Genomic DNA, 115343 nt, shown 5'->3' with positions numbered 1-115343 from the left:
CAGGCTTTGCGGCAGCACGCCTATCCATGGCAGGATGCCGGGAATGAGCAGCACCAGGAAGTAATACCAGGCGCCTTCGCGCTTGTGGCCCTTCATCAGGAAGCGCTGGAAATGCTCGTGGATGAAGAAGAAATGCGGCTGTTCCGGATTGCGCAGGGCGACCAGCACGAACCACGGCGTGGCGATGGCAAAGAACAGCAGCAAGCCCTTGACCAGGTGCAGCCGCGTCCAGATGCGCCAGTCGCGCGCGCACAGCGAATACAGCACCAGCACGGCGCCCGGCAGCACGATGCCGATCAAGCCCTTGGCCAGCACGGCCAGCGCCATGGCTGCCCAGCAGGCCAGCATCCAGTTGCGGCGCTCGAACTCCGTGGCGTCGTCGCGCTGGGCGATCAGCAGGCTGCCCAGGGTGAGGGTCATCATGCCCGACAGGCCCATGTCCAGCGAATTGATCTGGCCGGAAGCGAGCCAGAACAGGCTCGATGCCAGCACCAGGCCCGCATACAGGCCCACGCGCGGGCCGAACACTTTCTTGCCCGCGTAAGCCGTCATGCATACGCCGATGATGCCGCACAGGCCAGTCCACAGGCGCGCCTGCCATTCGCCCAGGCCGAAGGCGGCGAAGGTCAGCGCATTCATCCAGGTTTGCAGCGGCGGCTTTTCAAAGTACTTGATGCCGTTCAGGCGCGTGGTGATCCAGTCGCCCGTGACGAACATTTCGCGCGCCATCTCGGCGTAGCGGCCCTCGTCGGGCGGTACCAGGGTACGCACGCCCAGCGCATACAGGGTGACGACGATGAAGATGCCCAGCAGGGACCACATCAGCACCCGCGACGAGTGCAGTTCGTTGACATTGATTTTCATGCGTGCGTGCCTGCGGCCGGGGCCAGGATCAGGGCCAGCGTGACCTTGCGGCCTTCGCCCATGAGGATATTGTAGGTGCGGCAGGCAGCCTGGCTATCCATGCATTCGACGCCGATGCGGCGCATGGTCAGCGCGGCCGTCAGCTTCGGATGCACGAAACGCTGGCGTTCGCCCGTGCCGAGGATGACCACGTCGGGCGCATCGGCCAGGATCTGCGCGAAATGCGCCTCGTTCAATTGCTCGAAACTGGCCACTTCCCACGCCCGCGGGGGCATTTCCGGCATGACGATCAGGCTGTAGTTGTAGGGCTGGGCATTGATCTCCACGCCGTTTTCGTCATAGCCGGTGACAGTCTGGTATTGTTGGGTGCTGCTGGCATGGAGTTTCATGGCGATATCGGGGGCTGGTCGTGTCGGTTGATCGGTGCGCGCGCGGCCAAACTGCGTGCCGCGGCCAAGGGCGTAAGCATGCCATAAATGACAGAAAAGAGCGACTGAAAAGCAATATCCTTTCCAAATTGCAATCTTCGGCGCCACAGAGGGACTGCCTGCTTGCGCCATGGTAATGCTGCCAGATTAAGGGAAGATGAAGATGGCGCGTGCCCGATTGCCGTCCGGAGGCGCCGGCGTGGCAGAATCGGCGTCAAATGCTGGGGTTGGCCATGTTTAATTTGATAAAATGGCCTGTTTTCGGCGAGAATGGTTGTTTTCGCCTTGCAGTCTTTCGCATCGCAGTTTCACGGGTTCATAGTTCTGGCGCGGCTATCATGCTGCAAGTTCTGCTTACCGCGCCGCATCACGACAGGGATTTATTTTGCGACCGATTCAGAAATCGAATAAATTGGCGGATGTCTGCTATGACATCCGCGGCCCGGTCCTGGAAAAATCCAGGCAAATGGAAGAAGAAGGCCACAAGATCACCAAGCTCAATATCGGCAACCTGGCCGTATTCGGCTTCGATCCGCCGGACGAGATCGTGCGCGACATGATGCTCAACCTGCAAAATGCCGCCGGCTATACGGATTCGAAGGGCATGTTCGCGCCGCGCAAGGCCGTCATGCACTATACGCAGGGCAAGAATATCGCCGGCGTGACCATCGATGACATTTATTTGGGCAATGGCGCTTCCGAACTGATCGTCATGTCGATGAACGCCCTGCTCAACAGCGGCGACGAAGTGCTGGTGCCGGCGCCCGATTACCCGCTGTGGACGGCCGCCGTCAGCCTGTCGGGCGGCAATCCCGTGCATTATGTGTGCGACGAGCAGAACGAGTGGTATCCCGACATCGAGGACATGCGCCGCAAGATCACGCCACACACCAAGGCTATCGTCGTCATCAACCCGAACAATCCTACGGGCGCGCTGTACCCGGTTTCCGTGCTGCTGCAGATCGTCGAACTGGCGCGCCAGCACCAATTGATCATTTTCGCCGACGAGATCTACGACAAGGTGCTGTACGACGAAGCCGAGCACGTGTCGATCGCCTCGCTGGCCGACGACGTGCTGTTCATCACCATGAACGGCTTGTCGAAGAATTACCGCTCCTGCGGCTACCGTTCCGGCTGGATGGTGGTCTCGGGCGAAAAGCGCCACGCAAAAGATTACATCGAAGGCCTCAACATGCTGGCCTCGATGCGGCTATGCGCCAACGCGCCGGGGCAGTTTGCCATCCAGACGGCGCTTGGCGGCTACCAGAGCATACAAGACCTGGTGGGGCCCGGCGGGCGCCTGTTGAAACAGCGCGACCTGGCGCACAAGCTGCTGACCGATATTCCGGGCGTCACCTGTGTCAAGCCGAAGGCCGCGCTGTACATGTTCCCGCGTCTGGACCCGGAGATCTACCCGATCGCCGACGACCAGCAGTTTGCCTATGAATTACTGGCCGAAGCCAAGGTCCTGATCGTGCAGGGCACGGGCTTCAACTGGATCGCGCCCGACCATTTCCGCGTCGTCTTCCTGCCCAACTCGGATGACCTGACCGAGGCCATGGGGCGCATTGCGCGCTTCCTCGAAGGCTATCGCAAGCGTCACGGCCGGGGCTGAAGCAGCCAGCAGCAATCTCGATCAACCTGGCGCCGCCCAAGGGAGGCGCCACTTATGAGCAGTCAAGCACAACTATGAAATCCATCAAGATCGGCCTGCTGGGCCTGGGCAATGTCGGTTACGGCACGTTCAGCGTCCTGAAACGCAACCAGGAAGAAATCAAGCGCCGCGCGGGCCGCGGCATTGAAGTCGTCGTCGTCGCCGTGCGCGACGTGGCGCGCGCCGAAGCGCTCGTCGCCGGCGGCTGCAAGGTCGTCAATGACCCTTACCTGATCGTCAACGATCCCGAGATCGACATCGTCGTCGAACTGATCGGCGGCTACGACCTGTCGAAGACCCTGGTGATGCAGGCGATTGCCAACGGCAAGCACGTGGTCACGGCCAACAAGGCCCTGCTGGCCGTGCACGGCAATGAAATCTTCGCCGCCGCCCAGGACAAGGGCGTGATGGTGGCCTTCGAAGCGGCCGTCGCCGGCGGCATCCCCATCATCAAGGCGCTGCGCGAAGGCTTGACGGCCAACCGCATCGAATGGATCGCCGGCATCATCAACGGCACCACCAATTTCATCCTGTCCGAGATGCGCGACAAGGGCCTCGATTTCGCCACCGTGCTGAAACAGGCTCAGGAACTGGGCTACGCGGAAGCCGATCCCACCTTCGACATCGAAGGCGTCGACGCCGCGCACAAGGCCACCATCATGTCGGCCATCGCCTTCGGCATCCCGGTGCAGTTCGACAAGGCCTACGTGGAAGGCATCAGCAACCTCAATGCCGTCGACATCCGCTACGCCGAGCAGCTGGGCTACCGCATCAAGCTGCTGGGCATCACCAAGCGCGCCACCGTCAACGGCGTGGAGGGCATCGAGCTGCGCGTGCATCCGACCCTGATCCCGGCCAAGCGCCTGATCGCCAACGTGGAAGGCGCCATGAACGCGGTGCTGGTGCATGGCGACGCCGTCGGCGCCAGCCTGTACTCGGGCCGCGGCGCGGGCGCCGAGCCGACCGCGTCGTCGGTGATCGCCGACCTGGTTGACATCACCCGCCTGGCCACGGCCGACCCGGAACACCGCGTGCCGCACCTGGCGTTCCAGCCGAACGCGATGACCGATATCGCCATCTTGCCGATGTCGGAAATCACCACCAGCTACTACCTGCGCATGCACGTGGCCGACCAGCCGGGCGTGCTGGCCGACCTGACGCGCATCCTGGCCGAACGCAGCATCTCGATCGACGCCATGCTGCAAAAAGAGCCGGCCGAAGGCGAGACGCATACGGACATCATCATGCTGACGCACCAGACGCAGGAAAAGAATGTCACGGCCGCCATCGAGAAGATGGAAGCGTTAAATAGCGTGGTGGGTACGGTCACCAAGATCCGCCTGGAAAACCTCAGCTGAGCGTTTTCAGGCGATCCATGTAAAACGGCGCCCGCGGGCGCCGTTTTTTCATCCGATGACTATCTTAATGCTGCGGTACGTCGGGCGCGCCGACGGGGCCCACATCCATGCCGTCATAGCTGGCCAGCTGGTTTTCCTGCGCGAACTGCATCAGTTCGCCATTGCGCGCGTGCAGGCTGTCGACGCCATGCACTTCGGCCTTTTCCACGTGCAGCACCCACACGGGTGGCGCCGCCGGATCGTCGAGTTCCGGCTGGTACAGTTCCACGGGGCGGTAGCCCTGCAGCGCCAGCACGGTGGCGGCCTGCTCCAGCGGCTCGGAAGTCGGGTTGGTGAAGTAATAGCCCCACAGCAGCGGCTGGGACAGGTCCCAGGGCGCGTTCTCGGCGATGTTGGCAAACAGTTCGCTTACGTCTTCTTTGGTCATCATGGCAGTGGGCCTTCATTAAAATCTCAGGGCGCGATCTTAACATCGGCGCCCGTGGCACGCCATGCGCGCATAAAAAAACCGGCTGTATAGCCGGTTTTTTATCAGCCGCTAACAACGGCTTGATTCTGATTCGCGCGAGCGTGAATCAGAACTTGTAGCGCAGGCCGATCGACAGCAGGTCGGCTTTCATGTTGCCGCCATCCACGCTGAATACTTTACCGAAGTTCTCGTATTCCGCTACCAGCGACAATTTTTTATCGAAGTGGTAAGCAGCACCGATGCCAAAGACGGCTGCGGTCTTGTTTTTGGAACCATCGAAATCAAAGAAGTCTTTATTGTTACTGGGTTTTGCACGATTTTGCGTTACACCGGCTTTGCCGAACAGCGAAAATTGTTCATTCAATGGCAGGGTGCCGGTGGCTGCCACGTAAAACGCGCTGCTTTCCAGGTTAGCCGATGCATCTTCCCCATACAGTTTCACTTTGCCAAAATTGACGTAGCCAGCTTCTGCGCCGAAGTTGGGCGTGAAATCGTAACCAGCGTAGGCTTTGTAGCCGGTTTTGTGATCTTTTTCCGAACCTTGGCCATCGACGTTCAATTTCAATTCCGAACGACCGATGTTGGCGCCAGCATAGAAACCTTCAGCTTGAGCGAACAATGGGAATGCCAGGGCGGCGCCTACGACTGCTGCAAACAATTGCTTTTTCATATTGATCCTAGATAATTAATGCGGAGAGACTGTCTCGCCGCTTAATGGGAGCCGAATTGTATAGGGATGAATATGTTTATGTAAGGCAATTATTTAAAAAATATTAGAAATAAGCTACGTGTTGTTTTTGGGCAACACTTCGTGTCGAATGACTATCTGTGCAGGCCATCATGCGGCGCCGCCAAAATGCACGCTGACTTTCAATCCGTGGCCATTTTCCGCCGTCGCCAGTTCCAGGCGTGCGCCGTGCAGGGCGGCGATGTCGCGCACGATGGCCAAACCTAGGCCCGCGCCGCCTGGATTGCTCTCGAGCGCCGTGCCGACGCGGTAGAACGGCGTGAATACGCGTTCGCGCTCGGCCGGCGGGATGCCCTTGCCGCTGTCTTCCACCTCCAGCACGGCGCCGTGTTCGTGGCCGTTCCCCGTTTGCGCCGCGCGCACGCGCAGGATCACGCTGCCGCCCTGCGGCGTGTAGCGCAGGGCGTTGTCGACCAGGTTGGCCACCAGTTCATGCAGCAGCAGGGCCTGGCCATGCACGGGCGCTTCGTCGGGCGCTTCCAGAGACAGGTCGATTTGCCTGCCGACGGCGGCCATGGCCATTTCCAGTCCCACCTGCTGCGCCACGTCGCGCAAGGGGACGGTGTCCATCGCCAGGCTGTCGCCGCCATGCTCGATGCGCGCCAGGGTCAGGAGGCGGTTGGCCAGCAGCACGGTCGAATCGGTAGTGGCGGCGATCGAGCGCACGATGTCGCGCAGGGCGGCGATGTCCGGCGGCGTGCCCGCCTGGCGGTCGCATTCGCGCATGGCCAGTTCGGCCTGGGTTTTCAGCACCGTCAGCGGCGTGCGCAACTGGTGCGAGGCGTCGGCGATGAAGCGGCGCTGGCTGGCGATCAGCTGCTGCAGGCGCGACATGGAGCCGTTCATGGCGCTCACCAGAGGGCGCATTTCCTTGTGCACCAGCGTGGGGTCGACGTCGGACAGGTCGGACAGGGTGCGCGTCTCGACTTCCGTTTTCAAGCGCATCAGCGGGCGCAGCACCAGGCGCACGGCAAACCACACGAGGGCGCCCATCACCAGTATCATCGCCGCCTGCCAGCTCAGGGTGTCGAACAGGATCTGGTTCGACAGGCCGCGCCGCGCGTCCAGCGTTTCGGCCACCTGGATCAGGGCGATGCCGCGCATCGAGTCGTCATACACGGGTTGCAGCAGGGCGGCGATGCGGATCGGCTTGCCGTGGTAGTCGGCGTGGTAGAAGCGCACCAGGGCGGGATAATTCTGTGAGCGGGGCACGTTTTTCGGCACGGGCGGCAAGTCGCCATAGCCCGACACCAGTTCGCCATTGATGCCCGTCACCTTGTAATAGATGCGGCCCAGGGTGTCGGTTTCGAAGCTGTCGAGCGCCACGTAGGGTACTTCGGCCACCACCTTGCCGCCCACGATGGAGACGCGCTCGGCCAGCGCCCGCGTCGACGCCAGCAAGGAGCGGTCGTAGGCCATGTCGGCCGCGTCGAGCGCGTTGCGGTAGACAAAGACGGCATCGAGCAGCACCAGCATCACCAGGGGGATGAGCAGCCAGCGCAGCAGCTGGCTGCGCAGGCTGCCCAGCGGCCGGCCTTGCACCCAGCGCCGGCGCAAGCGTTCGTGCATGGGCGGGCGTGGGGGGCGCACGGTCATTTCGGCGCGGCCGGCGCCATGGCGCTGCGCGGCTGCAGCAGGTAGCCGATGCCGCGCAGGGTGGTGATGACGGCGCCGTCGGGCGAGCCGCTTTCCACGCCGCTTTCCAGCTTCTTGCGCACGCGGTGGATGTACAGTTCGATGGCGTCCAGGTTGGCGTCGTCGGCCAGCGCAAAGACTTCGTCGAACAGTTTTTCCTTCGACACGGCGCGTCCCGAGCGCGTGATCAGCGCTTCGAGCACCGCGTGTTCGCGCGGCGTCAGGGGAAACGGGGCGCCGGCATAGCTGAACATGCGCGTGACGGTGTCGAAACTGAGGGCGCCGCAGGTGTGCACGAGGGCTTCATTGCCCTGGCTGCGGCGCAGCAGGGCCTTCACGCGCGCTTCCAGTTCGGCCAGTTCGAACGGCTTGGCCATGTAGTCGTCGGCGCCCAGGTTCAGGCCCTGCACTTTTTCATCCAGGCCGCCGCGCGCAGTGAGTATCATGACGGGAGTCTTGCCGCGCGTGCCGCCGCGCGCGCGCAGGCGGCGCAGCACGTCCAGGCCATCCATCTTCGGCAGGGTCAGGTCGAGCAGCACCAGCGAGTATTCCTGCGTGTGCAGCAGGGCGTCGGCATCGGCGCCGTTGTGGGCGGTCTCCACCGTCAGGTGCGCGTCGCGCAGGGCCTTTGCCAGCCAGTGCGACAGCTCCAGATGGTCTTCCACTAATAATATGCGCATGGTCTCCGCCATTCGTTGAAATGGATGCAGTGTAAGCCTGCCGGCGCCGCGCCGACAGGGGCGGCAATGAATATGTTTGCCCCCTTTGTGGCTGGCTGGCGACACCTGTCAGTCTGAAAGCGAATTGAAAGGATCGCGCTCATATAGTGTGATCCTGATTCATGAAATTGATCAGGCATATCACTAATAACTATATCTAAGGGAGATACTCTACATGAAGAAGACCGCATACTCGCTGGCCGCTCTGGCTGTCCTGGCCGCCGCTGGCAGCGCCCAGGCACAATCGAACGTCACGCTGTACGGCCGCCTGGACGCCGGCGTCAGCACCACCAGCAACGCCGGTCCGAACAAAAGCTCGATGACGCAAGTGAGCTCCGGCGGCATGAACACTTCGCGCTGGGGCATCCTGGGCAGCGAAGACCTGGGCGGCGGCCTGAAAGCTGTCTTCAACCTGGAAGGCGGCATCCTGGTCGACACGGGCGCGGCCGACGGCGCGCTGTTCAAGCGCCAGGCCAATGTGGGCCTGGAAGGCGCGTTTGGCCGCGTCGTGCTGGGCCGTTCGTTCACCACCGTGTATGACTTCGTGCTGCCGTTCGATCCAATGGCCTATGCGCCGTTCTATTCGTGGGCCACTTCGGCCAACGCGACGGGCCCGAGCAAATACGGCATGACGACGGCCTTCGACAACATGGTCAAATACTCGGGCAAGACGGGCGACTTCAGCTACGGCGCATCGTACGGCTTCGGCGAGCAGTCGACGGGCAACTCGGACAGCGCCAAGCTGTCGACGGCCGTCACCTACAAGACCGGTCCTGTCAGCCTGCTGGCCACGTATGAGCAGGTGAACGGCAATGCCATCGCCGGCGGCGCGCGCGACAAGACCACCGTGTACCACCTGGGCGCCATGTATGACGACGGCCCGTGGAAAGTGCAGGCGGCGGCGCGCGACTACAAGCTCGATCCGGCTGCCTCCGGCAAGGCCGACGTACGCGGCACCCTGTACTGGGGCGGCGTCAGCTACAAGACCACGCCGGTGATCACCCTGACGGGCGTGATCTACTACCAGGACGTGAAAAACGTGGCCGCCAACCTCAATGCCGATCCGATCATGTACGTGGCGCGCGTGCGCTATGCCCTGTCCAAGCGCACCGACCTGTATGTGGCCGGCGCCTACGCCAAGGCCAAGCACAACCAGCTGGTCAGCCTGTCGCGTGACGATGCCGGTTTCGGCGACACGCAGCGCGGCCTGATCGCCGGCATCCAGCACCGCTTCTAAGGCATGACGATGCTGCGCTCCCTGTTCCTGTCCTTGCTGTGCCTGCTGCCTGCCCTCGCGGGGGCGCAGGCGTCGGCGCCGGCCGAGTGCGTGGTGCCGTCCAAGCCGGGCGGCGCCATGGACCTGACCTGCAAGCTGGCGAAAAAAGGCCTGGCGCAGGAGGGCGCGGCAGCCGCCATGGCGCCGATGCGCATCAGTTATCTGCCCGGCGGCATCGGCGCCGTGGCCTGGCACTCGATGGGTTCGCAGCGCCGCCGCGCGGAGCCGAACACCCTGGTGGCCTTTTCGGGCGGTTCGCTGCTCAATCTGGCGCAGGGCAAGTTCGGCAATGCCAAGGCGGGCGACGTGCGCTGGGTGGCGGCGCTGGGCGCCGACTACGGCATGATCGCCGTGCGCAGCGATTCGCCCTACAAGACGCTGGGCGACCTGATCGCGGCATTGCGGCAGCATCCGGACAAGGTGCTGATCGGCGTCTCCGGCACCATCGGCAGCCAGGACTGGCTGAAGATGGCGCTGGTGGCGCGCCACGCCGGCATCGATCCGAAAGTACTGCGCTTCGTCGCGCTCGAAGGCGGCGGCGAAGTGTTTACGGCGATGCAGGCCGATTATGTGCAGGTGGTCTCGGGCGACACGTCTGAAGCCACCCTGAACGCCAGCGCCAACCACGCGCGCGTGCTGGCCGTGCTGTCGGAGAAGCGCCTGCCCGGCGTGCTGGCAGGCGTGCCGACGGCGCGCGAGCAAGGCGTCGACGTGGTCTGGCCCATCATCCGCGGCGTGTGGATGGGGCCCCAGGTGCCGGAGGCGGACTACCAGCGCTGGGTGGCCACCTTTGACCGCGTCATGGCCACGCCGCAGTTCGCGGAATGGCGCGCGCAGGCCGGCCTGTATCCATTCGCCCTGACTGGGCCGAAGCTGACGGCGTATGTCAGGAAGGCGGTCGACGAGTATGCCAGGCAGGCGAATGAGCTTGGCCTGATGCGCTGAACGACATCCCATTAAATAAAAAACCTATTCATAGACGGAGACAACCCCATGCAAACCAAGACCCTGCTTCAAGCCGCCCTTGCCACCGCGTTTGCCAGCCTGGCCGGCGCCGCTTTCGCCCAGGTACCGGCAGGTTATCCGGCCGACTACCAGAAGATCATCGACGCGGCCAAGAAGGAAGGCAAGGTGGTGATCTACAGCGCCACCGACAGCAAGGCCGCCGCGCCGCTGATCAAGGATTTCAGCGCCCTGTATCCCGGCATCTCGGTCGAATACAACGACATGAATTCCACCGAAGTGTATAACCGCTTCATTTCCGAAGTGGCCGCCGGCGGCAACACGGCCGACGTGATGTGGTCTTCGGCGATGGACTTGCAGATGCGCCTGGCCTCCGATGGCTACGCCCTGAAATACAAGTCGGTCGAAGCGGCCAAGATCCCCGGCTGGGCCATGTGGGACGACCAGGCCTACGGCACCACGTTCGAGCCGGCCGCCATCGTCTATAACAAGCGTTTGCTCGACCCGAAGGAAGTGCCGAAGAACCACGACGACTTCGTCAAGCTGATCGCCACGCCGAAGTTCAAGGACAAGGTCACCACCTACGACATCGAGAAATCGGGCGTGGGCTTCATGTTCATGGCGCAGGATGCCAAGGAATATCCGCAATTCCTGGCGCTGCAAAACGCGTTCGGCACGGCCAAGGTGCGCGTGCAGTCGTCGACGGGCACCATGATGGAGCGTATCTCGTCCGGTGAAAACCTGATCGGCTACAACGTGCTGGGTTCCTACGCGCTGGTGCGCGCCAAGACCGACCCGTCGATCGGCGTGGTGCTGCCCAAGGATTACACCCTGATCCTGTCGCGCGTACAGTTCATCAACAAGAACGCGAAGAACGTCAACGCCAGCAAGCTGTGGCTCGATTACATCCTGTCGCACCGCGGCCAGACCATCATCGCCAACGGCGCCAAGCTGTTCGCCATCCGCGCCGACGTCACGGGCGAGACCACCTCGGCGGAACTGATCAAGGAAATCGGCACGGCCAACGTCAAGCCGATTCCCGTGCATCCGATCATCCTGCAATTCCTGGGGCCAGCCAAGCGCATGGCCTTCCTGAAGCAATGGAAAGAAACAGCCGGCAAAAAATAACGCCGACTTAGCCGCCCGCGAGCCTGGCTGCGGGCGCACGCCGTACCCTTCATTCATTGGATTCATCATGCAAACTGCTATCTTGCCGCTGCCTGCACGGTCGCGCTCTCCCTTGTCGCGCCTGAACTGGCCGCGCGGCGTGGTCGTGGCGATTACCCTGGTCGCCATTTTCCTGCCGCTGTTCCTGATTTTTTACCAGAGCTTTTTGAACGCGCCCTTCTTCATGCCGGTGCGCGAATTCGGCTTTGATTCTTACCGTTTCATCTTCGATGATCCCGATTTCGCCATGGCCTTCAAGAATGGCCTGATGCTGGCCTTCGGCCTGACCGTCATCGCCGTGCCGCTGGGCGGCATGCTGGCCTTCCTGATGGTGCGCACGGATTTGCCGGGCCGCGGCTGGGTGGCGCCCATGCTGCTGGTGCCGATCTTTGTCTCGCCGATGGTGATGGGCTTTGGCTACGTCGTCTCGATGGGACCCGTGGGCTTCTATTCGATCTGGGCCAAGGAGCTGCTGGGCTTCGTGCCCTGGAATATCTATTCCTTCACCAGCATCGTCATCATCGCTGGCCTGACGCACGTGCCGCACGTCTACCTGTATGCCTCGTCGGCCTTGAAAAGCCTGGGTTCGGACGTGGAAGAAGCGGCCCGCGTGGCCGGCGCTTCGCCGATCCAGGTGATGCTCAATGTGTCGCTGCCGATGATCATGCCTGCGCTGGCGTACGCGGGCGTGCTGGTGTTCTTCCTCGGCTTCGAGGTGTTCGGCCTGGTGTTGGTGCTCGGTGATCCGGAAGGCCATCTGGTGCTGCCGACCTATCTGTACAAGCTGACGAACAAGCTCGGCACGCCGTCGTACCACCTGATGGCCGCCGTCGCCGTCTGCCTGGTGATGGTGACCATGCCGCTGGTGATGATACAGCGCTGGCTGCTGAAATCGGCCAACAAATACGTGTCGATCAAGGGCAAGGGCGCGCGCAGCAAGGCCATGCCGCTGGGCCGCTGGAAGTGGCTGGCGTTTGCCTTGCTGGCCGGCTGGCTGATCTTCACCATCATCCTGCCGTTGACGGGCATCGTGCTGCGCTCCTTCGTGCAGTACTGGGGCGAAGGCGTGCACCTGGCCGACGTGCTGACGTTGCAGCATTTCCGCGACATTTTCGACCAGCCTTCGCTGGTGCGCGGCATCGTCAACACCATCCTGATCGGCGTCGTCGGCGGCGCGCTGGCCGTGGGCTGCTACAGCTTCATCGCGCTGGCCATGCACCGCAAGCAGGACGGCATCACGCGCCTGCTCGATTACAGCGTGCTGGTGCCGCGCGCCGTGCCAGGCCTCTTGGCCGGCCTGTCGTTCCTGTGGGTGTTCCTGTTCGTGCCGGCCTGGCTCGACGGCATATTGAAAGGCATGGACAACGGCGTGGCCCTGTGGCTGAGCGGCCATGTGATTCCCGTGCTGCGCGAAGTACGCTCGACGATCTTCGCCCTGTGGCTCGCGTATTCGGTGGTGTGGATGGCCTACGGCATGCGCCTCATTTCGACGGCGCTGCTGCAGGTGGGACCGGAGCTGGAAGAGGCGGCGCGCGCCGTCGGCGCCAGCCGCGGCCAGGTGACGCGCGACGTCACGCTGCCATTGATCAAATACGGCTTGCTGGGCGCCTGGCTGATGGTGTTCCTGATCTTCGAGCGCGAATATTCGACGGGCGTGTACCTGCTCTCGCCGGGCACGGAAGTGATCGGCGCCATGCTGGTGTCGCTGTGGGCGGGCGGTTCGACCGATCTGGTGGCGGCGCTGTCCTTCATCAATATCACCCTGGTGGCCATCGGCCTGGGCATCGCCTTGCGTTTCGGCGTGAAACTCCATAATTAATAGAAGACTGAGACCACATCATGAATGAATTGACCGTCAATGAGCTGTACCTGGACTACGGCACGGGCGCATCCGCCAACCAGATCCTGAAGGGTGTCTCGATGCACCTGCAAAAAGGCGAAGTGGTCGCCTTGCTGGGGCCTTCGGGCAGCGGCAAGACCACCTTGCTGCGCGCCGTGGCCGGGCTGGAAAGCCCGAAGGCCGGCACCATCCAGATCGGCGAGCGCAATGTCTTCGACGGCGCGAAGCAGTTCGAGATGCCGGCCGAGCATCGCAACCTGGGGCTGGTGTTCCAGTCGTACGCGCTGTGGCCGCACAAGACGGTGTTCGACAACGTCGCCTACGGCCTCAAATTGCGCAAGATGGGCAGCACGGAAATCGCCGCGCGCATCAAGGAAGTGCTGACGCAGCTGGGCCTGGGTCATCTGGGCGAGCGCTATCCGCACCAGCTGTCCGGCGGCCAGCAGCAGCGCGTGGCGATCGCCCGGGCGCTCGTGTACAACCCGCCCGTGATCCTGCTCGACGAACCGCTGTCGAACCTGGACGCCAAGCTGCGCGAGGAAGCGCGCGCCTTCCTGCGCGAACTGATCGTGCGCCTGGGCCTGTCGGCCCTGATGGTGACGCATGACCAGGGCGAGGCGATGGCCATTTCCGACCGTATTTTGCTGCTCAATAACGGCAAGATCGAGCAGCAGGGCACGCCGCAAAGCATGTATGAAACGCCCGATACCCTGTTCACGGCCGAATTCATGGGCAGCAACAACCGCCTGCCCGGCAAGGTCGTGCAGCGCGAGGGCAAGCAGGTGCGCCTGCTGGTCGACGGCGCGTCCATGCAGGGTGTGGCGCGCGGCGCCAACGTGGGTGCGGAAGTGACGACCATGATCCGCGTCGAGGAAGTGAAGATCAGCGCCACGCAGGTGGAGAACGCCATCGAGCTGCCGCTGCTGACCTGCATGTACCTGGGCGACCGCTGGGAATGCCTGTTCGAGCGCGGCGGCGCCGAGAACATCAGCCTGCGTGCGTATTCGCGCCACAAGCTCGAGGCGGGCAAGTACTGGCTGCACATGCCAGCCGATAAGCTCTGGGTGTTTTAACGGTGCCGTGGTGGCCGCGCTGGCGCGCAGTCGGCGCAGCGCTGGCCGCCGGGCTGGCGGGTGCCGCTATCTGCCTGTGGCTGCACACGCCGCTGCCGTGGATGATCGGCCCCCTGTTTGCCACGGCCGCGCTGCGCCTGGCGGGGCGCGAACTGGCATGTCCCGTGCGCGTGCGGGAAGCGGGACAGTGGGCCATCGGCACGGCCTTGGGTCTGTATTTCACGGCGCCCGTGCTGGCCGTGCTCACCGTCTATACGCCATGGATCGCCGGCGCCGTGCTGTTCGCGCTGGCGCTGGGCGCGTCCGGCGCCATGCTGCTGCGTCGCCTCTCCGGCGTCGACCATGCCACCGCCTTTTTTGCCATGGCCGTGGGTGGTGCATCCGAGATGGCGGTGCAGAGCGAGCGCCATGGCGCCGACGTGGGCAAGGTGGCCGCCGCGCACAGCCTGCGCATGATGCTGGTGGTGGCGACGATTCCGTTCGGCGTGCGCTACTGGGGCAGCCATGGCCTGGCAGAAGGGCATGAGACTTTCGTGCCGGGCGCCGCGCTGGTCGACTATGGCGGGCTGGCGCTGCTGGTCGGCATCACGGTGCTGGCGGCCCTCGCATTAAAACGGGGCCGGCTGCCCAACGCGTGGGTCATCGGCCCGCTGCTGGCCGCGCTGCTGCTGACGGCCTGCGGCATCCATCTGTCGCGCCTGCCCGAATGGATGATACGCGCGGGCCAGCTGTTCATCGGCATCGCCCTGGGCACGCGCTTCACTCCCGCCTTCCTGCATGCTGCTCCCCGCTACCTGGCCGGCGTGGCTCTGTGCAGTTTCCTGATGCTGCTGCTGGCGGCCGCCTTCGGACTGGGCCTGTCGCACTGGCTGGGCATCCACCCCGGTACGGCCATCCTGGCCACCTCGCCCGGCGGCATCGCGGAAATGTCGCTGACGGCCAAGGCCCTGCATCTGGGCGTCCCCATCGTCACGGCCTTCCACGTGGCGCGCATGGTGGTGCTGGTATTGCTGATCGGACCGCTGTTTCGCCTGCTGCCGCGTCCTTAATTTCCCCGCACGACGATTTCCTGCACCTGGGGTTCGCGCTGGCGCATGAAGCGCACGATGGAGTCCACCGTGACGACGTCGATCTGGCGCGTCATGCGGCGTTCGAACGGGTGATCGTCGAAGGCGATATTGGCGCGGAACATGCGCGCGCCCAGGCGCGTGGCGGCCGGTATGCTGAGCGTTTGCGGCGCGTAGCTGGCGCTGCGCAGCCAGCTTTGCGCTTCGGCGCGCGTTTCGATCTTGCCCGGCTCGTTGCTGGCAGCGGCCAGGGTTTCCAGCACCCACTGGTTCGAGTTCTGGTACTTGGTGGAAAACGGGTAGGCCAGCATATTGTAGTGTGCCTCATGCAGGCGCTTGGGCGTGTTCGACGTCAGCAGTCGCACCAGCTGCTGCTGCGTATCCTGGCCGGGAATCAGGATCAGGCTTTCATACATGAATACGTCATCCATGAAGAAATTGCCCAAGCCTTCGTTGTACAGCGACGATTGCGCCGTGCCGCATTCATTGAGTTCATGCACCACCAGCCAGCGGCCCTTCGGGTGGTCGCGCCAGGCCAGCGCCATGTGCGAATAGCGCAAATTGTACTTCGACAGGTCTTGCCCGGCGCGTGCCACCAGCGCCACTTGCGCGCCCGAACCATCGAGCGCCTGCAGGGTCTTTTGCGCCAGGTCCATCGATTTGACGAGGGTGGTCGCATCCGTTGGCTTTTCCTCGCACGAGCGTCCCGCATGGGCGGCGCCGGCCAGGGCCAGGCTGATGATCATGACAGTCAGGCGTTTCATGGGTTCACGCTTTCGAATGGTGGAGGATGGCATTGCCGGCCGCATCCGGCACATAGGCGATGGCCTTGCCCGACAGTACCAGCATGTGGCCCGTCGAGACGGCAACCACCTGGATGGCCGTGCCGGCCGCCAGCGACAGGCCTTGCGCGGCTTTCTGGCTCAGTTTGACGGAGGCCGTGGCCGCCTGCGAGGCGCCCCTGGCTGCGCTCTTCAGTACGAGGACGCTGCCGTCGGCCACGTCTTCCACCTTGTCGATGACGATTTCACCGGCGGCGGCCAGCACCGACATGGAGCCGACGAGCACGATGGCCGATGCCATGCTGGCGTTGTCGGATGCGTTGGTGGTGTCGGAATTGGCGGCCTGGGCCAGCGGCGCCATGGTGGCGGCGCACAGCAGGGCGGTGGCGAGCAGATGTTTCATGGGATTTCCGTTCTTCATTGGTGGTTACACTTTGGAGTGGTGCAGCAGCGCCTTGCCCAGTTCGTTCGGGATAAAGGCGATGGCCTTGCCGGAAAGAACCAGCATGTGGCCGGTGGACAGCGCCACCACGTTGACCACGGTGCCGGCCGCCAGCGACAGGCCCTTGGCCGCTTGCGTGCTCATCTGGATGGAAGCGCCGCCCGCTTCGGACGCGCCTTTCAGCACGATGACGATGCCTTCGCCCACCGTTTCCACGCTGGCGACCACCACCTGGCCGGAGGCGACCAGCATCGACATGGAGCCGGCGACGACGATGGCGGAACCCTGGCTGAGGTTTTGCGAGCCTTTCGACAGGTTCTCCGAGGCGGCGGCGTGGACCAGGCCGGGAGCGGCCACGGAGAGCGTCAACAGCGACAGGGACAGGCAGAGGGGCAGCAGGCGTTTCATGTGTTTCTCCTTCAAGTGTGCCAAGTGGCAACGCCATCATTGTAGACTGTGGGCAATTGGTCAATGAAAACGCTACTCGTAGCGGGCAGGCATACCGCAGGTAGCGTATTGCGCTACTTTTTTGCCGCCAGAACCGATGCCATTTTTATAAAGGAAATGCATGCCGCAAACCCACGCCTTGATCGAAGCCTTGAAACGCCTGTTGAAAGCGCGCGCCGTCACGTATGCCGAGCTGGCCCAGCGCATCGGTGTATCCGAAGCCAGCGTCAAGCGGATGTTTTCGCAGAAGCAATTTACCTTGCAACGCCTGGACCAGATCCTGGTGGCCATCGGCAGCGATTTCCAGCAGCTGGCGCTGGCCGTGCAGTCTGCCCAGGCCGCGCCCACCCTGATCACGGGACTGACATATGCGCAGGAAAAGGAAATCATCGAGGACACCCGGCTGTTCGTGGTGGCCGTGTCTGCCCTGAACCTGCTGCCGCTGGAACAGATCGTCGCCATCTACGACATCAGCGAGGCGCAAGCCGTGAAATACCTGCTGCGCCTCGATAAGATCGGTTTTCTGGAACTGCTGCCGAATAACCGGGTCAAACTGCTGGTGGCGCGCACGTTTGCGTGGATACCGAACGGGCCCATCCACACGTATTTCAAAAAGGAAGCCTATGGTGACTATTTGAATTCCCAATTCGATGGCGAGACGGAATTGTTGCGCTTGGTGAACGTGATGCTGTCGAAAAAATCCACGGCAGCCTTGCTGGAACGCCTGAAGCAAGTGGCGGTGGAATTCTCGCAGCAACACCAGGAAGACGCGCGCCTGCCCGGCGATGAGCGCCTGGCCATCAGCTTCATGCTGGCGGCGCGTCCCTGGATGCCGCAGACGTTCAAGGCGTTGCTGCGGCAGTGAGAGTGCAAGCCGGTCGATAAGCAAGCCTGCTAGCCTGTAAGCCAGCCGCCAGCCGCCAGCCGCCAGCAAGCAAGCAGGGAAGCCAGCAGGTCAATAAGTCAGTACGCCACAATAAAGCCATTCGTGGCGCCTGGTCTTTCTGGCCGCTAGTCTGGACGCTGGTCGCGCCTGTTTGCGCCATCCTCCATTGCTTGTGGGTTCATCTATTGCTGGCCCGTTTGCTGTTGCTCCGATTTCTGCTGCCCCTCTTGTTCCTGTTGCTCCTGTTTCATTTGCGTCAGCAAGCGCCAGGCAAAGAAGCCCAGCACGCCCACGCCCAGCAGCAGTGCGCCCCACAGCGCGGCCAGGCGCCACGGTGCCCCGTCCTTTGTGACGCGTGCGGGTGCCGCCGCGCCCCCGTTGGGGTGGAGCGGGCCGGCGCTGGCCGTCTTGAGCGCCAGTAATTCATCTGATTTGAAGCCGGGCGCCACCTGCGACAGCGGTTGCGCCACGGCGGCGGCGTTGCTGTGGCCGAATGCCAGTTGATAAGGCGGCTTGCCGCTGGCCAGGAAAACGACGGTAGCCGGTGTCCAGCCCAGGCGCAGGGCGGGCGCATCGCTGGCGTCGAGCTGGAGTTCCGTGGCCGTCTGCAGCACCCATTCGCCCGTTTGCGTCACGGGCATGGCCAGGTCGCCCGAGATCCTCTCCTTGCCATCGAGGCCGATGCGGTAAAACGTCGTGCTCAGCAGGGGATCGAAATACGCGCCTTGCGCGGGACGCGCCTGGTGGCGCAGGTGCAGCCGGTGCCGGGGAACATAGCTGTTCTGGCGATACACGCCCAGGGTCACGGGCAGCACCACATTGTTGTGCGTCAATTGCAGGGCGATGCTGTCGGCGGGAATGGCGAGGGGCGTGGCGTAGCGCCATTCATTCGCCTGCTTGCCGGGCAAGCCTTGCAGCACGATGGAGGCGCGCGCTGGAGCGATGTCCGTTTCGCTGACGGCTTGCGCCGTGATCGCCGCAAAGGCCAGCGGTTCGCCCGCTTGCCAGCTCAGGCGTGCATAGCGGAAGGCGCGCGGCGCAAAGGCGATGCTGTCGTTGGCCAGGGTTTGCGTGTCGCTGTTGCTGAGCCAATTCAGGGTGGTGGTGCCGATGGCGTCCCATTGCTTCAGGTCATCGCTTACTTCCAGCAGCACTTGCGCACTGTAATTGTCCGTGCGGGCCGGCGGCGTGAAGCGCATGGCGGCGATGCGCTTGTCTTGCGTCTGCTTGCCCAGGTCGAGGATCAGCGCCTGCAGCACCGCCGTGGTCGCCGCCGTGCCGGCGCGCGTGCTGACCGACAGCAAACGGCCATCGTCCGCCGTGCGGATATCGATGCCTTGCAAGCCATCGCCAGTTGCCGGCGCGCCCGTCACGGGGAAAATGCGGGCGGGAATGGCAGTCCGTTGCGTGGCCGATTGCGTGGGCGGCGCGCCGATGGCGTAGGCCAGGCGCTTGCCGTCGGCGTCGAACAGGCGCAGGTCGGCCAGGCTGGCCGAGCTGGCGTGCAGGTAGACGTCCCTGGGCAATATCAGCTGGACGATGCCGGCGCCGGCCGGCACCTGCACGGGCATGCTCCACGCATAGTCCTGTGGCCGGTCCTGGCCGGGCGCGGCCAGCGCGGCGCCTGCCACCAGCAGGCTGCAGCAGATCAATGAGGGCTTCATGCGGCTCCTTGTTGCGGTTCGGCTGAAGCGGGCGCGGCAGCCTTGGGGAAGGGCGCCAGGTAGCCGATCAAGACCATCAGCAAACCGACGCCCACGAAGGAGACGATGCGCTCGATGCCGCCCACGTTCGACAGGTCGATCAGGAACAGTTTCAGGACGACCAGACCCAGCAGCACGGCGCCCAGGCTCCATTGCTGGCGCCGCTGCTGGCGCGCCGCGTGGCGCATCAGCAGCAGGGCCGTCACGCTCCACACCAGCGACAGCATCGCTTGCACGAACTGCGAGGCCAGCATGGCGTCAAAGGTGTAGGGCACGCCCAGGTACTGCGACACCGTGCGCAGCAGCATCAGGTTGAACCAGCCATACAGCAGGCACGCGGCCACGACGGGCAAGCGCGCCTGCCATACGGCGGGCAGCGGCATCTGGCCCGCCGGCAGCAAGCGGTAGCTGGCAATGGCCAGCAGGACGGCAAAACCCGTGCTCAGGTCCAGCGGATTGAGCAATGGCAAATACGGCAGCGGTGCCATGGCGCCGTCGTCGAAGATGTTCCATGCGGCGATCAGCAGCAGCGACCATGCCGCCGCCAGCGGTATCAGATAACGCTGGTACCACGCCGCAATCGGCGCCACCGGCCAGGCGCCAGCGCGGCAGCGGCGGATCAGCCAGGCCAGCACCAGCATCATGGCCCAGGCCGGCAAGTAGCGGGCCCAGGCAGGGCTGACGCTGCCTTCATACTGTGCCAGCCAGGCGCTGACCTGCATGGCGCCAAGCGGCCACAGCATCAGCCAGGGCGCGGCCGTGCGCAGCGTATGCAGCAGGCGCAGCGCACGCACGTCGAGTTGCCAGCCCGCTTGCGGCCAGGCCAGCAGCAGGTATTCTCCTGCCGCCAGGGCACTGGCCAAAGCCAGCCAGCTCAGGCCGGTCGGCAGGTAATCGCGCAGGTACAGCGCCAGCAACAGGTTGGCGCTCCACAGGCCCAGGCCAATCCAGGCGGCCACGCTGATCCAGCGCAGCTGCGGCCAATCGAGGCGCCGCGCCAGGAGGGCGAACGCGGGCGTCGTGACGCAGACGGCGATCAGGTACAGCGCCAGCCAGTGTTCGCCCGCGTGCGCTTGCAGCGCCAGGTTGCCGTCGATTAGGCGCAGCAGCCAGCTGGTGAAGGGCACGAGGATGGCGGCAAACCACAGCAAGCCGCTCCAGGCCAGCAGGGGGCGCGCCACCAGGGCCAGCAGCTCGTCGCCGCCGCGCGCGCGCAGCGCAAGGAAACGGGCGCTGGCAAAGGCGGCGGCGCCCAGCAGCAGGGCGCTGAGGAAGGAGCCGCCGAACAGGTTGGCCGGATGCTGGTCCCAGGCCCAGCTGGCGCGGCTGAGCAAGATCATGCCGGCCAGGACCTGCACGGCCAGCAGCAGGGCACGCGGCGCATGCCATTGCTCGCGCCGCGCCAGCACCGCCAGCAGGGCTGCCACTGCCAGCGCGCTGACGGTGAGCAGGTTCAGTTGCGTTGCGGCATCCGTGCGCAGCAGGATTTCGCTCCAGATGCCGCCCAGCAGCCAGACTGTGGCGGCCGTCAGGAACAGCACGGACAGGCTGCTCATGAACTCCGGATGCAAGTGGCTGCCGTGGCGGCGGAAGTTGAAGGCCATCACCAGCGCGGCGGCGGCCAGCAGCACGCAGCCGAGCCAGATGTTGGCGTCCAGGGCCGCTGCCGTATCGAGTTCCAGCATGGCGCCGAGGAAGGCAAGCCAGGCGGCCCCCTGCACCAGCAAGCCAAAGGCCCAAGCCAGCGTCTGGCGCTGGCGCAAGCCGACCCAGACGATGCCCGCGCCTTCCAGCGCCCAGGCGGCGGACGTCCAGCGGCCGTCGAGGGCGAACGGGATGGCCAGGGTGCCAAACACGATGCCCAGCGCGAGGAAGGCTTCGGCCAGCAGTTTGAAACCTGCGCGGCGCCACAGCGCCACGGCCAGTCCCGTGTAGCACAGGCCGGCAAGCAGCGCGGAGAACGCCAGGCCAAAGTCAAAGTGCCGCACCAGGCCGTACTGCAGGCCCATGGCCGCCAGCGGCGTGCCGAAGACGAGGGTGCCATCCACGTAGTGCTTGAGGCGCGGCGCCTGGCGCGCGCAGTAGGCGATGGCGATGCCGATATAGAACAGCACGAACAGGATCAAGAACAGTTGCGTCGACAGGTAGTGTTCGGGCGAGTAGCGCAGCAGGCCCCAGGTGATGGCGACGACAAAGGTAAAGCCAAAGCTCAGTACATTCAGCACGCGCCAGGCGCGTTTCAGGGCGATGGCAAAGACGCCCGCATTGAGCAGCGCGTAATAGCTGAACAGGCCGATATGGTTGCCGCTGCCAGTAGATACCAGCAGGGGCACGGCAAAGCCGCCGACGATGCCGAAGACGGCCAGCCAGACGGCGTTTTGCAGCACGGCCAGCAGGCACGTGAACGCCGTCAGCACGAACAGCACGGCAAACGCCAGGCCAGCCGGGATCAGTTCATACAGGCGGAAGGCGCCAAACGTCACCAGCATCAATATCGCCAGCGCCGTGCCCTGCAGCGGCAGGCTGATGCCGGGACGGCTGAGGCGGATGCGCCAGGCCCAGGCCAGCAGGGCAATATCGGCCAGCGCGATGCCGGCCAGGCGCAGCTCGATGGGCAGCGTGACCTGGGCCGACACGTATTTGAGCAGGAAGCTGACGCCGAGGAAGAGGATCAGCAAGCCCAGCTTGGCGACCAGGTTGCCCGTGAATAGCCAGTTTTTCGCCTTGGCAACGAGGCCGTCCGGGTGCGCGATCCAGGACGGGGTATTCGGGACGGCAGGGGCGGGCTTGGCGGGGGGCGGCGGAGCCGGTTTCGGCGCCACGGGGGCTTCTGCTGCGGAGGCTGTTGCCGGCACTGCTGCCGGCGCGACCTGCGCCACCTCGGCCACCTTGATCGCGGCTGCTTGCGGCACGGAGGCGGGCGTCGGCAAAGGCGTCGGCGCCGCCACTGTCACTGGCGCCGCGCTGGCGGGCACGGCGGGTGCAACGGGCACGACGGGCGTAGCCGCAGGCGCTTCGCCCTGGCCTTCCAGCGTCCGCAGGCGCTGCTGGATGCCGTCGACTTCCTTGCGCAGGCGTGCCGTCAGCAATTCCAGATCCGCCACCTTGCGGCGGTATTGCAGCACCAGCACGAAGGCGGTAATCAGCAAGCCAAGGATGAACAGCGTGATCAATCCAAACATGGGGCAGCTTTCCTGAAAGGGCAGGGCGAAGGCGCCCGATGTATGCGCACATTACCTTATTATCAAGAAACAAGCGATTTCTGTTGTGTCAGGGCAAGTGCCAGGAAGCGCGTACGGCGACAAGGCAAGCATGGGGCCGGAGCGGGCTTTTCATATTGATGCCAAGCAAGATGTCGACATTCAGATTGTCGTGCGCAGGATAGTGCTGTATTTTAGCAATTCCTTAATTGCCAGTTCCCTATGCCATGAGTCAAAGCAGCCAGTTTTCCTTATTGTCGCAGCGCCGTTTCGGGCCCTTCTTCTGGACCCAGTTCTTTGGCGCCTTCAACGACAATCTGTTCAAGACGGCCTTGATGGTGATCCTCGCCTACGATGCGCTGAGCTGGACCACGCTCGACCCGTCCACCATCACCAACCTGATTCCCGGCCTGTTCATCCTGCCCTACGTCGTGTTTTCAGCCACGGCAGGCCAGCTGGCCGACAAATTCGAAAAGGCGGGCCTGGCCCGTTTCGTGAAATGGATGGAACTGGCCATCATGGCCGTGGCCGCCGCAGGCTGGATGACGCATACCCTGTGGCTGCTGGTGGCCGCCGTCGTGGGCATGGGCGTGCATTCGACCCTGTTCGGCCCCGTCAAGTATGCCTACCTGCCGCAGCAGCTCAAACCCGAGGAACTGGTCGGCGGCAATGGTCTGATCGAGATGGGCACCTTTGTCGGCATTTTATTGGGCGAAATCCTCGGCGCCGTGTTGATCGTGCACAAGCCGCTGGGCGTGGAACTGGTGGCGGGCGCGACGATTGCCGTGGCCGTCTTCGGCCTCATCGCCAGCTACCGCGTGCCGCGCACGCCGGCGCCCGAGCCGGACTTGAAGGTGAGCCTGAATTTCGTCGCCGAATCGTTCCGCAACCTGAATTTTTCGCGCAAGAACCGTCCCGTCTTCCTGGCCATGCTGGGCAACTCCTGGTTCTGGTTCTATGGCGCCCTGATCCTGGCGCAGTTCCCCGTGTATTCGAAGGATTTCCTGCATGGCGACCACAGCGTGTTCGTGCTGCTGCTGACCGTGTTTTCCGTCGGCATCGGCACGGGTTCCTTGCTGTGCGAACGCCTGTCCGGCCACAAGATCGAAATCGGCCTGGTGCCGTTCGGTTCCATCGGCCTGTCGCTGTTCGGCATCGACCTGTATTTCGCCAGCAATGCGTATGCGAATACGCAAGTGGTCGATGCGCTGGCGTTCGTCAGCCAGGCCGGCGTGCCGCGCATCTTGCTCGATATCGTCATGATCGGCGTCTTCGGCGGCTTCTTCATCGTGCCCCTGTTCGCGCTGATCCAGACGCGCTGCGACCCGAAACACATTTCGCGCACGATTGCCGGCATGAATATCCTGAACGCCCTGTTCATGGTGGCGGCCGCCGGCGTGGCCATCGTGCTGCTGGGCCAGGGGTTTACGATTCCGCAATTGTTCCTCGTCACGGCCATCCTGAATGCGCTGGTGGCGGCCTACATCTTCTCGCTGGTGCCGGAATTCCTCATGCGTTTCCTCGCGTGGATACTGATACAGACTGTGCACCGCGTGAAAGTCGTCGATGGCGAGCGCATCCCGACGGAAGGGGCGGCCGTGCTGGTGTGCAACCACGTCAGCTATGTGGACGCCATCGTCATCATGGCGGCCAGCCCCCGCCCCATCCGTTTCGTCATGGACCACCGCATCTTCAAGATGCCGCTGATGGGCTGGATTTTCCGCACGGCCAAGGCGATTCCCATCGCGCCGGCCAAGGAAGATCCTTTCCTAATGGAAAAGGCTTTCATTGATATCGCGCAAGCGCTGCACGAGGGAGAACTGGTGTGCATCTTCCCCGAAGGCAAGCTGACGCGCACGGGCCAGATCAGCGAATTCAAGGGCGGCATCGCGAAAATCGTCGAGCGCAGCAAGGTGCCCGTGATTCCGCTGGCGCTGCGCGGCTTGTGGGGACATCTGTTGAGCCATCGCAATGGCCATTTGTTCGAGCGCGCCTTCAAGGCGGGCTTGCGCTCGCGCCTGTCGCTGGCCGTGGGCATGCCCGTGGCGCCCGAGGCCGCCACGCCGGAACTGTTGCAGCAAAAGGTGCAGGAATTGCGCGGCAAGTGGAAATAAACGCTATTTTGTCCGCGTAGCTGCTCCCGTCTGCCGCGCCAGGCGCTGTTCCAGCAGGGCGGCGATGGCGGCGAAGTCCACCGGTTTCGTCAGGTGATGGTCGAAACCGGCTTGTTCCGTGCGTGAGCGCGCCTCTCCCCAGCCCGTCAGGGCGATCAGCAGCACTTCGCGCCCCTGCGCACGCTGGCGTATCTGGCGCGCCGCCTCATAACCATCCATGTCCGGCATGCCCAGGTCCATCACGACCAGTTGCGGCCATGCCATGTCGACGGCCGCCAGGGCTTGCGCGCCGCCATACGCGACACTGGCGGCATAGCCCTCGAGCTGGAACAGGCTTTGCAAGGCATCGGCCGCATCGAGGTTGTCGTCCACCACCAGCACTTGCACGGGTTGGCCAGCGCCGGCGGGCGACTCGCTGCGGGCGGCCGCCGGCGTGGCCGGGGCGGCTGCCTGGGCGTCGCCGGCGCTGGCGGGCAAGGTGACGATGAAGCGGCTGCCGCGGCCGGGGCCGTCGCTGTACGCTTCGATGTTGCCGCCATGCATCTCGGTAAATTGGCGCGCCAGGCTCAGGCCGATGCCCAGGCCGCTGGCCATCTGGCCTTCTACCGTGCGCCCCTGTTCAAACATGGAAAAGATGCGCGGGATGGCGTCCGGCTCGATGCCGATGCCATTGTCTTCGACCGTCACCTGCAGCAAGCCTTGCGCCAGGCGCGCCGTCATGTGGATGTGGCCGCCCTCCGGCGTGAACTTCACGGCATTCGACACGATATTGGCAAAGATCTGCACCACCCTGGCATAGTCGGCGTGCAAGGTCACGGCATGCGGCGGCAACGTCTGCGTGATGCTGATGTGCCGGCTGTCGGCCGCGGGCTGGCACAGTTCGATCACATGGTCGAGTACTTGCTGTAAATCAATGTTTTCTCGCTGCAGCAGTACCTTGCCGCTGGTGATGCGCGCCACGTTGAGCAAGTCATCCACCAGCCGCGTCAGGTGCGTTACCTGGCGCTCGATCACGCCGCTGACCTTGCTGACCTGCTCCGATGCGGGATACAGGTGCTTGAGCAGGGCCACCGAGGTCTTGATGGGCGCCAGCGGATTGCGCAGTTCATGCCCGAGGCTGGCAAGGAATTCGTCCTTGCGCCGCTGCGTCTCGCGCACCTGGTACTGGCGCTGGCGTGCGCGCAGCATGGCGTGGGCCGAGGTGATCAGGGTCAATATGTGTACGGGGCGTTCCAGCAGGGTCAGGTTGCCCAGGGTGGCGACGGCTTGCCGCAAAGGCAGGGAATCGAGGCCCGCGTGCGTCAGCAGGATGATGGGCAAATCGGACCAGTCCGGTTGCTGGCGGGCGTAGGCGTCGAGCACGGCGTACACGCCGGCAGGCAAGGATTCGTCCACCGTCAGCACGCCGCCGGCGCCCAGCGCCAGCTGCTCGGCCAGTTCGCCGGCGGAGCGGCAGGCGTGGCTGGCGATGGCCTCGCCGGCGAGCACCCTGGCGGCCAGGGCGGCGTCCTGGCCGCCAGGCGCGTAGATCAGGATACGCTGCTCCATGGCAACTCCTAGGGGAAGGGCGTGCCGCCGATGGTGGGCAAGCCCGACAGGATGCCGTGAAAGCCGGCCAGGGCCGGGCCGATGCGGATGCCCTGCGGGCTGATCTCGAAGCGGCGGATGCTGCGCTCGTGCGCGCTGCCGCGTTTCTTGAAGACGGAAATGGCTTGCCGCACCTCGCCTTCCGTTTCGTAATAGCGCAGCATGATGACGCCGTCGGCCAGGTAGCTGGCATCGGCCGAGGTCGTCATCGAGGTGCCCAGCATGTTTTGCTGCACGCCGACGAGCAGGGTGGCCACGCCCCGCTGGCCCAGGTAATTGAGCAGTTCATGCAGATAGGTGCTCTGGAAGCGCTCGTCGGGCACGGCATGCATGTAGCCGTTCAGGCTATCGATGACGATGACCTGGGCGCCCCGTTCTGCCGCGTCGACCACGACCTGGGCGAATTCTCCCGGTGTCAGCTCGGCCGGATCGACTTGCTGCACACTCAACAGGCCGGAATCGAGCGCCGGCTGCAGGCGCATGCCCACGTTGTCGGCCCGGTTCAGCAGCTTGCTGCGCGCTTCCTCGAACAGGAACATGGCGCACGGTTCGCCGCGCGTTATGGCCGCGTGCACGAATTGCGCCGCCAGGGTGGACTTGCCGCTGCCGGCCGGGCCGGAAATGAGCGTGCTCATGCCTTCTTCCAGGCCGCCCCCTGTCATGGTGTCGAGTTCGGGCACGCCGCTCGACAGGCGCCGATGGTCGCCATCGCGGCGCGTGTCGGCCGCCACCAGGCGCGGAAAGACGACCAGGCCGTCATGGGCGATCTTGTAGTCGTGCGTGCCGCTGCGAAACGGCACGCCCCGGTATTTCACCACCCGCACGCGGCGCCGGTCATTGCCGTAGGCCTGGTTTTGCAGCTCCAGCGAAATGACGCAATGGGCCACGCTACGCACTTGCAAGCCGTCGTCCAGCGCGGAACGGTCATCGATCAGCAGGGTGGTGCAGTGCCGGCTGGCCAGGTATTGTTTCAACGCCACGACCTGGCGCCGGTAGCGCAGGGGGTTTTCCGCCAGCAACTGCAGTTCGGACAGCGAATCGAGCACGAGGCGGGCAGGGCGGTGCTTTTCGATGGCGGCGAGGATGCGCTGGTTGGTCGAGGCCAGTTCGATTTCCGACGGGTGGAAGATGGTGTACTGGCGCTCGGGGTCGAGGATATCGTCGCCGGGCGCCACTTCTTCGATGGCGATGCCGGCCAGGTCCCAGCCATGCGACAGGGCCGCGCCGCGCAGCTCGATCTCGGATTCCGCCAGGGCGATATACAGCACGGGCACGCCGCTGCGCGCACCCTCGGCCAGAAATTGCAGCGCCAGGGTGGTCTTGCCCGTGCCGGGGACGCCTTCGACCAGGTACAGGCGCTCGGCCAGCAAGCCCCCCGTGAGGATGGTGTCGAGGCCGGCGACCCCCGTCGACAGCAGTGGCGGCGCGTCCGGGCCGCTCGCGCCATCGTGCTGCCCTGTGTTTCGCGCCTGTGCCGTCATCGTTGCGCCCCCGCTTTGCCACGCCGTGATCACTATACTAGCGCGTCCGGCGCGGCATGTCTTTTCGATACCATTGGTAAATATTCATCGTGGCCGGCGGGGGGGCGCGCAAGGCAGTGTTGCGTACGCGACCACGGCTTCAGCAAAAAACGCATTACCCTGCTACAGTAATCATTCAATCCAACTTTCCCGCTTTGCCGTTTTGCCGCCGCCGGCCCGCTTCCCGTTCGAATTGGCGGGCGTGCCGACGCTGTTGCTGCCTTCATTTCATTGCCTCATTGATAATTTAATTCGCTTGATAGTTACTATGTTTCAATTGTAACGATGCTTGACGATTTTAGAATGATCGTTCATTCTTTGATCTGCGTTAATAAATTTAGTCATTTCTAACGACACTAGCCAGCTTCTTTTTCAGAAAGTCCAAGATGCAACCAACATTTTCCTTGACGTCGCCGCGTACGAGCGGCGCTATTGCCGTTCTGTGCGCCACTGTAATCATGGCCGGCTGCAGTAAAAAACAGGAAGCACCTCACGCGCAGCAAGCGCCACAGGTGGTCGTGTTTACTGTTAATCCGGCCGCGTTGCCGATGAGCGCCGAATTGCCCGGCCGTACGAATGCCTACCAGGTCGCCGATGTGCGCCCGCAAGTCGGCGGCTTGATCCAGAAGCGCCTGTTCGTCGAAGGCAGCGATGTGAAAGCGGGCACGGCCCTTTATCAGATCGATCCCGCCACCTACCAGGCTGCCTATAATTCGGCCAAGGCCGCGCTGTCGAAAGCCAAGGCCAACCTGCTGACGGCCGGTCCGAAAGCGTCCCGCTACAAGGAACTGGTCGCCATCGAAGGCGTGAGCCGCCAGGAATATGACGATGCCGTCGCTGCGTTCGAGCAAGCCAAGGCAGACGTCGAGTCCGCCACTGCGGCGCTGGAAACGGCGAACATCAACCTGAAATACAGCACCGTGACGGCGCCGATCAGCGGCCGCACCAGCCGCTCGACCGTGACGGCCGGCGCGCTGGTCACGGCAGGCCAGGCCGACGCGCTGACCACCGTGCAGCAACTCGATCCCATCTATGTCGACGTGACCCAGTCGAGCACCGACCTGCTGCGCCTGAAGCGCCAGATGGCCGACGGCTCGCTGAAAAAAGTGGGCGAAGGCCAGGCCAAGGTCGACCTGATCTTGCCGGATGGCAGCAAGTACAGCGAACCGGGCAAGCTGCAGTTCGCTGGCGTGACGGTCGATCCGACCACCGGCAACGTGATCTTGCGCGCGCTGTTCCCGAACCCGAAAGGGGAATTGCTGCCAGGCATGTACGTACGTGCCCAGCTGGAAACGGGCGTCGATGAAAAAGCCATCACCGTGCCGCAAGTGGGCGTGACGCGCAACCAGAAGGGCCAGGCAACCGCCTTGATCCTGAACAAGGAAAACAAGGTCGAGCAACGCGTGCTGACCACCAGCGGCACCGTCGGCACCAACTGGCTGGTGACGTCCGGCCTGGCCGCAGGCGATCGCGTGATCGTGGAAGGCTTGCAAAAAGTCAAGCCAGGCGCACCAGCCGTTGCCGTACCGGCCAAGGCCGCTGACGCGCCTGCCGCTGCCGCCTCTGCCGCAGCATCGGCTGCCAGCGCCCACTAATTCAGGAGAATATTAATGGCCCGTTTTTTCATTGACCGCCCGATTTTTGCCTGGGTGGTCGCGATCGTCATCATGCTTGCCGGCGTGATTTCGATCCTCAGCCTGCCGATCGCGCAGTACCCGAGCATTGCTCCGCCGTCGATTTCGATCAGCGGCTCCTATCCTGGCGCCTCCGCCAAGACCGTGGAAGACGCCGTTACCCAGGTCATCGAACAAAAGATGAAGGGTATCGACGGCTTGCGCTACATGGCTTCGTCGAGCGATGCCACTGGCGGCATCAGCATCACGCTGACGTTTACCAGCGGCACCAATCCCGACATCGCCCAGGTGCAGGTACAGAACAAGCTGCAGCTGGCTACGCCACTGCTGCCGACGGCTGTCACGCAGCAAGGCTTGGTCGTGTCGAAAGCCACGAAGAACTTCCTGATGGTGTTCGGCTTCATTTCCGAAAACGGCAAGATGGACCAGACCGACTTGAGCGACTATGTGGCCGCCAACGTCGTCGATCCGCTGAGCCGCGTGCCCGGCGTGGGCGACGTGACGCTGTTCGGTTCGCAGTACGCCATGCGTATCTGGCTCAATCCGGCCAAGCTGCAAAGCTTTAACCTGACCCCGGCGGACGTGATCACGGCCGTGCAGGCGCAGAATGCGGAAGTGTCGGCCGGTGAGCTGGGCGGCACGCCGTCCATCAAGGGCCAGCAGCTGAACGCGACCGTGTCGGCGCAAAGCCGTCTGCAAACGGTGGAGCAGTTCGGCGCCATCTTGCTGAAAACCACGACCAACGGCGCCATGGTGTACCTGAAGGACGTGGCCAGCATGGAACTGGGCCGCGAGAACTACAATACCGTGGCCCGCTACAACGGCCATGCGGCAACCGGCGTGGCGATCAAGCTGGCGACGGGCGCCAACGCGCTCGATACGGCCAATGCGGCGAAAGCCATGCTGGGCAACCTGAGCAAGCAATTCCCTGAAGGCATGAGCTATCAGGTGGCGTTCGACACGACCCCGTTCGTGAAACTGTCCATCGAAGAAGTGGTCAAAACCCTGGTCGAAGCGGTGATCCTGGTGTTCCTGGTGATGTATCTGTTCCTGCAGAACTTCCGCGCCACCCTGATCCCGACCATGGCCGTGCCGGTCGTGCTGCTGGGTACCTTCGGCATCCTGAACGCGTTTGGCTATTCGATCAATACGCTGACCATGTTCGCCATGGTGCTGGCCATCGGCCTCCTGGTCGACGATGCCATCGTGGTGGTGGAAAACGTCGAGCGCGTGATGAGCGAAGAGGGCTTGTCGCCGCTGGAAGCGACGCGCAAGTCCATGACGCAGATCACGGGCGCGCTGGTCGGTATCGCCATGGTGCTGTCGGCCGTGTTCGTGCCGATGGCCTTCTTCGGCGGTTCGACGGGCGTGATTTACCGCCAGTTCTCGATCACGATCGTCTCGTCGATGGTGCTGTCCGTCGTCGTCGCGCTGGTGTTTACGCCAGCCCTGTGCGCCACCCTGCTGAAACCGGTCGAAAAAGGCCATCACGCGACGAACAAGGGCTTCTTCGGCTGGTTCAACCGCAGCTTCGATAGCAGCAGCAACAAGTACCAGGGCCTGGTCGGCAGCATGATCCGCCACCGCGCCCGCTCGATGCTGCTGTACGTGCTGTTGCTGGCCGGCCTGGTGTTCATCTTCATGCGTCTGCCGACCTCCTTCCTGCCGGAAGAAGACCAGGGCATCCTGTTTACGCAGATTCAATTGCCGACGGGCGCCACGCAAGAGCGCACCCTGAAAGTGATCGAACAGGTCGAAGACCACTTCATGAACAGCGAGAAAGACAACGTCGCTTCCGTGTTTGCCGTGGCCGGTTTCAGCTTCGGCGGTAACGGCCAGAATACGGGTATCGCCTTCGTGCGCCTGAAAGACTGGTCGCTGCGCAAGGACGTGGCGCAAAAAGCGCCGGCCGTGGCCGGTCGCGCCATGGGCAAGTTGTTGCAGATCAAGGATGCGATGGTGTTTACGTTTGCACCGCCTGCCGTGCTGGAACTGGGTAACGCCACCGGTTTCGACATGCAACTGCAGGATATCGGCGGTGTCGGCCATGACGCTCTGATGGCGGCGCGTAACCAGTTGCTGGGCATGGCGTCGCAGAATCCGGCCATGGTGGGCGTGCGCCCGAACGGCCAGGAAGATACGCCGCAGTACAAGATCGACATCGACCAGCAGAAAGCTACCGCGCTGGGCTTGCAGATTTCGGAAATCAACCGCGTGCTGAGCGTCGGCTGGGGTAGTTCATATGTGAACGACTTCCTCGACCGTGGCCGCGTGAAGAAAGTGTTCATCCAGGGTGACGCCAGTTCGCGCATGCTGCCGGAAGACTTGAACAAGTGGTTCGTGCGCAATACCGCTGGCCAGATGGTGCCGTTCTCGGCCTTCGCTACCGGCAAGTGGATTTACGCGTCGCCACGCCTGGAACGCTACAACGGCTTGCCGTCGGTAGAGATCCTGGGTACGCCGGCGCCGGGCCAAAGCACGGGCGCCGCCATGAATGCGATGGAAGAAATGGTCGCCAAGTTGCCGCCTGGCATCGGCTTCAGCTGGACCGGCGTGTCGCTGGAAGAGCGCGAATCCGGTTCGCAGACGCCGCAGCTGTACGCGCTGTCGCTGCTGATCGTGTTCCTGTGCCTGGCCGCGCTGTATGAAAGCTGGTCGATTCCGTTCTCCGTGCTGCTGGTGGTACCGCTGGGCGTGATCGGCGCCGTGCTGGGCACCTGGTTCTTCGGCCTGTCGAACGACGTGTACTTCCAGGTGGGCTTGCTCACGGTGGTGGGCCTGTCGGCGAAGAATGCGATTCTGATCGTTGAATTCGCCAAGGAAATGCAGGAATCGGGCATGTCGCTGCTGGACGCGACCTTGCATGCGGTGCGTCTGCGTCTGCGTCCGATCCTGATGACCTCGATTGCCTTCGGCCTGGGCGTGTTGCCACTGGCTATTTCCAGCGGCGCCGGTTCCGGCAGCCAGAACGCCATCGGTATCGGCGTGCTGGGCGGTATGTTGACGGCCACGTTCCTCGGTATCTTCTTCGTGCCGGTGTTCTTTGTGCTGGTGCGCGGCTTCTTCTCGAAGCCGGACGCGCCCGCCACGCCGGCGACGCCTGGCTCGCCAGCCGTCACGCTTTCTAAGGATGCGCATTAATATGAAAAAAACGCTACTCTCCATGGCGGCACTGGCCTTGCTGGCCGGTTGCAGCCTGGCTCCCACGTATGAGCGTCCGGCAGCGCCGGCGCCCACGGCGTGGCCGACGGGCCCTTCCTACAAGGCCGACACGGCCGCCGCCGACGCCAAGCCGGTGGCGGACGTCGCCTGGCGCGAGTTCTTTGCCGATGCGCGCCTGCGCCAGGTACTGGAACTGGCGCTGGCCAACAACCGCGACCTGCGCGTCTCGATCCTCAACATCGAGAAGGCGCGCGCCACCTACGGCATCGAACGCGCCGCGCTGATCCCGACCCTGTCGGCGTCCGGCGGCCAGACGGCCAGCCGCGTGCCGAAGAACGCCAGCGCCAACGGCGAAGCGTCCATCAACCGCCAGTACACGGCGAACCTGGGCGTGTCGGCGTACGAGCTGGACTTCTTCGGCCGCGTGCGCAGCCTGTCCGACAGTGCGCTGGAGCAATACCTGGGCACGGAAGAAGCCCGCCGCGCACAGCAGATCAGCCTGGTGGCCGAAGTGGCCAGCACCTATCTGAACCTGGTGGCCGACCAGCAGCGCCTGCGCGTGGCGCAGGACACCCTGAAGAGCCAGCAGTCGTCGTATGACCTGGCCGTGCGCCGCTTCAGTGCCGGTGCGACTTCCGGCCTGGACAAGTACGATGCCCAGACCAGCGTCGAGTCGGCCCGTTCCGACGTGGCGGTTTACACGAGCCAGGTTGCGCTGGATCAAAACGCGCTCGTCCTGCTGGTGGGCGGCCCCGTGCCGGCCGACCTGCTGCCGCAAGGCGAGTTCGGTGCCGTGACGGCCCTGGCGGACATTCCGTCCGGCGTGCCGTCGGACGTGCTGCAACGCCGTCCCGACGTGCTGGCGGCGGAGCGCACCTTGCGCGCTGCCAACGCCAACATCGGCGCGGCGCGCGCGGCGTTCTTCCCGCGCATTTCGCTGACGGCCACGGCCGGTTCGCTGAGCGACAACCTGTCGGGCCTGTTCAAGGCGGGCAGCGGCACGTGGAGTTTCATTCCGCAGATCAGCTTGCCGATCTTCGATGGCGGCGTGAACCGCGCCAACCTCGATATCGCCAAGGTGCAGCGTGAAATTTCCGTGGCGCAATACGAAAAGGCGATCCAGGTCGCCTTCCGCGAAGTGTCCGATGCGCTGGCCCAGCGCGGCACCATCGACGAGCGCCTGCAATCGCAGGTCTCGCTGGTCGAGGCGTCGACAAAGAGCTACACCATCCACGACGCGCGCTACAAGCAGGGCGCCGAGTCCTACCTGAACGCCCTGGTGGCCCAGCGCGCGCTGTACACGGCGCAGCAAAGCCTGATCACGGCGCGCCTGGCCAAATCGACCAACCTGGTGACCTTGTACAAGGTGCTGGGCGGCGGTTGGCAGCCTGAGCAGACAGCCGTCGCGGCGGCTGGCGGCGTCCAATAATCACGGGGACGCCGACGCCGGCCTTGCCCGCAAGGGCAGGGCCGGCGCGCTACTGGAAAATCATGAACCAAGTTGAAAAGAAGCATCCGGATCCCGAGCGCGCCAACACGCGGCGCAAGCAGGTGCTCGATGCGGCCGAAAGCTGTTTCAGCCGCCGCGGCTTCCACGGCGCCAGCATGGCCGAGATCTCGAAAGCGGCCGGCATGAGCGCGGGCCACATCTATAATTATTTTGACAGCAAGGATGCGATCATCGCCGCCTTCGTCATGCAGAATACGGAGCGGGTGTCGAACCTGATGCAGGACCTGGCGCAGCGCGAAGACCCGCTGCAGGCCGTGATCGACAATGCGGGCGAGCATGTGCTCGAAGCGCTGGACCCGAAAACGTGGATGATGCCGCTGGAAATTTTCGCCGAAGCATCGCGCAATCCGGCGATCGCCGACATGCTGCAATGCTCGGACCAGCGCTCGCGCCAGTTGTTTCTCTCCATCATCCGCGATGCGCGCATCAAGCGCGGCTTGCCGGCCGATGAAGAGATGCTGGAAGGCCGCCTGAATGCCCTCGTCGCCATTTACCAGGGCTTGCCCGTGCGCTTCATTCACAATCCGGACGTGAAAGTCGAGCCGTTGATCGCGGGCTTCCGCATCGTCCTGACGGCGCTGTTGCTGAACGAATAGGCCGCTTGCCAGGGCCATGCAAAAAAGTTTGCGCAGTTCGATATGAATCATGCGCAAAGCATGGCAAAAACCTAAAAGCCTCTGCTATAATTCCCACCTCGTCGGGGCGTAGCGCAGCCTGGTAGCGTACATGCATGGGGTGCATGGGGTCGGAAGTTCGAATCTTCTCGCCCCGACCATTAGATTCAAGGAGTTACAGCGCAAGCTGTATAGAAACCCAGTACTGTATATTATACGTTTGTATAATATCGGTGCTGGGTTTTTCCGTTTACATCACGTATGATTTTCGTTGCCGTATGCCGATGTCCGCTATCGGCCTATTGTGTTGAAAAACGCAGGTACGTTGACATTCAGATAGAAATTTTACCCGCCTAGACTGGCCGGAACCGCTGCTATTGAACGCGTGCCGACTGCTTGGATGTCTGAGACATCCCGAACTTGTTGCCGCTCGACTTCTTCAACACAATTGGCCAAGAGCGGACGGATGAAGGACAATGAAACCGCGTCGAGTAGAGATAGGCATGGTAAAAATAAACACAACAGGAACGATCATAAATTCTGAGCACCCAACTCATCAGGTTCGAGTTGAGTATGATCCGGAAAAAACAGGAGGCTATTTCATCTTTGAATGGTGGGGTGGTCGTGGTGGTCCAAATCCCAATAGTGCTTTTGATTCATGGGTGGAGACTTTGAGTGACGTGTCTCAGTTTATTGCCGAGACTGGATGGGAAATCCGTTGGCAATAAATATAAGGCTGAAACCGGCCAGGAGCAGTCATAGAGTTAGATCGACCTCATGAGAAAAGCACGTGATTTTACGGCTAGGCCCGCTACTCACCACCGTGGCGCTGCCATTGACGGTGGTGTTGACCTGATCCGGCAAGAGCAGCAATTTGCGTGCTTCGCCGGTTTTCCTGCGGGACTCTTCAGTGGCTGAGATGGAAATGCCGATGTGGCCTGTGTATGCCTGGAAGCCCTTAACGACGGTTTCGTAGCACAGCGCGAGTTCCTTGCTGACCGGCACGTAATGCATCGCCGCCAGCATGGGCGCTTCCACGGCCCGTATCCAGCAGAGCACCTCGTGGCTGTCGCTGATCTACTTCCGTCACGTGTGAAAAATGCACACGGGACCTGACCGCGGGCCGGAATGTGGGAGTTGCGATATGGTAATAAAATGTATTTCAGACTGATTTCTTGTAATTCATTGAATTTTAATTTCATTGTATGAATTATTGCTTTCAAATAGTGGGATTTTATTTTGTTTGGAACTGATATGAAAAATAAAGGTATTAAAAGGGGATCCTTGATAACGTTTTGTGGTTTTTTAATTGCTGGATCAATGGTGCTGATGAGTTTTGAATCGAGAAATTATTTTTTTGATTTATTTGCAAAGCTTGGTTTTGTGGTATTTTTTTTCGGAATGATTGTTTCTATCTACGACTTCCTCAAAAGTAAGTAACTTATGGCTGTGTCGATGAAATGGAACCTTATGGTTGATGCGCGAAATTGCGCCATATCATCAGATAAAGTTATGTTGTTGATAGTGGAGGCGATTTTCGAGCTACGCTAGACTACTGATATGGAATGAATATTCTGACGACTTGAAAACTGGAGTCTGCCAGTCATTTCAAGGAGCGATGAGCCACTGGCATCATCCGGCAGTGAGCATGGGATGGGAAGCTGCGAGAAAAAACGGGGGCGAAAATGTATGATTTTTGCAGAAAAAACACCGCGACATGCGGGCTTGAATACCTGTTGGAACGTACTGTATATTATATGCCCCACTCTCTATATAGCGTCCATGCGGGTTACGGCTTGGTGTCGTCGTGTAGGGTGCATGGGGTCGGAAGTTCGAATCTTCTCGCCCCGACCATTGGATTCAAGGACTTAGGCCACTCTTCGGAGTGGCCTTTTTCTTTTTGTGCGCCGTCGCCATGACAGCATGCATCATCTGCTGTGCCTTTCATCTCCCGTTTCCACCCTCCTGTTCCCCGATTTTCGTCCCCTGTCGCGTAGTCAACCTGGCAATACGGCTTTGGCCTATGATGTGCTGGCACATGCACGTGTGAAGTTTCCCTTCATTCATCAACCATGAGGTGTCCATGATTCGCTATGTCCTGCCTGTCCTGTTGTTCGCCAGCGCACTGCCGGCGCACGCCCAAGCTCCTGTCAATGACACGCCGCTGATCGAGCGGGCCAAGCTGTTTGGCAATCCCAGCAAGTCCGGCGGGCGCATCAGCCCGGATGGCAAGTGGCTGTCGTGGATCGCGCCGCGCGACGGCGTGCTCAATGTGTGGGTGGCGCCGGCCAGCAATCCGGCGCAGGCGCGCCCGCTGACGGAAGAAAAGGTGCGTCCCATCCGCAGCAGCTTCTGGTCGCCCGATTCGAACACCCTGCTGTTCATCCAGGACAAGGGCGGCGATGAAAACTTCCTGCTGTACGGCGTGAATGTCGTGAGCGGCAAGCAGGTCAGTTACACGCCGTTCGAGAAGACCCGCGTGCGCGTGATCCAGATCAGCAGCAAGGTAAAGGACCGTATCTTGATCGGCATCAATAACCGCGATGCGCGCTGGCACGACGTGTACAGCCTGGACCTGGCCAGCGGCAAGCTGACCCTGGTGCTGCAGAACGATGGCTATGGCGGCTATGTGGCCGATGAGCTGCTCAACGTGCGCATCGCCAGCAAGGCGCGCGCCGATGGCGGCATGCAGTACTTCCGCATCACGGACGGCAAGGCCGAGAGCACGCCGCTGGCCGAGGTCGGCCTGGAAGATGCGCAGACGACGTCGCCGCTGGGCTTTACGGTCGACGGCAAGACCTTGTATTGGACCGATTCGCGCGGCCGCAATACTTCGGCGCTGCTGGCGCAGGACGTGGCCAGCGGCAAGACCACGGTGGTGGCGCAAGACCCGCGCGCCGACATTTCCGACGCCCTGTACGACACGCGCACAGGCAAGGTGCAGGCGTATTCCGTCGACTATCTGCAGCACGAATACCTGCCGCTGACGGATGACCTGAAGGCCGACCTGGCCTTCCTGAAGAAGCATGCCAAGGGCCAGTTCAACGTGACGTCGCGCACGGACGCCGATGACAAATGGCTGGTGGGTGTCGATGCCGTCACGGCGCCGGCATCGAGCTGGCTGTACGACCGCAAGAGCAAAAAGCTCACGCAGTTGTACGTGACGCGGCCCGAGCTGGAAGGCGCGCCATTGGTGCCCATGTATCCGCAGCAAATCAAGGCGCGCGACGGCCTGACCCTGGTCTCCTATCTGACCTTGCCGCAGGCATCGACGGCGGGCGCCGGCGGCGTGCCGTCGCAGGCGGTGCCGATGGTCCTGCTGGTGCATGGCGGCCCGTGGGCGCGCGATACCTATGGCTATAACAGCTACCATCAATGGCTGGCCAACCGCGGCTATGCCGTGCTGTCCGTGAATTACCGGGGCTCGACGGGCTTCGGCAAGCAATTCATCTCGGCCGGCGACCTGCAGTGGGGCCGCAAGATGCATGACGACTTGCTCGACGCCGTGCAATGGGCGGTGAAGAGCGGCGTGACGACGGCCGACAAGGTGGCCATCATGGGCGGCTCGTATGGCGGCTACGCCACCCTGGCCGGCATGGCGTTCACGCCGACGACGTTTGCCTGCGGCGTCGACATCGTCGGCCCGTCGAACCTGTTCACCTTGCTGCAAACCATTCCGCCGTACTGGGAAGCGGGCAAGCAGCAGTTCTACAAGCGCATGGGCGACCCGACCACGGAAGAGGGCAAGGCGCTGCTGAAGGAACGCTCGCCGCTGAACTTTGCGCAAAATATCCAGCGCCCGCTGCTGATCGGCCAGGGCGCGAACGACCCGCGCGTCAACGTGGCTGAATCGGACCAGATCGTGGCGGCCATGGCGGCGAAGAATATCCCCGTCACCTACGTGCTGTTCCCCGACGAAGGACATGGCTTTGCCCGGCCCGTGAACAACATCGCCTTCAATGCGGTGACGGAAAACTTCCTGGGCCAGTGCCTGGCGGGCCGCGCCGAGCCGATCGGCGCCACGCTGAAGGCGTCCACCGCGCAGGTCAAGCATGGCGCCGGGTTTGCGCCGGGGCTGGAAGAGGCGATGCGGTAGGCGGAGAAAGCCGCGAGGCAGGCACACACAGGCGGCCGGGACGGATGACCCTGGCCGACGCATTGCCGCCGAGTGCGGTGGTGACGGCGTTCATGTCAAAAACTGTGTAAAAGCGGCAATGCTTCCATTAGAATAAATCATTGCTTCAATTACACAGCCCATGAAATGGAATGCCTGCAATGATGAATGTATTGACCCTGGAACACTTTGCCGCGCGCGTCAACGACACGTTTATCTCGGTCGGCGACGGGAATGCCGCTTTCATTCTGAAGGAGGCGCGCCCGTTGCCGTCGGCCACGCTGGAAGGCCTGTTGCGGGCGCCGTTCAGCTTGTTATTCCATAACAGTTCCCCCATCCTCTTCAGCCAGAAAATCTTTCAGCTGCAGCATGATGCATTTGGCGAGGTGGGTATCTTCCTGGTGCCGGTGGCGCGTGACAACCACGGCTTTCTGTATCAGGCCGTGTTCAACTGAGAATGCCGCTGATGCGGGGCAGGCAGAGCCAGGCGGGAGTCCGATGGCGCCGCCTGCCCGGGGCGTTCAAGCCTCAATCAAACGCGGGAAACTCGCCTTGCAGGGCGATGCAGAAATTTACCGCCAGCAGGGGCTGGCGATTTTCATGCGCCTGGCCGCCACCCGCGCTGCCGATGGTCAGTGGCGACAAGGTGACGTTCGGCGTTGCCGCGGGCACGAACGCGTTCGTGCCCGTGATGCTGGTCAGGCCATCGCCATTTTGCGGCACGTTGCGCTGCAGGGTGGCATTGGTCTGGCGGCTCAAGGTCAGTTGATGGGTGTGGTTGGGAATCTCCGTGAGATTCAGCTGGACGGTATTGCTGCCGAACGTTTCGCCCATCACACGCTGCGTCAAGCCTGGCCCCTGGCCCTGGCTGCAGGGCGCGCGTCCGGTGAAGTTGGGCAACTGGAAGGTGTTGACGCCATCGCCGCCATATTGCGTGCCGATTAATGAAAACAGGGCGCTGAATTGCCTGATCTGCAGGGTGGCGCCATTACAGCTTGCCCACCCGGCAGGGGTGAAATTAAAGCCAAAGACTTGTATTTCGCCAAGATATGGTGATGTCACGGTAGGTTCTCCTGATCGATTTTATGGGCTGCGCTTGCGTGCTGGCTGTTATTGTTGGGATGGGTAAATACCTGCCCATGCGATGCAAAACGAGGCGGTCAGGGTAGGCATGGTGTTGTCATGCGGCAAGCTGCTGCCGGCAGTACCCGTTGCTGCGGGCGCCATGTCATAGGTCGTGAGGCCAGCCAGGCTGCTCGTGTACATCTTGTCGTTATTGACCGGTGCCGCCAGCTGTGCGCTGGTGCCTGGCGTGTTGACCGTCGCCAGAGTGCTGATCGCACTGAAGACGTGCGTATGCGCAGGCATCTGGGTCGGCAGCAAGGTCACCGTTTCGCTGCCCCCCTTTTGCCCCATGACCCGGGGTGTCAGGCTAGGGCCGGTGCCCTGATGCAAGGGCACCTGGCCGCGCAGGTCGGGTACACCGAATGTATTGACGCCGTCGCCGCCATAGGTGGTGCCCAGCAGGGTATATAGCACCTCGTTATTGGCGATGGACTTCAGGCTGCCGTCGCAGGCAAACCAGCCTTGCGGTATGCGGGGAAAGGAAAACAGGCGGATCTCGCCGACATAAGGTGTAGTCATGACTTTGCTCCGTGGGAAGTGGCTGGCATGTTAGTTGCGCGATGGGAAGACGCCGTTCAGGGCGATATTGAAATTGAGTACCTGGAAGGGCTGCATATTGTTATGCGGCAGGCTGCCGCCCGTCTGGGCCAGGACCAGGTTGTTCAAGGGCACTTGCGGGCCTGCCGTGCCATAGATGGCTTCCGTGCCGCTGCCGCCATACAGGGTGTTGGTCGGGTTCTTTGTAGTGCCTGGCGTGGTCAGCGCATTGGCCGCGTGCGTATGCGGTGGAATCTGACTCAGTGTCAAAGTGATAGCTTCCGCGCCGTTACGGGCGCCGACCTGGTAGGGGACGGGTTGCCAGGAAGCGTCCACCGAACTGCCCGAGCCGACAGGGGTGCTGCCTTGTAAATTTGGCAATGCAAAGTTGGTCGTGCCGTTCCCCCCGTAAAAGGTACCCAACAGGGCAAACAGTGCCTGATTCTGCGTAATTGGCAGCAATTGCCCGTTACATGCTGCAAATCCACGCGGTGCAAACGCAAATCCGCTCATCATGATTTGTCCCAAATACACTTCAGCCATCATCGTTCTCCCGCTGTTGGAATGCTATTGAATGTTAAAGAAATAATATTTTCCATTTGCAATCAATATTGTTTTTTGAAAAACCCTTTTTGTTATAGTTACTTTATTGAAAACTCGAGGTAGCATACGTTGTCGTATGGCAAGCGTCAACATCTGTTGGCTCTATGGAAGAGCCCTGAATAGGGATCGCTTGCAGCCTGAATCCATGGTTCTTTTTGACTAAAAAACTCTGTATTGGAGAAATCATGTTGCGTATTTGCAACGATATCGTCGCCCGTCCGGCACATTTTTTGTTCCTTGCTTTTGTCGCAGGAATTCGAGGGCCGGCAGCGGCTCACCGGGTAGGCCTGGCATCAGCGTTTGGCCGTTTTCTGCATTGCTGCGTTGCGCTGTGCCTGCTGATGCTGGCGCTTGGCGCAGGCCCGGCGCAGGCAGCCAACGGCGATCCGAGCACGAAATGTATTCCCAATCAGAGGAGTTTTACCGTCGCATCAGGCGACTCCTATGTCATCGATTTGTCGCTGTGTAGCTCATTTGGCCTGACGGACAATGGCGCGACGGCCCTGCATGGCACGATTACCGGTCTCGTCAATAACGGTACCGGTATTGCGACCTACATCAATAATGGCGACGGGGCGCTGTCCGACAGCTTTGTCCTGTGGGATGAAGACAGCAAGGCGGTGACTTTTACGGTGACCGTCCTGCCCCCTGCGGCAGCCTTCACCGTGACACCGGGCAGCATATCGGCGCCCGTGATTGGCGTGGCGTACAGCCAGGCGATGTCGTCGACCGGCGGTGTCGCGCCTTACAACTACGCGCTTGTCTCTGGTGCGTTGCCACCTGGCATTACCGTGTCGTCCAGCGGCGTGATTTCCGGCACCGTGACGGCGACCGGCGCCTATGTGTTCGGCATCAAGGTGACCGACTCGACCTCAGGCACGCCGCTGACCGTCACCAAGAATTACTCCGTGTCGATCGCCGTGCCCACCCTGAGCATCACGCCCACCGTGCTGGCGGCCGGCGGGTTGTCGGTGCCCTACAGCCAGCAGATGTCGACCGCGAACGGCACCGGGCCCTTTACGTATGTGGTGGAGTCGGGCAGCCTGCCGGCGGGCCTCACCCTGTCGGGCAGCGGCTTGCTCTCGGGCACGCCCGGTGCCTTGGGCACCTACAACTTTGTGATGAAATCGACGGACAGCACGGGCGGCAACGGACCATACAACACGTCCAGAAGCTATTCCCTGGTGATCAACGCCCAGCCGCCGCCTGCCGTCACCGGCGTATCGCCGGCGCTCGGTCCGGTTAGCGGCGGCACCGCCGTCACCATTACCGGTACCGGCTTTACCGGCGCTACGGCGCTCAAATTCGGCAGCAACAATGGCCTCAGCGTTACCGTGCTCAATTCCACGACCATCACCGCCACGTCGCCAGCCGGCACCGGTGTCGTGAACGTATTCGTCACGACGCCGGGCGGCACCAACGCCGCCGATCCGTCAAACCAGTTCACCTATGTTCCGGCACCAGCGATCACCAGTATTTCGCCGACGGCAGGACCAGGCGGTGGCGGCACCACGGTCACCATCAACGGCTCGAACTTTACCGGCGCGACGGCGGTGACCTTCGGCGCGACGGCGGCGACCGGCTACACGGTCAACAGCGCCACGCAGATCACGGCGACGGCGCCAGCCGGTACGGGCACGGTGGATGTGCGCGTCACGACAGCCGGCGGCACCAGCGCCACCAGCGCGAACGACCAGTACACCTTTGTGGCGTTGCCGACAGTGACGAGCATTTCGCCCACTGCGGGGCCGGCAGGCGGCGGCGCCACGGTCGTCATCAGTGGCACGAACTTTTCCACCACGACGGCGGTGACCTTCGGCGCCACGGCGGCGACCGGCTACACGGTCAACAGCGCCACGCAGATCACGGCGACGGCGCCAGCCGGCACGGGCACGGTGGACGTGCGCGTCACGACGGTCGGCGGTACCAGCGCCACCAGCGCTGCGGACCAATTCACCTACGTGGCAGCACCGGTAGTGAGCAGCATTTCGCCCACGGCCGGTCCTGTCGTGGGGGGGAGCACGGTCACCATCAGCGGCACGAATTTCAGTGGCGCGACGGCGGTGAGATTCGGCGCTACTGCCGCCATCGGCTTTACGGTCAACAGCGCCACGCAGATCACGGCGACGGCGCCAGCCGGCACGGGCACGGTGGATGTGCGCGTGACCACGTCGGGCGGCACCAGCGCCACCAGCGCGGCCGATCAATTTACCTACGTGGCGGTGCCGACGGTGACGAGCCTGTCGCCTACTGCTGGCCCCATCGCAGGCGGTAGCACGGTCACCGTCAGCGGCACGAATTTCAGTGGCGCGACGGCGGTGACGTTCGGTGGCACGGCAGCCATCGGCTTTACCGTCAACAGCGCCACGCAGATCACGGCGACGGCGCCAGCCGGCGCGGGCACGGTGGACGTGCGCATCACCACCATCGGCGGCACGAGCGCCACCAGCGCGGCGGACCAATTTACGTACGTGGCAGTACCGGTGGTGAGCAGCATTTCGCCTACTGCCGGCCCGGCTGCCGGCGGCACCACGGTCACCATCAGCGGCACGAATTTCAGTGGCGCGACGGCGGTGACCTTCGGCGCCACGGCAGCGACGGGCTTTACGGTCAATAGCGCCACGCAGATCACGGCGACGGCGCCAGCCGGCGCGGGCACGGTGGACGTGCGCATCACCACCGTCGGCGGCACCAGCGCCACCAGCGCGGCGGACCAATTTACGTACGTGGCGGCACCGGTGGTGAGCAGTATTTCGCCCACCTCCGGCCCGGCTGCTGGCGGCACCACGGTCACCATCAGCGGCACGAATCTCAGTGGCGCGACGGCGGTGACGTTCGGTGGAGCGGCCGCCTCCGGCTTTACCGTCAACAGCGCCACGCAGATCACGGCGACGGCGCCAGCCGGTGCCGGCACGGTGGACGTGCGCATCACCACCACCGGTGGCACGAGCGCCACCAGCGTGAATGACCAGTTCACGTATGTGGGCGCACCGGTGGTGAGCAGCATTTCGCCCACGGCCGGTCCCGCCGCGGGGGGGAGCACGGTCACCATCAGCGGCACGAATTTCAGTGGCGCGACGGCGGTGACGTTCGGCGGCACGGCAGCGGCGGGCTTTACCGTCAACAGCGCCACGCAGATCACGGCGACGGCGCCAGCCGGCACGGGCACGGTGGACGTGCGCGTCACCACCATCGGCGGCACCAGCGCCACCAGCGCGGCGGACCAATTTACGTACGTGGCAGCACCGGCGGTGAGCAGCATTTCGCCCACCTCCGGCCCGGTCACTGGCGGCACCACGGTCACTGTCAGCGGCACGAATTTCAGTGGCGCGACGGCGGTGACGTTCGGCGGCACGGCAGCGGTGGGCTTTACGGTCAACAGCGCCACGCAGATCACGGCGACGGCGCCAGCCGGCACGGGCACGGTGGACGTGCGCATCACCACCACCGGTGGCACCAGCGCCACCAGCGCGAACGACCAGTTCACGTATGTGGGGGCGCCGGTGGTGAGCGGTATTTCCCCGGCCTCCGGTCCAACGACGGGCGGCAGCAGTGTCGTTATCAGCGGCGCGGGCCTTGGCGGCGCGACGGCAGTGACGTTTGGCGGTGCGGCGGCGACGAGTTTCACCGTCAATAGCGCCACGCAGATCACGGCCACGGCGCCAGCTGGTGCCGGCACGGTGGACGTGCGCGTCACCACTGTCGGTGGCACGAGCGCCACCAGCGCGGCGGACCAGTTCACGTATGTGGTGGCGCCGGCAGTCAGCGGCATTTCACCTGCCTTCGGCCCCATCGCCGGCGGCACCAGCGTGGTCATCACCGGTACCGGCTTTACAGGTGCCACGGCAGTGCGATTCGGCGGCAGCAATGCCGGCAGCTTTGTCGTCAACGGCGCCACGCAGATCACGGCCACGAGTCCATCGGGCAGCCTGGGCGTGGTGGACGTGAAGGTGACCACGGTTGGCGGCACCAGCGCCAGCGGCGCGGCGGACCAATTTACGTATATCCCGACCGGTGTCATCACGTTTGCGACACCGACCGCGGCATCCGTTCCATTGGGCAACAACTTCAGCAATGCGGCGACCTCCAGCCTGACGGGCGGCAGTTATGGCGCCTTGAGCTATACCAGCTCGAACGCGGGCGTGGCGACTGTCAGCGGCACCGGCGTCATCACTCCGGTCAGCGCCGGCACCAGCACCATCACCGCGACGCAAGCCGCGGTCGCAGGGGTCAATGCCCAGGCAACGCAAACGTATACCTTGACCGTGACCTCGGCCATCGGCGTCACCCCGGCCAGCTTGCCGGGGGCAACCGTTGCCACCGCGTACAGCCAGCAACTGACGGCCAGCGGCGGTGTCGGTCCGTACACGTTCGCGATAACGGGCAGCCTGCCTGCCGGCATGAGCTCGAACGCCAGCGGCGTCTTGAGCGGCACGCCCACGGCGGCTGGCGATTTTGCGCTGGTGGTGCAAGTGACGGATTCGCGTCAATTCACGGGGACGAAGAGCTACACATTGTCCGTCGCTTCGGCGGTTCTGGCGCTGAACCCGGCCAGCTTGCCCAATCCGACGGCGGAAGCGGCCTACAGCACGACCCTGACGGGGACGGGCGGCACGGCGCCGTACAGCTATGCCGTGGTGGGTACCTTGCCCGTGGGCCTGAGCCTGAATACGGCTACGGGCGTACTGTCCGGCACGACGAATGCGGCGGGCAGTTTCCCGTTCAGCATCAAGGTCACCGACAGCAGCACGGGCGTGGGGGCACCATTCAGCCTCAGCAAAAACTACACGCTGACGGTAGCTGCGCCCACCCTGACCCTGACGCCGGCCAGTTTGGCGGCGATCCGCGCGGGCGACGCGTATAGCCAGCCATTCACGGCGGCCGGCGGTGTTGCGCCTTACGTGTACTCCCTGAGCAGCGGCGCCTTGCCGACCGGCCTGGCGCTCGATGCGGCGACCGGCATCGTCAGCGGCACGCCGACCGTGGCGGGCAGCTTCGCCTTCACCTTGCAGGCGAAGGACGCGCACCAGTTCACGGTGCAGCAAGCGCTGACCCTGCAGGTGAACCAGGCGCCGCCACCGGTGCCCAATGAAACGGCGACCACCTCGGCCAACCAGGAAGTGAGCCTGACCATCGCTTCCACGGATGGCAGCCCGATCACGGACGTGACCATCGTCACGCCGCCGCAGCACGGGCGCGTCACGGTGGTCTCGAGCGGTGCCTCGGCGCGCATGGCGCGCGCCGTCGCCGGTGCGAGTTTCAAGGTGACGTATGTGCCGAATGCCAACTACTTCGGTCCGGACAGCTTCAGCTACACGGCGACGGGTCCAGGCGGCACCTCCGCGCCGGCCACGGTCAGCGTGACGGTGGCGCCGCAACCGGTGCCGGTGCCTGTCGCCAAGACGGCGACGGTATTGGCCGGCACGCCGGTGACCCTGCAGGTGACGCAGGGCGCCACCGGCGGCCCGTTCACGGCCGTGGCCATCACTACGCAGCCAGCCAGCGGCACGGCAGTCGTCAATGGCATGGACATCGTCTACACGCCAGGCATCAACACCAGCGGCGACATCAGCATCGGCTACACCGTGTCGAACGTGTTCGGCACCTCTGCGCCGGTGAAAGCGACCATCAGCGTCAATCCGATGCCGCAGGTGGTCAGCCAGAGCGCCACGGTGGTGGCGGGCCTGACGGTGACGGTCGACCTGACGGCGGGCGCCACGGGCGGCCCGTTCACGGCGGCCAATGTGCTGAGCGTGGCGCCGGCTGAGGCGGGCAAGGTGGTGGTGCGCGACGTGGGCACGGCCGGCAAGCCGTCGTACCAGCTGAGCTTTGCGGCTTCGGGCAAGTTTGCCGGCGCGGCCGTCGTCAGCTACACCCTGAGCAATGCCTTTGCCACCTCGAAGCCGGGCGTGGTCAACGTGACCGTGACGGCGCGGCGCGATCCGTCGCTCGATCCGGAAGTGATCGGCTTGCAAGCGGCGCAAGCCGATGCGGCGCGGCGCTTCGCCACGGCGCAGCTGTCGAACTTCACGCAGCGCCTGGAAAGCCTGCATGGCGATGGCTGGGGACGGTCGAACTTTGGCCTGAGCCTGACGCCGCCGAACGACAGCGGCAATCCGACGGCGGCGCTGGCGCGCTGGCAAGAGCAGGAAGCGGACCGCGTGTTCGGCACGGCCGTGAAACCGTTCATGCGCAAGGCGTCCCTGCGCCAGCCCGATGCCGGTTTCAGCAGCGATAAGGCGGTGGGCGGCACGGATGTCAGCCAGGCAACGAATGGCTTGCCGGACATGCCGCAGAAGCCGGACACGCAGAAGCAGGCGCTGTCGCTGTGGCTCGGTGGCGCGGTCGATTTCGGCCAGCACTATGTGAATGGCCGCGACACGGGCTTCCGCTTCCGCACGAATGGCGTGAGCGTGGGCGGCGATTACCGCTTGAGCGACCTGGCGACCCTGGGCGTGGGCGCCGGTTTCAGCCATGACCGCAGCGACGTGGGCCAGAACGGCAGCCGCAGCACGGCCGACAGCGCCGTGGCGGCCGTGTATGGCAGCCTGCGTCCGAGCAAGGGCGTCTTCCTTGACGGCGTGCTCGGCTATGGCACCCTGCAATACGACGCGTCGCGCTACTTGACCGATGGCAGCGGTTTCGCCACGGGCGAACGCGACGGCAAGCAAGTGTTCGGCGCGGTCGTCGGCGGTATCGAGATGCGCCAGGAAACCTGGATGTGGTCGCCGTATGGCCGCGTGGAACTGATGTCGGCCAAGCTCGATCCGTACACGGAGAAGGCGGCGGGCATCAACGCCCTGAGCTACTTCAAGCAGACGGTGCGTTCGCGCATCGGCGCGCTGGGTGTGCGGGCCGAGGGTATCTATGTCGGTGGTCTGGGCACGTGGTTCCCGCGTGCGCGGCTCGAGTACCGCCACCAGTTCCAGGGTGCCGATGATGCGCGCCTGGCGTATGCCGACCTGGTGGCTGACGGTCCCGTGTACGTGATCCGCACGGTGCCGCAGCAGACGGGCAACTGGACGGCGGGCCTGGGCGTCAAGCTGCTGCTGTCGAACGGCATGACCATCACGCTGGACTACAACAGCAATCTGAACATTGATAGCGGACGTACCCAGTCGGTGATGTTCGGTATCGCCATGCCGCTCAAGTAATCAATCAGCCTTCAGGCTAGTCCTGATCGCCGGCCCGGAGTCCATCCGGTCCGGCGATTTTTTTTGTCACAGCGACCAAGGATGGTCTTCTGCGCCGGCGACGATGCCGCCCAGCACGGACTGGTCGCGTTCCGCGTGGCTCTGGCGCAGGTACACGGGCAGGTCGGCAGCCAGGCGGGCGAAACGGGCATCGCGGCACAGGGGGCCAGCGCCCAGCGCCCGCGTGGCCAGGTGCAAGACCAGGGTGGCGGCATCTTCCGTTGCCAGGCGCAGGCGCAGGGCCAGTCCCATGGCGTCGCGTTGCGGGTGCAGGTCGATGTCGGCGGCGCCTTCGCGCAGCAGGGCGCCGGTGGCGCGCAAGACGCAATCGATTTGTCCCAGCTGCGCCAGGCGGACGGGGTCGGGGGCGGCGTGTTGCGCGCGCGCATGCAGGTGGCTGGCGACGGCGCAGGCCGCGCCATACCAGGCGGCCGCGATGCCCGCGCTGCCATGCCAGTAGCCGGGCCGCTGCAGATAGGCACCCGGCGCGCCCACGGGAAAGGCGCGCGCGGCAGAAAAAGTCACGTCGACGCTGGCGCAGGCATGCATGCCGACGGCTTGCCAGCCTTCGTCCGTGACGTGCACGCCGGGCTGCGACAGGGGCACCGAGGCCAGGCAAGCCTGGCCAGCGTCGTTCCAGCAGCTGACCAAAGCATGGCTGAGGCCCCTCGCCCCGGCACACCAGGCCTTGCGTCCGTCGAGCACATGGCGGCCCTCGGCCGTTTGCCGCAAGCGGACGCGCGCGCCCGGCAGGTCCGCGCACCAGACGCCCCAGCTGCTGCCGGCCGGCACGCCGGAGCCGCCGATTTCCGCCAGGATGGCGAGCGCATCGGTATGGCCTTCATACAGCTTGAGCAGGGAGAGGTCGACGGCGGCGATGGCGGCCAGCATTTGCCAGCGCTGCAGGGTGGCGCCGTGGCCGGGCAGGGGCAGCTGGTCCAGTCCCGCGTCGCGCAAGCGCCGCAAGCCTTCGATGGGGTGGAAAGCGCTGTCCTGGGGCTGCAGCAGGGCGTCCAGTGCAGCGTGGGAGGGCAGGGGAAAGGCATGGTGTGACATGGCAAGCTCCTGTTTTTCTACAGGATAGCTTTTTATTTTTGCAATGTCTGTTTGATTTTACACAGACTCCTGCTCACGCTTGCGAGTCCATGAAGCGGCGGGCGAGAAGATGCACCGTGGCAAGTGCAGGGCCGGGCGGCCCTGCAGCTGATCACGCGCTTATTTTTTCACGTAGTGCACGTCCAGGACATACACGCCCTTTTCCGGGTCCAGCACCACCGAGTACAGGTCGTTGCCGCGCAAGGACAGGCCGCCGGGGACGCTCAGCGCCGCGTGCATGCCCTCATCCCACATGCACGATTCGCCATTGTCCACCTTGACGCACCATTGCTGTTTGCCATCGCGCAATACATATTGCACGGTGGCGCCGCTGCGCTGGAAGGTATAGGCCGGCACCGACGAGGTGAACTTGTCGACGCGCAAGTTCGTTGCCGCGGCATTTTCCGCCAGCTTGATCGGCATGTCGGCTGTACCGTCCGGCTTGCCGGTGATTTTCGCGCTCATGCCGTCCGTCGCGACCACGGGGCCGGTGCAATCGGCCTTGAAGTAGGTTTCGCCGGTCGGCGTCAGTTCCAACGAACCGCTGCCGTCGCTCTTGAGCGCGACGACGAGCACTTGCCGGTCGTGATTGTCACACGCCGATTGCCACGTGCCAAGATATGCGGCCAGTGGCGAGGTGGAACCGGAATCGCCGGCAAGCTGCTGCGCCGAACTACCCCCACCGCCGCCACCGCAGCCGGTCAGGAGTGCCGCGGCCGAGCCGACCAATACTGCCAATAATTTTTTCATTCAGAGTCCTTTTCATCCGGCAGCGGTGCGTGCCGTCAACGCGGCCTGATTATAGGATTATTAATAGGAAGGAATTCTCACCGAATCTATCGCTGACTTGATTTGGATCATGTCGCGGCAATCCGCTGAAATGGTTTGCGGGAATGAAGGGAGGATGTGGTGTAACTGGTGCGCATTGCGCCGCTCACGTGACGCAATGGCTGATTATTGGCTGATTGCTGACTGATTTATTGTTTTACATAGTGCATATCGAGCACATAAGCACCGTCTTTTTGCATCACGGTAAACAATTCATTACCGCGCAAATAAAAGCCGCCGTTGCCACTTACTGCCTGTTGTATGCCGGTATCCGGGATGTCCGTGGTGTCGCCACTGCCATCAGTGATGCGCCAACGGGGTTTGCCATCGACCATTACCGTGGTGACGGCCGGGCCCGTAATCTGGATGCTGTGGGCTGGCAGCGACGATACGACCTTGTCGATGCGGATGTCCGTGGCAGGGCTGTCCGCCGTCAGTTTGAGCTGGATATTGCCTGCGCCATCCGGCGTCGCGGTAATCTTTTCACTCGTGGTTTCCGTAAATTGCACGGGGCCGCTGCAATCGGCAGTGCTGAAGGTTTCATCGTAAGTCGATATTTCCAGGGCGCCGCTGCCATCGTTCTTGAGGGCGACGACGAGGCGCTGGCGGAAAGAGTCGTTACATGCGGGAGTCCAGGTGCCAACATAGGCGGCCAGTGCGGGAGGAGGCGGAGGCGCTACCACCACTGGCGGGACCGCAACGTCTGCATTGCCGTTAGCACTACTGTTTCCGCCACCACCGCAACCAGTCAATACCACTGTGCCCGATACTATTAATAAAGCCAATACTTTTTTCATCCGTCATTCCTGTAAATCTTCAACCGGCTGGAAGCGTGCCGTATACGCGGCGATATTATAAAGTACATGCGTATCTTATTTTTGTGAAATTTGAAATTGGCCGCAATGCCGGTATTGAAAATGGTCATCGGATAAATTCCGGCAGGAGCGGTAGAACATTCTCCTGGTGCTGATGTGGCGGGAAATAAAGAAAGGTAATCTCACGTGCGGCCATTCAATGGCGCCGAGGAGAAACAGGCGGGTGCCACGCCGAATCCGGCGCGAGGCAGGTATTGAGTTGGCCGTTTATGAAATTCGTGCCGGCGCCTGAATCTGGCGCCGGCCGCCGCCGGAAATGGCCGGCTTAAAACTCTTCCCAGTCATCGCCTGCCGGCGCCTTGGCTGGCGCATGCTGTGCTGCTTGCGGCTTGGCAACACTCAGGCGTTTGGCTGGCGCGGCTGTTTTGGGCGTCACGGCGCGCGGCGCTGCCGCCGGCGTTGCTGTCGACGCTGCCTGGCGCGCCTGCTCGCCCAGCTTGAACACGCTGACCACCTCGGCCAGATGGCTGGCCTGGTCTTGCAGGCTTTCGGCGGCCGCCGCCGCTTCCTCGACGAGGGCCGCGTTTTGCTGCGTCACGCCATCCATCTGCGCCAGCGCCTGGTTGACCTGGGCGATGCCGTCGCTTTGCTCGGTGGTGGCGACGCTGATGTCGGCCATGATGGCGGTGACCTTGCGCACGCTGTCGACCACCTGTTCCATGGTGGCGCCCGCCTCATCGACAAGCTTGCTGCCGACGGCCACCTTGCCCACGGAATCGTCGATCAGCAGCTTGATTTCCTTCGCTGCCGCCGCGGAGCGCTGCGCCAGGTTGCGCACTTCCGTGGCGACGACGGCGAAACCGCGCCCCTGTTCGCCCGCGCGCGCCGCTTCCACGGCCGCGTTCAGCGCCAGGATATTCGTCTGGAAGGCGATGCCGTCGATGACGCTGATGATGTCGACGATCTTGTTCGACGAGTCATTGATCGACGTCATGGTTTCTATGACTTTGCCGACCACTTCGCCGCTCTTCTGTGCCACACTCGATGCGGAAGCAGCCAGTTGATTCGCCTGGCGCGCATGGTCGGCATTTTCCTTGACGGTGCCCGTCAGTTCTTCCACGGAGGCAGCCGTCTCTTCCAGCGAGCTGGCTTGCTGTTCCGTGCGGGCCGACAGATCGTTATTGCCTTGCGCAATTTCCGCGCTGGCGCGCGCCACGTTGTCGGCACTGGCTTGCACTTGCAGCAGCACGGCGTGGATCTTTTCCACGAAGGCGTTGAAACCCTTGCCGATGACGGCCAGCTCGTCGGTGCCCTTGACTTCCAGCTTGACGCGCAGGTCGGCGTCGCCGCTGGACAGGTCCGTCATGGTGCGGCCCAGAGTGCGCAGCGGGCGCGTCAGCTGGTTGACGACGAGAATCAGAATGCCGGCCGTGGCTGCCGCGCACAGCAGGGCAACGATCAGCGTGTAGACCATCAGGTCGCGCGCCGAGGCGGTGGCCACGCTTTTCGGGAAATTCAGTTCCACGCTCCACGGCGCGATGTCGGGGTGGATCTGCAGCGGCTGCAGCAAGTGGATGTAGCCCTTGTCGTCCTCGTATTCATACGCCTGGCCCTGGCGCACCTTTTCCAGGCCGGCGGCCGGCACGTCGTCCGCCTTCTTGCCCAGCCGTGCAGGTTCGGGGTGGCTGGCGTACAGGCCGCCGTTCGAGATCAGGGCCAGTTTGCCGCCCTCGATCACTTTCAGGTCGGCGAGGATTTTCGCCAGGCGCGTGAGCATGAAGTCGGCGCTGGCCGTGCCCTTGAAGCTGCCGTCGATCATGATGGGCGCCACCAGCGAAGCCATCAGCACATCCTTGCCGTCGACGGGATAGATATACGGTTCCGTAAAGTAAGTCTTGCCGGTGCGCTTGGGCACGTCGTACCAGTCGTTGGCGCCCGCTTTCGGGTCGAAGACGATGGGTTCGACTTGCAGCTTGCCGCCGGCGCCCCGTGTCCAGTAGGGCATGAAGCGGCCGCTGGCGTCGTAGTTCGGTTTCTGGTTGGCAAACTCCGCATCCTTGCCGTCGAGCGCATTCGGCTCCCACGTCACGGCCGAGCCCAGCAAGTCTTCCGAGCTGGTCAACGTCGCCTTGGTCAGTTCATTGATCTGCTCGCGCTGCAGGGGCAAATTCGCGCCCTTGGTGCCGCGCATGGCGCCGGCCAGGCTGGAAACGCTCGACAGGTTGCTGGCGATGCGCGCCTGCAGCGCACCGGCCACTTCGCGTGCCGACGTGCGCGCCAGTTCCAAAGCAGCCGCCTCGGCGCTGGCGCTGCTCTTGTAGCCGATCACGGCCGCCGTGACGCCGAGGCTGAGGATGGCGAGCGCGGTGGCGGCGACGCAGATTTTACTGTTCAGTGATAGTTGCATGAGGCTGTTCCTTGATGGGGAGGGATATCGGTGTCTCGGGCGTCGCGGGTAGCGCGCCTAGAAAGTCTTGCTGACGGCCAGCACGAAGGTGGCCGCGGCCGGGTTCGAGGTGTCGAACTGGCCAGCCGCATTCGGGATGCCCAGCGTGTAATGGTCGTAGGCGTCGGTGGCGCCCCAGGCGCGCGTCACGGCGCCACTCAGGCTCCAGCCGCCGTCGAAGATCCGGGTGACGCCCACCTTGGCATCGCGCCAGTTCCACATGGCATTGCCCGTGCCCGCCACGCGGCCATTGCCGGCGTGCAGGTTCAAGGTCCAGGCATTGCCCAGGTCGACATTCGCGCCCACGTCCAGGTAGCCCGTGCCGCGCGCATGCGTGATGCCGAAGAAGTCCCGCGTGACGGTATGGTTGTATTTGGCGTACAGCATGCGGTAGGTCAGGCCCAGCGACAGTTCGCCATAGTCGTACCTGACGCCTGTGGCGCGGTACACGGCGCCCGGATACTTGTAGTAATACGCGAGCACGCTGTAGCCCAGCTCGCCCACCGTGCCGCCGTAGCCGCCGTACAGATCCCATTCGACGCTTGCATCCTGGATATAGCGGTCGCTGACGGTGGAAGCCCAGGTGCCCAGCGACCAGCCGCTCGGGTGCGCGTAATCGACGCCCGCCTGCAGGGCCGGCTTGCCCCAGGTCTGGCGGAAGCCGCGCGAAATGTATTGCGAAGTGAGGCTGGCATTGGCGCTGAAGGTGGCGCCAGTGCCGTCCGTGGTCTGGGCTTGCACGGGCAGGGCGGCCGCCAGCAGGAAGGCGCAGCCCAGCAAGGATGATCCGGGGAAATGGTGGTGCGATGGCATGGCAGTCAGCTCCGTATTTGCCGGCAGCGGCCGTCCAGGCGCGTTGCCCTGATGGTTGCAATAAAAATGCGGAATGGACTTTTGTGAAGGCAGGGCGAGGCCGTTTGCATGCTCGCCTGAACATGCACACATTCTCACCAAACGTAACTGAAAGGATAGGGGCTAGGGCTAGTGGAAGTCAATAAAGTTGCGCTACGGAAATCGTAAGTTGTTGTTTCCTGGCACTTTTTCATGCTCCTGTCACATTTCCGGCCTGCCCCGGCTGGCGGCCTGTTGCAAGCCGGCCAGCAAGCCTGGCAGGGCCGCATGCAAGGCTTGCAGGCTGTCGGCGTCCAGCCCGACCTGCATTTCCACCCGGCCCGAGGGCTGGCCCCAGACGACCTGTGCGCTGAGCCGGGCGCCGGCGTCGAGTCCCGTGACGCTGACCAGCAGCGCGACTTCTTCCGGCGCATCCTCGGGCACGTCCGCGAGCAGGCAGGAAATGCCGAAATGATAATCCTGGAAGGCGCTCGCCGTGCCGCTGGAAAAGGCGAAGACGGAGGCGAGCACCTGCGGCGCGGCGGCAGCCAGTGACGGCAGGGCGGCGCGAAACAGGGGCAGCAAGTCGTTTTCCAGCTGCAGTACCAGCGGATGAGTGTGGCTAAGGACGGTCATGGGCGGACGAAAGGAGTGGCGGCGCGCGATGGTAGCAGTTTTTGCGGCCGCCGTGCTCCTGTACTGGTCCTACCAGTGGCCTCAATCGTCATCGCTGGTGACGCGCGTGCGCACGAAATCGATGTGGCCTTGCATGGCCGTGCGCGCCTCTTCGGGCTGGCTGGCGCAGATGGCCTCGCACAGGGTGCGGTGCTGCGACAGCAGTTGCAGCGAAGTGGCCTCGTCCTGCTGGCGCAAGCCCGTGCCATTGATGGTGATGTGTTCGCGCAGCATGCCGATGATGCTGGTGTGCAAGTGCAGAAACATGGTGTTGTGCGACGCTTGCGCGATGACTTCATGCAGGCGCGCATCGGCCTGCGCCTCGCCGTGCTTGTCGTCGCTGGCGCGCGCCTGTTCCAGTTCGGCCAGCAGGGCCATGATTTGCGCGCGCTCGTCCACGCTGGCCCGCTGCGCCGCAAAGTAGGCCGTCGCCCCCTCCAGCACGCGGCGAAATTCCAGGATGTCGTCGCGCAGGGCGGGGTGGTCGGCCACCAGCTGGCTCCACGGCGACGCCATGCCCGTGCGCAGCTGATCCGTCACGAACACGCCGGCGCCGCGCCGGCTGCGCACCAGGCCCCGTGCCGCCAGCCGCTGCACCGCTTCGCGCACGGTGTTGCGCGAGACGGCATATTGCTGCGCCAGCAGGCGTTCGGCCGGCAACTGCGCGCCCGCCGGCAAGCTGCCGTCCAGCAGGGCGGTTTCCAGCCTGCGCATCACCATCTCGACCCTGCCCCGCGTTTGCATGCCTGTCGCCATCGATGTCTTCCGGTGTTGTTTTAAAGTGGTCCGAGCAATTTGAAGTGGCTTGCGGAAGCTGGAATTATGCGTGAACCAGTCATTCTTAACAACACACAGCGGCGCCGCAGCAACACACAGAGCGCCGGGGAGACACACTCATGCAGCCAGATCCGCGCCAGCCACGCCGCTATCCACCCGCACCGCTCCAGGTGTACCTGTTCGCCACCTGCCTGGTCGACCTGTTCGTGCCGCAGGCGGGGCTCGACGCGGTGCGCCTGCTGGAGCGGGAAGGCTTGCTGGTGCATTATCCGCGCGGCCAGAGCTGCTGCGGCCAGCCCGCCTACAGCAGCGGCAACCCGGAACAGGCGCGCGCCGTGGCCCGCGCCCAGCTCGACCTGTTCGCGCAGCCATGGCCCGTGATCGTGCCGTCCGGCTCCTGCGCCGGCATGATGCGCCACCACTGGCCGCAGCTGTTCCAGGACGACCCCGTCGCCGGCCCCAAGGCGGCCGAACTTGCCGAACGCGTGTATGAACTGAGCGAATTTCTCGTCTGCGTGCTGCAACTCGACCTGGCGGGCCTGGCCGGCGCAGGGCAGGCGCAGGAAAGCGTGGTGCTGCACACCTCGTGCGGCGCGCGCCGCGAAATGGGCACGCGGGTGCACGGCGTGGCCCTGGTTGACGCCTTGCCCGGCGTGACGCGCATCGAACACCAGCGCGAATCGGAATGCTGCGGCTTCGGCGGCACGTTTTCACTGAAGCACCCGGATATTTCCGGCGCCATGGTCAGCGACAAGATCGCCTCGGCCTGCGCCACGGGCTGCGACCGGCTCGTCTCGGCCGACTGCGGCTGCCTGCTCAATATCGGCCACGCCGCGCAACACCAGGGCGCGCCGCTGCCCGTCGAACACCTGGCCAGCTTTTTGTGGCGCCGCACGGGAGGCGAAGCATGAGCGCCGCCCTGACTGCCCGCGAACGCATGCTGGGACGCCTGCGCGCCGCCGCGCCGTCCACGCCCGAGGCGGTGGACGTCATCGAGACGGCCATCGACCAGCACTACCTGGCGCGCCGCGCGCAAGCGCCGCTGTCGCCACGGGGCCGGATCGCCGCCCTGCAGGCAGCCCTGCGCGCCGCGCATGCGGAAGTCGATTGCGTGCGCGGCGATGCCTGGTCCGCCCTGCTGGCGCAGCGCCTCGGTGCGCATGGCGTGTGCCGTTTGCTGATGGATGCCGATAGCAGGGAAGGACTGGCCTTGCTGGCCGCCTTGCCGGACGGCGTGGCCGCGCTGTCTTTCGAGCGTCCGCTGGCGCAGTGGAAGGGCGAATTGTTCGACACCGTCGACGCGGGTTTCACTGTCGCCCGTTCCGGCATCGCCGCCACGGGCACCCTGGTCATCGCGCCCGACGCGGCCACGCCGCGCACGGTGTCGCTGGCGCCGCCGCTGCACATTTGCCTCGTGTATGCGAGCACCCTGCATGCGGACTTGCATGCGGCGGCGCGCGCCGAACGCTGGGCGGACGGCATGCCATCGAACCTGGTGCTGGTGTCGGGTCCCTCGAAAACGTCCGACATCCAGCAAACCCTCGCCTATGGCGCGCATGGCCCGCGCTGGCTGTGGGTGCTGATCGTCGATGACTTGCCAGCCCGTGAAGGAGGCCAGCCATGAACGCCAAGCCACTGCAATTCGTCAAGCCGGCGGACTTTCATGCGCGCGCCCGCGCCGCGCTGGACGACCCGAAGCTGCGTCAGAGCTTTCGCGGCGCCATGGATTTTTTGCAGGACAAGCGCACGGCGCAGTTCCCCGACGGCGACGAGCTGGAACGCCTGCGCGACCTCGGCGAAGCCGTGCGCCGGCACGCGCTGGCGCGCCTGCCCGACTTGCTGGTGCAGCTGGAAGACAAGCTGACGGCGGCCGGTGTGCAGGTGCACTGGGCCGAGGATGGCGAGCAGGCCAACGCCATCATCCACGCCATCGCGCAAAAGGCCAAGGCGACGCGCTTCATCAAGGGCAAGTCGATGGCCAGCGAGGAAATCGAGCTCAATCACTACCTGGAAGCGCGCGGCATGACCTGCCTGGAGTCGGACATGGGCGAGTACATCGTGCAGCTGGCCGGCGAAAAGCCGTCGCACATCGTCATGCCGGCCATTCACAAGACCAAGGCCGACATCGCCGGCCTGTTCGCCGAGCACATTCCCGACGCGCCCTACACGGAAGACGTCGACAGCCTGATTCAGACGGGGCGGCGCGCGCTGCGCCAGGCCTTCGTCGAGGCCGATATCGGGCTGTCGGGCGTGAACTTCGCGGCGGCCGACACGGGCACCCTGTGGCTGGTGGAAAACGAAGGCAATGGCCGGCTGACGACGTCCGTGCCGGAGATCCACATCGCCATCATGGGCATGGAAAAAGTGGTGGCCAAGCTCGAACACATCGTGCCGCTGGCGAGCCTCTTGACGCGCTCGGCCACGGGGCAGGCCATCACCACGTATTTCAACCTGATTTCCGGCCCGCGCCGCGCCGGTGAACAGGATGGACCGCGCGAAGTGCACCTGGTCTTGCTCGACAACGGCCGCAGTCAGGCCTACGCCGACGAGCAGCTGCGCGCCACCCTGCAATGCATACGCTGCGGCGCCTGCATGAACCACTGCCCCGTCTACACGCGCATCGGCGGCCACGCCTACGGCACCACGTATCCGGGGCCGATCGGAAAGATCATCTCGCCCCACTTGCTGGGACTAGCTGCGACGGCCGACCTGGCCACCGCATCGAGCCTGTGCGGCGCCTGCGGCGAAGTGTGCCCCGTGCGCATCCCGATCCCGCAACTGCTGGTGCGCCTGCGCACGGAGGCCAATCGCAATCCCGGCGAGCAGGTGGCGCATCCGCTGCGCGGCCAGGGGGCCAAGTTCAGCCGCGGCGAAAGCCTGGTCTGGCGCTTCTGGAGCGGCGCCTTCGCGCGCCCAATCAGTTATCGCCTGTTCCGCTGGGCCGCCACGCGGCTGCGCGCACTGACGCCGGGCAAGCAACTGGGCTGGACGCAGCACCGCAAGCCATTGACGCCGGCGCCGCGCAGCCTGGCCGACTTGCTCAATGCGCGCGGGCAGGAGGAATAGCCCGGCAGCACCGAAGCACCGCAAAAAACACGCTACACACAATTACATCAAAAGCCGTTTTTTCAATCAACCCGCATCCACCGGAGGAGACCCGACATGCAAACCTGGACCCAACTTTATACACCGCTCGGCAGCCTGTGGCTGTCGTCCCTGGCGGCAGCCGTTCCCATCATTTTCTTCTTCATCGCCCTGGCCGCGCTGCGCATCAAGGGCCACGTGGCGGCCGCCGTCACCCTGGCGCTGGCGCTGGCCGTGGCGATTTTTGCGTACGGCATGCCCGTGCCGCAGGCGCTGGCGGCGGCCGGTTATGGTTTTGCGTATGGTTTGTGGCCGATTGCCTGGATCATCGTCACGGCCGTCTTCCTGTACAAGATCGTCGTGAAAACGGGGCAGATCGAGATCATCCGCGCCTCGGTGCTGTCGGTCACGGACGACCAGCGCCTGCAGGTGCTGTTGATCGGCTTTGCCTTCGGCGCCTTCCTGGAAGGGGCGGCCGGTTTCGGCGCGCCCGTGGCGATTACCTCGGCCCTGCTGGTGGGCCTGGGCTTCAACCCGCTGTATGCGGCGGGCCTTTGCCTGATCGCCAATACGGCGCCCGTGGCCTTTGGCGCCATGGGCATCCCCATCATCGTGGCGGGCCAGGTGACGGGCATCGACCCGTTCCTGATCGGCGCCATGGCGGGCCGCCAGTTGCCGCTGCTGTCGCTGGCCGTGCCTTTCTGGCTGGTCTTCATGATGGATGGCGTGCGCGGCGTGCGCGAAGTGTGGCCGGCTGCCCTGGTAACGGGCGCCAGCTTTGCCGTCACCCAGTATTTCACGTCGAACCATATCGGGCCGGAGCTGCCGGACATCACCTCGGCCCTCGTCAGCCTGGTGTCGCTGACCCTGTTCCTGAAAGTGTGGCAGCCGAAGAATGCCAAGGTGGTCAACGCCGTCGGTGGCGGCGTCGCCGCGCTGTCCGGTTTTGGCGGCGGGGCAGGCAATGCGGACTTGCGCGGCAGCGGCAGCCGCGCCGCCTCGCCCTACACCTTGGCGCAGACGGCGCGCGCCTGGGCGCCGTTCGGCTTGCTGACGGCCATCGTCACCGTCTGGAGCCTGCCCGGCTTCAAGTCCCTGTTCGCCGCCGGCGGCGCGTTGTCCAGTCTGGTCGTCAAGATCCACGTGCCTTACCTCGATAAACTGGTGATCAAGACGATGCCCATCGTGGCGGAGCCGAAAGCGTATGACGCCGTCTTCAAGCTTGACCTGCTGTCGGCCGTGGGCACGGCGATCTTGCTGACGGCCGTGCTGTCGATGTGGATGCTGCGCATGAAGCCGCGCGATGGCATCAAGGCCTTCGTGGAAACGCTCGTGGAATTGCGCCGTCCCGTGCTGTCGATCGGCCTGGTGCTGGCGTTTGCCTTCGTTGCCAACTATTCGGGCATGTCGTCCACCCTGGCCCTGCTGCTGGCCGGCAGCGGCGCCGCCTTTCCGTTCTTCTCGCCGTTCCTGGGCTGGCTGGGGGTGTTCCTGACGGGGTCCGATACGTCGTCGAATGCCTTGTTCTGCTCCCTGCAAAACACGACGGCGCACCAGATCGGCGTGTCCGACACCTTGCTGGTGGCGGCCAATACGACTGGCGGCGTGACGGGCAAGATGATCTCGCCCCAGTCGATCGCCGTCGCCTGCGCCGCGACTGGCCTGGTGGGCAAGGAATCGGACCTGTTCCGCTTTACCTTGAAGCACAGTCTGTTGTTTGCCGTCATCATCGGCATCATCACCATGCTGCAGGCGTACGTGTTCACGGGCATGATCCCGCATTGAGCGATCCGTAGAAATACGTAGTAAAACTAGATGAATTGATAGTAAAACGTGCAGATGGTCATGAAAATAACCTGATGCACTGCAGCATATCGAGGATGGCCCGGCGCAATGCCGGGTCCGCGGCGATCCCCTCCGCATCGAGACCCGACCCCAGCAGGGGCAGGCTGATGCAGGCTTCGTCGATCAGCCGCGCCGACATGGTGCATACCGTTTCGCGCAAGGCCGCCTGCGCATGCGTGGCGCGCGGCGAGGCGTTCAGCAGCACCAGCGGCTTGTCGATGAACGATTCATTTCCCACCATCCAGTCCAGCGCATTTTTCATGGGGCCGCTCACGCCGTGCGCATATTCGGGGCTGGCCAGCATCAGCACGTCGGCCGCCAGGATGGCGTCGCGCAGGGCCGTCACGGCCGGCAGGCTGTCGGCATCGAGGTCGGGATTGAACAGGGGTAATTCACCGAGTCCGGGATAGATGCGGATCTCGAATAGCGCTGGGGCAAGCCCTGCGATGGCGTGCAGCAGGGCGGTGTTCAGCGAGGCGGCGCGCAGGCTGCCGGCGATGGCGAGGATGATAATGGGCGTTTGCATCCCGCCTGTATAGCCCATCCTGTGCTCAAGCGCAAGGCGAGCAGGATGGCGCTATCGTTGTTGCCACAGCCGATGATGGGCTGCGTGCTGCAGTACTGATTAACGGCTCAGGCCGCTCATCCAGCTTGGCTGCGGGTTGGCGCGGGCCAGTTCGCGCATGCGGTATTCCAGGTCGTAGCGGTCGGTCGATTCGGCCAGGTAGGCTTCTTCATAAGCGCGTTCGCGGCGGTCGCTGCTTTGGTTCAGCCAGGCACCGACGCGCTTGGCGGCGTGGACCAGGGTGGCGACGATATTGCTGTTTTGCGTGGTGTGGTAAGTAAATGCGGTAGACATGGCAGACTCCTTGAGTGGCGTGCCGCGTTGTGCTGCACTGCAATATAAGTATAGCGATTCCAAGTTATAAGGCTACTTTTGATTTCAAATGTCAGCTATTCATTTTTTAAATAACAGGCGGGAAAGCTGCGCAATACGGGGCTTTAAGGCATAATGCCGGCGCAGGATCGTAGTTTTACTACAAGACGTTTTTGTCCAGGATGTTGTTTTCAGACGCAGCCCGCAGGCGTGCCGCGCCCACAAGACATCGTTCTGACGAGAAACGGTCGGCCGCACGCGCGTGATGCCATACCTGCCCCGTATCGCTGATGGCAGTCATGGCTCACGCTGATATCTGCGTGGCGCTTGCGCGTCCTGGCGCTGCCCGGGTGGAAACGCTTCCATGCCTGGCGCGATCAACTTGGAATTGAAAAATGGAGAAGGTATGGAATACGTAAAGCAAGGCCAGGGCGTACCGTCCGCACGGGCCGGCACGCAAAACAATACAGGCGCCCTGATCATTGTCACGGTGCTGTTTTTCATGTGGGGATTGCTGACCTCGCTCAATGATGTGCTGATTCCCCATCTGCGCTCGATCTACACCTTGACGTATGTCCAGGCGATGCTGGTGCAATTCTGCTTCTTCGGCGCCTACGCCATCGTTTCGCTGCCGGCCGGCATGCTGATCAAGAAAATCGGCTACCAGCGCGGCGTCGTCGCCGGGCTGCTGATCGCGGCCGCCGGCTGCGCCATGTTCTACCCGGCGTCCACCGGCAGCTATGCGCTGTTCCTGCTGTCCTTCTTCATCCTGGCGGCCGGCATCACCGTGCTGCAGGTGGCGGCCAATCCGTATGTGACGGAACTGGGCGACCCGCAGACGGCGTCGAGCCGCCTGACCCTGACGCAGGCGTTCAACGCGCTGGGCACTACCGTGGCGCCTGCGCTGGGCGGCATGCTGATCCTGTCGGGCACGGTCCTGACGGTACAGCAGTTCGACCTGCTGCCGGCGGCCGAACAACTGGCTTACCGCGCCAAGGAAGCCGCGTCCGTGCAAGGCCCGTACCTGGTGCTGGCCGCCACCCTGGTGATCCTGGCCGTGCTGTTCGCGCTGGCGAAATTGCCGAAGATTTCGCATGCCGACGATGCGGCCGCCGTGGCGCAGGATGGCCACAAGGTCTCGATCTGGTCGCACCGCCACCTTGTGCTGGGCGCGCTGGCCATCTTCCTGTATGTGGGCGGTGAAGTGAGCATCGGCAGCTTCCTGATCAACTTCCTGGGCGAGAGCCATATCGCTGGCCTCAGCCACGCCGACGCCGCGTATTTCGTCAGCTATTACTGGGGTGGCGCCATGCTGGGCCGCTTCGTCGGCTTTGCCGTGATGCGCTATGTCAGCCCGGGCAAGACCCTGGCCTTCAACGCCGCCGTCGTCATCGCGCTGATCCTCGTCGCCGTGTTCTCCAGTGGTCACACGGCCATGTGGGCATTGATCGCCGTGGGCCTGTTCAACTCCATCATGTTCCCGACCATCTTCAGCATGGCGCTGAACAAGCTGGGCGCGCAAACGGGTCAAGGTTCGGGCATCCTGTGCATGGCCATCGTCGGCGGCGCCATCGTGCCGTTCATCCAGGGCTTCCTGGCCGACCACATCAACCTGCAGCTGTCCTTCCTCGTGCCGGCCCTGTGCTACACCTTCATTCTGTACTTCGGCTGGAAGTACGCCAGCATGTACAAGGACGACGCCAAATAAGCAAGGTGGCGCGATCAATCAAAAGGGTGGCCTCGGCCACCCTTTTTTTATGTCAGTGCGCGAACTGGGTGCCCAGCACGTCCTGGCACACTTCGAGCCAGGCGCGCGCCGCGTGCGACAGGTAGCGCCCGCTCCAGATGTGCGCCACCTGCCACGCCACCTCCGGCTCGACGATGCGCACCGCTTCCAACGGTTCGCCGGCCAGGCGGTGGATGAACGGCTCGGGCAGCAGGGCCACGCCCAGGCCGGCTGAGGCCATCGCCACCAGCCAGTCCCACTGCCCGCTCTGGGCCGCAATCGTCGGCGTGAAGCCCGCTTGCGCGAAATGCTGGCGCAGGCTGCGCGTGAGCGCGAAATCATCCTTTAATAACACCAGCGGCAAGTCGGCCAGCGCCTTGAAGGGCAGCGTCGTGCGTTTTTTTTGGAACGTGCCCGGCTCGGCCAGGGCCCAGATCGGGTAGTTGGCCACTTCCACGGCCACGAGATCGAGCTCCGGGTCGGCCGGCAGCACCGTCATGCCGATTTCCAGCTCGCCCCCCGCCACCTTGCGCTCGATCTGCTGGCCCGTGTCTTCCTGCAGGGTCAGGCTGATGTGCGGATACCGCGCGCGGAAGGCTTTCAATACGGGCGTGAACAGCACGTTGATCATGGGCGGGATGCCGACCGTCAGGCTGCCGCGCTGCAAGGCCTGCGTGTCGCGCACTTCCAGCGTCAGCTGGCGCATATTGGCCAGCATTTCCTGGCCGTGCTGGTAGACGATGCGGCCCGTGTCCGTCAGGGTCAGCTTGCGCCCGTCGCGCACGAGCAATTGTGCGCCCACCTCGTCTTCCAGCTGGCGCACCATCTTGCTGATGGTGGACTGGGTCAGGTGCAGCGATTCGGCCGCCTGCGTAAAGCTCGACAGGCGCACGGTTTCGACGAAATAGCGCAGGGAACGGATATCCAAGAGGGGCTCGGCGTTGGCAGGGCATGAAAATATCGACTGGATGTGACGAAATTAATTCATGCCATGCATGTAAGCGGGATTTTATACTGAATCCACTTATGGGGTTGGTGTATGACAGCCATCCAGTTTGAGAATATTAAGAATATCAGGAGCATCACGATGTACGAGGACCGTATCCGCCACCCAGGCTTGCTCAGCAAAATCATGAGCGCCGATGAGGCAGCCAAATTGTTCCACAACGGCATGCGTGTCGGCATGAGCGGCTTTACCCGTGCCGGCGACGCCAAGGCCCTGCCGCGCGCGCTGGCCGAGCGCGCCCTGCAAGACCCGTTGAGCCTGACCCTGATCACGGGCGCTTCGCTGGGCAATGGCAGCGATGGCCTGATGGCCGAAGCGGGCGTGCTGGCGCGCCGCATGCCGTTCCAGGTCGACCCTGTGCTGCGCGGCAAGATCAACAACGGTGAAGTCATGTTCATTGACCAGCATCTGTCGGAAACGGCCGAGCAGTTGCGCTCGGGCAACCTGGCGGCCGTCGATATCGCCGTCATCGAGGCCACCGCCATCACGGCGGCCGGCGCCATCATCCCGACCATGTCGGTGGGTAACTCCGCCGCGTTCGCCCAGCAGGCCACACAGGTCATCATTGAAATCAACCTGTCCACGCCGCTGGCGCTGGAAGGCTTGCACGACATTTATATTCCGCAAACCTTGCCGGGGCGCGAACCGATTCCCCTCACGCGCGTAGACCAGCGCCTGGGCAGCACGGCCATCGCCATCGACCCGGCCCGCATCGCCGCCATCGTCATCACGGACAGTCCCGACAGCCCGTCGAACGCCTTGCCGCCCGACGCGGAAACGCAAGCGATCGCCGGCCACGTGATCGCCTTCCTGCAAGGCGAAGTGGCGGCCGGGCGCATGGGCCCGGAATTGCTGCCCCTGCAGGCGGGCATCGGCACCATCGCCAACGCCGTGCTGCATGGCCTGATCGGCTCGCCTTTCCGCAATATGACGATGTATTCGGAAGTGCTGCAGGACAGCGCCATCGAGCTGCTCGACTCGGGCCAGCTGGCGTTTGCCTCGGCCTCGTCGATCACCCTGTCGGCCGCCGTGCATCAAAAGCTGATGGACAATATCGACCATTACCGGTCAAAAATCGTGCTGCGCCCGCAAGAGATCAGCAACCACCCGGAAATCGTGCGCCGCCTGGGCATCATCGCCCTGAACACGGCGCTCGAGTTCGATATCTACGGCAACGTCAATTCCACGCACGTGTGCGGCACGCACATGATGAACGGCATCGGCGGTTCGGGCGACTTTGCACGCAATGGGCAAGTGTCGATGTTCGTGTCGAAATCGGCGGCCAAGGGCGGGCGCATTTCCAGCGTCGTGCCGATGGTCTCGCATGTCGACCATACGGAGCATGACGTCGACGTGCTGGTGACTGAGTGGGGCTACGCGGACTTGCGCGGTCTGGCGCCGCGCGAACGGGCGCCGCTGATCATCGAGCGCTGCACGCATCCCGATTACCGCGATCAGCTGCGCGCGTATTACGACGCGGCATGCCAGCGCGGCGGCCACACGCCGCACATCCTGGAGCAGGCGCTGTCGTGGCATACGCGCTACCAGGAAACGCAGAGCATGCTGGCAGCGTAGCAGGCTTCGCTAACCTCAGGACAGGCAGGGCAGTGCGGCACCGCGCCTGCCTTTTTTATTGCTTAGTACATATGCAGCGCCTTGGCACCCAAGCCCAGCAGGGCAAACGTGGTGGTGGCCTGTATGCCCATGAACCACAGGAAGTGGGTGTGCATGTGCTTGCGGATGTCGCCCAGTTCCGTGCGCAAGGCATGGCAGTCGCCGCGCAAGTCGCCGCGAAACTGCGTCAGGTCGGCGCGCAGCAACTGCGATTCGTCGCGCAACTCCGTACGTACATTGTCGAGGCCGTCGCCAAGACGCTGTTCCAGGGTCTTGAACCATAGCCGGTCATGTTCCCGGTCCGTTTCCAGTTTTGTCAGGCGCGCTTCCATGCGTACAGCATTGTGCGCGCCTTGCTGTTTGTCAAGCTGGTCCGTGGCATAGGCTTCGTTCATCTCGCCCTCCTTCGCGCGAGCCGCGCTGCACCAGCGCAGGCGGCTTCACTCCACTGTCCGCCTTTTCTGCTGGCGCAGTTTGCGCTGGATCAAACGTCAGGAAGCCGGTGCAAAGCGCAGACGGATGCCTGCCGTGACGACGGCCAGCAAGTCGTCGATATGCGCGTTCATTTCCGGGTGCGGCGTCCACGGGTCGCCCGCATCCATGACGATGCGCAGCGAGACGAGGCCGTGCAGCGATTGCCAGAAGATTTGCGTCATCGTGTGCAGCGCCGGCTCGTCCTGGCGCACCTGGCCCGCTTGCGCCAGTTCGGTAAACAGGTGCAGCGCGTAGGCGTACGGATCCTGCTCGATATTGCCGTGTTCGACCTCGACGGCGTCGATTTCCGCGTGCGGCCGCAATTCCATGAAGATCAGCGAATACTCGTCCGGATGCTGGAAGCCGTACTCGATATAGGCGCGGCCGACCAGGGCGATGCGCTGCCACGGATCATCGCTGGTGGCGCACGCCGTGCGCATGGCGCGCACCAGTTCCAGCAAATCCTTGTCCATGGCCTGGGCGATCAGGGTGGCCTTGTCGCGGAACAGGGCGTACACGACGGTGGTGGAAAAACCGGCCGCCTCGGCTACCTTGCGGATGGAGACGGCGCGCGCGCCGCCTTTCTTGATGAGATCTTTGACGACGTCGATGATGTGCTCGCGCCGCGCCTGAGCCTCGCGTAACTTTCTTTCCTGGATGTTAGTTAACTTCTTGTCCACGACTCTTTCCTGGCGACTCTATGAAAGCAAGAATTATAGGGGGGCGACCGGGCGCCAATGTGTCAGCCGCTGTTACAAAGCAGTTTTTTGTCCGGTAGATGCAACAGCAGACCGATTTTTCGCGCTTTTGCCCGGCACTTTTCCATCGATGCCCCGGATTGGTGCATAAAACGCCGGGCCAGGCTTTGCGAACGGTGCCAAAGGGCGGAAAATAGCGGGATAGCTTACACTGCGTTTTTTAGCGCAACGGCGCCAGCCCACGAGGCAACGCCGGAACACTTACATTCGGACGGGATCATTACATGACCATTAAAATCAGCCAGAACTTCGACTCGGGCGCCATCGACGTGGTGAGCGCCACCAGTGCCGGCGCCATCGACCTGAACTTGCGCAAGGATAGCCACGCCGACATCCACCAGTGGTTCCACTTCCGCCTGCAGGGCGCGCGCGGCCAGGCATGCACGATGCGCTTCCTGAACGCGGGCCAGGCCACCTATCCGGCCGGCTATGAAGACTACCAGGCCGTGGCCAGCTACGACAGCGAAAACTGGTTCCGCGTGCCGACCTCGTTCGACGGCCAGGTCATGACGATTTCGCACACGCCGGAACTCGACAGCGTGTACTACGCGTATTTTGAGCCGTATTCGTGGGAACGCCATCTGCGCCTGCTGGGTGAAGTGGCCGAGCATCCGCTGGCGCGCGTGTCCGACCTGGGCAGCACGGTCGACGGCCGCGACATGAACATGGTGACCATCGGCAATCCGCAAGCGGAAAAGAAAATCTGGGTCATCGCGCGCCAGCATCCGGGCGAATCGATGGCCGAATGGTTCGTCGAAGGCTTGATCGACTCGCTGCTCGACGACGCCAACCCGATCGCGCGCAAGCTCTTGCAGCGCGCCGTGTTCCACATCGTGCCGAACATGAACCCGGACGGCTCCATCCGCGGCAACCTGCGCACGAATGCGGCAGGCGCCAACCTGAACCGTGAATGGATGACGCCATCGCTGGAGTCCAGCCCGGAAGTGCTGTGCGTGAAAAACAAGATCCACGAAACGGGCGTCGACATGTTCTTCGACATCCACGGCGATGAAGCGCTGCCGTACAACTTTGTGGCCGGCAATGAAATGCTGGAAAACTTCACGCCGGCGCAAGCGGCGCACCAGAAAGCCTTCATCGAGCGCTACAAGCAGGCCAGTCCGGACTTCCAGGACAAGTTCGGCTATGCGGCCAGCAAGTACAAGTCGGACATGCTGACCCTGGCATCGAAATACGTCGGCCACCACTTCGGCTGCCTGGCGCTGACCCTGGAAATGCCGTTCAAGGAAAACGCCGACTTGCCGGATCCGGCCGTCGGCTGGAATGGTGCGCGCAGCGCGGCCCTGGGCGCGGCCATGCTGCAGCCTATCCTGCTGTCGCTGGATTGAACGGCGTTGTTCATGGGTATCGAGATCGAGCGTAAATTTCTGCTTGCCGGCGACGCCTGGCGGGGCCTGGGCCAGTCGGTCCTGCTGCGCCAGGGGTATTTGTCGTCCGCGCGCGAGCGCGTGGTGCGCGTGCGCATCGAAGGCGAGCAGGCGATGCTGACCATCAAGGGGGCGAACGTGGGCGCGACGCGCGGCGAGTGGGAGTATCCGATTCCGCTGGCCGACGCGGCCGAACTGCTCGACAGCCTGTGCGAACAGCCGCTGATCGAAAAGGTTCGCCACCGCATCGAACACGCGGGCATGGTGTGGGAAGTCGACGAGTTCCTGGGCGCTAATGCGGGCCTGGTGGTGGCGGAGATCGAACTGGCCTCGGAAGACCAGCCGTTCGAGAAGCCCGACTGGGTCGGCGCGGAAGTGTCGGGCGATGCGCGCTACTACAACGCCAACCTGATCCGCCATCCGTTTTCACAGTGGTAATGTTGGCCACAGAAATTGGAAAATCACGGCATTCATCGTCAGATTGAATGCCGCGTGCGCCGCCATCGCTGGCCATAGCGAAGCATGGCGGCGCCGTAACCATGCGAACAGGCAAGCTGTCGCAAACATCAGCGTCACCCACACCGCCGCCGAGGCCGCATTCAGCGACAGGCCGGCAGCCGTCATGCTCAAGCCATGATGGCACAGGTGTGCCAGGCCGAACAGTCCTGCTTCCACGCAGGTGCTGCTGCGCACGGACAGTTTTTCCTCCAGCGCCTTTTGCAGCACGCCCCGAAAGAAGATTTCCTCGCCGATAGGGCTGAAGATGCAAGCCGGCACGGTGATCATCAGGTGCAGCATCCAGATGCTCAGCCCCGCCGTGGGCGCCGTGCGGCGAAAGCTGGCCGCTATGCTGACAAACCAGTTGTCCGGCGTGGCGCCATACAGCAGCATGCCCAGGGCAAAGCACAGGAGCGCGGCTGCCGCGCCGCAGATCAAGGCCAGCGCATACGGCGCCTTGCCGGAGGGCGCTTGCAGGCCGATGTTGCGGCGTCCATGCGGCGACAGCAAGATCCATGGCAGGCCGCCATCACGCAAAAACTCAGCGGCAGCATCCAGAACAAACCCAACGGACCCAGCGTGCCCATGACGCGCATGGCGATGAATGCGCTCGCCAGTAACATTGCCAGCATGGGAAACGATAGCGCCAGCAATGCTGGCCGCAGGGGAGAGAGCGAGACTGGGCTGGAAGGCATCGGCGGTCGGGGCGAAAAAAAGGCCGGAAGAAAACTTCCGGCCCCATGCTGCATCAATTAATGAAAATGCTCGGTACCTTGCGGCGTATCTTCCGGCATTTCCGCATGCGCCAACTCGCCCACCGGGTCGGCAAACAGGGGCGCGCCGCAATCGTCGCAGTATTCGCCGACAAAACGTTCCGCATGGCGCTTGATCTGCGTCACGCCGGCGGCGTTCAGATGCTCGATAATTTCATCGACGGGCGTCTTTTGCTTGTCCAGCGCGGCGATGCCGACCTGGATCAGGCCTTCGATCGGCGTGCCATCCTCGTCTTCCTGGCCGTACAAAGGCCAGACGATGCCGTAGATGACATCCGGCGCCTGGCGCAGGGTGAAGGCGATGCGGTACTCGTCCACCTGGCCGTCGGCCGCTTCCTCGCCGAAACCGGCGATGACGGCGCGCAGTTCCGACGGCTCGATGGCCAGCGTGTGCGTCAGGTAGTGCACGGCGGCGCGCACGGAGACGGGGCGTATCAGCTTGTCCGCTTCGCGGCAGGCCACGTAGTACGCTTCCGGCAGCAGCAGTTCCAGGCCGCAGCCCGGCAGCAGGCGGGCAATCGTCGGCGTCGCCTGCGTGCGCCATTGTTCCAGGGCGGCGCTGCGCTCCTTGATGAAGTCGGGCTGGCTGGCCGGCGTCTGCCAGCGGAACAGGGGGGCGCCGCTTGGGGCCACTACGGCCACCAGCAGGTAGCGCGTATCGGCCAGGAAGGGCGCCGTTTCCGCCTCTTTGCCTGATGGCTTGACGGCCGTGCCTTTCAGGGCGGCCAGTGCCAGCTTCTGCGTCTTGGCATAGGTTTCGACGTGGCTGCGCGGCAACTGGTCGATCGAATACAGGGTCGGCGCCATGGCCATCTTCGTGCCGTCGGCCAGCAGGTGGGCGGCGAAATGCGCGGACAATACGCCGTGCGCGTCGCCGGCCATGGGGCCGGAGGCGATGGAAAAGCGCGTCCACGCGAGGATGGGCACGGCCACCAGCAGGGCGTCGTAGCGCACGTCTTCATGCGTGACGACGGTCGATTCGCTGACGGCTTCAACGCAGTCCATCAGCACGTCGTAGGCGTTCAAGTCTTCCTTGAACAGGCTGCCCAGGGTGTTGTCGATGGTGTCCTGGTGGCCGGTTTTGAGTAATTTCTGGAGCTGCGTATCCAGGCTGTGTTCCCAGGACCGCTCTTCGAGACGGCTGGCTGCCTGTACGATCGCCTGGGCAAAGGTGACCAGGCGCTGGCTGTCGGCAGTCAGTTTATGGGATGAATCTTTGGAAGGACGACGCATAGCGGGATAAGAGTCTCGGAAAGTGAAAAAAATGGATCAGTCAAACAATGATAAACCCTTATAACCGTATTGTAGAGGATTCAGCCGCACGCAATACGTAAGCTGTCCTTAGATCATGCCAATAGTCTGAATTTCAAGGAAAAACGGGGTGCCGGGACGAAAAAAAGCGCCGGTCGGAACCGGCGCTTTTATCTTATCTCACAGCTGGGCTGATTACTCGGCCAGCAGTTGACGCAGCACGAATGGCAGGATACCGCCATGCTTGTAGTAGTCGACTTCGATCGGCGTATCGATGCGCAGCAGGACTTTGACTTCCTGGCTGGAGCCGTCGGCGCGGTGGATCACCAGGGTAGCCAGTTGCTGTGGCTTGATTTCGCCTTCGAGGCCTTTCAGGTCGAAGGTTTCCTTGCCGGTGATACCCAGCGTTTGCACGCTGTCGTCGCCGATGAATTGCAGCGGCAGCACGCCCATGCCCACCAGGTTCGAGCGGTGAATACGCTCGAACGAACGGGTGATCACGGCTTTCACGCCCAGCAGTTGGGTGCCCTTGGCTGCCCAGTCGCGCGACGAGCCCGTGCCGTACTCTTCGCCGCCGAAGACCATGGTTGGCGTGCCTTCAGCAACATATTTCATCGCTGCGTCGTAGATCGACATTTCTTCGCCGGAAGGCTGGTGGATCGTGATGCCGCCTTCGACTGCCGAACCGTCCGCTTTCGCAGGGATCATGCGGTTCTTGATGCGCACGTTGGCGAACGTGCCGCGCATCATGATTTCATGGTTGCCGCGACGCGAGCCGTAGGAGTTGAAGTCCGCTTTCAGGACGCCGTTTTCCTTCAGCCACTTGCCTGCAGGACCGTTTTCCTGGATCGAGCCGGCTGGCGAGATGTGGTCGGTGGTGATGGAATCGCCGAACACGCCCAGTGCGCGCGCGCCTTCGATGCCGGTGGCCACTGCCGCTGGCGTCATCGAGAAGTTGTCGAAGAACGGTGGTTCCGCGATGTAGGTCGATTTCGGCCAGTTGTAGACTTGACCGGACACAGTGGTGACTTTCTCCCACAGCTTGCCTGGCGCGCCCTTGACGTCCGCGTAGTTGTCCTTGAACACCTTGGCGTTCATGGCGAACTTCATCATGGCCGAGACTTCAGCCGAGGTCGGCCAGATGTCGCCCAGGTAGATGTCCTTGCCGCCCTTGCCCTTGCCGACCGGTTCCGTCATCAGGTCGCGCGTCATGTTGCCGGCGATGGCGTAAGCGACGACCAGCGGTGGCGAAGCCAGGAAGTTCGAGCGGATGTTCGGGTGAATACGCGCTTCGAAGTTACGGTTGCCCGACAACACGGCCGATGCGACGATGTCGTGCGTGGCGATGGCGGCGTTCAGCTCGGGCGTCAGGTCGCCCGCATTGCCGATACAGGTGGTGCAGCCGTAGGCGGTCACGCCGAAGCCCAGTTTTTCCAGGTATGGCAGCAGGCCGGCAGCCGTCAGGTACTCGGTCACGACGCGCGAGCCAGGGGCCAGCGAGGTCTTGATGTGCGGAGCGACTTTCAGGCCGGCTTCCACGGCTTTCTTGGCCAGCAGGCCGGCAGCCAGCATCACGCTCGGGTTCGAGGTGTTGGTGCACGAGGTGATCGCGGCGATCAGCACGTCGCCGTTCGATACTTTCACGCCGTTCGTCGTTTCGTACACGGCAGCCAGGTCGGCCGGGTTCTTGTTGAAGCCGTTTTCGGTCGTTGGCTTGGCGAACAGCTCGGCGAAGTTCGCCTTGACGTTGCCGATTTCGATACGGTCTTGCGGGCGTTTCGGGCCGGCCAGCGACGGAGCGACCGACGCCAGGTTCAGTTCCACCACGCGGGTGTAGTCGATGTCGCCCGCTTTTGGCACGCCGAACAGGTTTTGCGCCTTGAAGTAGCCTTCGAACGCGGCGATTTCAGCCTTGCTGCGGCCGGTGCCCTTGAAGTAATCGATGGTGGCTTCGTCGACAGGGAAGAAGCCCATGGTCGCGCCGTATTCCGGGGCCATGTTGGCGATCGTCGCGCGGTCGGTCAGGGTCAGCGATTCCGTGCCTTCGCCGAAGAATTCGACGAACTTGCCGACGACTTTTTCTTTGCGCAGCAATTCGGTGATGGTCAGTACCAGGTCGGTGGCGGTGCAGCCTTCGCGCAGCGCGCCCGACAGGTTCACGCCGATGACGTCAGGCGTCAGGAAGTAGACCGGCTGGCCCAGCATGCCGGCTTCCGCCTCGATGCCGCCCACGCCCCAGCCGACCACGCCGATGCCGTTGATCATGGTGGTGTGCGAGTCGGTGCCGACCAGGGTGTCAGGGTAGTACACGTCGCCGGCTTTCTTGCCTGCGTGGTGCACGCCGCGTGCCAGGTATTCCAGGTTGACCTGGTGGACGATGCCGAAGCCTGGTGGCACGACGCCGAAGGTGTCGAAGGCTTGCATGCCCCATTTCATGAACTGGTAACGCTCGTTGTTACGCGAGAATTCCAGTTTCATGTTCAGGTCCAGCGCTTTCTTTTCGCGGTAGTGATCGATGGTCACCGAGTGGTCGACCACCAGGTCAACCGGCACCAGCGGTTCGATTTTCTTCGCGTTGATGCCCATCTTGGCGGCCACGTTGCGCATCGCTGCCAGGTCGGCCAGCAGCGGCACGCCGGTGAAGTCTTGCAGCACGACGCGCGCCACTACGAACGGGATCTCGTCGGTGCGCTCGGCGGTCGGGCCCCAGCTCGCCAATTGCTTGACGTGTTCTTCGGTGACTTTTTTGCCGTCGCAGTTGCGCAATACCGATTCGAGTACGATACGAATCGACACTGGCAGGCGGGAGACATTGATGCCCAGGCTTTTTTCCAGCGCAGGCAGGGAGTACAGCTTGCCCTTCTTGCTATCCGAAATATTAAAGTCCTTGAGCGTGTTCAGAGTGTTGCGGGACATGACCTCTCCTTGTTGGGTATCGTCTATTTATTGATTATTCAAATTACAAAACATGACTGAGCCCCCGAAGAGGCCCTTGCTGCTCACATCAGCCGCCGGTCGCCGGCAGCACGCCCAGCGATGGCGCGGCTTCCACCACTGCCGCTGGCTTGGCTTGCTCCGCATCCTTGCATTCATTGGCCAGCTGGCGGCCCTGCTTGGAATCGAGCAGCATGCCTTTGGCCGGGATGCCGATCCAGACGAGACCATACAGACGGTTCTCGAATCGGTTGGCGCCGGTGGTGGTGCCCACGCGGCTCAGGCGGTGCAGGCGCTTCTTCCAGCGCAGGGCGATGTGTTTGTCGTCAGTCGCATTGGTGTAGATGGTAATTTTATTACCAAGTTCACAATTGAAATCGGTGGAAGCGGAACCGGCGGTATCCGGCTCATCGGATTCTTCCTTGTCGACCACCGACATGGCGAGCGGATGCGCTTCCTTGGCGGCAGCTTTGGCCTTGGTGGCCTTGGCTTTCGGCTTGGCCTTGACGGCCTTGGCTTTTGCCGGCTCCTTGGTATCCGTGGCGGCGAAGCTGGCCGGCGCCAGCGTGAGGGTCATGGCGCCCAGCGCGACGCTGCAGGCAATGGCTAATTTGGAGAGGGACATCGTGTAATTCCTGTCAGTTTTCAGTGGTGCTGGAAGAGGGGGCGTTGAGTAATGCAGCGGCCGCCTCGGGCAGGCCGAGGCCTGCCAGTTTGGCGCGTTGCAAAACGGTCCAATAATATCGGTAGCTGGCGCGGTCGTGCAAGCGGCCATTTTGCGCAATCGGTCCCCAGTTGGCGCGCAGCGCTTCATTGAGGATATTGCTGGCTTCGTTGACTTCGGACAGGCGCGGCGTAAAGGCCTTGATGATGGGCTTGATCTGGTCCGGGTGGATGCTCCACATGCGCGTGTAGCCGAACTCGGCTGTCGCGCGCTGGGCGTCATTCGCCACCACGGCCGAATCGCGCACGTCCGTCGTCACGTTATGCGACGGCACCTTGCCGTGCGCGTGGCAGGCGGCGGCCACTTCCAGCTTGGCGCGCACCACCAGCGGATGCGTGAACTGGCCCGGCGTGCGCATGGCGGCGGCGGGAATGGCACCGTAGTGGGCCGAAACGAAATCCATGATGCCGAAGGACAGGCATTCGACCTGGGGCAGGGCGGCGATCGCATAGGCGTCGCGCAGCGCGCCATGCGTCTCGATCAGGATATGCACGGGCAGGTTGTCGCGGCCGGCGCGGCGCGCGTGCAGGTTGATCAGGTCGATGGCCAGCATGGCATCCTGCACGCCGCCCACTTTGGGTACGGCGATATAGGCCAGGCGGGACGCGGCGGTGCAGATGATTTCCACGTCGCGCGCGAAAAACGGGCTGTCGACGTCGTGCACGCGCACGCCGATGCGGTTGAACTGGTTCTCGTCGCTGGCCAGCAGGCCGGCGATCATGTGGGCGTGGGATTCTTCATTGCCGGCGCTGGCGCCGTCTTCGCAGTCGAACGTGATGTCGAACAGGGGGCCAAGCTCTTGTTGCAAAGCAATCGATTTACGCATCAGCTTTTCAGAGCCGGCGTAGTGGTCGCAAGCGGCGAGCAACAGCGGCTGGCGTTTGCCTTGGAATAAAACCTCGGAAGGGTGCATGCTTAAGGCATTTCTGCAGGTAAAAACTACTTGAGAAAACAGCCGCGCCGCGAATCTCGCGGGCGGCCTTCTTGGCGGGCGGCGCTCAGGCCGCGCCGCCAATACTGGACTTAGGCCAGCAGGTGTTTCACGCCTTCGCGCTCTTCGGTCAGCTCTTTCAGGGTCAGGTTGATGCGCTCTTGCGAGAATGCATCGATTTCCAGACCTTGAACGATGGTGTACTCACCGTTGTCGGTGGTGACCGGGAAGCCGAACACGGTGCCTTCAGGAATGCCATACGAGCCATCCGAAGGAACGCCCATGGTGGTCCACTTGCCGGCGGTGCCCAGCATCCAGTCATGGATGTGGTCGATGGCGGCGTTCGCTGCCGACGCTGCCGACGACAGGCCGCGCGCTTCGATGATGGCCGCGCCGCGCTTGCCGACGGTTGGCAGGAAGGTGTTGGCGTTCCATTCCTGGTCGTTGATCAGGTCCTTGACGGCCTTGCCGTTTACGGTGGCGAAGCGGTAGTCGGCGTACATCGTTGGCGAGTGGTTGCCCCACACGGTCAGCTTTTCGATGTCTTTCACGGCGGTGCCGGTCTTGGCAGCGACTTGCGACAGCGCGCGGTTGTGGTCCAGGCGCAGCATGGCGGTGAAGTTTTTCGCTGGCAGCGACGGCGCCGATTTCATGGCGATGTAGGCGTTGGTGTTGGCAGGGTTGCCGACCACCAGTACTTTGACATTGCGCGAAGCGACGGCGTCGAGCGCCTTGCCTTGCACGGTGAAGATCTGGGCGTTCGCTTCCAGCAGGTCCTTGCGTTCCATGCCTGGGCCGCGTGGACGCGCGCCAACCAGTACGGCCACGTCGACATCCTTGAAGGCGGTCAGCGGATCGGAGTGGGCGGTCATTTCCGTCAGCAGCGGGAACGCGCAGTCGTCGATTTCCATCATCACGCCCTTGAGCGCCTTCTGGGCTTTTTCGTCCGGGATTTCAAGCAGTTGCAAGATGACAGGCTGGTCTTTGCCGAGCATGTCGCCATTGGCGATGCGGAACAACAGGGCGTAGCCGATCTGGCCGGCGGCGCCGGTCACTGCAACACGCATTGGGGTTTTAGCCATGATGAATCTCCAAAAATGGGAAAGAAAACGGGCTTGAAGCTGAGCTTACGCTTATCCGGAAAAACTATAATGATACCAAAACCGGCCCGCGCCACCGAATTGCTGGTGTACGCTGCCGTCACGCTTGTGCTGCACGAGGCCAGAGTGGCTGGCCGACAACATAAAACGCGGGCTCACAAGTTTTATCGAGGGCAGTTTAGGCCTCCGATCCCTATCTGTCAATCATATCTTATGTCTTATATAAGACAGATAACTACGTGTGTTTTACTGGACGCGGGCAGTGATTTGTGTTGAAATGTCGGACTATGAATTCCGCCTCGTCCAATCTGACCAACAATGCCACTGCTGCAAGCGGGGCGGTCAGTCCGACCGCGGGCACCCCGGCCACGCCTGTTGCCGCAGCGGCCAGCACCGCCGCCACCCCTGTTGCCAGCGTGAATACCACTGCTACCGTGGCCGCGCCGGCCGCGAATGCCTCGCCCACCTTCAGTCCCCTGTACCAGCAGATCAAGGCGCTCATCACGCAGAGCCTGCAATCGGGCGAATGGAAGCCGGGCGAACTCATTCCCAGCGAAGTCGAGCTGGCGGGCCGTTTCAAGGTCAGCCAGGGCACGGTGCGCAAGGCCATCGATGAGCTGGCCGCCGAGAATCTCGTCATGCGCCGCCAGGGCAAGGGCACTTTTGTTTCCACCCACCATGAGGCGCGCGCGCATTTCCGCTTCCTGCGCCTGGTGCCGGACGAAGGCGTGCCGCATTATCCCGAAAGCAAGTTTATTGAGGTCAAGCGCGTGCGCGCGCCGGCCGACGTGGCGCGCCTGATGGACCTGAAGTCCGGCGACGCCGTCATCTTCATCAAGCGCGTGCAGTATTTCGACGGCGTGCCGACCATCGTCGAGGAATTGTGGCTGCCCGGCCTGATTTTCAAGGGCCTGACGGCCGAGCGCCTGGTGGAATACAAGGGTCCCATGTACGGCCTGTTCGAGACGGAATTTGGCACGCGCATGATACGCGCGTCCGAACAGATCCGCGCCGTGTGCGCCGACGCGGGCGCCGCGCAATTGTTAAATATCGACCTCGGCACGCCCTTGCTCAGTTCCGAGCGCGTGTCGTTTACCTACGGCGACAAGCCGGTCGAACTGCGCCGGGGCTTGTACCTGACCAGTCGTCATCATTATCAGAATGAACTCAGCTGAAGCGGCGGGACGCCCGCGGGTGTCCGGACAAGCAGCAAGGCTGAAGTGCATCGCTTGCAAGATGCCTGCCGCAAGGCGGGCAACGGAGACAACGGAAAGCGCAGCGACAGCATGGCCCGCCCCGGCGGGCCGTGTTTTGCCGGCGATTCTGTAATTAAATTACGTGAACTACGGAAAGTAGCGCGGTATTTTGTAGTAAAAAACCATTTTGGTTATATGTAACAATAGATATTGGTATGGGTTGCGAAAATCGGCGAAAATCGCGGCTTCAATATTTAGTTGAAATTCAAAGGGGAGGTTTTTGTTATGTCTGAAGCCGTAAGAGAAGTACCAAAAAAAGAACGGCCGCAATTCCGTAACATTCATGTTACCGAATTGTCGAACTACCGCATGGCTGTCGGCGCCATCGTCTCGATCCTGCATCGCATCAGCGGTTTCATCATTTTCGCCTTGCTGCCGTGCATCCTGTACATGCTGGAACTGAGTCTGCGTTCCGAAATGTCGTATGCCTACTTCCAGGGCATCGCCTCGCACTGGTTCGTCAAGCTGATCACCCTGGGTCTGGTCTGGGCCTTCCTGCACCACTTCTGCGCCGGCATCCGCCACCTGTTCATGGATGTGCACGTTGCCATCGAAAAAGATTCGGCACGCAAGACCGCGTCCTCCGTGCTGGTCGTGAGCCTGGTGCTGACGGCTTTGGTCGCTTTGAAACTGTTTGGAGTATTTTAAACATGGCAGACAATAATATCGGACCGAAACGCCTCGTCGTCGGTGCCCATTACGGCTTGCGCGACTGGCTGGCGCAACGCGTTACCGCCATCGTCATGGTGGCCTATGTTGCCATCCTGCTTATTTCTTTCCTGACCGGCAGCAACTTCAGCTATGAAGGCTGGGCTGGTCTGTTCGCACAGCAGTGGTTTAAATTGTTCAGCCTGGTGACCTTCGTCGCCCTGTTCTACCACGCATGGGTCGGCGTACGCGACATCTGGATGGACTACGTGAAAAGCGCTGGCCTCCGTCTGACCCTGCAAATTGCCACCATGCTGTGGTTGATCGCTTGTGCCGGCTGGACGGTACAGATACTCTGGAGTGTGTAATCGTGGCAGCATATAAATCTGCAATCCCTACCCGCCGCTTTGATGCGGTAATCGTTGGCGCCGGCGGTTCCGGCATGCGCGCGTCGTTGCAACTGGCTGAAGCCGGTCTGAACGTCGCAGTTCTGTCGAAAGTTTTCCCGACCCGCTCGCACACCGTTGCGGCGCAGGGCGGTATCGGCGCGTCGCTCGGCAACATGGCTGAAGACAACTGGTTCTGGCACATGTTCGACACCGTCAAGGGTGGCGACTATCTGGGCGACCAGGATGCCATCGAATTCATGTGCCGCGAAGCACCGAAAGTCGTGTACGAGCTGGAACACTTCGGCATGCCATTCGACCGCAACCCTGACGGCACTATCTACCAGCGTCCATTCGGCGGCCACACGGCCCACTTCGGCGAAAAGCCGGTGCAGCGCGCTTGCGCGGCAGCCGACCGTACCGGTCACGCCCTGTTGCACACCCTGTACCAGCGCAACGTGCGCGCCCGTACGCACTTCTTCGTCGAATGGATGGCACTCGACCTGATTCGTGACGCCGAAGGCGACGTGATCGGTGTTGTCGCGCTGGAAATGGAAACCGGCGAATGCATGATCCTGGAAGCAAAAACGACGGTCATGGCAACGGGCGGCGCAGGCCGCATCTTCGCCGCGTCGACCAACGCCTTCATCAACACCGGTGACGGCATGGGCATGGCGGCACGCGCCGGCCTGCCGCTGCAAGACATGGAATTCTGGCAGTTCCACCCGACCGGCGTGGCCGGCGCGGGCGTATTGATCACCGAAGGCGTGCGCGGCGAAGGCGGCATCCTGATCAACAGCGAAGGCGAACGCTTCATGGAGCGCTATGCGCCGACCCTGAAGGATCTGGCGCCGCGCGACTTCGTCTCGCGTTCGATGGACCAGGAAATCAAGGAAGGCCGCGGCTGCGGTCCGAACAAGGACCACGTGATGCTGGACCTGCGCCATATCGGCGCCGACACCATCGCCAAGCGCCTGCCGTCGATCCTGGAAATCGGCCACAAGTTCGCCAACGTCGACGCCACCAAGGAACCGATTCCTGTCGTGCCGACGATTCACTACCAGATGGGCGGCATCCCGACGAACATCCACGGCCAGGTCGTCACCCCGACCGGTCCGGATAATTCGGCCAAGGTTGTCAACGGTCTGTACGCGATCGGCGAATGCGCCTGCGTCTCCGTGCACGGCGCCAACCGCCTGGGCACGAACTCGCTGCTCGACCTGGTGGTCTTCGGTCGCGCGGCCGGCAACCATATCGTCAACAGCGGCCTGAAAGCCAAGGAAAACAAGCCTTTGCCAGCCGACGCTGCCGATTTCGCCATGGGCCGCCTGGCGCGCCTGGAAAACTCGACCGGCACGGAAACCGTGCAGGGCGTGGCGAACGACATCCGCGCAACGATGCAGAAGTACTGTGGCGTGTTCCGTACCGACGAGATGCTGAACAAGGGCGTCGAAGAAATCATGAAGCTCGACGAGCGCCGCAAGCACGTCTCCTTCAAGGATAAATCGATGGTCTTCAACACGGCCCGCGTGGAAGCGCTGGAGCTGGACAACCTGATCGAAACGGCGAAAGCGACCATCGTTTCGGCAGCTGCCCGCAAGGAATCGCGCGGCGCCCACGCCCAGGACGACCATCCGCAACGTGACGACGACAACTGGATGAAGCACACTCTGTGGTATTCGGAAGGCAACCGACTGGAATACAAGCCAGTCGTGACCAAGCCGCTGACGGTTGATACCTTCAAACCGAAACCACGTACTTTCTAAGGCTATACCATGGCACGCACTCTCAAATTCAAAATCTACCGCTACGATCCTGACCAGGATGCCAAGCCGTACATGCAAGACCTGACGGTCGAACTGAAAGACACCGACAAGATGCTGCTCGACGCACTGCAGCGCATCAAGGCGGACGTCGATGACTCGCTGGCCCTGCGCCGCTCGTGCCGCGAAGGCGTGTGCGGTTCGGACGCGATGAACATCAACGGCAAGAACGGCCTGGCATGCACGACCAACCTGAACGAACTGTCGGAGCCTATCGTGCTGCGTCCGTTGCCAGGTCTGCCAGTTATCCGCGACCTGATCGTCGACATGACGCAATTTTTCAAGCAGTACGATTCGATCAAGCCTTTCCTGATCAACGATTCGATCCCGCCTGAAAAAGAGCGCCTGCAGTCGCCGGAACAGCGCGAAGAGCTCGATGGTCTGTACGAGTGCATCCTGTGCGCATGCTGCTCCACGTCGTGCCCGTCGTTCTGGTGGAATCCGGACAAATTCGTCGGCCCGGCCGGCCTGCTGCAAGCCTACCGCTTCATCGCCGACTCGCGCGACGAAGCCACCGGCGCGCGTCTGGACAACCTGGAAGACCCGTACCGCCTGTTCCGCTGCCATTCGATCATGAACTGCGTCGACGTCTGCCCGAAAGGGTTGAACCCGAACAAGGCGATCGGCAAGATCAAGGAATTGATGGTCCGCCGCGCGATCTGATCACCCTGATCGCGTCCGCCGGGCGCCGTTTGCGGGAAGAGGGTATCCTCTCTTGCCTGCAGGCGGCGCCTGCAAAGCAGCACCGTGCCGCAAGGCACACGTAAAGTGGTAAACCAAATGACAGAATCAATTTTGTCCTCGCATCAGGCCGACCCGGCCAACCGCGCCCGCCTGCGCTGGCGTTCACGCCGTGGCCTGCTGGAAAACGACATTATCCTGACCCGTTTTCTCGATGCGTATGAAACCGAATTGACCGATGAAGAAGTTGACGCGCTGACGCGTTTGCTGGATTTATCGGACAATGCGTTAATGGATCTGGTACTGGCCCGTAAAGAGCCGGAAGGCGAAGTCGATCTGCCGCATGTGCGCGCACTGCTGCAACGACTGCGCATTGCCTAGACGCCTGGGCGATATATTGCAAACGGTGCGAGTGGCGCGCTGTAGCACTGCCGAATTGCGGTGCGAATTGCAGCCAGAATTTTTGATTTTAATTTCGACTCACTCCCGAGAAGGAAGAGCCCATGAATATCTCTGACACAAAAGCTACCCTGTCGTTCTCCGATGGCAGCCCATCGCTTGAATTTCCAATCTACAAAGGCACGGTTGGCCCGGACGTCATCGACATCCGCAAACTGTACGCCGGTAGCGGCAAGTTCACCTACGACCCAGGCTTTATGTCGACGGCCGCCTGCAACTCGTCGATCACCTACATCGACGGCGACAAGGGCGAGCTGCTGTACCGCGGTTACCCGATCGAACAGTTGGCCGTCAACGCCGACTTCATGGAATCGTGCTACCTGCTGCTGAACGGCGAACTGCCGAACGCGGCGCAAAAAGCCAAGTTCGTCGACACCGTCACCAAGCACACGATGGTGCACGAACAGATGCAATTCTTCTTCCGTGGCTTCCGCCGCGACGCGCATCCGATGTCGGTCCTGGTGGGCACCGTCGGCGCGCTGGCATCGTTCTACCATGACTCGCTGGACATCAACGACCCGCGTCATCGCGAAGTGTCGGCCATCCGCCTGATCGCCAAGATGCCTACCCTGGTCGCCATGACCTACAAGTACTCGGTCGGCCAGCCGTTCGTGTACCCACGCAACGACCTGTCGTACAGCGCCAACTTCATGCACATGATGTTCGCCAACCCGTGCGAAGAGTACAAGGTCAACGACGTGCTGGTGCGCGCCCTGGACCGCATCCTGATCCTGCACGCGGACCACGAGCAAAACGCATCGACCTCGACCGTCCGTCTGGCTGGTTCGTCGGGCGCCAACCCGTTCGCCTGTATCGCTGCCGGTATCGCCTGCCTGTGGGGCCCTGCCCACGGCGGCGCCAACGAAGCGGCACTGAACATGCTGAAGGAAATCGGCACCGTCGAGAACATCCCTGCCTTCATCGCGCAAGTCAAGGACAAGAACTCCGGCGTCAAGCTGATGGGCTTTGGCCACCGCGTGTACAAGAACTTCGATCCACGCGCCAAGCTGATGCGTGAAACCTGCTACGAAGTGCTGCAAGAACTGGGTCTGCAAGACGACCCGCTGTTCAAGCTGGCGATGGAACTGGAAAAGATTGCACTGAACGACGAATACTTCGTTTCGCGCAAACTGTACCCGAACGTCGACTTCTACTCGGGCATCGTGCAATCGGCGCTGGGCATCCCGGTATCGCTGTTCACCGGTATCTTCGCCATGGCCCGTACGATCGGCTGGATCGCCCAGTGGAACGAAATGATCGCCGACCCAGAGCAAAAAATCGGCCGTCCGCGCCAGCTGTTCGTCGGTTCGACCACGCGCGAAGTGCTGCCACTGGACAAGCGCGCTTAAGTTACCGCGTATTGTTCTTGCCGGGCCTTGCGGCCCGGCGCACAAAAGCGAGCCTCGCGGCTCGCTTTTTTTATGCCTGTCCGCACCGCCGGCCGCAAGCCGGGCTGGTATGCTCAGGTCTTGCTTCAACAGGAAACATAACGCGATGAATGACGAAACATGCGCCCCCAGCGGCGTGGCCCTGGGCGATACGGCATTTGGCTATACCTTGTCGCTGATCGGCGGCAAATACAAGATGCTGATCCTGTACGCGCTCGCGGAAAACACCGTGCTGCGGCATAACGAACTCAAGCGGCATCTCGGCGGCATCGCCTTCAAGACCCTCAGCGTGGTCTTGAAGGAACTCGAAGCCGATGCGCTGATCGTGCGCAAGGAATATCCGCAAGTACCGCCCAAGGTGGAATATTCCCTCTCAAGCAAGGGCGCCTCGCTGATCCCCGTGCTGCATACCTTGTGCGAATGGGGTGAACGGCACCAGCCTGCCTGATCCGGATATGCCTGGCAAAGGGGATTTCTGCAGTCAAGTAACTTACTTTTTATACTGTATGGGTAGTCAATGTGCGTACTTGTGAAAAGTACTCGCCATGGTTATGCTGTTTTTGCCCTTGTGGGCGCGCGGCCATGTGCTGCGCGCCTTGGGGCAGGGTACCGGCTTGCCTGCTTTTCTGTGCATGCGCGTCCGGTGCATCCATCCCATATTCAGGAAAGCAGCATGAAGAAAACCCTCGTTATCGTCTTCCATCCCTCGATCGACACATCGGTCGCCAACAAGCGCTGGCTGCAGGAGCTGGCGCAGCATCCCGAGCGCTACACCCTCCACGATGTGCACCGGGCTTATCCGGATGGAAATATCGATGTGGCGCGCGAGCAGGCGCTGGTGGAGGCGCACGCCAATGTCGTCCTGCAATTCCCCGTGTACTGGTTCAACTGTCCGCCCTTGCTGAAGCGGTGGCTCGATGAGGTGCTGGCGTATGGCTGGGCCTATGGCACGGGCGGCGACGCCTTCAAGGGCCGCAAGGTGGCGCTGGCCGTCACGGCAGGCATCCGCCAGGAAGACTTCACGCCGGAAGGCAAGTGGAAGGTCACCCTGGCGCAGCTGCTGGCGCCGTTCGATGTCACCCTGGCGTATATCGGCGCCGACAACCGCCGCTTCTTTGCCTTCTATGGCGCGGAAGACGGGCCGAAGGAAACGGACTATGCCGGGCGGCTGGCGCGCAGCGCGCAAGAGTATGAACGCTTCCTGGCCGCCTTGTAAGAACGCTGGTCCAGCCTCAGTTCAAGGCCGCTTCCAGCTGATGCAGGGCGACCTGCCGGCCCTCCAGCTGCAGGCTGTCGCCCTCATAGGGCTGCGGCAGGACGATGCGGTGCGGCGCATTGTGCTTGAGGATGCCGCCCCAGTGGGCGACCCTGGCGCCGGCCTGGCGGCGTATCGCCTCGACCGTGGCGCCGCTGGCGAGGATATGGGCTTGCGGAAAGGCTTGCTGCAGCACGCCCAGGCCGAAATAGGCTTGCGGCTCGGCCGCGCTGATATAGATGGTGGTCAGGCGCTTGCCGCTGGCGGCGATGGTGTGCGCTAACTGCGCCGCATCGTCGCGCAGAAACTGGGTATTGACGAGGATGGCGTCCGCCACGCCGCTCAGCAGCAGCGAGGTGGACGGTGCGCGGCCCAGCACATCCAGTTGGAAGGTTTCCAGCATGCGGAAGGGGAGGGCGGCGCGTGCAAGCATATTATTCTTTCAATATTAGATACTCTCTCGCATATTATCCTTTCGACCAGGCACGGGAAATAGGGTAGATTGCAATACTTAGTTGCATGAATCGAACGAATCAATGGAGAGTCGCAGATGGACCGCATCACCGCCGCACAAGTGTTTGTCGCCATCGCCGAGCGTGGCAGCATGGTGGCTGCCAGCGACGCGCTCGACATGTCGCGCGCCATGGTGACGCGCTACCTGGCCGAGATGGAGCAGTGGGCGGGGGCGCGCTTGCTGCATCGCACCACGCGCCGTTTGAGCCTGACGGATGCGGGCGAGGCCACCCTGGCGCGCTGCCGGCAGATGCTGGAAGTGGCCGGCGCCATGGCCGTCACCTCGCCCGAGGGCCTCGACACGCCGCACGGCTTGCTGCGCATCACCTGCTCGCAATCGCTGGCGCAGACGGCGCTGGCCGGCGCAGTGACCGCTTACCTGCGGCGCTACCCGCGCGCCGCCGTCGACCTGCAGATGGAGAACCGCGCCGTCAATCTGGTGGAGCAGCGCATCGACCTGGCGATCCGCATCACGAACGCGCTCGAGCCGAACCTGATCGCGCGTCAGCTGGCCAGCTGCGCCTCGGTGGTGTGCGCCGCACCATCGTATCTGGCCGCGCACGGCACGCCGCGCCGGGCGGAAGACCTGGCCCTGCACAACTGCCTGACGTACACGTATTTCGGCAAGAGCCTGTGGCAGTTCACGCACGACGGGGAAGCGCTCACTGTCCCCGTGAGCGGCCGCCTGTCGGCGAATGAGTCGCTGGTCCTGCTGGTGGCGACGGTGGCGGGGGCGGGCATCGCCATGCAGCCGCGCTATTCGGCCGCGCCGCTGATCGCCAGCGGGCAGCTGGTGGAGCTCCTGCCCGCGTACCAGCCGCAGGACATGGGCATCTACGGCATCTACACCTCGCGGCAGCACATGTCGCCCCTGCTGCGCACCATGCTCGACTTCCTGGTGGACTGGTTTGCCGGCGATCCCGATTGGCTGGCGGCCATCGCGGCCGCGCCTTTGCCGGGCAGACCAGTTGGACGCAAGCGGCACGCCGGCAGGGCTGCCGATGTGCTGTAAGCGCAACAGTGACAGGCTTGCAAGCCCGGGAAAATCAACAACACAGCTTACATTTGCTTGCCAAATAAAATTCAACTAGCGGTTGTTGCGTTACAATACCGCGTGCTATTCTAAATGACGGTATGCAGAATGCTGGTGCAATAAAAAAGCCCTTCCCCACAACTTGATGTGCAATCCGCTAACCGGTCAGGCCGTGTCGCGGAAGGTTAGATTAACCCGCTAATTCCTCGCGAAGCGCGAAGAAAGGTGAGCAATATATGCAGCAATTAACGACCAACTCCTACCTGTTCGGTGGGAATGCTCCGTACGTGGAAGACCTGTACGAGGCGTATCTGAACAACCCAGGCTCGGTACCCGATAACTGGCGTTCCTACTTCGACGCAATGCAGCACGTGCCTGCCGTCGATGGCACCAACAAGCCTGACGTGGCGCATGCCTCCGTCGTCGCCTCGTTCGCCGAGCGCGCAAAAGCTGGTCCTATCCGCACCGTGACCGCTTCCTTCGATGCTGAAATGGGCCGCAAGCGCGTCGCCGCCACGCAACTGATCGCCGCTTATCGCTATCTCGGTTCGCACTGGGCCAACCTGGATCCGCTGCAACGCCAGGAACGTCCGATGATCCCGGAACTGGAGCCGAGCTTCTACGGTTTCACCGATGCGGACATGGACACCGTGTTCAACATCAGCAATACCTATTTTGGCCCCGAGACCGCCACCCTGCGCGATCTGCTGAACTATCTGCGCGATACCTACACGCGTTCGATCGGCGCCGAATTCATGTACATCTCCGACCCGGCCGAAAAGCGCTGGCTGCAGGAGAAACTGGAAGCGATCCGCTCCACCCCGAATTTCACCCCAGAGAAAAAAATCCACATCCTCGACCGCCTGACCGCGGCTGAAGGCCTGGAACGCTATCTGCACACCCGCTACGTGGGTCAGAAGCGCTTCTCCCTGGAAGGCGGCGAAACCTTCATCGCCTCGATGGATGAAACCATCCAGCGCGCCGGCGAAAAAGGCGTGCAGGAAATCGTGATCGGCATGGCCCACCGCGGCCGCCTGAACGTGCTGGTGAACACCCTGGGCAAGGCGCCGCAGGAACTGTTCGAAGAATTCGAAGGCAAGCATGGCGACGACCTGCCTGCCGGCGACGTGAAGTACCATCAAGGCTTCTCGTCGGACATCTCCACCGCAGGCGGCCCGGTCCACCTGTCGCTGGCGTTCAACCCGTCGCACCTGGAAATCGTCAACCCTGTGGTCGAAGGTTCCGTCAAGGCCCGCATGGATCGCCGCGGCGACGCGCAGGGCGCGCAAGTGCTGCCTATCCTGGTGCACGGCGATGCCGCTTTCGCCGGCCAGGGCGTGGTCATGGAAACGCTGAATCTGGCGCAAACCCGTGGCTACCATACCGGCGGCACGGTGCATATCGTGATCAACAACCAGATCGGTTTCACCACCTCGGATCCGCGCGATGCCCGCTCGACCCTGTACTGCTCGGACGTCGTCAAGATGATCGAAGCACCGGTCCTGCACATCAACGCCGATGATCCGGAAGCCGTGGTGCTGGCGACGCAGATCGCGCTCGACTATCGCATGGAATTCAAGAAGGACATCGTCCTCGACATCATCTGCTACCGCAAGCTGGGCCACAACGAGCAAGATACGCCGGCACTGACGCAGCCACTGATGTACAAGAAGATCGGCCAGCATCCAGGCACCCGCAAGCTGTACGCGGACAAGCTGGTCGCGCAAGGCGTGATTCCTGCCGATGGTGGCGACAAGATGGTGGCCGCTTTCCGCGACGCCATGGACGCCGGCAAGCACACCGTCGATCCGGTCATCTCGAACTTCAAGAACAAGTACGCCGTCGACTGGCTGCCGTTCCTGAACAAGAAATGGACCGATTCGGCCGACACCGCCGTGCCGATGACGGAACTGAAACGCCTGGCTACCCGCATCACCACCGTGCCGGAAGACTTCAAGGTTCACTCGCTGGTTGAAAAAGTACTGGGCGACCGCGGCACCATGGGCCGTGGCGAAATGAACCTGGACTGGGGCATGGGCGAACACCTGGCCTACGCTTCGCTGGTATCGTCCGGCTATGCCATCCGCCTGACGGGCCAGGATGCTGGCCGCGGCACCTTCGTGCACCGCCACGCCGTCCTGCATGACCAAAACCGCGAGCGTTGGGATGCAGGTACCTACATTCCGCTGCAAAACGTGTCGGACAACCAGGCGCCGTTCACCGTCATCGACTCGGTGCTGTCCGAAGAAGCCGTATTGGCCTTCGAATACGGCTACTCGACCGCTGAACCGAACACCCTGACGATCTGGGAAGCCCAGTTCGGCGACTTCGCCAACGGCGCGCAAGTGGTGATCGACCAATTCATCAGCTCCGGCGAAGTGAAGTGGGGCCGCGCTTCGGGCCTGGTCATGATGCTGCCGCACGGTTACGAAGGCCAGGGCCCTGAGCACTCGTCCGCGCGTCCGGAACGCTTCCTGCAGCTGTGCGCAGACAACAACATGCAAGTGGTGCAGCCGACGACGGCTTCGCAGATCTTCCATTTGCTGCGCCGCCAGATGGTGCGCCAGTTCCGCAAGCCGCTGGTCATCCTGACGCCGAAGTCGCTGTTGCGCAACAAGGATGCCGGTTCGCCGCTGACCGACCTGGCCAAGGGCGGTTTCCAGACCGTCATCGGCGAAGTCGACGACAAAATCGACGCCAAGAAAGTCAAGCGCGTGGTCGCCTGCTCGGGCAAGGTCTACTACGACCTGGTCAACGCACGCAAGACACGCGGCCAGACCGACACGGCCATCGTGCGCCTGGAACAGCTGTATCCGTTCCCGCACAAGTCGTTCGCTGCTGAACTGAAGAAGTTCCCGAACCTGGTCGAAGTCGTCTGGGCGCAGGACGAGCCGCAAAACCAGGGCGCCTGGTTCCAGATCCAGCACAACATCTTCGAAGGCCTGGAATCGGGTCAGCGTCTGGCTTACGCCGGCCGTCCTGCTTCGGCGTCGCCTGCTGTCGGTTACTATGACAAGCACTACGCCCAGCAAAAAGATCTGCTGGAAACGGCATTCTCGAAGCTGAAGGGTTTTATCCTGACCAAGTAAGTGGCAGGATGACGGGTGCCGTGCGTATGCATGGCGCCTGTTCGCATACATCGTGACGGAGCGCCGCCCTTGCTACGCAGGGGCGGCGCCGCAATAACAAAATAAACGGAGTTTTACATGGCACAAATCGAAGTCAAAGTTCCCCAGTTGTCGGAATCGGTTGCAGAAGCGACCCTGCTGGCATGGCACAAGAAAGTCGGCGAAGCAGTTGCGCGCGACGAAAACATGATCGATATCGAAACCGATAAAGTGGTGCTGGAACTGCCGGCGCCAGCCGCTGGCGTGATCGTTCAAATTATCAAGGCTGACGGCGCTACCGTCGTCGCCGGCGAAGTCATCGCCATCATCGACACCGACGGCTCGGCCAAGGTCAGCCCGATGGAAGTGTCGGCCGTGCCTGCACCAGCCCTGGCTGCCGCCGCACAAGACGCCGCTACCGCGTCCGCGCCAGCCGCTGCGACCAAAGGCGATGTCGCCATGCCTGCCGCCGCCAAGATCCTGTCCGAAAAAGGCCTGTCCGCTGGCGACGTCGCCGGTTCGGGCAAAGACGGCCGCGTGACCAAGGGCGACGCCCTGGCCGCTTCCGCCAAGCCAGCTGTCGCGCCACTGGCGCCAGCCGCTGCCAAGCCAGCGCTGCAACAAGTTGCCACGCCGTCGGCCGCCAGCCTGGGCGACCGCCCTGAAGAGCGCGTGCCGATGAGCCGCCTGCGCGCACGTATCGCCGAGCGCCTGCTGCAATCGCAATCGACGAACGCCATCCTGACCACGTTCAATGAAGTGAACATGCAGCCGGTCATCGACCTGCGCAACAAGTACAAGGACAAGTTCGAGAAAGAGCACGGCGTCAAGCTGGGCTTCATGTCCTTCTTCGTCAAGGCCGCCGTCGCCGCGCTGAAAAAGTACCCGATCATCAATGCCTCCGTTGACGGCAACGACATCGTCTACCACGGCTACTTCGACATCGGTATCGCCGTCGGTTCGCCACGCGGCCTGGTCGTGCCTATCATCCGCAACGCGGACCAGCTGTCGATCGCCGACATCGAGAAAAAAATCGGTGAATTCGGCGCGAAAGCCAAGGAAGGCAAGCTGACCCTGGACGACCTGACGGGCGGCACGTTCTCGATCTCGAACGGCGGCACCTTCGGCTCCATGCTGTCGACCCCGATCATCAACCCGCCGCAATCGGCCATCCTGGGCGTGCATGCGACCAAGGACCGCGCAGTTGTCGAAAACGGCCAGATCGTGGTGCGTCCGATGAACTACCTGGCCATGTCCTACGACCACCGCATCATCGACGGCCGCGAAGCCGTCCTGGGCCTGGTGGCGATGAAAGAAGCGCTGGAAGATCCTGCACGCCTGCTGCTGGACCTGTAAGCACTGTAGTCCCCCGGCGTAGCCGCCGGGGCAATGTAGCTGATACCCCTTGCCAGAAGACGCAGCTGGCTGATCTCAATGAAAGAGGATTCCCATGAACGTCTCTGAAGAAATCAAGCGTCTGCACGAGTTGCACCTGGCAGGTGCCCTGAGCGACGCGGAATTCGCGCAAGCGAAAGCCAAGCTCCTGAGCAATATCAACCTGGACAAGCCGGACAACGCGTCCGGTGCCGCTTCCGGCCCCGCGAACGACCTGGTGCAGGAATTCAACCGCCTGCGCCGGTCGCGCAACGACCGCTGGCTCGGCGGCGTGTGCGGCGGCCTGGGTCGCGCTTCCGGCATGGAAGCGTGGATCTGGCGCCTCGTCTTCGTCCTGTTTACATTGACCTTCGGCTTTGGCGTGGTGATTTACCTTCTATTGTGGATTTTCGTACCAGACGAAGAGATTGGAATAACAAAACATGAGTACTAAACAATTTGACGTAGTTGTCATCGGTGCGGGCCCTGGCGGCTACATCGCCGCCATCCGCGCAGCGCAGCTGGGCTTTTCCGTCGCTTGCGTCGACGAGTGGTCGAACGCCAAGGGCGGCGCCGCTCCAGGCGGTACCTGCACCAACGTCGGCTGCATCCCGTCGAAAGCGCTGCTGCAATCGTCCGAGCATTTCGAACACGCGGGCCACAGCTTCGCCGAGCACGGCATCGACGTCGCCGGCCTGAAGCTGAACCTGGGCCAGATGCTCAAGCGCAAAGACACCGTCGTCAAGCAAAACAACGACGGCATCCTGTACCTGTTCAAGAAGAACAAGATCGCCTTCTTCCACGGCCGCGCCGCTTTCGCCGCCGCCGCCGCTGGCACGTATGACATCAGCGTGACGGGCGAAGCCAACGAAACCCTGACGGCCAAGCACGTGGTCATCGCCACGGGTTCAAACGCGCGCGAACTGCCGGGCGCACCATTCGACGAGAAACTGATCCTGTCGAACACGGGCGCACTGGCCATCGACGCCGTACCAGCCAAGCTGGGCGTCATCGGTGCCGGCGTGATCGGCCTGGAAATGGGCAGCGTCTGGCGCCGCCTGGGTTCCGACGTCACCGTGCTGGAAGGCCTGCCGGTCTTCCTGGGCGCTGTGGACGAGCAGATCGCCAAGGAAGCGTCGAAGTTGTTCACCAAGCAAGGCTTGAAGATCAACCTCGGTTGCAAGATCGGTGCGATCACGCCAGGCAAGAAAGACGTCACCGTGGAATTCGTGGACGCCAAGGGCGAAGCGCAAAAAGCCGTGTTCGACAAGCTGATCATCTCGATCGGCCGTACGCCGAACACGAATGGCCTGGGTGCCGACAAGGTCGGCCTGCAGCTGGACGAGCGCGGCTTCATCGCCGTCGACGGCGACTGCAAGACCAACCTGCCGAACGTGTGGGCAGTGGGCGACGTCGTGCGCGGCCCGATGCTGGCGCACAAGGCGGAAGAAGAAGGCGTTGCCGTGGCCGAGCGTATCGCCGGCCAGCACGGTCACACCAACTTCAACACGATTCCCTGGGTGATCTACACCTCGCCGGAAATCGCGTGGGTCGGCAAGACCGAGCAAACCCTGAAGGCCGAAGGCATCGCCTACAAGGCCGGTACCTTCCCGTTCATGGCCAACGGCCGTGCGCGCGCGCTGGGCGACACCTCGGGCATGGTGAAATTCCTGGCCGATGCGACCACCGATGAAATCCTCGGCGTGCACATCGTCGGCCCGATGGCCTCCGAACTGATTTCCGAAGCCGTCGTGGCGATGGAATTCAAGGCCTCGGCCGAAGACATCGCGCGCATTTGCCACGCTCACCCATCCCTGTCGGAAGCGACCAAGGAAGCGGCACTGGCGGTCGACAAGCGCACGTTGAACTTTTAATTGTAGTTAGTCCTACGGGGGCGCTCGCGGATTTTTTCCGCCGGCGCCCCTGTGCGTTAAAGCGAATCCCATGAACGTAGAAGAGTTTTACCAGCACGCGCTGCAGAAGCGTGATTTCAAGGCCGATGCCGCCCAGCGGCGCGCGGTCGACCGCCTGCAGCTGTGCTATGACGAGTGGGTGGCCTACAAGGGCCAGCGCTCGAGCACCTTCAAGCGCCTGCTGAACCGTCCTGCCGTGCCGAAAGGCGTGTACATGTGGGGTGGGGTGGGGCGCGGCAAATCGTTCCTGATGGACAGTTTTTACTCGGTCGTGCCCCTGGTGCGCAAGACGCGCCTGCACTTCCACGAATTCATGCGCGGCGTGCATCAGCAGCTCGATGAATTGAAAGGCGTGGCCGACCCGCTCGACGAGGTGGCCAAGCGCATCGCCAAGAAATACCGTTTGATCTGTTTCGATGAATTCCACGTCTCCGACATCGCCGACGCGATGATCCTGTACAACCTGCTGTCGGCCCTGTTCGCCAACGGCGTGTCCTTCATCATGACCTCGAATTACGACCCGGACCTGCTGTATCCGGACGGCCTGCACCGCGACCGCATGCTGCCGACCATCGCGCTGCTCAAGGACAAGCTCGACGTGATGAACGTCGACGCGGGCGTCGATTACCGCGGCCGCGCGCTGGAGCAGGTGGAAAGTTACTACACGCCGCTCGGCGCCGAGACCGACAAGGCTTTGCGCGACGCTTACACGCGCATCGCCGAGACGGCAGACGAAGACGCGCGCATCCGCATCGAGAGCCGCGAAATCCATTGCCTGCGCCGCGCCGGCGGCATCATCTGGTTCGATTTCGCCACCCTGTGCGGCGGTCCCCGCTCGCAAAATGATTACCTGGAAATCGCCAGCCGCTTCCATACGGTGATATTGTCCGGCATACCGGCCATGTCGGCGGCGCAGTCGTCCGAGGCGCGCCGCTTTACCTGGCTGATCGACGTGTTTTATGACCAGAAGGTCAAGCTGATCATGTCGGCCGAAGTGGCGCCTGATGAGCTGTACACGAACGGCATGCTGGCCAACGAGTTTCACCGCACCGTTTCGCGTATCATCGAGATGCAATCGCGCGAATACATGGAAAAAGAACAGCGCGGCGCGGCCGACGCGATCGTTTGAGGCAGGGATAAGGAACATGATGGCAAATACACTATACAAGCTGGGTGCGGCGCTGGGCCTGGTCCTGGCGTTGTCCGCCTGCGCGCACCAGGGTGCCGCGGCGTTGGATGAGGTCGGCGCGCCGCAGGTGCCCGCCACCTTGTCGGTGGACGAGGCGGACGCCAAGCTGAAGCTGGTCGCCAGCGAGCGCGCGGCAGCGGAAGACGAGTTTGCCACGCGCGAACTGGAGTGCTACGACAAGTTTTTCGTGAATAACTGCCTGGACAAGGCCAAGGAAAAGCGCCGCCTGATCCTCGTGCGCCTGCGCGCCGTCGAAGCGGAAGCGAATTACTTCAAGCGCGCCGAGTCCGTGCGTTTGCGCGATATCGACCTGGCCCGGACGCAGGAAAGTGCGCGCCTGGACGCCGAACAGCGTGCCGCGGCCTTGCCCAAGCCCGTGAAAGTGGTCGCGCCCGAGCCGGCGCCGCCCAAGCCGGAAGGCAAGAGCGTGGCCGAGCGCGAGGCTGAGCACGCGGCGAAGGTGGCGAAACAGGCCGCCGCCGCCGCTGCCGATGCCCCGCGCCGCGCCGCCCGCGAAGCAGCCTATTCGAAAAAACAGGCTGACGCCGTGGCGCGCCAGAAACGGGTGGCGCAACGCCTGGCCGAGCGTCAGGCCGAAGCGCAGGCCAAGGCTGCCAAGGCGGCCGCCGCTGCCAGCACGCCGGCCGTTGCTGTACCTGTGCCTGTGCCGCCGGCCAAATAACGCTGCCGCGCAGGGGGCAGGCCGGAAAGGGCGTGCCCTAAGCCGCGCGGCAGGTTAAACTACGCCCACTGGCTGCCTGCGTACGCTGCGCGCGCCGGTTTCCCAACACCGTTACCAACACTGCCTGGAACGCAACACATGAGCGATGCACAGCAAATAGAGCGGCGCCTGATTGAACTCAACGTGGAACACCGCGACCTCGATGCCGTCATCGAGTTGCTGATACTCGATGGCCACCATGACGAGCTGCAACTGCGCCGCCTGAAAAAACGCAAATTGCAATTGAAGGATCACATCACCTTGCTGAAAATGCAGTTGGTGCCCGACGTTCCCGCCTGAGGGGCGCCAGCAGCGTCCAGTCCAGCCTTCACCTAAGTATATTTTGACCGATCACAATTTATTGCCCGCAAGCCCAGATGGCCAGCCTGCCGATCTGCCAGCCAGTCTGCACGCCGAGTTCCAGGCGCCGCCTGGCAAGCACGATGCCGACATCGAGCGCCTGTTTGGCGCCGGCGGCCCGCTCGGTCCGGCCGTGGGCAGCTACAAGCCGCGCCGCTCGCAAACGGAAATGGCGAAAGCCATCGCCAGCGCCATCGACAGCCAGACGACCCTGATCGCCGAGGCGGGCACGGGCACGGGCAAGACCTTCGCCTACCTGGTGCCGGCCCTGATGTGGGGCGGCAAGACCATTGTGTCCACCGGTACCAAAAACTTGCAGGATCAGCTATTCCTGCGCGATATCCCCACCGTGCGCGCCGCGCTGCAGGCGCCCGTGTCCGTCGCCTTGCTGAAGGGGCGCTCGAACTATGTCTGCCACTATCACCTGGAACGCACCCTGCAAAACGGGCGCATGACGTCGCGCGACGACGTGGGCCACCTGCGCGAAATTTCGCGCTTCATCAAGATGACCAGCTCGGGCGACAAGGCCGAGCTGACCAAGGTGCCGGAAAACGCCATGATCTGGAATCTGGTGACGTCCACGCGCGACACCTGCATGGGCGCCGAGTGCCAGTATTACCAGGATTGCTTCGTCATGAAGGCCCGCAAGGAAGCCCAGCAGGCCGACGTGGTGGTGGTCAACCACCACTTGTTCTTTGCCGACGTGGCCCTGAAGGATACGGGCGTGGCGGAATTGCTGCCATCGGCCAACACCATCATCTTCGATGAGGCGCACCAGCTGCCCGACACGGCCACTTTGTTCTTTGGCAATACGGTGTCGACGTCGCAAATCCTGGAACTGTGCCGCGACGTGCTGGCCGAGGGCCTCGCGCATGCGCGCGGCATCGACTGGGCCAAGACCGTCACGGTGGTGGAAAAGGCGGCGCGCGACCTGCGCCTGACCTTCCCGCAGGATATCGTGCGCCTGTCCTTGCCGCAGATCGCCCCCTCGAGCGACTTTTTCCCCGCGCTCGACACCCTCAAGGATGAGCTCGACGGCATGGTCGCCGTGCTGGAAACCCAGGCGGAACGGGCGGAAACGCTGGAGCAGTGCCGCGTGCGCGGCGTCGAACTGGCGCAGCAGCTGAGCGGCTGGAAGTTCGATCCGAAGGCCAAGGTTGCGGCCGGCGAAGAAGCCGTATTCTGGGTGGAAGCGTTTTCCAGCTCCTTGCAATTACATAAAACACCATTGTCGATCGCGCCCATCTTCAACAACCAGCGCGAAGGCACGCCGCGCAGCTGGATTTTCACGTCCGCCACCCTGGCCGTGAAAAACGACTTCAAGCATTTTTCTGAACAGATGGGTTTGACGGGCGAACCGTCGCATACGTGGCCGAGCCCGTTCGACTATGGCCAGCAAGGCTTGCTGTTCGTGCCGCAAAACCTGCCGCAACCGAATTCGCTGGGCTACACGGACGCCGTCATCGACTGCGCCTTGCCCATCATCGAGGCGGCGGGCGGGCGCACTTTCTTCCTGTGCACCACCTTGCGCGCCGTCAAGCGCGCGGCCGAGCGCCTGGCCGACGAATTCAAGCAGCGGGGCCTGAACTTCCCCCTGTTCGTGCAGGGAGAAAAGGGCCGTACGGAATTGCTGGACCAGTTCCGCGCGGCCGGCAATGGCGTGCTGATCGGCAGCCAGAGTTTCTGGGAAGGCGTCGATGTGCGCGGCGACGCGCTGTCGCTCGTGATCATCGACAAGCTGCCGTTCGCGCCGCCCGACGATCCCGTGCTGGCGGCGCGCATCGAAGTGATGGAAAAGCAGGGCAAGAACGGCTTCATGCACCATTCGCTGCCGGAAGCCATCATCAACCTGAAGCAGGGCGCGGGCCGGCTGATCCGTGACGAGGGCGACCGGGGCGTGCTGATGATCTGCGATCCGCGCCTCATTTCCAAACCGTACGGCAAGCGCATCTGGCAAAGCCTGCCGCCATTCAAGCGCACGCGCGACACCGCCGAAGTGGTGGAGTTCTTCCGCAACCTGCCCGCCAGGGGCGCTTAAGTCCTCGCTTAAGTCCTGCCTGCCGGCGCCATCCGCGCGCCGGCATATTTCCCTTTGTTATCAATCACATGGCGTTTTTCGCGCGGCGCCCGCTTGCGCGTCTGGCATGCCAGGAATCGGCGCGATCGCGCCAGTTTCTGGCATTTTTCCTCATGTCCAGGACGCCAGACACATCTTTGCGCCAGCGCAAACAGGCTTGTTGCCGAGCGGTCTACAGTGAGCTCATGCCTTGCAGGGTCAAGGCGCGGCGATGGCAGGGCCGCACGGGGAACAGGGGGATGCCATGGAGATCCGCTACGGCTGTTTCTTGAGCTACGCGCACGGCCAATATGCGTTCATGAACAAGTTCAAGAATGACCTCATCGAGGCGTTGGCTTGCTATCTGGAACCGCACCTGGACCGCGAGGAAGTCCTGTTCATCGACAGCGAGCAACTGGGGGGCGGCGACGATATCGACTTGCGCGTGGCGCGCGCCATGTGCCAGAGCGTGTGCATGATCGTGCTGTACACGCCCAAATATGAAGCGCACGGCTACACGCGGCGCGAATTTGCCGCCATGCAACTGATCGAGCAGGAGCGGCGCGCCTGGTACGACTTGCCCAGCCACCTGATCATTCCCATCATCATGACGCGCCATCCGGACGGCTTGCCGCCGCAAATCACGGAATCGGGGCTGTACGTGGATTTTTCCGGCTATACCCTGGCCAGCGGCGACCTGAAATCGAATCCGCAATACCTGCCCGACATCGAACGCATCGTGCAGCGCATCGCCACGCATTACCACTTGCTCAAGCGGTCAACACCGCCCGGCCACGATTGCAGCCGTTTCGTGTTGCCCGCTATTCCGCCGGAATGGCGCGCCATTCCGCCTCCCCACTTTCCACGTTAATCACGTAAAAGGTCCTGTCATGGAATGCCAACGCCTCTCCCTGCCGCCTTTGAGCGCCCCTGGCGAAGTCGTCACCTTCTACTCCTACAAGGGCGGTACCGGCCGCACCATGGCCCTGTCGAACATCGCCGTGCTGCTGGCGCGCCGCGAAAACGCCAGCGTGCCCGTGCTGATGCTGGACTGGGACATGGAAGCGCCGGGCCTGCACCATTATTTCGAACAGCACGAGGAGCGACCGGGCGTGCTCGAGTTCTTCGAGGCGTGCCGCCAGCAGCTCGAACGCATCAGCCTGGAAACGGCGGGCGCGCGCGCCGGCGCGCAGGCCAGGGGGCGGGAAGATGGGGGGCGCGAGGACGCGGCGCTGGCCCAGCGCGTGCTCGACGCCATCGACTGGCAGCAGTACGTGGTGCGCGTCGACCAGGGCAGTCCGCTGTACCTGATGCGCGCGGGGCGCTTCGACGCCAGCTACAGCGAGCGCCTGGCGCAGATGCGCTGGGATCAGCTGTTCGACAGTTGTCCGGCCCTGTTCCGCTGCTTCGCCGATACCCTGGCCCAGCATTTCCGTTACGTGCTGGTCGATTCGCGCACGGGCCGCACGGACAGCGCCGGCATCTGCACCACCTTGCTGCCGAAAAAGCTGGTGGTGGTCTTCACGCCGAACCGGCAAAGCCTGGAAGGCGTCGACGCGCTCGTCACGCGGGCCATCGAGTACCGCCGCAGCCATGAAGACGAACAGCGACCGCTGCTCGTGTACCCCTTGCCCTCGCGCATAGAAATGGGCGACGGGGCGCAGCGCGCCGAGTGGCGCCGCGGCGATGCGCACAAGGGCATCGCCGGCTTCCAGCCCATGTTCGAGCGCCTGCTGCGTACGTCGTACGGCTTGCCGCAGATCGCCCTCGACAGTTATTTCGACGAAGTCCAGCTGCAGCAGACGAAAACCTTTGCCTATGGCGAGCAATTGGCCGTGCGCATAGACCAGGGCGGCGACCGCTTTTCCCTCACGCGCACCTTCGAAGCCTTTTTGCACTGGCTGACGGGCGGCTACTTCCCATGGCAATCGAGCCGTGAAATCGCCTTGCTGGGCGCCATCAGCGAAGCGCGCCAGGCCTTGCAGGCCGAACCGGGCCGCGCCGTGGCCCTGCCGCTGGCGCGCGACCTGGCGCGCCTGGGCGAGCTGTACCGCAAGGATGGGCGCAGCGGGCAGGCGCTCGATGCCTTCCGCCAGAGCGTCGAGATCCGCGTGCGCCTGCTGGGCGAGGAACATCCCGACAGCCTGGCGTGCAAGAGCGGCATGGCGCGCCTGTTGCGCCAGCTGGGCAAGCTCGAGGAAGCCCGCTTCCTGGAAGAGGACGTGCTCGACGTGCGCGAACGGGTGCTGGGCAGCGAACATCCCGACACCCTGGCCGCCCGGGCCTGCCTGGCGAAAACCCTGTTGCTGCAGGGGGAGCTGGCGGCGGCGCTGCTGCTGCAGGACACGGTGCTGGCAAGCTACGCGCGCCAGCTGGGCGGCGAGCATCCGCTGACCCTGGAAGCAATGGATGGCCGCGCCGCCACCTTGCTGCGCATGGGCCGGCTGGCACAGGCGCAGCAAGTGCTGGCCACGGTGGTGGCGGGGCGCGAGCGCTTGTTTGGCGCCGAGCATGGCGATACCTTGCGCAGCAAGCTGGCCCTGGCGCAGGCGCTGGGGCGCGAAGGCGACCTGGAAGGCGCGCGGCGCCTGTTCGCTGCCGTGCTGCAGGCGCAGGAGCGGCGCCTGGGCAGCGACCATGCGGCCACCCTGGCCACGCGCGATTTGCTGGCCGACATCGTCGCCGGGCAGGGCGACTGGGCCGGCGCGCGCCAGTTGCATGAAGACCAGGTGGCGGCGCGCGAGCGCACGCACGGGCTCGATCATCCGGAAACCCTGATGAGCCAGCGCAAGCTGGCCGAGGCGCTGCTGCGGCGCGGTGAACTCGATGCGGCGCGCAGCGTGCAGGAGCAGGTGCTGGAAGTGCATGCGCGCCTGCTGGGCGAAGACCACCTCGATACCTTGCACAGCAAGACGCAACTGGCCGGCACCTTGCAGCAGCAGGGCGACAGCGCGGCGGCGCGCCTGCTGGAAGACGCCGTGCTCAGCGGCAGTGACCGGCTCTTGAACGCACCCGTCACGGGACATGCGGACAGCGTGCTGGACGGCGCGCGGCATTTGCAGGAAACCATCCTGGCCGGCCGCGCCAACGGGCACGAAGGGGCCGAGCCGGAGACCCTGGCCAGCATGATTTCTATGCTGCAAGGCATGATCGAGCGCGAACAGTATGCGCAGGCGGGCGAACTGGCCGAACATTTGAAGTCTTGCCTGCTGCGTCCGGGCGTGCCTGGCAAGCTGCGCAGGCGCGGCATGGCGCAGCTGAAAAGAATGTATAAATTGCAAGGCGATTTGAATGCCTTGCTGGCCTTGCAGGAGGATGAAGTGCAGGCGCTGGAAGGGGCGCTGTCCGAGGCGCGCATCGAGCAGCGCTGATGCGGCGCGCCATGTCCGCGCGGCGGCACAAATAATGCAGTCTATCGGCGTGCGGTACGCGCAGTGTTGGCATTGCTTCAGGTAAAATCTCGTTATGAGAATTCTTATCAGTAACGACGACGGCTACCTGGCGCCTGGCCTGGCGGCCCTGGTCGACGCGCTCGCCCCCATTGCCGACATCGTCGTGGTGGCGCCCGACAGCAACCGTTCGGGCGCTTCCAATTCGCTGTCCCTGGACCGGCCCTTGTCCGTGCACAAGGCCGCCAACGGCTTTTATTTTGTCAACGGCACGCCCACCGACTGCGTGCACGTGGCGCTGACGGGCATGCTGATCGAGCGCCCCGACCTAGTGGTCTCGGGCATCAACAACGGCCCCAACATGGGCGACGACACCCTGTATTCGGGCACCGTGGCCGCCGCCACGGAAGGTTTTCTGTTCGGCATTCCTGCCATCGCCTTTTCCCAGTCGCAGTTCGGCTGGGCCAACCTGGACGCGGCCGCCCGCGTGGCGAGGGAAATCGTCGAGCGCCAGTTTGACGCCCTGCAGAAACCGTATCTGCTGAACGTGAACATCCCGGCTATTCCTTACGAGCAAATGCAAGGCGTGGTGGCCACGCGCCTGGGCAAGCGCCATTCGGCCGAGCCCGTGATCCGCGCGCTCGACCCCCGCGGCCGTGAAATCTTCTGGATCGGCCCCGCCGGCGCCGCCAAGGAAGGCGGTCCGGGCACGGACTTCCATGCCGTTGAACATGGGCAAGTATCGATCACGCCGCTGCAGATCGACCTGACCCATACCACCCAACTCGATGCACTGGCAAAAGGCCTGGCATGACCGCTCACGATGACCGACAACCATGACCGATAAGCCGCGCACCTTCCCCCTGTCCCTCGATTCGCTGGCCGGCAAGCCCGCCAGGCAGGGCGGGGGACAGTCGCTGGCCCAGTCCAGGATCGCCACGCCGCAGACGGCCACGCAGAATGCGGCGCAAAACGCGGCGCGGGGCGTGGCGCAGCCGTATGGCGCGCACGCGGCCATCGCCCCGTCGCGGGCCCAGGCCATCGCCAATGAGCGGGCGCAGCCGGCGGCGGTGTCGCCGCCGCGGCAAAACCCGCTCGTTTCGGAGGCCGTGCGCCGTGCCATGGTGGCGCGCATCGCGAAACAGGGCGTCAAGGACCAGGTGGTGCTGGACGCCATGCAAGCCGTGCCGCGCCACATGTTCATGGACGAGGCGCTGGCGTCGCAGGCGTATATCGACGCCTCGCTGCCCATCGGCCACCACCAGACCATCTCGCAGCCGTACATCGTGGCGCGCATGATCGAAGTGATGCGCCAGGGCGGGGCGTTGCAGCGCGTGCTGGAAATCGGCACGGGCTGCGGTTACCAGGCGGCGGTGCTATCGCTGGTGGCGAAAGAGGTGTATTCGATCGAGCGCATCCGGCCCCTGCACGAGCTGGCGAAGGCGAATTTGCGTCCGCTGCGCGTGTCGAATCTGCGCTTGCAGTACGGAGATGGTATGCTTGGCCTGCCGCAGGCGGCGCCCTTCGACGGGATCATCCTTGCCGCAGCCGGCCTGGAAGTCCCGCAAGCCCTGCTGGAACAGCTGGCGCCCGGCGGGCGTCTGGTTGCGCCGGTGGGGGCTAAATTGCAACACTTACAACTCATTACCCGGGTGGGGAAAATGGAATGGACTAGCCAGACCCTGGAAGATTGCCATTTCGTACCTTTGCGCCCGGGCACCATATGATCCCCGGATCAGCTAGCAAGCAGGACATACAATTACATGCGAATGATTAAGAAAAGTAACATACTTCTATGTAGCATCACCTTGGCCGCGCTGTTGAGCGGTTGCGGCACGACGGGCGTCCAGGCGCCCGTCGTCGAGCGCCACCCCTCGAGCAGCAGCGCTGCCGCCAGCGATCCGCGCGACCGCGACCCGGCCTATTACACGGTCAAGCGTGGCGACACCCTGTTGCGCATCGCCCTCGAGCACGGGCAGAATTACCGCGACCTGGTGGCCTGGAATGACTTGAGCAACCCGAACGACATCAAGGTCGACCAGGTGCTGCGCGTGTTGCCGCCGAATGGCGACACGGGCGGCGCGCAAACGTCGGCCATCGTCATGCCGCCAGCGACGGAAGTCAAGCCGGCCGCGCCTGTCGTGCCGAAGAAAACGGGGCCGCGCGGCGAGAAGCGCGCATATTCCGACGCCACCCTGGCCGAATTGCGCGCCGATGGCGGCACGGGCGACGCCAAGCCTGCGCCAGCCCCGGCGGCAGCCGTCGCCGCCGCACCGGCCGCCGCCGCGGCAGCCCCTGCGGCATCGGCGCCTGGCGACGACAAGATCAGCTGGATGTGGCCTTCCGAAGGCAAGGTCATCGGTACTTTCGACGAAGGCAAGAACAAGGGCGTCGATATCGCCGGCAAGGCGGGCCAGCAAGTGGTGGCCGCCGGTGCGGGAAAAGTCATGTATGCCGGGAGCGGAATCCGTGGTTATGGTAATCTTGTCATCGTGAAGCACAGTAATAGTTTATTGTCGGCGTATGCGCATAACCGCAGCATCCTGGTGAAGGAAGGGCAGAACGTCAACAAAGGCCAGGCCATCGCCGAAATGGGCGATTCCGATGCCGACCGCGTGAAGCTGCACTTTGAAATTCGCCAGCAGGGCAAGCCTGTCGACCCTTCGAAATTCCTGCCTAACCGTTAGGTAAAGCAATGACACACGCGCCGCACGACCAGCTGGACGATGACCCGGAACTGCCGGAAGACGGGGCAGACGAAGTCGTGACGGACGATGCCGGCGAACTTGACGGCATCGATGCCGTCGACGCGGGCGAAGGCGGCGAGGTGGCCAGCGTCAGCGTGCTGGTCGAAAGTGTCGATGAATTGAAAAAAGTGCTGGCGGCCGAGCTGTCGACCGATACCACCCAGCACTATCTGAACCAGATCGGCACGCGGCCCCTGCTGACGGCGGCGCAAGAGGTGCACTACGCCACCCTCGCCAAGCAGGGCAATTTCGAAGCCCGGCAAACCATGATCGAGCACAACCTGCGCCTGGTCGTGTCGATCGCCAAGCATTACATCAACCGCGGCGTGGTCTTGCTCGACATGATAGAGGAAGGCAACATCGGCCTGATGCGGGCCATCGACAAGTTCGAGCCCGAGCGCGGTTTCCGTTTCTCTACCTACGCCACCTGGTGGATACGCCAGAGCATCGAGCGCGCCATCATGAACCAGGCGCGCACGGTGCGCCTGCCCGTGCACATGGTGCGCGAACTGAATCAAATTCTGCGCGGCAAGTACCACCTGGAAGCCCAGCACCACGATGGCAAGGATGCCACCGCGGAAGACATCGCCCACCTGGTGGGCCGTCCCGTGGAAGAGGTGCAGGATATCCTGGCCCTGTCCGAGCACGCCACCTCGCTCGACGCACCGCTCGACAACGACCCGCAATCGTCGCTGATGGACATGTTGCCCGGCGCCAGCGAAGACAGCCCCGACGCGCGCGCGGAACACCATGAAATGACGGTGCTGGTGCGCGACTGGCTGACCAAGCTGCCCGACAAGCAGCGCGTCGTCATCATGCGCCGTTTCGGCCTCGACAACGACGACCCCGCCACCCTGGAAACCCTGGCCGAGGAAATGGGCGTGACGCGCGAGCGGGTGCGCCAGATCCAGCAAGAAGCCTTGATCAAGCTCAAACGGGCTATGGCCGCACGCGGCGTCGTGCGCGACTCCCTACTGTAGCAAGTCTGATAAAACGCCCATGGCGGCGTTGCATGGCCTCGCCGTACTGGCGTACTGTCTTCGGCCACGCGCCTTGCCCTGCGCATTTTCTCAGGCTTGCTGCCCGGTGCGGGCTTGAGCGGCTTTTGCCTGTCGCGATCTGCTATCATACGCCCCGCTCGCGGCGCCTGACCTTTCCCCCATTCTTTCAAGTTCCAGCGCGGCCCTGCGTCCTGGCCCACTCTTACCTATTGATCGCTATGCAAGAAAATATCATCGAAATCAAATCGCTCGACATGGACGCCCGTGGCGTTGGCCATATTGAGAACGAAGACGGCTCGCCGGGCAAGGTCGTGTTTGTCGAAGGCGCGTTGCCGGGCGAGCGCGTCAGCTTTGTGACGTTCAAGAAAAAGAAGAACTGGGAAATGGCCCGCATGACGGCGCTGCACCGCGAATCGTCGATGCGCGTGACGCCCAAATGCAAGCATTTCGACAATTGCGGCGGCTGCTCGATGCAGCACCTGGAGCCGTCGGCGCAGGTGGCGATCAAGCAGCGCGTGCTGGAAGACAACTTGTGGCATATCGGCAAAGTGCGTCCGCAAAGCATCATGCGCCCGATGTATGGCCCGACGTGGGGTTACCGCTACCGCGCGCGCCTGTCCGTGCGCCACGTCAAGAAGAAAGACGCCGTGCTGGTGGGCTTCCATGAAAAGAAATCGGCGTTCGTGGCCGACATGGATAGCTGTGAAATCTTGCCGCCGCACATCTCCGCCATGCTGCTGCCGCTGCGTGGATTGATTGCTTCGCTGTCCATCTTCGACCAGATGCCGCAGATCGAGCTGGCCGTGGGCGAAGACGTCACCGCCATGGTCTTGCGAATCATGGCGCCCTTGACGGCGGATGACGAAACGAAATTGAAGGCCTTTGCCGACGAATACGGCGTGCAATGGTGGCTGCAGGTGAAAGGCCCGGAAACGGCCGTGCCGTTCTATCCGCTGGACAAGCAATTGCACTACCTGCTGCCGGAATTCGGCGTCAAGATGCCGTTCAAGCCCGTCGATTTTACCCAGGTGAACCACCACATCAACCGCGTGCTGGTGTCGAAAGCCTTGCGCCTGCTGGAAGTGCAGCCGACGGACCGCGTGGCCGACCTGTTCTGCGGCCTGGGCAATTTCACCTTGCCGCTGGCCACGCAAGGCAGCGAAGTGGTGGGCATCGAAGGCAGCACCACCCTGACGGAGCGGGCGCTGGAAAACGCGCTGGCCAATGGCCTGGCGGAAAAAACCTCGTTCTCCACGCGCAACCTGTTCGAAGTGACGACGGACGACCTGATCGCGCTGGGCAAGTTCGACCGCATCCTCGTCGACCCGCCGCGCGATGGCGCCATGGCCCTGTGCCAGGCGCTGGTCGGCCTGTCGCAAGTGCGTCCGGACCTGCTGCCGAAACGCATCGTGTATGTGTCGTGCAGCCCGTCCACCCTGGCGCGCGACGCCGGCATCCTGGCGCTGGAAGCCGGTTATGTGCTGAGCAAGGCGGGCGTGGTGAACATGTTCCCGCATACTTCGCACGTGGAATCGATGGCGGTGTTTGATTTGATCTGAGGGCACACCTGATAAAACGTCCATAGCTGCGTTGCCTTGCCTAGCCGTACTATTCGTACTGTCTTCGGCAAGGCGCCTTGCTCTGAACGTTTTTCAGGCGCACCGAGGCTATTCAGGGCGCTTGCACAAATTCTGCCTTTTCTCCTGACTCCACAGCAATACCACTTACAGCGTGTTATAAAACTGGTCTGTCTTTTCCTGATCCAGCGTCTTTTTTCATCCTTCCTCTGCCGTTTTTTTGCTTGTCCAGTAGGACAACGCGCCGTCCGTCTCCGCCGTGATGCTTTCTGCGTAAAGTGGTATTGCCCACTTTGAGGCCACTTCAAAACCACTTGACCGCCTATTTTTTCAGCAGCATGCTGTTCTTGCAACTGCAAAAAACAAAATCACAGGGTAGCTTTTTCATTGAAGCAGAGTGGTATTTCCGCAAACCTGAACAGGAGACAACGTGGAAAATTTAATACTCAAGAAAACGATCAGGAACATGATGGTATGTCTGGCCAGCGGTGGCGTGCTGGCGGCCTGCGGCGGCGGCGGTGACGCCGGCGCGCCGGCCGGTTCGCAATTGCTGGCGGCCAGCACGGTGGTCGCGTGCGTGCTGTGGCAAGAGGGCGGCACGTATAACGCGGGCACGGTGGTCACCTACCTGGGCGCCAACTACACGGCCCTGGTGACGCAGACCGATCACGTCGGCTCGGGTTGGAACCCCGTTTCCACGCCGAGCCTGTGGAGCGCCGGCGGCACGTGCGATGGCGGCACCACGCCAACTCCTACGCCGACACCGACCCCGACGCCCACGCCCACGCCGACACCGGCGCCTACGCCAAATCCAACGCCCACCCCGACGCCAACGCCAACCGGCGGCACGTGCGCGCTGGCGTGGGTGGCCGGCACGGCCTACAGCGCGGGCGCCACCGTCAGCTATGCGGGCACGAATTACCGCGCCAACTACTGGACGCAGGGCGATAATCCGTCGACCAGCAGCGGCGCCGCCGGCACGGGCAAGCCATGGACCAGCCTGGAGATCTGCAGCACCACGCCGACGCCAACCCCGACACCTACTCCGACGCCGACCCCGACGCCGACCCCAACGCCTACTCCAACACCGACGCCGACCCCGACCCCGACCCCAACGCCAACGCCAACGGGCCGCGAAGTCGGTTCCTATTTCGCCCAATGGGGCGTGTATGGCCGCGACTATGAAGTGGCGAACGTGCATACCAGCGGCGTGGCCGACAAGTTGACCTTCATCAACTACGCTTTCGGCAATATCTATCCGAAAAACGGCGGCTATGAATGCGCCATGATCACCAAGACGGAGCCGGGCGCGACGAATCCGAATTCGCCGGATGCGGGCACGGGCGGCGATGCCGAGGCCGACTATATCCGCACGCCGAAGCGCACCGTCGATGGCCAGGCCATCCCGTGGGATGCTCCCCTGTCGGGCAACTTCCTGCAGTTGAGAAAGCTCAAGGCGGCCCACCCGAACTTGAAACTGTTCATCTCGCTGGGCGGCTGGAGCTGGTCGAAGAACTTCTCCGTCGGTTCCGCCACGGATGCGCTGCGCAAGCAGATGGTGCGTTCCTGCATCGATATCTACATCAAGGGCAACCTGCCGGTGCAGGGCGGCCGGGGCGGCGTGGGTGCGGCGGCGAATATCTTTGACGGCATCGACATCGACTGGGAATATCCGGTCGGCGGCGGCCAGCCGTACAACACGGTCAGCCCGAACGATAAGCGCAATTTCACCTTGCTGATGGCGGAATTCCGTGCCCAGCTCGATGCGCTCGGCGCCGCCAACGGCAAGCGCTACCTGTTGACGGCAGCTGTCGGTGCCGGCAAGGACAAGATCGACAACACGGAACCGGCCCTGTACTCGCAGTACATGGATTGGATCAACCTGATGACCTACGACTTCCACGGCGGTTGGGAAAACAGCACCAACTTCAACGCCCAGCTGTTTGCCGACCCTGCCGATCCGTCGACAGGCATGGCGCGCGAATACGTGGGCGACAAGGCGGTGCAGTACATGATTGCCGCCGGCGTGCCGCGCGACAAGCTGCTGCTGGGCATACCGTTCTATGGCCGCGGCTGGACGGGCGTGGCGCCGGGACCGAATGGCGATGGCCTGTACCAGGCGGCCACGGGCACGGCGCCGGGCACCTACGAGTCAGGCATCGAGGACTATAAAATCCTCGTCGCCAAGTCCGGCACGCGCTACTACCATCCCGTGACCAAGCAGCTGTACCTGTACACGGGGGCGGGCGGCCAGTGGTGGAGCTATGACGATCCGACCGTCATCGGCACCAAGGTGAAATACGTCAAGGACCAGGGCTTGCGCGGCGCGTTCTCGTGGGAACTCGATGGCGACGCGAATGGCGTGCTGGCAACCGAGGTGTGGAAAGTGCGGTAATGTTGATGTAGCGTAAGACGCGGCCGGATAGCCATGCTGTCCGGCCGCTTATTCATATAAAAACACGGGAGGCGGGCGATGGCGGCGGTATCGACATTCGGAGTCAAGCAGAAGCAGCAGCAGGAGCAGGAGCAGGAGCTGAGCCGCGAGTGGCGCAGCTGGATCGCGGAAAACCTCATGCTGGGCAGCCATCCGTCGGCGCTGATGCCGGTGCTGCAGCAGGCCGGCATCGCGGCGCCCCTGGCGCGCCGCGAAATCGAGCTGGCGCTGCAGAGTCCCTACCTGGCCGGCGCCGTGCGCCTGTCGAACCGCCTGGCCAAGCGCGACTGGGTGATCGACATCCAGCGCAAGCTGAACCACCTGCGCACCCCCGAGATTCCCCGCCGCGACAAGCTGTCCGCGCAGGAATTCCTGGACGAATACTATTCCACCAACCAGCCCGTCATCATCACGGGCATGATGGATGACTGGCCCGCCATAGCGAAATGGAGTCCCGCGTATTTCCGCGAGCATTACGCGCAGCGCGAAGTGGAAGTGCAGTTTGGCCGCGAAGCGGATGCCCAGTATGAAATGAACAGCGTGGCGCACAAGCGCAAGATGGCGTTCGGCGAGTACGCCAGCCTGGTCGAGACCAGCGGCGCGACCAACGATTTCTACATGACGGCGAATAACAATTCGCAGAACCGCCAAGCCTTGCGCGAGCTGTGGGACGATATCGGCCAGCTGCCCGAATACCTGGAGCAGGGTGGCGGGCCTACAGGTTTCCTGTGGTTCGGCCCGGCCGGCACGGTGACGCCGTTCCACCACGACCTGACGAACAACTTCATGGCCCAGGTCAAGGGGCGCAAGCGGCTACGCATCATGGCCGCCTGCGAGGTGGCGCGCGTGTACAACCAGCGCCACTGCTTTACGCCCGTCGACGGGCGCGACATCGACCTGCGGCGCTATCCGCTGATGGCCGACGTGCAAGTGCGCGAATGCGTGCTGGCGCCGGGCGAGATCCTGTTCCTGCCCGTCGGCTGCTGGCATTTCGTCGAAGCGCTCGACGTATCGATGACGGTGGCGTTTACCAATTTCAGATGGGACAACGATTTTTACAGCAAGTACCCATCGAATCACGACTTTTGATCGTGGCGCCGCATGGCGCGAACCTGCCGCGAACAGCCGCCTTACGGGCGGCTTTTTGCACGTTACGGGGCCATACTTGTATAAAATATTTCCATAAAATAATTGATTCAAATCATTTTGCAGCAATTATTTTGATATGAATGACCATGATGTTTCATTATCCAGATGGCGATGGCGGGCGGATAATTTTATGGCTGGCGCGGCGCCGGGCCGCTGATGGGGTTTGCCGGCGCGCGCCAGCACCGACAACCATCTGGAGGCGGCAGGGCATGAACACGCAGCACACGACACAAGCAGCAATGCAGTTGCAGCAAACACCGAAAATCACCGTGGACACGCGGCTGACGCGCGAAGCGGCTGAATTGCTGGCGAAGGCCGACATTCATTTGAATGGCCGCGCCGCCTGGGACATGCAGCTGCGCAAACCGGGCGTGCCGGAGCGCGCCTTCGCCAGCGGCAACCTGGGCCTGGGCGAAGCGTACATGGACGGCGACTGGGATGCGCAGCAGCTCGATGAATTCTTTTGCCATTTGCTGCGCGCCAGGGTGGCCGACGATGTGCGCCCCATGCGCCTGGCCTTTCACGCCCTGTACGCGCGCCTGTTCAACTTGCAGACGGAGCGCCGCGCCTGGATGGTGGGCAAGGAACACTATGACCTGGGCAATGCCTTCTATGCGGCCATGCTCGATCCGCGCATGACCTATACGTGCGGCTACTGGAAGGATGCCGGCAACCTGGCCGAGGCGCAGGAAGCGAAGCTCGATTTGATCTGCCGCAAGCTCGGGCTGGAACCCGGCATGCGCGTGCTCGACATCGGCTGCGGCTGGGGCAGTTTCATGCGCTATGCGGCGGAAAAATACCAGGTGCAGTGCGTGGGTGTGACGATCTCGAAAGAGCAGGCCGCGTATGCGCGCGGCATGCCGGGCGGCGAGCGCCTGGACTTCCGCCTGCAGGATTACCGCGACACCGATGAAAAATTCGACCGCATCGTCAGCATCGGCATGTTCGAGCACGTGGGCCACAAGAACCACCGCACCTTCATGGAAGTGGCGCACCGCTGCCTGGAAGACGATGGCCTGTTCCTGCTGCACACGATCGGCAAGAACAAGCGCCATTCCACCTGCGACCCGTGGATCGACAAATACATCTTCCCGAACGGCGACTTGCCGTCGCTGGGCCAGATCGGCGACGCCATGGACGATTTGTTTGTGGCCGAAGACTTGCACAACTTCGGCGCCGACTATGACAAGACCCTGATGGCCTGGCATGCGAATTTCGAGCAGGCGTGGCCCCGCTTTGCCGCCCAGTTGGGCGAGCGCTTCCACCGCATGTGGTCATACTATCTGCTGTCCTGCGCGGGCGCCTTCCGCGCGCGTGATTTGCAGCTGTGGCAATGGGTCTTGTCGAAACAGGGCGTATTGGGCGGCTATGAGCGTGTCAGTTGAGATGCGCGGCAACTGATATGATGGATTGATGGATATCAATCAAGCGCGTACCTTCCTGGAAGTGGCTTCCTGCGGCAGCTTCATCATGGCCGCCGAACGCATGCACGTGACGCAGACGGCCGTCAGCGCCCGCATCCGTACCCTGGAGCAGCAGTTGGGGCGCCAATTGTTCGTGCGCAACAAGGCGGGCGCGCGCCTGACGCCGGCCGGCGAGCGCTTCATGCGCCACGCGGCCACCATGGTGCAGGTGTGGGAGCGGGCGCGCCACCAGGTGGCCTTGCCGCCGGGGCGCGACGACGCCGTCAGCATCGGCTGCGAGTTGAGCTTGTGGCAGCCGTTGCTCGGCGACTGGCTGATACGCATGAGCCGCGACTGCCCCGAGATCGCCTTGCGCGCGGAAGTCGACAGTCCCGCGCGCCTGCTCGACGCCGTGCACGACGGCTCGCTCGACCTGGCCGTGCTGTACAACCCGCCCCAGCGTCCGGGCCTGGCCAGCGAATTGCTGGCCGAGGAAAAGCTGGTGATGGTGACCACGCGCGATGACGGCGAGATGCAGGCCGATACGTATGTGTACGTGGACTGGGGCCCCAGTTTCGCCGCCAATCACCAGGCTGCGTATCCGGAGCTGAGCAGCCCGCCCATCTCGATCTCGCTGGGGCCGCTGGCGCTTGTGTATCTGCTCGACGTGGGCGGCGCCAGTTACTTCCGTATCGGCAGCGCGCAACCCTATCTCGATGCGGGCCTCCTGTTTCGCGTGCGCGACGCGCCCGAGTTCTCGCATTCCGCCTACGCCGTGTATGCGGCCCAACGCGACAACCCGACCCTGGACCGCGCCCGCGCCTGCCTGCTGGAGGTGGCGGAAAAGGGCAAATAGATGCGACAGACGTAAAAAAGCCGACCCGAAGGTCGGCTTTCATTTTTCATGCGCATAAGCGCAGTGCTTAGTCGCGGCTGCCGCCAGCGAAGCCCAGCAAGGAGAGCAGGCTGGTGAAGATGTTGTACACGTCCAGGTAGATGCGCAGGGTGGCCGAGATGTAGTTGGTCTCGCCGCCGTTGATGATTTGCTGCACGTCATACAGGATGTAAGCCGAGAAGATGGCGATGGCGACCATGGAGATCACGATCGACAGTGCCGACAGGCCCAGGAAGATGTTCGCCACCGATGCCAGGATCAGCACGATCACGCCGGCGAACAGCCACTTGCCCATGGCCGAGAAGTCGCGCTTCGAGACCGTGGCGATGGTCGCCATCACGGCCAGGATGGTGGCCGTGCCGCCGAATGCCGTCATGATCAGCATGCCGCCGTTCGAATAGCCCAGGGTGCGCGTCAGGATAGGCGTGAGCATCAGGCCCATGAAGAAGGTAAAGCCCAGCAGGACGGCGACGCCCAGGCCCGAGTTCTTGGTCTTTTCAATCGCGTACATGAAGCCGAATGCGACGGCCATGAAGATGATGAAACCCATGCCGCCGGTCAGCATCGGCAAATGCATCTGCACGCCGATGAAGGCGCCCAGCACGGTCGGGATCATGGACAGTGCCAGCAGCCAGTAAGTGTTGCGCAAGACCTGATGGCGGACTTGCTGCATGCCCCCCGACAGGTCAAAGGTGCGTTGCATGTTCTGATTCATAGTGCCTCCGTGTTGTCAATTCAAATTACTGCTTTGCCCAAGGATAGCATGAGGGCCGGAATTTGCCAAAAAAGCAGCTTAAGATTTCATTAAACGGGGGCAGGGCGGCAAGATGCCCCCTGCCTGTCTGGGTGATATGGGGTGGAGTATGGTAAAATCAAAGGTTGATTGAGTTATCAATTTACCGTTTTAAACCTTACTTTTTATTGGAGTTTTCACACATGGCAATCGAACGCACCCTGTCGATCATCAAACCAGACGCAGTTGCAAAAAACGTAATCGGTCAAATCTACTCCCGTTTTGAAAACGCTGGCCTGAAAATCGTTGCAGCACGCATGACCCAACTGTCGCGCGAACAAGCTGAAGGCTTCTACGCAGCGCACAAAGAACGCGGCTTCTTCAAGGATCTGGTCGACTTCATGGTTTCCGGTCCAGTCATGATCCAAGCCCTGGAAGGCGAAAACGCCGTTCTGGCCCACCGTGACCTGATGGGCGCGACCGATCCGAAGAAAGCAGAAAAAGGCACGATCCGCGCCGATTTCGCCGATTCGATCGACGCTAACGCCGTACACGGTTCCGACGCTGTCGAAGCTGCTAAAGTGGAAATCGCTTACTTCTTCCCAGAACTGAAGGCTTAATTGCCTTAGATAACGTTATTTCCTGGCGTTATCTGTGAAATAACTTATCACCCCCTGTTCCCGCTGCGCTGTGGAGTTTTCGCTCCGGATGCGCGCGGGGACGGATTTTTAGAATAGACATGATCATGAATACGACGACCCTCACCAACTTGCTGGACCTTGATCCCGCGCAACTCATCGCCTACTGCGCCGAGTTGGGAGAGAAACCGTTTCGTGCGAAACAATTGCAACGTTGGATACACCAGTTCGGCGCTTCCGATTTCGACGCCATGACGGACCTGGCCAAGTCGCTGCGCGACAAGCTGGCCACGCGTGCCGAAGTGCGCGCCCCGGCCATCATCAGCGACCATACGTCGACGGATGGCACGCGCAAGTGGCTGGTTGACGTAGGCAATGGCAATGCCGTGGAAACCGTGTTCATTCCGGAAGAAAACCGCGGCACCCTGTGCATCTCGACCCAGGCCGGCTGCGCCGTGAACTGCCGTTTCTGCTCGACGGGCAAGCAAGGCTTCAACCGCAACCTCAGCGTTGGCGAAATCATCGGCCAGCTGTGGATGGCCGAATTCGAATTGCGCCGCACCAAGGGCATCGAACCGGGCCCGAAAGGCGAGCGCCAGATCACCAACGTGGTGATGATGGGCATGGGCGAGCCCCTGCTGAACTTTGAGCCGACCGTCACGGCCTTGAAATTGATGCTCGACGACAACGCTTACGGCCTGTCGCGCCGCCGCGTGACCCTGTCGACGTCGGGCGTGGTGCCGATGATGGACAAGCTGTCGCAGGAAGTGCCGGTGGCCCTGGCCGTCTCGCTGCACGCCTCGAACGATGCCTTGCGCGACGGTTTGATTCCACTGAACAAGAAATACCCGCTGAAGGAATTGATGGCGGCCTGCAAGCGCTACCTGGAATTCGCCCCGCGCGATTTCATCACGTTCGAATACTGCATGCTGGACGGCGTCAACGACAGCGACGAGCACGCGCGCGAACTGCTGGCGCTGGTGCAAGACCGCGAGTTCGGCGTGAACTGCAAGTTCAACCTGATCCCGTTCAATCCCTTCCCCGAGTCGGGCCTGTTCCGCTCGAAAAACCCGCGCATCAAGGCCTTTGCCCAGGTGCTGATGGATGGCGGCATCATCACCACCGTGCGCAAGACGCGCGGCGACGATATCGATGCGGCCTGCGGCCAGCTGGCTGGCGAAGTCAAGGACCGCACGCGGGTGCAGGAACGCATGGAAAAGATGACTGAGTATCAACAAAAATTTGGCGCCAATTTCGGCAAGATCGTGGAAATCCGCTCCTGATGAGGGAAGGCATGGCTTACCAACGCTCGCTCGCTGTGGCCGCTGTTTGCCTGGCCGTGCTGCTGGTCGGCTGTGCTTCCGCTCCCGTCGATGCGGGCGCCGCCTTGCGCCAGGAGGCGCTGGCGAGTACGCAGGAGCGTGCCGCGCTGCGCTTGCAGCTGGCCAGCGCGTATTATGCGCAAGGCCAGCTCGATGTGGCCCTGGCGGAAGCGGAACAAGCCGTGCAACTGGCGCCGGACGATGCGCAAGCCTATGGCGTGCGCGCCCTGATCCTCGCGGCCCAGCGGCAAACTGTGCCTGCTGAGAAAGATTTCCTTTACGCTTTGCGCCTTGCGCCCCACAATCCTGAGTTGAGCAATAATTACGGCCTGTTTTTGTGCCAGACGGGACGCGCCGCGCAATCGCTGGCGTATTTCGATGCGGCCTTGGCCGATGCGGCGTATGTGTCGCCGGAAAAAGCGCTCAACAATGGGGGGGCTTGCAGCCTGGCCCTGAACGATTACCCGCGTGCGGGCGCATATTTGATGCGCGCCGTGCGCATCGCACCGGACGTGGCAGTGACGAACGCCGGCCTGGTGCGCGTGTATTACCAACAGCAAGACTACCGGCAAGCGGCTTATTATTTGCAGCGGCTCGGCAGGATAGCAACAATGGAGAGCCAGACGGCCGATGTGCTGTGGCTCGGGATCAAGGTGCAGCATAAGCTCGGGGATGCGGGTGCGGAAGCTGGCCTGGGGGCGCATTTGCGCAACCACCATTCCAGCTCCCCCGAATATGCTGCTTATCAAAATGGGGCGTTTGATGAGTGAGACAGGGATACCAATGAATTCAGAGTGGGCAGAAACGCCTCAGCAGCAGCCCCAGGGCAATCTTGCGTTGGCAGGCGCACAGTTGAAGGCGCAGCGCGAAGCGCTGGGCTGGCCGGTGGAACAGGTGGCCGACCAGCTCAAGCTGGCGCCGCGCCAGGTGATCGCGCTGGAAGAGGGCGACATGGCGGCTTTGCCGAACGTGGCCGTGGTGCGCGGTTTCGTGCGCGCCTACGCCAAGGTGG

At 62.9% G+C, this 115343-nt stretch carries 97 protein-coding genes and 1 tRNA gene (2 of these 98 running past the window's edge); 61 read left to right on the top strand and 37 right to left on the bottom strand.

Going from position 1 to position 115343, the window contains the following annotated elements:
* Together OX460_RS09890 and OX460_RS09885 are read right to left on the bottom strand one after the other, a co-directional pair.
* Window positions 1-864, bottom strand: the 5' portion of a protein-coding gene (locus OX460_RS09890; protein WP_099667016.1) for a glycosyltransferase family 39 protein. It extends 810 nt beyond the left edge of the window; the window shows 864 of its 1674 coding nt (coding positions 1-864); it begins with the start codon at window positions 862-864; its stop codon lies off the left edge, out of view.
* A complete protein-coding gene (locus OX460_RS09885; protein WP_289898547.1) occupies window positions 861-1253 on the bottom strand; it encodes an Mth938-like domain-containing protein in 393 nt (130 codons plus the stop codon). Before OX460_RS09885 ends, OX460_RS09890 begins: the two co-directional genes overlap by 4 nt.
* Before the next feature lie 424 nt (window positions 1254-1677).
* Between OX460_RS09885 and OX460_RS09880 the strand changes: the two genes are divergently transcribed.
* Complete coding sequence (locus tag OX460_RS09880) at window positions 1678-2907, top strand: pyridoxal phosphate-dependent aminotransferase (RefSeq protein ID WP_076566854.1); 1230 nt, start codon at window positions 1678-1680, stop codon at window positions 2905-2907.
* Between the two features lie 74 nt (window positions 2908-2981).
* Window positions 2982-4304: a homoserine dehydrogenase gene (locus tag OX460_RS09875; RefSeq protein WP_289898546.1), complete on the top strand. Its 1323-nt coding sequence runs from the start codon at window positions 2982-2984 to the stop codon at window positions 4302-4304.
* A gap of 64 nt (window positions 4305-4368) precedes the next feature.
* Here OX460_RS09875 and OX460_RS09870 read toward each other — a convergent pair whose 3' ends face one another.
* The 4 genes from OX460_RS09870 to OX460_RS09855 all read right to left on the bottom strand — a co-directional run bounded on the left by OX460_RS09870 (window position 4369) and on the right by OX460_RS09855 (window position 7836).
* Window positions 4369-4734, bottom strand: a complete 366-nt coding sequence (locus OX460_RS09870; protein ID WP_099667020.1) for a ribonuclease E inhibitor RraB — start codon at window positions 4732-4734, stop codon at window positions 4369-4371.
* A 145-nt stretch (window positions 4735-4879) separates the two neighbouring features.
* A complete protein-coding gene (locus OX460_RS09865) occupies window positions 4880-5443 on the bottom strand; it encodes a porin family protein (RefSeq protein WP_289898545.1) in 564 nt (187 codons plus the stop codon).
* A 168-nt stretch (window positions 5444-5611) separates the two neighbouring features.
* The gene (locus OX460_RS09860) at window positions 5612-7090 is read right to left on the bottom strand and encodes a sensor histidine kinase (RefSeq protein ID WP_289898889.1); all 1479 of its coding nucleotides are present in this window, start codon (window positions 7088-7090) and stop codon (window positions 5612-5614) included.
* A gap of 23 nt (window positions 7091-7113) precedes the next feature.
* On the bottom strand, window positions 7114-7836 hold the full coding sequence (locus OX460_RS09855; protein ID WP_077409227.1) for a response regulator: 723 nt from the start codon (window positions 7834-7836) through the stop codon (window positions 7114-7116).
* A gap of 214 nt (window positions 7837-8050) precedes the next feature.
* Between OX460_RS09855 and OX460_RS09850 the strand changes: the two genes are divergently transcribed.
* The 6 genes from OX460_RS09850 to OX460_RS09825 all read left to right on the top strand — a co-directional run bounded on the left by OX460_RS09850 (window position 8051) and on the right by OX460_RS09825 (window position 15243).
* Window positions 8051-9112, top strand: coding sequence for a porin (locus OX460_RS09850; protein ID WP_099667023.1), 1062 nt, complete (start codon window positions 8051-8053; stop codon window positions 9110-9112).
* Window positions 9113-9115: 3 nt separating this feature from the next.
* Window positions 9116-10096: a tripartite tricarboxylate transporter substrate-binding protein gene (locus OX460_RS09845; RefSeq protein ID WP_251350455.1), complete on the top strand. Its 981-nt coding sequence runs from the start codon at window positions 9116-9118 to the stop codon at window positions 10094-10096.
* A gap of 48 nt (window positions 10097-10144) precedes the next feature.
* A complete protein-coding gene (locus tag OX460_RS09840) occupies window positions 10145-11242 on the top strand; it encodes an ABC transporter substrate-binding protein (RefSeq protein ID WP_099667024.1) in 1098 nt (365 codons plus the stop codon).
* Window positions 11243-11309: 67 nt separating this feature from the next.
* On the top strand, window positions 11310-13100 hold the full coding sequence (locus tag OX460_RS09835; protein WP_070219148.1) for an iron ABC transporter permease: 1791 nt from the start codon (window positions 11310-11312) through the stop codon (window positions 13098-13100).
* Window positions 13101-13120: 20 nt separating this feature from the next.
* Window positions 13121-14194 carry an ABC transporter ATP-binding protein gene (locus OX460_RS09830; RefSeq protein ID WP_289898543.1) on the top strand — a complete coding sequence of 358 codons (1074 nt, stop codon included), beginning with the start codon at window positions 13121-13123 and terminating at the stop codon, window positions 14192-14194.
* A gap of 2 nt (window positions 14195-14196) precedes the next feature.
* Complete coding sequence (locus OX460_RS09825) at window positions 14197-15243, top strand: AbrB family transcriptional regulator (RefSeq protein ID WP_289898542.1); 1047 nt, start codon at window positions 14197-14199, stop codon at window positions 15241-15243.
* Here OX460_RS09825 and OX460_RS09820 read toward each other — a convergent pair.
* From OX460_RS09820 to OX460_RS09810, 3 genes are read right to left on the bottom strand one after another with little or no spacing between them, the layout of a single operon-like run.
* The gene (locus OX460_RS09820; protein WP_251350456.1) at window positions 15240-16025 is read right to left on the bottom strand and encodes a DUF2145 domain-containing protein; all 786 of its coding nucleotides are present in this window, start codon (window positions 16023-16025) and stop codon (window positions 15240-15242) included. The two genes, OX460_RS09825 and OX460_RS09820, sit on opposite strands and share 4 nt — an antisense overlap.
* Window positions 16026-16029: 4 nt before the next feature.
* The gene (locus tag OX460_RS09815) at window positions 16030-16446 is read right to left on the bottom strand and encodes a hypothetical protein (protein ID WP_251350457.1); all 417 of its coding nucleotides are present in this window, start codon (window positions 16444-16446) and stop codon (window positions 16030-16032) included.
* Window positions 16447-16470: 24 nt separating this feature from the next.
* Entirely contained in the window at window positions 16471-16893 is a 423-nt protein-coding gene (locus OX460_RS09810; RefSeq protein ID WP_251350458.1) for a hypothetical protein, read from the bottom strand.
* A gap of 160 nt (window positions 16894-17053) precedes the next feature.
* On the opposite strand from OX460_RS09810, the gene OX460_RS09805 reads away from it, so the two are divergent.
* The gene (locus tag OX460_RS09805; protein WP_077407465.1) at window positions 17054-17797 is read left to right on the top strand and encodes a helix-turn-helix domain-containing protein; all 744 of its coding nucleotides are present in this window, start codon (window positions 17054-17056) and stop codon (window positions 17795-17797) included.
* 203 nt (window positions 17798-18000) lie between these two features.
* On the opposite strand, the gene OX460_RS09800 is transcribed toward OX460_RS09805, so the two are convergent.
* Window positions 18001-19482, bottom strand: a complete 1482-nt coding sequence (locus OX460_RS09800) for a DUF3999 family protein (RefSeq protein ID WP_289898541.1) — start codon at window positions 19480-19482, stop codon at window positions 18001-18003.
* Window positions 19479-22703 carry a DUF2339 domain-containing protein gene (locus OX460_RS09795; protein WP_289898540.1) on the bottom strand — a complete coding sequence of 1075 codons (3225 nt, stop codon included), beginning with the start codon at window positions 22701-22703 and terminating at the stop codon, window positions 19479-19481. The genes OX460_RS09800 and OX460_RS09795 overlap by 4 nt, the downstream gene beginning before the upstream one ends.
* Before the next feature lie 245 nt (window positions 22704-22948).
* On the opposite strand from OX460_RS09795, the gene OX460_RS09790 reads away from it, so the two are divergent.
* Window positions 22949-24835: an MFS transporter gene (locus OX460_RS09790; RefSeq protein ID WP_251350461.1), complete on the top strand. Its 1887-nt coding sequence runs from the start codon at window positions 22949-22951 to the stop codon at window positions 24833-24835.
* A 3-nt stretch (window positions 24836-24838) separates the two neighbouring features.
* Here the strand turns inward: OX460_RS09790 and OX460_RS09785 are convergent, their stop codons facing one another.
* Together OX460_RS09785 and OX460_RS09780 are read right to left on the bottom strand one after the other, a co-directional pair.
* A complete protein-coding gene (locus OX460_RS09785; RefSeq protein WP_289898539.1) occupies window positions 24839-26383 on the bottom strand; it encodes an ATP-binding protein in 1545 nt (514 codons plus the stop codon).
* Between the two features lie 8 nt (window positions 26384-26391).
* Window positions 26392-27903 carry an ATPase domain-containing protein gene (locus tag OX460_RS09780; RefSeq protein ID WP_289898538.1) on the bottom strand — a complete coding sequence of 504 codons (1512 nt, stop codon included), beginning with the start codon at window positions 27901-27903 and terminating at the stop codon, window positions 26392-26394.
* Between the two features lie 557 nt (window positions 27904-28460).
* Here OX460_RS09780 and OX460_RS09775 point away from each other — a divergent pair.
* The 6 genes from OX460_RS09775 (at window position 28461) to OX460_RS09750 (ending at window position 35590) form a co-directional block, all read left to right on the top strand.
* Window positions 28461-29537, top strand: coding sequence for an efflux RND transporter periplasmic adaptor subunit (locus tag OX460_RS09775; protein WP_289898537.1), 1077 nt, complete (start codon window positions 28461-28463; stop codon window positions 29535-29537).
* Between the two features lie 15 nt (window positions 29538-29552).
* Window positions 29553-32717: an efflux RND transporter permease subunit gene (locus OX460_RS09770; RefSeq protein WP_251350464.1), complete on the top strand. Its 3165-nt coding sequence runs from the start codon at window positions 29553-29555 to the stop codon at window positions 32715-32717.
* A 1-nt stretch (window position 32718) separates the two neighbouring features.
* Window positions 32719-34167, top strand: a complete 1449-nt coding sequence (adeC, locus tag OX460_RS09765; protein WP_251350465.1) for an AdeC/AdeK/OprM family multidrug efflux complex outer membrane factor — start codon at window positions 32719-32721, stop codon at window positions 34165-34167.
* A gap of 62 nt (window positions 34168-34229) precedes the next feature.
* Window positions 34230-34844, top strand: coding sequence for a TetR/AcrR family transcriptional regulator (locus tag OX460_RS09760; protein WP_099667038.1), 615 nt, complete (start codon window positions 34230-34232; stop codon window positions 34842-34844).
* Between the two features lie 102 nt (window positions 34845-34946).
* Window positions 34947-35023: transfer RNA gene (locus OX460_RS09755), tRNA-Pro, on the top strand.
* A gap of 315 nt (window positions 35024-35338) precedes the next feature.
* The gene (locus OX460_RS09750; RefSeq protein WP_251350467.1) at window positions 35339-35590 is read left to right on the top strand and encodes a hypothetical protein; all 252 of its coding nucleotides are present in this window, start codon (window positions 35339-35341) and stop codon (window positions 35588-35590) included.
* A gap of 28 nt (window positions 35591-35618) precedes the next feature.
* Here OX460_RS09750 and OX460_RS09745 read toward each other — a convergent pair whose 3' ends face one another.
* Entirely contained in the window at window positions 35619-35900 is a 282-nt protein-coding gene (locus OX460_RS09745) for a hypothetical protein (RefSeq protein WP_251350468.1), read from the bottom strand.
* Window positions 35901-36945: 1045 nt separating this feature from the next.
* On the opposite strand from OX460_RS09745, the gene OX460_RS09740 reads away from it, so the two are divergent.
* Both OX460_RS09740 and OX460_RS09735 read left to right on the top strand, forming a co-directional pair.
* Complete coding sequence (locus OX460_RS09740) at window positions 36946-38958, top strand: S9 family peptidase (RefSeq protein WP_289898536.1); 2013 nt, start codon at window positions 36946-36948, stop codon at window positions 38956-38958.
* Window positions 38959-39140: 182 nt separating this feature from the next.
* Window positions 39141-39431 carry a hypothetical protein gene (locus OX460_RS09735; protein WP_152281270.1) on the top strand — a complete coding sequence of 97 codons (291 nt, stop codon included), beginning with the start codon at window positions 39141-39143 and terminating at the stop codon, window positions 39429-39431.
* 73 nt (window positions 39432-39504) lie between these two features.
* Here the strand turns inward: OX460_RS09735 and OX460_RS09730 are convergent, their stop codons facing one another.
* Genes OX460_RS09730 through OX460_RS09720 form a run of 3 tightly spaced genes read right to left on the bottom strand, consistent with a single transcriptional unit; the run spans window position 39505 to window position 41151 of the window.
* Window positions 39505-40038 carry a tail fiber protein gene (locus OX460_RS09730; RefSeq protein WP_251350470.1) on the bottom strand — a complete coding sequence of 178 codons (534 nt, stop codon included), beginning with the start codon at window positions 40036-40038 and terminating at the stop codon, window positions 39505-39507.
* Window positions 40039-40086: 48 nt separating this feature from the next.
* Window positions 40087-40620, bottom strand: a complete 534-nt coding sequence (locus OX460_RS09725; protein WP_251350471.1) for a tail fiber protein — start codon at window positions 40618-40620, stop codon at window positions 40087-40089.
* Between the two features lie 30 nt (window positions 40621-40650).
* Entirely contained in the window at window positions 40651-41151 is a 501-nt protein-coding gene (locus OX460_RS09720; protein ID WP_285817164.1) for a tail fiber protein, read from the bottom strand.
* A gap of 275 nt (window positions 41152-41426) precedes the next feature.
* Between OX460_RS09720 and OX460_RS09715 the strand changes: the two genes are divergently transcribed.
* Window positions 41427-48395, top strand: a complete 6969-nt coding sequence (locus tag OX460_RS09715) for an IPT/TIG domain-containing protein (RefSeq protein WP_289898535.1) — start codon at window positions 41427-41429, stop codon at window positions 48393-48395.
* Between the two features lie 66 nt (window positions 48396-48461).
* On the opposite strand, the gene OX460_RS09710 is transcribed toward OX460_RS09715, so the two are convergent.
* From OX460_RS09710 to OX460_RS09680, 7 genes are all read right to left on the bottom strand, one after another.
* Complete coding sequence (locus tag OX460_RS09710; RefSeq protein WP_289898534.1) at window positions 48462-49490, bottom strand: acyl-CoA dehydrogenase; 1029 nt, start codon at window positions 49488-49490, stop codon at window positions 48462-48464.
* Window positions 49491-49649: 159 nt separating this feature from the next.
* Window positions 49650-50279, bottom strand: coding sequence for a hypothetical protein (locus OX460_RS09705; RefSeq protein WP_289898533.1), 630 nt, complete (start codon window positions 50277-50279; stop codon window positions 49650-49652).
* 227 nt (window positions 50280-50506) lie between these two features.
* On the bottom strand, window positions 50507-51154 hold the full coding sequence (locus OX460_RS09700) for a hypothetical protein (protein WP_289898532.1): 648 nt from the start codon (window positions 51152-51154) through the stop codon (window positions 50507-50509).
* 343 nt (window positions 51155-51497) lie between these two features.
* Entirely contained in the window at window positions 51498-53579 is a 2082-nt protein-coding gene (locus OX460_RS09695) for a methyl-accepting chemotaxis protein (RefSeq protein ID WP_289898531.1), read from the bottom strand.
* 57 nt (window positions 53580-53636) lie between these two features.
* The gene (locus OX460_RS09690; RefSeq protein ID WP_289898530.1) at window positions 53637-54431 is read right to left on the bottom strand and encodes a TorF family putative porin; all 795 of its coding nucleotides are present in this window, start codon (window positions 54429-54431) and stop codon (window positions 53637-53639) included.
* Window positions 54432-54671: 240 nt separating this feature from the next.
* Window positions 54672-55085, bottom strand: a complete 414-nt coding sequence (locus OX460_RS09685; protein ID WP_289898529.1) for a hypothetical protein — start codon at window positions 55083-55085, stop codon at window positions 54672-54674.
* A gap of 81 nt (window positions 55086-55166) precedes the next feature.
* Complete coding sequence (locus OX460_RS09680; RefSeq protein ID WP_180278722.1) at window positions 55167-55880, bottom strand: FadR/GntR family transcriptional regulator; 714 nt, start codon at window positions 55878-55880, stop codon at window positions 55167-55169.
* A 140-nt stretch (window positions 55881-56020) separates the two neighbouring features.
* On the opposite strand from OX460_RS09680, the gene OX460_RS09675 reads away from it, so the two are divergent.
* From OX460_RS09675 to OX460_RS09660, 4 genes are all read left to right on the top strand, one after another.
* Window positions 56021-56812 (top strand): (Fe-S)-binding protein, encoded by a 792-nt coding sequence (locus tag OX460_RS09675; protein WP_289898528.1) that lies wholly within the window; start codon window positions 56021-56023, stop codon window positions 56810-56812.
* A complete protein-coding gene (locus OX460_RS09670; RefSeq protein ID WP_289898527.1) occupies window positions 56809-57525 on the top strand; it encodes an LUD domain-containing protein in 717 nt (238 codons plus the stop codon). Before OX460_RS09675 ends, OX460_RS09670 begins: the two co-directional genes overlap by 4 nt.
* On the top strand, window positions 57522-58967 hold the full coding sequence (locus OX460_RS09665; protein WP_289898526.1) for a LutB/LldF family L-lactate oxidation iron-sulfur protein: 1446 nt from the start codon (window positions 57522-57524) through the stop codon (window positions 58965-58967). Before OX460_RS09670 ends, OX460_RS09665 begins: the two co-directional genes overlap by 4 nt.
* A 96-nt stretch (window positions 58968-59063) precedes the next feature.
* Window positions 59064-60770 (top strand): lactate permease LctP family transporter, encoded by a 1707-nt coding sequence (locus tag OX460_RS09660; protein ID WP_289898525.1) that lies wholly within the window; start codon window positions 59064-59066, stop codon window positions 60768-60770.
* A 58-nt stretch (window positions 60771-60828) separates the two neighbouring features.
* Here OX460_RS09660 and OX460_RS09655 read toward each other — a convergent pair whose 3' ends face one another.
* Window positions 60829-61356: an NADPH-dependent FMN reductase gene (locus tag OX460_RS09655; RefSeq protein ID WP_289898524.1), complete on the bottom strand. Its 528-nt coding sequence runs from the start codon at window positions 61354-61356 to the stop codon at window positions 60829-60831.
* 99 nt (window positions 61357-61455) lie between these two features.
* Window positions 61456-61689 carry a DUF3563 family protein gene (locus tag OX460_RS09650; RefSeq protein WP_080698581.1) on the bottom strand — a complete coding sequence of 78 codons (234 nt, stop codon included), beginning with the start codon at window positions 61687-61689 and terminating at the stop codon, window positions 61456-61458.
* Between the two features lie 424 nt (window positions 61690-62113).
* Between OX460_RS09650 and fucP the strand changes: the two genes are divergently transcribed.
* The gene (gene fucP / locus OX460_RS09645) at window positions 62114-63415 is read left to right on the top strand and encodes an L-fucose:H+ symporter permease (RefSeq protein ID WP_289898523.1); all 1302 of its coding nucleotides are present in this window, start codon (window positions 62114-62116) and stop codon (window positions 63413-63415) included.
* A gap of 52 nt (window positions 63416-63467) precedes the next feature.
* Here the strand turns inward: fucP and OX460_RS09640 are convergent, their stop codons facing one another.
* Window positions 63468-64361 (bottom strand): LysR substrate-binding domain-containing protein, encoded by an 894-nt coding sequence (locus tag OX460_RS09640; RefSeq protein ID WP_099667058.1) that lies wholly within the window; start codon window positions 64359-64361, stop codon window positions 63468-63470.
* Between the two features lie 159 nt (window positions 64362-64520).
* On the opposite strand from OX460_RS09640, the gene OX460_RS09635 reads away from it, so the two are divergent.
* Window positions 64521-66014 (top strand): acetyl-CoA hydrolase/transferase family protein, encoded by a 1494-nt coding sequence (locus tag OX460_RS09635; RefSeq protein WP_289898522.1) that lies wholly within the window; start codon window positions 64521-64523, stop codon window positions 66012-66014.
* Window positions 66015-66076: 62 nt separating this feature from the next.
* Here the strand turns inward: OX460_RS09635 and OX460_RS09630 are convergent, their stop codons facing one another.
* Together OX460_RS09630 and OX460_RS09625 are read right to left on the bottom strand one after the other, a co-directional pair.
* Entirely contained in the window at window positions 66077-66448 is a 372-nt protein-coding gene (locus OX460_RS09630) for a hypothetical protein (protein ID WP_289898521.1), read from the bottom strand.
* Between the two features lie 96 nt (window positions 66449-66544).
* On the bottom strand, window positions 66545-67207 hold the full coding sequence (locus OX460_RS09625; protein WP_289898520.1) for a TetR/AcrR family transcriptional regulator: 663 nt from the start codon (window positions 67205-67207) through the stop codon (window positions 66545-66547).
* A gap of 302 nt (window positions 67208-67509) precedes the next feature.
* Between OX460_RS09625 and OX460_RS09620 the strand changes: the two genes are divergently transcribed.
* Both OX460_RS09620 and OX460_RS09615 read left to right on the top strand, forming a co-directional pair.
* The gene (locus OX460_RS09620) at window positions 67510-68631 is read left to right on the top strand and encodes a M14-type cytosolic carboxypeptidase (RefSeq protein WP_251350487.1); all 1122 of its coding nucleotides are present in this window, start codon (window positions 67510-67512) and stop codon (window positions 68629-68631) included.
* Between the two features lie 12 nt (window positions 68632-68643).
* Window positions 68644-69108, top strand: coding sequence for a CYTH domain-containing protein (locus OX460_RS09615; RefSeq protein WP_099668422.1), 465 nt, complete (start codon window positions 68644-68646; stop codon window positions 69106-69108).
* Here OX460_RS09615 and OX460_RS09610 read toward each other — a convergent pair.
* Complete coding sequence (locus tag OX460_RS09610; RefSeq protein WP_289898519.1) at window positions 69097-69678, bottom strand: CPBP family intramembrane glutamic endopeptidase; 582 nt, start codon at window positions 69676-69678, stop codon at window positions 69097-69099. The genes OX460_RS09615 and OX460_RS09610 overlap by 12 nt on opposite strands.
* Between OX460_RS09610 and OX460_RS09605 the strand changes: the two genes are divergently transcribed.
* Window positions 69664-69924 (top strand): hypothetical protein, encoded by a 261-nt coding sequence (locus tag OX460_RS09605; RefSeq protein ID WP_289898518.1) that lies wholly within the window; start codon window positions 69664-69666, stop codon window positions 69922-69924. The two genes, OX460_RS09610 and OX460_RS09605, sit on opposite strands and share 15 nt — an antisense overlap.
* Here the strand turns inward: OX460_RS09605 and OX460_RS09600 are convergent.
* The 5 genes from OX460_RS09600 to OX460_RS09580 form a co-directional block, all read right to left on the bottom strand.
* Window positions 69921-71174, bottom strand: coding sequence for a DUF2863 family protein (locus OX460_RS09600; RefSeq protein WP_289898517.1), 1254 nt, complete (start codon window positions 71172-71174; stop codon window positions 69921-69923). The genes OX460_RS09605 and OX460_RS09600 overlap by 4 nt on opposite strands.
* A gap of 213 nt (window positions 71175-71387) precedes the next feature.
* Window positions 71388-74108: an aconitate hydratase AcnA gene (acnA, locus tag OX460_RS09595; RefSeq protein WP_099667065.1), complete on the bottom strand. Its 2721-nt coding sequence runs from the start codon at window positions 74106-74108 to the stop codon at window positions 71388-71390.
* An 88-nt stretch (window positions 74109-74196) separates the two neighbouring features.
* Window positions 74197-74751, bottom strand: coding sequence for a hypothetical protein (locus tag OX460_RS09590; RefSeq protein WP_099667066.1), 555 nt, complete (start codon window positions 74749-74751; stop codon window positions 74197-74199).
* A gap of 13 nt (window positions 74752-74764) precedes the next feature.
* On the bottom strand, window positions 74765-75763 hold the full coding sequence (locus tag OX460_RS09585; RefSeq protein WP_289898516.1) for an aldolase/citrate lyase family protein: 999 nt from the start codon (window positions 75761-75763) through the stop codon (window positions 74765-74767).
* A 110-nt stretch (window positions 75764-75873) separates the two neighbouring features.
* A complete protein-coding gene (locus OX460_RS09580) occupies window positions 75874-76863 on the bottom strand; it encodes a malate dehydrogenase (protein ID WP_034789110.1) in 990 nt (329 codons plus the stop codon).
* Window positions 76864-77168: 305 nt separating this feature from the next.
* On the opposite strand from OX460_RS09580, the gene OX460_RS09575 reads away from it, so the two are divergent.
* From OX460_RS09575 to OX460_RS09535, 9 genes are all read left to right on the top strand, one after another.
* Entirely contained in the window at window positions 77169-78056 is an 888-nt protein-coding gene (locus tag OX460_RS09575; protein WP_289898515.1) for a GntR family transcriptional regulator, read from the top strand.
* 306 nt (window positions 78057-78362) lie between these two features.
* On the top strand, window positions 78363-78785 hold the full coding sequence (gene sdhC / locus OX460_RS09570; protein ID WP_034752080.1) for a succinate dehydrogenase, cytochrome b556 subunit: 423 nt from the start codon (window positions 78363-78365) through the stop codon (window positions 78783-78785).
* A 2-nt stretch (window positions 78786-78787) separates the two neighbouring features.
* On the top strand, window positions 78788-79153 hold the full coding sequence (gene sdhD, locus OX460_RS09565; RefSeq protein ID WP_034752078.1) for a succinate dehydrogenase, hydrophobic membrane anchor protein: 366 nt from the start codon (window positions 78788-78790) through the stop codon (window positions 79151-79153).
* 2 nt (window positions 79154-79155) lie between these two features.
* Entirely contained in the window at window positions 79156-80937 is a 1782-nt protein-coding gene (sdhA, locus tag OX460_RS09560; RefSeq protein ID WP_099667069.1) for a succinate dehydrogenase flavoprotein subunit, read from the top strand.
* Window positions 80938-80946: 9 nt separating this feature from the next.
* The gene (locus OX460_RS09555) at window positions 80947-81657 is read left to right on the top strand and encodes a succinate dehydrogenase iron-sulfur subunit (RefSeq protein WP_034752075.1); all 711 of its coding nucleotides are present in this window, start codon (window positions 80947-80949) and stop codon (window positions 81655-81657) included.
* A 117-nt stretch (window positions 81658-81774) separates the two neighbouring features.
* Window positions 81775-82056 (top strand): succinate dehydrogenase assembly factor 2, encoded by a 282-nt coding sequence (locus OX460_RS09550; protein WP_034752073.1) that lies wholly within the window; start codon window positions 81775-81777, stop codon window positions 82054-82056.
* Window positions 82057-82178: 122 nt separating this feature from the next.
* Window positions 82179-83483 (top strand): citrate synthase, encoded by a 1305-nt coding sequence (gene gltA, locus OX460_RS09545; RefSeq protein WP_099667070.1) that lies wholly within the window; start codon window positions 82179-82181, stop codon window positions 83481-83483.
* Between the two features lie 145 nt (window positions 83484-83628).
* A complete protein-coding gene (locus OX460_RS09540; protein ID WP_099667071.1) occupies window positions 83629-83970 on the top strand; it encodes a helix-turn-helix domain-containing protein in 342 nt (113 codons plus the stop codon).
* Window positions 83971-84195: 225 nt separating this feature from the next.
* Window positions 84196-84738: an NAD(P)H-dependent oxidoreductase gene (locus OX460_RS09535; RefSeq protein ID WP_289898514.1), complete on the top strand. Its 543-nt coding sequence runs from the start codon at window positions 84196-84198 to the stop codon at window positions 84736-84738.
* 16 nt (window positions 84739-84754) lie between these two features.
* Here the strand turns inward: OX460_RS09535 and OX460_RS09530 are convergent, their stop codons facing one another.
* Entirely contained in the window at window positions 84755-85210 is a 456-nt protein-coding gene (locus tag OX460_RS09530) for a hypothetical protein (protein WP_251350494.1), read from the bottom strand.
* 117 nt (window positions 85211-85327) lie between these two features.
* On the opposite strand from OX460_RS09530, the gene OX460_RS09525 reads away from it, so the two are divergent.
* The 20 genes from OX460_RS09525 (at window position 85328) to OX460_RS09430 (ending at window position 111599) form a co-directional block, all read left to right on the top strand.
* Window positions 85328-86302: a LysR family transcriptional regulator gene (locus OX460_RS09525; RefSeq protein WP_251350495.1), complete on the top strand. Its 975-nt coding sequence runs from the start codon at window positions 85328-85330 to the stop codon at window positions 86300-86302.
* Window positions 86303-86559: 257 nt separating this feature from the next.
* Complete coding sequence (locus OX460_RS09520) at window positions 86560-89412, top strand: 2-oxoglutarate dehydrogenase E1 component (protein ID WP_034789088.1); 2853 nt, start codon at window positions 86560-86562, stop codon at window positions 89410-89412.
* A 117-nt stretch (window positions 89413-89529) separates the two neighbouring features.
* Complete coding sequence (gene odhB, locus OX460_RS09515; RefSeq protein WP_230542174.1) at window positions 89530-90786, top strand: 2-oxoglutarate dehydrogenase complex dihydrolipoyllysine-residue succinyltransferase; 1257 nt, start codon at window positions 89530-89532, stop codon at window positions 90784-90786.
* A gap of 94 nt (window positions 90787-90880) precedes the next feature.
* On the top strand, window positions 90881-91258 hold the full coding sequence (locus OX460_RS09510; protein WP_077407361.1) for a PspC domain-containing protein: 378 nt from the start codon (window positions 90881-90883) through the stop codon (window positions 91256-91258).
* Window positions 91248-92678, top strand: coding sequence for a dihydrolipoyl dehydrogenase (gene lpdA / locus OX460_RS09505; RefSeq protein WP_034752057.1), 1431 nt, complete (start codon window positions 91248-91250; stop codon window positions 92676-92678). The genes OX460_RS09510 and lpdA overlap by 11 nt, the downstream gene beginning before the upstream one ends.
* A 70-nt stretch (window positions 92679-92748) precedes the next feature.
* Complete coding sequence (gene zapE / locus OX460_RS09500; RefSeq protein ID WP_099667077.1) at window positions 92749-93846, top strand: cell division protein ZapE; 1098 nt, start codon at window positions 92749-92751, stop codon at window positions 93844-93846.
* A gap of 19 nt (window positions 93847-93865) precedes the next feature.
* Window positions 93866-94588, top strand: a complete 723-nt coding sequence (locus tag OX460_RS09495) for a hypothetical protein (RefSeq protein ID WP_289898513.1) — start codon at window positions 93866-93868, stop codon at window positions 94586-94588.
* Between the two features lie 138 nt (window positions 94589-94726).
* On the top strand, window positions 94727-94927 hold the full coding sequence (locus OX460_RS09490; protein ID WP_034752051.1) for a DUF465 domain-containing protein: 201 nt from the start codon (window positions 94727-94729) through the stop codon (window positions 94925-94927).
* A 94-nt stretch (window positions 94928-95021) separates the two neighbouring features.
* Complete coding sequence (locus OX460_RS09485) at window positions 95022-97025, top strand: ATP-dependent DNA helicase (RefSeq protein WP_289898888.1); 2004 nt, start codon at window positions 95022-95024, stop codon at window positions 97023-97025.
* A gap of 283 nt (window positions 97026-97308) precedes the next feature.
* On the top strand, window positions 97309-97914 hold the full coding sequence (locus tag OX460_RS09480) for a toll/interleukin-1 receptor domain-containing protein (RefSeq protein ID WP_035820738.1): 606 nt from the start codon (window positions 97309-97311) through the stop codon (window positions 97912-97914).
* A gap of 19 nt (window positions 97915-97933) precedes the next feature.
* The gene (locus OX460_RS09475; RefSeq protein ID WP_289898512.1) at window positions 97934-100414 is read left to right on the top strand and encodes a tetratricopeptide repeat protein; all 2481 of its coding nucleotides are present in this window, start codon (window positions 97934-97936) and stop codon (window positions 100412-100414) included.
* A 94-nt stretch (window positions 100415-100508) separates the two neighbouring features.
* Window positions 100509-101246 (top strand): 5'/3'-nucleotidase SurE, encoded by a 738-nt coding sequence (gene surE, locus OX460_RS09470; RefSeq protein WP_289898511.1) that lies wholly within the window; start codon window positions 100509-100511, stop codon window positions 101244-101246.
* A 22-nt stretch (window positions 101247-101268) separates the two neighbouring features.
* Window positions 101269-102159, top strand: a complete 891-nt coding sequence (locus OX460_RS09465) for a protein-L-isoaspartate(D-aspartate) O-methyltransferase (protein WP_289898510.1) — start codon at window positions 101269-101271, stop codon at window positions 102157-102159.
* Between the two features lie 42 nt (window positions 102160-102201).
* Window positions 102202-103119, top strand: a complete 918-nt coding sequence (locus OX460_RS09460; protein WP_077407338.1) for a peptidoglycan DD-metalloendopeptidase family protein — start codon at window positions 102202-102204, stop codon at window positions 103117-103119.
* Between the two features lie 8 nt (window positions 103120-103127).
* Window positions 103128-104159 (top strand): RNA polymerase sigma factor RpoS, encoded by a 1032-nt coding sequence (gene rpoS, locus OX460_RS09455; RefSeq protein ID WP_077407335.1) that lies wholly within the window; start codon window positions 103128-103130, stop codon window positions 104157-104159.
* A gap of 239 nt (window positions 104160-104398) precedes the next feature.
* Complete coding sequence (gene rlmD / locus OX460_RS09450; protein WP_099667081.1) at window positions 104399-105739, top strand: 23S rRNA (uracil(1939)-C(5))-methyltransferase RlmD; 1341 nt, start codon at window positions 104399-104401, stop codon at window positions 105737-105739.
* A gap of 448 nt (window positions 105740-106187) precedes the next feature.
* Complete coding sequence (locus OX460_RS09445; RefSeq protein WP_289898509.1) at window positions 106188-108152, top strand: glycosyl hydrolase family 18 protein; 1965 nt, start codon at window positions 106188-106190, stop codon at window positions 108150-108152.
* A gap of 78 nt (window positions 108153-108230) precedes the next feature.
* Window positions 108231-109280 (top strand): cupin-like domain-containing protein, encoded by a 1050-nt coding sequence (locus tag OX460_RS09440; RefSeq protein ID WP_289898508.1) that lies wholly within the window; start codon window positions 108231-108233, stop codon window positions 109278-109280.
* Window positions 109281-109579: 299 nt separating this feature from the next.
* Window positions 109580-110725, top strand: coding sequence for a cyclopropane fatty acyl phospholipid synthase (gene cfa, locus OX460_RS09435; protein WP_099667083.1), 1146 nt, complete (start codon window positions 109580-109582; stop codon window positions 110723-110725).
* Window positions 110726-110753: 28 nt separating this feature from the next.
* Window positions 110754-111599: a LysR family transcriptional regulator gene (locus tag OX460_RS09430; RefSeq protein WP_289898507.1), complete on the top strand. Its 846-nt coding sequence runs from the start codon at window positions 110754-110756 to the stop codon at window positions 111597-111599.
* Between the two features lie 67 nt (window positions 111600-111666).
* Here the strand turns inward: OX460_RS09430 and OX460_RS09425 are convergent, their stop codons facing one another.
* Window positions 111667-112353, bottom strand: coding sequence for a Bax inhibitor-1/YccA family protein (locus tag OX460_RS09425; RefSeq protein ID WP_034752039.1), 687 nt, complete (start codon window positions 112351-112353; stop codon window positions 111667-111669).
* 221 nt (window positions 112354-112574) lie between these two features.
* Here OX460_RS09425 and ndk point away from each other — a divergent pair, with 221 nt between their 5' ends.
* The 4 genes from ndk to OX460_RS09405 all read left to right on the top strand — a co-directional run.
* On the top strand, window positions 112575-112991 hold the full coding sequence (gene ndk, locus OX460_RS09420) for a nucleoside-diphosphate kinase (RefSeq protein ID WP_034752036.1): 417 nt from the start codon (window positions 112575-112577) through the stop codon (window positions 112989-112991).
* A gap of 125 nt (window positions 112992-113116) precedes the next feature.
* Complete coding sequence (gene rlmN / locus OX460_RS09415; protein ID WP_034752035.1) at window positions 113117-114292, top strand: 23S rRNA (adenine(2503)-C(2))-methyltransferase RlmN; 1176 nt, start codon at window positions 113117-113119, stop codon at window positions 114290-114292.
* An 11-nt stretch (window positions 114293-114303) separates the two neighbouring features.
* On the top strand, window positions 114304-115101 hold the full coding sequence (pilW, locus tag OX460_RS09410; RefSeq protein ID WP_251350506.1) for a type IV pilus biogenesis/stability protein PilW: 798 nt from the start codon (window positions 114304-114306) through the stop codon (window positions 115099-115101).
* A 67-nt stretch (window positions 115102-115168) separates the two neighbouring features.
* Window positions 115169-115343 carry the beginning of a helix-turn-helix domain-containing protein gene (locus OX460_RS09405; RefSeq protein WP_354669821.1) on the top strand. The gene runs 764 nt beyond the window's last position, so the window shows 175 of its 939 coding nt (coding positions 1-175); it begins with the start codon at window positions 115169-115171; its stop codon lies beyond the right edge, outside the window.

The organism is Janthinobacterium sp. SUN033 (assembly GCF_030397595.1).
Lineage (GTDB): Bacteria > Pseudomonadota > Gammaproteobacteria > Burkholderiales > Burkholderiaceae_D > Janthinobacterium > Janthinobacterium kumbetense.
The sequence above is the reverse complement of the archived record's forward strand: the minus strand, read 5'-3'. Positions and strand labels throughout refer to the sequence as shown.

What these genes read in the sequence shown, in the direction of transcription:
- OX460_RS09650 (WP_080698581.1), bottom strand. Translation starts at nt 61,689, where the DNA reads ATGTCTACCGCATTTACTTACCACACCACGCAAAACAGCAATATCGTC.
- OX460_RS09710 (WP_289898534.1), bottom strand. Translation starts at nt 49,490, where the DNA reads ATGTCACACCATGCCTTTCCCCTGCCCTCCCACGCTGCACTGGACGCC.
- OX460_RS09815 (WP_251350457.1), bottom strand. Translation starts at nt 16,446, where the DNA reads ATGAAACATCTGCTCGCCACCGCCCTGCTGTGCGCCGCCACCATGGCG.
- OX460_RS09820 (WP_251350456.1), bottom strand. Translation starts at nt 16,025, where the DNA reads ATGAAACGCCTGACTGTCATGATCATCAGCCTGGCCCTGGCCGGCGCC.
- OX460_RS09670 (WP_289898527.1), top strand. Translation starts at nt 56,809, where the DNA reads ATGAGCGCCGCCCTGACTGCCCGCGAACGCATGCTGGGACGCCTGCGC.
- OX460_RS09690 (WP_289898530.1), bottom strand. Translation starts at nt 54,431, where the DNA reads ATGCCATCGCACCACCATTTCCCCGGATCATCCTTGCTGGGCTGCGCC.
- OX460_RS09855 (WP_077409227.1), bottom strand. Translation starts at nt 7,836, where the DNA reads ATGCGCATATTATTAGTGGAAGACCATCTGGAGCTGTCGCACTGGCTG.
- rpoS (WP_077407335.1), top strand. Translation starts at nt 103,128, where the DNA reads ATGACACACGCGCCGCACGACCAGCTGGACGATGACCCGGAACTGCCG.
- rlmN (WP_034752035.1), top strand. Translation starts at nt 113,117, where the DNA reads ATGAATACGACGACCCTCACCAACTTGCTGGACCTTGATCCCGCGCAA.
- adeC (WP_251350465.1), top strand. Translation starts at nt 32,719, where the DNA reads ATGAAAAAAACGCTACTCTCCATGGCGGCACTGGCCTTGCTGGCCGGT.
- OX460_RS09760 (WP_099667038.1), top strand. Translation starts at nt 34,230, where the DNA reads ATGAACCAAGTTGAAAAGAAGCATCCGGATCCCGAGCGCGCCAACACG.
- OX460_RS09480 (WP_035820738.1), top strand. Translation starts at nt 97,309, where the DNA reads ATGGAGATCCGCTACGGCTGTTTCTTGAGCTACGCGCACGGCCAATAT.
- OX460_RS09620 (WP_251350487.1), top strand. Translation starts at nt 67,510, where the DNA reads ATGACCATTAAAATCAGCCAGAACTTCGACTCGGGCGCCATCGACGTG.
- OX460_RS09840 (WP_099667024.1), top strand. Translation starts at nt 10,145, where the DNA reads ATGCAAACCAAGACCCTGCTTCAAGCCGCCCTTGCCACCGCGTTTGCC.
- OX460_RS09615 (WP_099668422.1), top strand. Translation starts at nt 68,644, where the DNA reads ATGGGTATCGAGATCGAGCGTAAATTTCTGCTTGCCGGCGACGCCTGG.
- OX460_RS09580 (WP_034789110.1), bottom strand. Translation starts at nt 76,863, where the DNA reads ATGGCTAAAACCCCAATGCGTGTTGCAGTGACCGGCGCCGCCGGCCAG.
- OX460_RS09425 (WP_034752039.1), bottom strand. Translation starts at nt 112,353, where the DNA reads ATGAATCAGAACATGCAACGCACCTTTGACCTGTCGGGGGGCATGCAG.
- OX460_RS09845 (WP_251350455.1), top strand. Translation starts at nt 9,116, where the DNA reads ATGACGATGCTGCGCTCCCTGTTCCTGTCCTTGCTGTGCCTGCTGCCT.
- ndk (WP_034752036.1), top strand. Translation starts at nt 112,575, where the DNA reads ATGGCAATCGAACGCACCCTGTCGATCATCAAACCAGACGCAGTTGCA.
- OX460_RS09635 (WP_289898522.1), top strand. Translation starts at nt 64,521, where the DNA reads ATGTACGAGGACCGTATCCGCCACCCAGGCTTGCTCAGCAAAATCATG.
- surE (WP_289898511.1), top strand. Translation starts at nt 100,509, where the DNA reads ATGAGAATTCTTATCAGTAACGACGACGGCTACCTGGCGCCTGGCCTG.
- sdhC (WP_034752080.1), top strand. Translation starts at nt 78,363, where the DNA reads ATGTCTGAAGCCGTAAGAGAAGTACCAAAAAAAGAACGGCCGCAATTC.
- OX460_RS09665 (WP_289898526.1), top strand. Translation starts at nt 57,522, where the DNA reads ATGAACGCCAAGCCACTGCAATTCGTCAAGCCGGCGGACTTTCATGCG.
- OX460_RS09780 (WP_289898538.1), bottom strand. Translation starts at nt 27,903, where the DNA reads ATGACGGCACAGGCGCGAAACACAGGGCAGCACGATGGCGCGAGCGGC.
- rlmD (WP_099667081.1), top strand. Translation starts at nt 104,399, where the DNA reads ATGCAAGAAAATATCATCGAAATCAAATCGCTCGACATGGACGCCCGT.
- acnA (WP_099667065.1), bottom strand. Translation starts at nt 74,108, where the DNA reads ATGTCCCGCAACACTCTGAACACGCTCAAGGACTTTAATATTTCGGAT.
- OX460_RS09680 (WP_180278722.1), bottom strand. Translation starts at nt 55,880, where the DNA reads ATGGCGACAGGCATGCAAACGCGGGGCAGGGTCGAGATGGTGATGCGC.
- OX460_RS09540 (WP_099667071.1), top strand. Translation starts at nt 83,629, where the DNA reads ATGAATGACGAAACATGCGCCCCCAGCGGCGTGGCCCTGGGCGATACG.
- OX460_RS09720 (WP_285817164.1), bottom strand. Translation starts at nt 41,151, where the DNA reads ATGAGCGGATTTGCGTTTGCACCGCGTGGATTTGCAGCATGTAACGGG.
- OX460_RS09605 (WP_289898518.1), top strand. Translation starts at nt 69,664, where the DNA reads ATGCGGCGACAGCAAGATCCATGGCAGGCCGCCATCACGCAAAAACTC.
- cfa (WP_099667083.1), top strand. Translation starts at nt 109,580, where the DNA reads ATGCAGTTGCAGCAAACACCGAAAATCACCGTGGACACGCGGCTGACG.
- OX460_RS09700 (WP_289898532.1), bottom strand. Translation starts at nt 51,154, where the DNA reads ATGAAAAAAGTATTGGCTTTATTAATAGTATCGGGCACAGTGGTATTG.
- OX460_RS09510 (WP_077407361.1), top strand. Translation starts at nt 90,881, where the DNA reads ATGAACGTCTCTGAAGAAATCAAGCGTCTGCACGAGTTGCACCTGGCA.
- OX460_RS09870 (WP_099667020.1), bottom strand. Translation starts at nt 4,734, where the DNA reads ATGATGACCAAAGAAGACGTAAGCGAACTGTTTGCCAACATCGCCGAG.
- OX460_RS09475 (WP_289898512.1), top strand. Translation starts at nt 97,934, where the DNA reads ATGGAATGCCAACGCCTCTCCCTGCCGCCTTTGAGCGCCCCTGGCGAA.
- fucP (WP_289898523.1), top strand. Translation starts at nt 62,114, where the DNA reads ATGGAATACGTAAAGCAAGGCCAGGGCGTACCGTCCGCACGGGCCGGC.
- OX460_RS09770 (WP_251350464.1), top strand. Translation starts at nt 29,553, where the DNA reads ATGGCCCGTTTTTTCATTGACCGCCCGATTTTTGCCTGGGTGGTCGCG.
- OX460_RS09440 (WP_289898508.1), top strand. Translation starts at nt 108,231, where the DNA reads ATGGCGGCGGTATCGACATTCGGAGTCAAGCAGAAGCAGCAGCAGGAG.
- OX460_RS09550 (WP_034752073.1), top strand. Translation starts at nt 81,775, where the DNA reads ATGACAGAATCAATTTTGTCCTCGCATCAGGCCGACCCGGCCAACCGC.
- odhB (WP_230542174.1), top strand. Translation starts at nt 89,530, where the DNA reads ATGGCACAAATCGAAGTCAAAGTTCCCCAGTTGTCGGAATCGGTTGCA.
- OX460_RS09795 (WP_289898540.1), bottom strand. Translation starts at nt 22,703, where the DNA reads ATGTTTGGATTGATCACGCTGTTCATCCTTGGCTTGCTGATTACCGCC.
- OX460_RS09575 (WP_289898515.1), top strand. Translation starts at nt 77,169, where the DNA reads ATGAATTCCGCCTCGTCCAATCTGACCAACAATGCCACTGCTGCAAGC.
- OX460_RS09875 (WP_289898546.1), top strand. Translation starts at nt 2,982, where the DNA reads ATGAAATCCATCAAGATCGGCCTGCTGGGCCTGGGCAATGTCGGTTAC.
- OX460_RS09835 (WP_070219148.1), top strand. Translation starts at nt 11,310, where the DNA reads ATGCAAACTGCTATCTTGCCGCTGCCTGCACGGTCGCGCTCTCCCTTG.
- OX460_RS09655 (WP_289898524.1), bottom strand. Translation starts at nt 61,356, where the DNA reads ATGCAAACGCCCATTATCATCCTCGCCATCGCCGGCAGCCTGCGCGCC.
- pilW (WP_251350506.1), top strand. Translation starts at nt 114,304, where the DNA reads ATGGCTTACCAACGCTCGCTCGCTGTGGCCGCTGTTTGCCTGGCCGTG.
- OX460_RS09525 (WP_251350495.1), top strand. Translation starts at nt 85,328, where the DNA reads ATGGACCGCATCACCGCCGCACAAGTGTTTGTCGCCATCGCCGAGCGT.
- OX460_RS09590 (WP_099667066.1), bottom strand. Translation starts at nt 74,751, where the DNA reads ATGTCCCTCTCCAAATTAGCCATTGCCTGCAGCGTCGCGCTGGGCGCC.
- OX460_RS09660 (WP_289898525.1), top strand. Translation starts at nt 59,064, where the DNA reads ATGCAAACCTGGACCCAACTTTATACACCGCTCGGCAGCCTGTGGCTG.
- OX460_RS09460 (WP_077407338.1), top strand. Translation starts at nt 102,202, where the DNA reads ATGATTAAGAAAAGTAACATACTTCTATGTAGCATCACCTTGGCCGCG.
- OX460_RS09865 (WP_289898545.1), bottom strand. Translation starts at nt 5,443, where the DNA reads ATGAAAAAGCAATTGTTTGCAGCAGTCGTAGGCGCCGCCCTGGCATTC.
- gltA (WP_099667070.1), top strand. Translation starts at nt 82,179, where the DNA reads ATGAATATCTCTGACACAAAAGCTACCCTGTCGTTCTCCGATGGCAGC.
- OX460_RS09555 (WP_034752075.1), top strand. Translation starts at nt 80,947, where the DNA reads ATGGCACGCACTCTCAAATTCAAAATCTACCGCTACGATCCTGACCAG.
- OX460_RS09860 (WP_289898889.1), bottom strand. Translation starts at nt 7,090, where the DNA reads ATGCACGAACGCTTGCGCCGGCGCTGGGTGCAAGGCCGGCCGCTGGGC.
- OX460_RS09600 (WP_289898517.1), bottom strand. Translation starts at nt 71,174, where the DNA reads ATGCGTCGTCCTTCCAAAGATTCATCCCATAAACTGACTGCCGACAGC.
- OX460_RS09465 (WP_289898510.1), top strand. Translation starts at nt 101,269, where the DNA reads ATGACCGATAAGCCGCGCACCTTCCCCCTGTCCCTCGATTCGCTGGCC.
- OX460_RS09535 (WP_289898514.1), top strand. Translation starts at nt 84,196, where the DNA reads ATGAAGAAAACCCTCGTTATCGTCTTCCATCCCTCGATCGACACATCG.
- OX460_RS09750 (WP_251350467.1), top strand. Translation starts at nt 35,339, where the DNA reads ATGAAACCGCGTCGAGTAGAGATAGGCATGGTAAAAATAAACACAACA.
- OX460_RS09705 (WP_289898533.1), bottom strand. Translation starts at nt 50,279, where the DNA reads ATGAAAAAATTATTGGCAGTATTGGTCGGCTCGGCCGCGGCACTCCTG.
- OX460_RS09490 (WP_034752051.1), top strand. Translation starts at nt 94,727, where the DNA reads ATGAGCGATGCACAGCAAATAGAGCGGCGCCTGATTGAACTCAACGTG.
- OX460_RS09630 (WP_289898521.1), bottom strand. Translation starts at nt 66,448, where the DNA reads ATGAACGAAGCCTATGCCACGGACCAGCTTGACAAACAGCAAGGCGCG.
- sdhD (WP_034752078.1), top strand. Translation starts at nt 78,788, where the DNA reads ATGGCAGACAATAATATCGGACCGAAACGCCTCGTCGTCGGTGCCCAT.
- OX460_RS09725 (WP_251350471.1), bottom strand. Translation starts at nt 40,620, where the DNA reads ATGACTACACCTTATGTCGGCGAGATCCGCCTGTTTTCCTTTCCCCGC.
- zapE (WP_099667077.1), top strand. Translation starts at nt 92,749, where the DNA reads ATGAACGTAGAAGAGTTTTACCAGCACGCGCTGCAGAAGCGTGATTTC.
- OX460_RS09520 (WP_034789088.1), top strand. Translation starts at nt 86,560, where the DNA reads ATGCAGCAATTAACGACCAACTCCTACCTGTTCGGTGGGAATGCTCCG.
- OX460_RS09805 (WP_077407465.1), top strand. Translation starts at nt 17,054, where the DNA reads ATGCCGCAAACCCACGCCTTGATCGAAGCCTTGAAACGCCTGTTGAAA.
- OX460_RS09740 (WP_289898536.1), top strand. Translation starts at nt 36,946, where the DNA reads ATGATTCGCTATGTCCTGCCTGTCCTGTTGTTCGCCAGCGCACTGCCG.
- OX460_RS09585 (WP_289898516.1), bottom strand. Translation starts at nt 75,763, where the DNA reads ATGCACCCTTCCGAGGTTTTATTCCAAGGCAAACGCCAGCCGCTGTTG.
- lpdA (WP_034752057.1), top strand. Translation starts at nt 91,248, where the DNA reads ATGAGTACTAAACAATTTGACGTAGTTGTCATCGGTGCGGGCCCTGGC.
- OX460_RS09830 (WP_289898543.1), top strand. Translation starts at nt 13,121, where the DNA reads ATGAATGAATTGACCGTCAATGAGCTGTACCTGGACTACGGCACGGGC.
- OX460_RS09675 (WP_289898528.1), top strand. Translation starts at nt 56,021, where the DNA reads ATGCAGCCAGATCCGCGCCAGCCACGCCGCTATCCACCCGCACCGCTC.
- OX460_RS09685 (WP_289898529.1), bottom strand. Translation starts at nt 55,085, where the DNA reads ATGACCGTCCTTAGCCACACTCATCCGCTGGTACTGCAGCTGGAAAAC.
- OX460_RS09695 (WP_289898531.1), bottom strand. Translation starts at nt 53,579, where the DNA reads ATGCAACTATCACTGAACAGTAAAATCTGCGTCGCCGCCACCGCGCTC.
- OX460_RS09800 (WP_289898541.1), bottom strand. Translation starts at nt 19,482, where the DNA reads ATGAAGCCCTCATTGATCTGCTGCAGCCTGCTGGTGGCAGGCGCCGCG.
- OX460_RS09790 (WP_251350461.1), top strand. Translation starts at nt 22,949, where the DNA reads ATGAGTCAAAGCAGCCAGTTTTCCTTATTGTCGCAGCGCCGTTTCGGG.
- OX460_RS09850 (WP_099667023.1), top strand. Translation starts at nt 8,051, where the DNA reads ATGAAGAAGACCGCATACTCGCTGGCCGCTCTGGCTGTCCTGGCCGCC.
- OX460_RS09810 (WP_251350458.1), bottom strand. Translation starts at nt 16,893, where the DNA reads ATGAAACGCCTGCTGCCCCTCTGCCTGTCCCTGTCGCTGTTGACGCTC.
- OX460_RS09715 (WP_289898535.1), top strand. Translation starts at nt 41,427, where the DNA reads ATGTTGCGTATTTGCAACGATATCGTCGCCCGTCCGGCACATTTTTTG.
- OX460_RS09785 (WP_289898539.1), bottom strand. Translation starts at nt 26,383, where the DNA reads ATGGAGCAGCGTATCCTGATCTACGCGCCTGGCGGCCAGGACGCCGCC.
- OX460_RS09885 (WP_289898547.1), bottom strand. Translation starts at nt 1,253, where the DNA reads ATGAAACTCCATGCCAGCAGCACCCAACAATACCAGACTGTCACCGGC.
- OX460_RS09735 (WP_152281270.1), top strand. Translation starts at nt 39,141, where the DNA reads ATGAATGTATTGACCCTGGAACACTTTGCCGCGCGCGTCAACGACACG.
- OX460_RS09430 (WP_289898507.1), top strand. Translation starts at nt 110,754, where the DNA reads ATGGATATCAATCAAGCGCGTACCTTCCTGGAAGTGGCTTCCTGCGGC.
- OX460_RS09530 (WP_251350494.1), bottom strand. Translation starts at nt 85,210, where the DNA reads ATGCTTGCACGCGCCGCCCTCCCCTTCCGCATGCTGGAAACCTTCCAA.
- OX460_RS09495 (WP_289898513.1), top strand. Translation starts at nt 93,866, where the DNA reads ATGGCAAATACACTATACAAGCTGGGTGCGGCGCTGGGCCTGGTCCTG.